The organism is Mesorhizobium sp. P2_F5 (assembly GCF_056403715.1).
In genome coordinates this window covers 226,057-323,818 of record NZ_JBFUEY010000007.1, presented here as the reverse complement: position 1 = coordinate 323,818, position 97,762 = coordinate 226,057, and the positions used below count along the sequence as shown (strand labels likewise).

The window sequence follows — 97,762 nt, the reverse complement described above, 5'->3', positions numbered from 1 at the left end:
GCAGTTTCCGGTGCGCGCGCCGCCGACGCCGTCGTCGTCGCCGAGCCGGAACCGGCTGAATACGTCAAGATTTGCGACGTTTACGGCTCGGGCTACTTCTACATCCCCGGCACCGAAACCTGCCTGCGCATCGGCGGCTATATCCGCTACGACATCGGCGTCGGCGACGTCGGCTCGTTCGATGGTGCCAGGTCCTTCGACCATAAGGATGGCGACGAGCAGGATACCTTCTACAAGAACGCCCGCTTCACGCTGAAAACCTGGACCGGCCAGGAAACCGAACTCGGCACCTTGAAGACCTACACCGAGACCCGCTTCAACTTCGGTAACCGCAACAACTACGGTGGCTTTTCCACCGACGGCGACCCAATCGGCAACCCGGCCGGCAACAAGAACGTCTCGCTGAACTTCGCCTGGATCCAGCTCGGTGGCCTGCGCGTCGGTAAGGACGAATCGGCCTTCGATACGTTCATCGGCTACGCCGGCAACGTCATCCAGGATACGCTCGTCCCCTACGGCGATTTCGACACCAACGTCGTCCAATACTACTTCGACGCCGGCAACGGCTTCTCGGCCGTGGTCTCGCTCGAAGAAGGCTCGGGCGTTGTCGGAACCATCGACAGCTACGTTCCGCATGTCGTCGGCGGCGTGAAGTACACGCAGGGCTGGGGCGCCATCACCGGCGTCGTCGCTTACGACAGCAACTATGAAGAAGTCGCCGGCAAGGTTCGTTTGGACATCACCCCGATGCAGAACCTGTCGCTCTTCATCATGGGCGGCTACGGCACCGACGACAACCTGACGGACGATACGGGCAACACCATCGATGCGCACGGCCGCGGCTTCTACAAGCAGTGGGGCGGCAACTGGGCATTCTGGGGTGGTGGCACCTACACCATCAACGAGAAGACCTCGTTCAACCTCCAGGTGTCATATGACGACTGGAAGAACCTCGGCGTCGCCGCGAACATCGCCTACGATGTGGTTCCGGGCTTCACGGTCACGGCCGAAGTCGACTACCTCAACGCAGGCAAGTTCGACGACGCCGACTTCTCCAACTTCACCAATGCCGACAAGAAGAGCAGTGTCGGCGGCTTGCTCCGCTTCCAGCGTTCGTTCTAACAGACCGAGCCTGGCTGAAAATCCACCCGGCGGGCAACCGCCGGGTTTTTCGTCCGTCGCACCTTATTCAGACCGTGCAGGTGTCGACCTGCTCAATGGTTGTCCAGATTGCCGGAACAGGCGACGCGGTGTGGACTCGCGATGCCTGGATTTCCAGATTCAGCTCAGATGTCGGCCAAATCGCCGAGGGCCTCAATCAGCGGCTGGATCTCGCTTTCGTAATTCGTCCACCGCTTGACGGACGAGGTATAGATCGGCTGGCGGACTTGCCAATTGCTATAGGTTTTTACGGTGCCGCCCCTGTCAAAAAAGCGCAGGCAGCTATCGTCCCAGGGTAGTCCGAGATAATCTATGAGACAGCGCGACTGCTTCTCTTGATTTTCAATCAACGTCTCGTACCGGTTTTCAAAGATACGGCCCGGGAAAATCTTGTCCCAATGCCGCATCAGACGATCATACTCCCTGTAGTAAAGCCCCAGTGTATCCAGATCGGCGCTATAGCTATGCCCTTCACTGAGTTGGAGGACAAAACAGGAGATGCAGTTGTCAATGGCGTCGCGGCGACAATGAATGATGCGCGCATTGGGGAAAAGGATGCCAATCAGGCCGACCAGCTCGAAATTGTGAGGCATCTTGTCGACAATTCGAAGCGCATCGGGGGCCCGCTCTCGCAGGTAGGCAAGATGGTCCGCAGCCAGCGTCCTGGACAGCTGTGGAGTCATCGATGCGATCGCCTCACCCGGGCTTATATCGGAACCATACCCAAGGCCGAGCCCATTCGATGTGCGTCTAAGCTTTGTCAACTCGCCGGCGCCATGAACGTTGGGATGGCTGGCGCAGATCTGCTCAGCCAGTGTCGTGCCCGAGCGAGGCATCCCGACTACGAACACGGGCAGTTCCGAGACATTGCCAGAAGCAGTCCTTGAAGCCACCAAATCCGGTGTAAAGGTTTCGATCAGGGCGTCGACCCAACGACGGTAGAATTGCACATCGAAGCTCTGGCCGCCGGCTTGATTTCCTTTTTTGAAGTGATCCATCGCCTCCTTGTAGCGACCGAGGTCGTTGAGCAACTTTCCGGCCGCGTGATGGAGCGCCGTCGCTCCCTCGGATCCGTGCTCAGGGTCTTGCAGCTCCGTCAGGATCGCCGCGAGTTCTGGTGGCTCTCCAGTGAATTTATGCGTGCTTACAAGCGCATTGTAGGCAGCAGGTACCGCGATGCGCCGAGCTATTGCCTCTTTGAGATGAACCGCGGCTTCGTCCATACGGCCGAGGCTTGCCAGCGCACGAGGCAGCCCCAACCGGGCCATGGGATGATCTCGGTCGATCCTGAGCGCCTTTTCAAAGAGCGGCAGCGCCATTTCCCCCTTGTCAAACGAATTGTATGCATCGCCCAAGGCGCAAAGCGCTTCCACCAGATCCGGCTTCAATGTCAGTGCGTACTGAATGTGTTCGATCGCCGGTGTAAACTCGCTGAGCCTCAAATAGGCTTGGCCGAGGCTTAGGTGGTAGTAGGGATTTAGGGGCTCCTGCGCGATCGCCCGAGCAAAATACCGCAGGACCTTTTCCTCGTCGTACCCGATCCCCAGCGTCCCTAGTATATAAAGGGCCAGCGGATGTTCGGGCGTTCTCGCCAGAACGCGATGACAGAGTTCTTCCGCCTCAGGCAATCTTTTCTCTTGCTGGAACTCGAGCGCCTGCCTCAACATCATATCGTTGGCCTGAGCACGAGACGGAGCCGCGATTGCGGGCTGAGGTTTAGGTTGCCCGACCTTCGGCGCTGCGCCCTTCGGCGCTGCCTGGGTTTTAAGGTGCTTGGCCCAAGCGGGCGGCAATCGATTGCTCATTTTATTTCGCTAGCAAAACGGATCGGCGAAATCCAGTGCGGCATTGTCATCTTGCGCCCAACATGCCTCCACGCTAGCAAGAAGGCCCTTTTCGAGTGAGCCTTTGCAATGCGCCAGCGCCCTGCCCTCACGCCGCTTGTCGGCGCGCTTCCGTCCACGGTGCCGTTTGTCGGCCCTGAGGCGCAGGAGCGTGACCGTGGCCGCCCGTTTCGCGCCCGCATCGGCGCCAATGAGAGCAGCTTCGGGCCTTCGCCGCGTGTCATCGCCCGCATGGAGAGCGTCGCGCGTGACCAGTGGATGTATTGCGATCCCGACAATTACGATCTGAAGCAGGCCGCGGCCCGCCATCTCGGCTTCGGCACGGAAAACGTCGTGGTCGGCGAAGGCATAGACGGGCTGCTCAGCCTGGTGGCGCGTATGTATGCGGCGCCCGGCGACGCGGTGGTCACCTCGCTCGGCGCCTATCCGACCTTCAACTTCCATATCGCCGGGGTCGGCGGCCGGCTCATCACGGTGCCTTACAAGAACGACAAGGAAAGCCTGGACGACCTGCTCAAGGCCGTCGTCCGGGAGAAGGCGCCGCTGGTCTACCTCTCCAATCCCGACAATCCGATGGGCAGTTGGTGGGAAGCAGCTGAAATCACCCGCTTCATCGAAGCCTTGCCGGAAACCACCATGCTGGTGCTCGACGAGGCCTATGGCGAATTGGGGCCAGCCTCGGCGCTGCCGCCGATCGACGTCGCGCGGCCGAACGTCATCCGCATGCGCACCTTCTCCAAGGCCTACGGGCTGGCCGGCATACGCTGCGGTTATGCGGTGGCGGAGGCTGAGGTTATTCGCGATTTCGAGAAGATCCGCAACCATTACGGCGTCAGCCGCATGGCGCAGATCGCCGGCGTCGAGGCGCTGGCCGACCAGGATTGGCTGCGCAGCGTGGTGGCGCGGGTCGCTGCCGGCCGCACACGCATAGCCGGGATTGCCGAGACGAACGGGCTGAAGCCGCTGCCATCGGCGACCAATTTCGTCACCATCGATTGCCGCCAGGACGGCGCCTTCGCGCTCAAGGTGCTGCAAAACCTTTTGTCGCGCGACGTCTTCATCCGCAAGCCCATGGCGCCAGGGCTCGACCGCTGCATCCGTGTCAGCGTCGGCCTCGATCATGAGCTCGACATCTTTGCCGAGGAATTGCCCGGCGCGCTCGCCGCGGCGCGCGGGAATTAGGCCGGACTGCCTGCGGCGGGCCTACTTAGCAGCGGCCTCGATCAGCCAGCGGATCGGCATCAGCCGACCGTCAGCAGAGCCCGCGAGTCCTTCGCGCCCCCACCGAGCAGCCGCGTTATCCGTTTCAGCGCATCCGAAAGCTCGGCTGCTTCATCATCGGCGAGGCCGGCTGTCAGACACGCGAGGTCACGATCCGCCGCCGCCTGAAGTGTGGCCAGCGCGGCATGGCCTCGGGCCGTCAGCGACAGGATCCGCCGGCGCCGATCATCCGGATCGGCACGCAGTTCGGTCAGGCCTGCGGCCATGAATTTCCTCAGGATCCGCATGAGGTGGGTTGGCGGGAGCTGGAGTTCGCCAGCAAGGGCCGATGCAACAGGCGCAAGATCGAGATCGAACGCCCGTGCCAGGAATCCCGCTTCGCCGCCGGGACCAGCAGAAACGTCAGCTGGCCGGTGGCCGAGTTCGAACAGCACCCTGGCTTCGACCAAAGTGTACGCGCTCTGCGTCAGCGTCTCGTCGAGCAGCCCGACCAGACAGGTGTAGAACCTGTTGAAACCGCGCATCTCGGCAACCAACGCATTTCGATCGGCTGGCATGGCAGGCACCTTTCTCCGAAGATTTCCGCAGTGTCGATCTTCATCGAATTAGTTGATTTGGTCAACTATTTACTGGACGACGTCATTCACCTCAAGGTGTGAGCCTGGCTCCCGTCGATCCGGCAGCGCTCAATTCTCTTGCTTTCGTTCGATCCCGCGCCAGACTCTGTGCAGGGAGACAAAGATGAGTGATCGGCAAAGGGCGGTGCAGGCCCGCGTCCATGGCAAGGTGCAAGGCGTCGGCTACCGGGTGTGGGCGCGGCACGAAGCGATAGGGCTCGGCCTTACTGGCTGGGTGCGCAACGAACGGGACGGCACGGTGACGGCCTGGATTGCCGGGGCCGATGCTGCGGTTTCGACAATGATCGAACGGCTGCGGCAAGGACCTAGGGGATCCTCGGTTTCGAAGGTCGAGATCGAAGAATTCGAACTTCGCGACGCGCCCGTCGACTTTCGGATCATCGTATAGACGGCACGTAGACGGCACGATTTTGATTGCCTACTTGAATTAATTGAACGTTCGTTTTATTAATAAGCCTATTGGGAGGCGATCATGGCGCGCACCACCGGATCCGACGGTGAAAAGACCGAAGCCGCCGTCCGCGAGGCGGCGGTCAGCCTGATCGCACGCTTCGGCTATGAAGCGATGTCGATGCGCCAGCTTGCGGCCGAAGTCGGCGTCCAGGCGGCCGCGCTCTACCGCTATTTCCCGACCAAGGAAGACCTTTTGTTCACGCTGATGCGCGAGCACATGGAAGGGCTGATCGTAGCGTGGGACGCCGCACGCCCCGACGCCGCCGATCCGACGACGCGGCTTGCCGCCTATGTCGAAAACCACATCGCCTTCCATATCGAGCGCCGCCACTCCACCCATGTCTCGAACATGGAATTGCGCAGCCTGTCGCATGACCGGCTGACGCAGATTTTGAGGATGCGCACCGCCTACGAAAAGGAGCTGCGCGCCATCCTGCGCGACGGGACAGAAACAGGCGCCTTCAGCGTTGACGACACCGGGCTCACCGCCATGGCGCTGATCCAGATGATGACCGGCGTCATCGTCTGGTTCCGACCGGGCGAGCGGCTGTCGATGGCTGAAGTCACGGCGACATATCTTTCCATGACAATGCGCCTGGTTGGCGCGAAGATCGACGACAAGACCTACAGCGCCGCGCGTCMCTTCSGACGCGCAAAGGACGCTGTAGMATTTTGATTTCGCGCATRATCCTTTCCGAAAATCAAAGTGGATTTTCGGGGTCATGCGGCAGGAGGGAACGGCATGTACACGAACACGCTTAGCTTCGGGCATGACGAAGACATCGAGGCGCTGCGCGATCTGGTGCGGCGCTTTGCCCAGGAGAAAATAGCGCCGATCGCCGCCGAGATCGACCGCAGCAATCAATTCCCCATGCATCTGTGGAAAGAACTCGGCGCGCTCGGCCTGCTGGGCATCACCGCCGATCCCGATTTCGGCGGCAGCGGCATGGGCTACCTCGCCCATGTGATCGCGGTGGAAGAGATTTCCCGTGCTTCGGCCTCGGTCGGCCTCTCCTACGGCGCCCATTCGAACCTCTGCGTCAACCAGATCAACCGCTGGGCGACACCGGCGCAGAAGGAAAAATATCTGCCGGCGCTGTGCTCGGGTGAAAAGGTCGGCGCGCTGGCCATGTCGGAATCGGGCGCCGGCTCCGACGTCGTCTCGCTCAAATTGCGCGCCGAAAAGCGCAATGACCGCTATGTGCTCAACGGCTCGAAAATGTGGATCACCAACGGTCCCGACGCCGAAACGCTGGTCGTCTACGCCAAGACCGATCCGGAACGGAAGTCCCGCGGCATCACCGCCTTCATAGTCGAAAAGAAGATGGCCGGCTTTTCGACGGCGCAAAAGCTCGACAAGCTCGGCATGCGCGGCTCCAACACCGGCGAACTGGTGTTCGAGAATGTCGAGGTTCCCTATGACAATGTACTGCATGAGGAAGGTCGCGGCGTCGAGGTGCTGATGTCCGGTCTCGACTACGAACGCACCGTACTCGCCGGCGGCCCGATCGGGCTGATGGCGGCCTGTCTCGACGTGGCGATCCCCTATGTGCATGAGCGCAAGCAGTTCGGCCAGCCGATCGGCGAGTTCCAGCTGGTGCAGGGCAAGCTGGCCGACATGTATTCGACGATGAACGCCGCGCGCGCTTACGTCTATGCGGTAGCGGCCGCCTGCGATCGCGGCCAGACGACCCGCAAGGACGCCGCCGGCTGCGTGCTGTTTGCCGCCGAAAAGGCGACGCTGATGGCGCTCGACGCCATCCAGCTGCTTGGCGGAAACGGCTACACCAACGACTATCCGACCGGCCGGCTTCTGCGCGACGCCAAGCTCTATGAGATCGGCGCCGGCACCAGCGAGATCCGCCGCTGGCTGATCGGACGCGAGATCATGGCGGAGGGCGTTTAGTGCGCGCGGGTTCGGACTTTTGTCGAACCTTCGTCGAGCCGCTTGCGCGCGACTTCGGCAAGCGTGTCCGATACCCATTGATTGATCGATTTGCCATCGCTGGCGGCGGCCTTGCCCAGAAGCGCATGAATCTCTGGTGTCGTACGCAAGGCGAGTTTACCGGAGTAAGGCTTCTGAGGATCAGCCCCACGCTCCTTGCAAAAAGCAAGATAGTCGTCGACGCTGCCTTGAAACGCCTTCACCAATTCCTCTGCAGTCTCGGCTTCAAAAGTGACGATGTCGCGAATGCCAAGGACGCGACCATGGAACACCATATCCTCATCGTCGAACTCGATCGATCCGGCATAACCCTTGTAAAGTTTCATGGCCTTATTCCAACATTGTTCAAAAATTCTCGAATGTCCCTGATTGCCCATCGCTTGGTGTCGGGCGATGGATGGGGGCGATGCAGGAACAGTGTCTGGTCGGCGATGGTGAATCTCACTCGTGAGCCGCTGCCTTCCGAGACTTCGGCTCCAAGCGCCACCAGCAATGCCTCGACATCGCGCCATTTGATCGAAGCGCTAACCGGATTCGCAAATATCTTGTCCAGTGTCTGCCGGTGCGCGGCCTTCACGACTCTCCGCCCTCCCCAAATTGAATACCTTGGTAGTCGGCTCCTCTTGGGTTAGGGCGAGAGCCCATAGTGATACTAAAATATGATATCACAAAAGGTTCGTCAATGAGCACTTTAGTCTCCCAGATCTCCCTCTCATCCGAAACCTTCCGCGCCAATGCCGAGCGCATGCGGGCGCTGGTTTCAGACATTGCGGACAAGGCGGCAAGCGTCGAGCGCGGCGGCTCGGACGAGGCGCGCGAGCGCCATGTTTCGCGCGGCAAGCTGTTGCCGCGCGAGCGGCTCGCACAATTGCTCGACACCGGCTCGCCTTTCCTCGAGATCGGACAGTTCGCGGCATGGTCGATGTATGGCGAGGAGATTTCCGCGGCCGGCATGATCGCAGGTGTCGGCCGCGTCGAAGGCACCGAGGTGATGGTCGTGGTCAACGACGCCACCGTGAAGGGCGGCACCTATTATCCGCTGACGGTGAAGAAGCATTTGCGGGCGCAGGAGATCGCGCTGCAGAACAACCTGCCTTGCGTCTATCTCGTCGACAGCGGCGGCGCCAACCTGCCCAACCAGGACGAGGTGTTTCCCGACCGCGAGCATTTTGGCCGCATCTTCTACAACCAGGCCAACATGTCGGCCGCCGGCATCCCGCAGATCGCCTGTGTCATGGGCTCGTGCACGGCGGGCGGCGCCTATGTGCCGGCAATGTCGGACGAGACGATCATGGTGCGCAACCAGGCGACCATTTTCCTCGGTGGCCCGCCGCTGGTGAAAGCCGCCACCGGCGAAGACGTCAGCGCCGAGGAGCTTGGCGGCGCCGACGTGCACACCAGGTTGTCCGGTGTCGCCGACCACTACGCGCTGGACGACGAACATGCGCTGGCCATCTGCCGGCGCATCGTGAAAAACCTAAACCGGCGCAAGACCGTAAGCCTGAGCTTACAGAAACCCATGCCGCCGCTTCACGACGCGCAAGAACTCTACGGCATCGTGCCGACGGATTTGCGCCAGCCCTATGATGTGCGCGAGGTGATCGCGCGCGTCGTCGACGGCTCCGAATTCGACGAGTTCAAGCAGAATTACGGCACCACGCTGGTCACCGGTTTTGCCCATCTCCAGGGCATGCCGGTCGGCATCATCGCCAACAATGGCGTGCTGTTTTCGGAAAGTGCGCTGAAGGGCGCGCATTTCATCGAACTGTGCTGCCAGCGCAAGATTCCGCTGATCTTCCTGCAGAACATCACCGGCTTCATGGTCGGGCGAAAATATGAGGCCGGTGGCATCGCCAAAGACGGCGCCAAGCTGGTGATGGCGGTCGCCACCGCCCGCGTGCCGAAGGTGACGATGATCATCGGCGGCTCGTTCGGAGCCGGCAATTACGGCATGTGCGGACGCGCCTACTCGCCACGCTTCCTGTGGATGTGGCCGAATGCGCGCATTTCGGTGATGGGCGGCGAACAGGCGGCGACGGTGCTGGCGGTGGTCAAGCGCGAGGGCATCGAGCGCAAGGGCGGTGAGTGGAGCGCGGACGAGGAAGCAAAATTCAAGAAGCCGATCTTGATGAAATACGAACATGAGGGCCACCCCCTCTACTCCTCGGCGCGGCTGTGGGATGACGGCATCATCGATCCGGCGAAAACGCGCGAAGTGCTCGCGCTCAGCCTATCGGCCGCGCTCAACGCCGAGATCGAAGAAACCCGCTTTGGCGTGTTCAGGATGTGATGAACACCGACAGAATCCAAATTCACACCGGCGACATCACCAAGCTTGCGGTCGATGCCATCGTCAATGCCGCCAATTCCTCGCTGCTGGGCGGCGGCGGCGTCGACGGCGCCATTCACCGGGCGGCCGGCCCGGGGCTCGAATTCGAATGCCGGATGCTGCATGGTTGCAAGGTCGGCGACGCAAAGCTCACCAAGGGCTATAGGCTGCCGGCGCGCTACATCATCCACACGGTCGGTCCTGTCTGGCAAGGCGGTGGCAAAGGCGAAGCCGACCTGCTTGCCTCCTGCTATACTAGGTCGCTTGAAATCGCTCGCGCCCATGACTGCCGCACGATTGCCTTCCCGGCGATCTCGACCGGCATCTACGGCTATCCGAAGGACGAGGCGAGCGGGATCGCCGCCGGCATCGTTGGCAGCTTCCTCGCACTGAATGTCTTGCCTGAAACCGTTACTTTCTGCTGCTTCGATGAACAGACCGCAGAACTATACCGGCAAGCTGTTGTTGACGTTGAGGAAAGCTGAACTTATGGCACAAAAGTTTCCCCAAAGCAGGCCAACGCGAATTATCGTCGGCGGACTGGCGGCTGCAAAAAATATTCGCTATTACTTCCCCGGCACTGGGCAGTTGGGGTTGGGTGGAAATGACTTTGGAATACTGCTGCAGATCGACTGGGTCGGTACTTGCTGGATTTCTAATATTGGTTGCGTCCGGCGCCGAAGCGGCCGGTTCGCTGGCGGGAAGCAAGGGCGACGTGCGCTATCCAGTTTACTTTCCGGTCGGCACGACCGGGGGCTGCTTGAAGGCCTACAAGCATTACGTCGCCGCCGGCGGCCATTCCGCCTACGCTTCCACTCCGATCGCCCGGATGACGGAATTCTTCGTCTGCGGCAACCATGTGAACGCCAAGACCCAAAAGGCGGCGGAGGACGCTGCATTGAGATCATGCCAGGCCGGTCTCAAGAAGTGGAAATTCCAGACCAGCGGGGCGTGCAGCATCGCCGCATCCAAATAGATGAGTGCCGGTCGGCCTCGGTTCTTTCCAAACGGATGGAAACAAATGAAATCCGCGAACATCAAACGGGCTGCCGCATCGATCCTTGCCGGCTTGCTGGCGGAAGAGCTGGCCATGAAATCCTGCCTGGCTACCCGCGCGCACTACAAGGTGACGAATGGTGGCGCCTGCGAGATCGCCGCGTCGAAGTAGCTCTCGTTCGCAGTGCGAGGCATGGCGGTCGAACGGTTTGCGCGGTTCGCCCCCCTCTGTCCTGCCGGACATCTCCTCCTCAAGGGGGGAGATCGGCTTCCATTGACGGCTGTGCCAAATATCCAAGCCTGAAAGTTAGCGAAAGCGGCGCGGGCGTTCAATCTCCCCCTGTAGGACAGAGGGGGGTGCTCGCGCGCCTTACCCTCGAGACTATATGCTTCTCAGTCGTGGAGGCTCCATGTTCGCCAAGATCCTGATTGCCAATCGCGGCGAGATCGCCTGCCGGGTCATCCGCACCGCACGCAGGCTCGGCGTGCGCACCGTTGCCGTCTATTCCGACGCCGATGCCAAGGCACTGCATGTCGAAATGGCCGACGAGGCGGTGCATATCGGCGCTTCGCCGGTCGGCGAAAGCTATCTGCGCGGCGACAAGATTGTTGCGGCCGCGCTGGCGACAGGCGCCGAAGCGATCCATCCCGGCTACGGCTTCCTCTCGGAAAACCCTGATTTCGTCGACCAGGTGGTGGCGGCGGGCTTGACCTTCATCGGCCCGTCGGCGGCCTCGATCCGCGCCATGGGGCTGAAGGATGCTGCCAAGCGGCTGATGGAGAAGGCCGGGGTGCCGGTGGTGCCGGGCTATCATGGCGAGGCGCAGGAGATCGTGCTGCTCGCGTCCAAGGCGCGCGAGATCGGCTATCCCGTGCTGATCAAGGCGCGTGCCGGCGGCGGCGGCAAGGGCATGCGCCGCGTCGAACATCCCGACGATTTCTCGGAGGCGCTGTCGGGCGCACGGCGCGAGGCCAAGGCAGCCTTCGGTGACGACCGCGTGCTGGTCGAAAAATATGTCGACAAGCCGCGCCACATCGAGGTCCAGGTGTTCGGCGACAATTTTGGCAACGCCGTGCATCTCTTCGAGCGCGACTGCTCGGCGCAGCGCCGCCACCAGAAAGTGATCGAGGAAGCACCGGCGCCCGGCATGACACCGGCGTTACGCAAGGCGATGACGGAGGCGGCGGTCAAGGCCGCCAAGGCGATCAGCTATTCGGGCGCCGGCACTATCGAATTCATCGTCGACGCCTCGCAAGGGCTGAAGGCCGACCGCTTCTGGTTCATGGAAATGAACACCCGCCTGCAGGTCGAGCATCCCGTCACCGAAATGGTCACCGGCACCGATCTCGTCGAGTGGCAGTTGCGCGTGGCATCTGGCGAAAAGCTGCCTAAGACGCAAAGCGAAATCCAACTTTCCGGCCACGCCTTCGAGGCGCGCATCTATGCCGAGGACGCGGCGAAAGGGTTTTTGCCGGCGACCGGCACGCTGCATCACCTCACATTTCCCGGCAAAGCCCCGGAAGGCGCCACGATGCGCATCGAAACCGGCGTGCGGGCCGGCGATGCGATCTCGCCCTTCTACGATCCGATGATCGCCAAGCTGGTCGTCCACGCCAAGGACAGGCAAGCGGCGCTCGACGCGCTCGGCACAGCGTTGTCGCAGACCGAGATTGCCGGCTCGACCGTCAACACCGCCTTTCTCGCGGCACTTGCCGCGGACGCCGATTTTTCCGCCGGCGATGTCGATACCGGCCTGATCGGCAGGCATCAGGAAGCGCTGACCGTAGTCGCCCCGCCGAGCAGCGAGATCGTTGCCGCGGCCGCCCTTGCCGCGGCCGGTGCCGGTGCGTTGCCGCCATCGGACGATCCGTGGTCGTCGCTTGCCGGCTATGCGCATTTCCACACCGTCGCGCGGCGCACGCGGCTACGCCATGGCGAGGACGATATACTGGCACGTGTTTCGGTGCGACCGGACGGGCGCTTCGAGGTGGCGCTGGATGCGCCCTATGACAGCGTCAATTCACACGATCTTCGCGCCGCCCCTCGCCTTGCCCGCTGGCCGGGCCACGTCACCGTGTTTGAACGCGCGGTCGGCTACAGTTTCCTCGTCCCGGATCCGCTGGCGCGAACCGACGAGGCCGCCGCTGCTTCCGGCAGCCTGCGCGCGCCGATGCCCGGGCTGGTCAAACTGGTGCGCGCCGCAAGGGGCGAAGCGGTGGTCAAGGGCCAGCCGCTGCTGATCCTGGAAGCGATGAAGATGGAGCACACGATCTCGGCCAGCCATGACGGCGTGATCGCCGAGATCGCTACCGAGGGCGCGCAGGTCACCGACGGAACCGTGCTGGTGCGCTTCGTTGAAGAGGCTGCATAGCCGGCTTAAACAAAAATGGCCGGGACAAGCCCGGCCATTTCCACGAGTACGCGGACGATTACTGCGCGATCGGCGCGTATTTGCCGTCATGCCACTGGTTGATGTCGTAGCTGGCGTTCTTCAGGTCGCCCTTCTCGTCGAAGGTCACGTCGCCGACCACGGTGCTGAACGGCGTACCGTTCTTCAGCGCCTCGGCAACCTTGACCGGATCGTCGGTTCCGGCGCGCTTGACGCCCTCTGCAAACGCCTGAACGACGGCGTAGGAGAACAGCGTGAAGCCTTCCGGCACGAAGCCGCCCGCCTTGATCTTGGCGATGGCCTCCTTGGCTTCCGGCTTGGCCTGCGGGTCCGAGGGGAAGACGAACATGGTGCCCTCACCGGCCGGACCGGCGACCTGCCAGAATTCCGGCGAGGCGATCGAATCCGGCATGATCAGCTGGAACTTGACGCTCTGCTCGGCCGACTGACGCAGGATCAGCCCGGCCTCAGGGTGATAGCCGCCGAAATAGACGACGTCGGCCTTGAGGTCCTTCAGCTTGGTGACGAGAGCCGAATAGTCCTTCTCGCCGGCATTGATGCCTTCATAGTCGACTTCCTTGAGGCCGCCGGCATTCATCGTCGCCTTCACTGCATCGGCCACGCCCTGACCGTAGGCGCTCTTGTCATGCAGGATGACGATGTTCTTGCCGGCATATTTCTTGGCAATCCACGGGCCGATGAAGGCGCCCTGCGCGTCGTCACGCGTGTAGAGACGCATGATCGTCGGCCAGCCAGCCTTGGCGGCGGCGTCGGTCAGCTCGGGATTTGAAGAGGCCGGGCTCATCATCAGCGCGCCGGCCTCGGCGTAGACGGCGGAAGCCGGGATGCTCGAACCCGAACAGGCATGGCCGTCGATAAACTTGACGCTGTTGGCAACGATGCGGTTGGCCACCGAAACCGCCTGCTTGGGATCGCACTGGTCGTCCTCGATGTCGATCTTGATCATCGAGCCGTTGACACCGCCGGCGGCGTTGATCGCGTCGGCGGCTGCCGTTGCGCCCTGCTTGAACTGATCGCCAATCGTGGCGAGCTGTCCGGTCATTGGGCCGACCACCGAAATGGTGATGTCATCGGCAAAGGCAACCGGCGCGCTCATCATCAGGCCAAATACGGCCGCGCTCAAAATACCCATTTTTTTCATGGTGATAGAACTCCTCCCACACGCGCGCAGCCGCTCTGGCCGCGCTTCTTTCAGAAGGCGGGACAATTTCATCCTTCATTGGGCCTGTCTAGGCGCATCGGCGCCACTCGATTGGGCCTCATCAACGCAAAAAGCCACGCCAGCCTTGTTCCGGCCGGTCGTGGCTTTTTGCTCCTGGAGCAGTCCCCATGCGCCCCCGCGCCACGAAAACCTGCTCGCCGTCCCCATTGTGTACGGCTGGACCGTGTTGGCCTGCCGCGTTCTTGTTCTTCGCCGCCGGCCGTCTTATCGCGGCCTTGTTGTTATACCGGTTCAGGCCGTCTTTGCGGTCTTGATCACCGGGGCTTCCCTGTTTCGATAGTCTGCCTGAGATCTCAGTGCATGGTCATCCATTCGCGGGCTTCACGCAGCGCCCTGGCGATCTCGACCTTGGACATTGCAGCCGACAGTTCCGAGCGCAGCTCGGCGGCACGGATCGAGCCCTTGATGGCGGCGATGTTGAACCATTTGTGGGCGGCAACGACATCGGTCTCGCAATCGCGGCCGGTCGCATACATCATGCCCAGTTCGAAAAGAATGTCGGCCTGGGCAGTTGCCCCCATGGCGCCGAAGCCGGCTTCAAGCATTTCAAAACGTGCCATTTTAGTCCCCTGTCTGGCTCCCGAGAGCGGGCCTTTTCTGTCCCCCGGTGTCCCCTGGGGAGCCGCTCTTTCGATGCTTTCGAGAATGAAGCCGAGCCTTGAATTCGTCGTTAAATGGCGTGCTTAATTTGGAGAAAACAAAGCTAAAACAAGAGGTAAACGCGGAAATTCGTTAAGGATACAAAGCCAGCAACCGCGCCGTTTCGCGCCGGATTTGACGAAAATTTGTGGGGCACCGATCAACACTCTGCTAACCACGGAAACCAAAGCCAACGCCTCGATCGTTTCATTTCCTGCTCACTGAGCGCTTTCTCGACCCTCATGAAAATTGCAAACCCTTCCCTCACGGCACCCGCTTTTGTTTTGCCGGGAGCTGGATTAGCTTACGTTTGCGTAAGGGGCAGAGAGGCGGGCGCCCCACCTAAAACCACAGGGAGGACAGATATGTTTGGCAAAGTGAGCTTGGCCCTGGCGGCTACAGTGATGATGGCGGGTGCGGCCTGGGCCGATCCGATCGAAGGCAATTGGAAGACGCAAGCCGGCGACACCGCACTCATTGGCGGCAGCGGTTCATTCTCCATCACGCTGAAGACCGGCAAATATGCCGGCAAGACCATTGGTTCGCTCAAGGCGACCGGGAACAACAAATATGCCGGCGACATCACCGATCCGGCAAACGACAAGACCTATTCCGGCAAGGCCACACTGTCGGGCACCTCGCTGAAGATGAGCGGCTGCGTGCTCGGTGGGCTGATCTGCAAGAGCCAGACCTGGCACAAGCTCTGAGCTTGCGGTTTTGACATGACGACAACGGGGCCTTCACAGGCCCCGTTTTCTTTTCCAGGACGGTCCACTACACACCCGCATCGGTACCGCGCAGCCTCGTAGCCTGGCCGACGCTCTCCCTAAAACATCGTCAATCACTTTGAACCGCAGATGAACGCCGGCATCAGAGCCGGTTCAGTCGCATCAGGGCATTTTGATGGCGTGCTCAAGGAGACACCACGCAAATGCTCGCTCGCCGCTTCACCATCGTCTGCCTGTTGATGAGCCTGTTCGGCATGTTCTTCGCCATTCTCGTGGCCGAAGCCGGCCGTCCGGCCCGCTCCTGGGATGCAGCCAGTTCCAACGCCTGCCAATTCGATTGCATGAACCATTTCCGCCGCTGAACCGACAGAGACCTGAGACCAGAAAGAAAGCCAAGACCATGAACCGCATCGCCGCCAACGCCCTCAAGACCCTCCGGCTTCTGCCGCGGGCGGCGCTCGTCCTGATCGTGCTGTCGGCGCCGGTCCTGGCCATGCCGATGATGCGCGCCGGTGACGACACGACGATCGACGCGCCGGCGACAAAGAAGCATGGCGTTGGCTTCGTGCTGCTGGTCAGCCTGCAGCGCGGGTAGGGTGTGCTGATGTTCAGGTGAGGCCGGCCTGCAAATGGCGGCCTTCTGCGCTTCCGGTGCTCACGTACTCAAGTACGCTCCGCTCCGGTTCTCGAAAGCCACCATTTTCGACTCGGCCTGACCTGAATCTCAGCACACCTTGGAGCGTGGACGAATAAATCGACGACTTGGCTGCCTCGGTGGCCACCTCCCCCTCCCAAGTGCTGTCCTGAGTCTCTATATTGAGCCATGGAAAAGCGAATCTACCCACAAGCTATCGAATCGGTCGTCATGCCGGAGCCTTTCGGCAAGAAGAGCTTCGACGACGCCAAAAAGGCCGTGGCCGCCTTGCAGGCGCTCTACGACCGCAACACCAAATTCCTGCGTGACTCCTTTGCGGCACTTGCCGCCGGCGGCGACGAGAGCAAGCGCTACCGCGCCTTCTACCCGGAGATCGGCGTCACCACCAATTCATTCACCCAGATCGACTCGCGCCAGGCGTACGGCCACATGCCGACGCCGGGGCATTTCTCGACCACCATCACCCAGCCGGCGCTGTTCGAAACCTATCTCGTCGAGCAGCTTCGGCTGATCATGCGCAATCACGGCGTGCCGGTGTCGGTTTCGGAATCAACCACGCCGATCCCGCTGCATTTCGCCTTCCTTGAAGGCACCCATGTCGATGGCGCAGCCGCCGAGCGCATCAAGCGGCCGATCCGCGACCTGTTCGACGTGCCGGATCTCGACGGCACCGACGACCAGATCGCCAATGGCACATTCGAGGTGGCGTTCGGCGAACCGAGGCCGCTGGCGCCATTCACGGCGCAGCGCATCGATTATTCGCTGCACCGCATGACGCATTACACCGCGACCAGCCCGCAGCATTTCCAGAACTTCGTGCTTTTCACCAACTACCAGTTCTACATCGATGAGTTCGTCGCCCGCGCGCGGGCGCAGATGGCGGAAGGCGGCCACGGCTATACCGAATTCGTCGAGCCGGGCAATGTCGTCACCAAGGCGGGGCAAAGCGTGCCCAGCGAAGGCGTGGCGGCGCCGCGCCTGCCGCAGATGCCGGCCTATCATTTGAAGAAGCCGAACCATGGCGGCATCACCATGGTCAATATCGGCGTCGGCCCGTCCAACGCCAAGACCATCACCGACCATATCGCCGTGCTGCGGCCACATGCCTGGCTGATGCTCGGCCACTGCGCCGGCCTGCGCAACACACAGGCGCTGGGCGACTATGTGCTGGCGCATGCGTATGTCAGGGAAGACCATGTGCTGGATGACGACCTGCCGGTGTGGGTGCCGATCCCGCCGCTGGCCGAGATTCAGGTGGCGCTGCAGGAGGCGGTCGCCGAAGTCACCGGACTGTCCGGTTACGATCTCAAGCGCATCATGCGCACCGGCACTGTCGCCACCATCGACAATCGCAACTGGGAACTGCGCGACCAGCGCGGGCCAGTGCAGCGGCTATCGCAGTCGCGCGCCATCGCGCTCGACATGGAATCGGCCACCATCGCCGCCAATGGCTTCCGCTTCCGCGTTCCCTACGGCACGCTTTTATGCGTCTCCGACAAGCCGCTGCATGGCGAATTGAAGCTGCCCGGCATGGCGACCGAGTTCTACAAGCGGCAAGTGGCGCAACATCTGACCATCGGCATCAAGGCGATGGAGAAGCTGGCGGAAATGCCGATGGAACGGTTGCATTCGCGCAAGCTGAGAAGCTTTTCGGAGACGGCCTTCCAGTAGGCTGGCTTCCCTTAAATGTTGGCCGCGAGGCGTTTCGTCATCTTGATTGGGCCGCATTTGCGCCGATAACAGGCCTGACACATTGGCAATGCAAAACCCGGTCTGATGGCACGCGTGCGAAACATGATGGCTTCGATGGCGTTCCTGGCAATGCTCGGCCTCTCGGCCGCGCTTGTAGCCGGGTTCTTCGGCACACTGCATCCGGCCTTCGATTCCTTCGCCCATTTCCGCATCCATCTGGCCGTGCTGATGGTGCTGATTGCGCTGCCGCTGCTTGCCACCTCGTTTCGCCTGCAGGCGGGTGTGGGCTTGCTCCTGGCTGTGGCCGCCTTCGCCAGCACGTTGAGCACCTTGCCGCGCCTGTGGCCGGTGCAGGCCGCCGGTGACGCCGAGCCCGGCAACGAGATGGTCTACCGGCTGCTGCAGATGAACCTGCGCTTCAACAATCCGACGCCCAAGAAGGTTCTTTCACTGATCGGCCGCACCAACCCCGACGTGATCACGCTCGACGAAGTATCGGCGATGTGGGCAACCGAACTCGGCTATATCAGCAGCGCCTATCCCTACCGCATCCTGTGCGCCTATCCCAACGGCGTGTTCGGCGTGGCGCTCCTGTCCAGGCGGCCGTTTGCCGTTGGTACCGAACCATACTGTGAACCGCGCGGTGCGATGGCCACCGCCACCGTCGACTTTGGCGGCATCGGCGTCGATGTCGCGGCGATCCATCTGAGCTGGCCGTGGCCGAAGGAGCAATACTGGCAGATCGGCGAGTTGACCAAGACGCTCACTTCGCTCGGCGAGACGGCGATCATGGCCGGCGACTGCAACGCCGTGCCGTGGAGCGCTGCGGTGCGGCGTGTCGCCTCGCTCGGTGGACTGACTGTGATGCCATCGGCCGGGCCGAGCTGGATTCACCGGACGCTGCCCGACTTCCTGCGCCGCTATGCCGGCCTGCCGATCGACCAGGTGTTCTCGAGGGGCAAGGTGACGATCCTGTCGTCAACCCGGCTGGAGGACACCGGCTCGGACCACCTGCCGGTGATGGTGGAGTTTTCGCTGAAGCGCGACGAGACCAAGCCGGCCGACGAGGACGCCACAGCGACCGTGTCGCTGATCCGGCCCGGCATGCGCAGCTAGATCAACACGTTACGGGCTTGAGGTTTCACAAGCCCACCAGGGCCTCGATAATACGCTCGACATGGCCGCCTTCACTGTGCTCGCGCGCGTCGAAGGCGATCTGTTTTGCCTCGTAGAGCTTGGAGGTGGCTTGCAAGCGCCGCTTGGCTTCGACGCGCGTCTTATTGCATTGCGGATCGTTGGCAAATTTCAGGCCGCGAACCGACCGCTCAGCGGCCTGCATCATCTGCCCGGCGATACGGCCATGGGTTCCTTCATGAGCGAGAACGCCAGTGAAAAACCGGTTCCAGCGTTTGTGCAGCGCCGGCGTGACGGCCGAGGCCACGCGCGGATAGGTGTAGGTGATGTTGAGCGTTCCATTGGCCTGGCGCAGGCGGCAGACGCCGTTGGCCTGGCCGAGGTCCAGGTTCCAGTCCGCGGTGTAGCTTGTCTGCGCGATGGCGTGGGTCATGAAACCGTGCTTGGGGCCTCTGCGGTTCATGGCGATGACCAGACCGGCACCTGTGGTGCCGGTGATGTCATAGGTCCGCGTCTTGACGACGGTTTTCACCCCCGCCGACGCCGTCCCGACGATGCCGCAGGCCGCGCCTATGACGGCGACGCAAAACAAGACCAACACCCGCATGCCATTCTCCCACATGGACCCAGCAATGAGACCACAAGCAGATGACGGTTTCAACAATCATGGCGCCGGGCGCCTTACATGCCTTGGTAGACCGGCCCCTCGCCGCCTTGCGGCGGCACCCAGTTGATGTTCTGGTTGGGATCCTTGATGTCGCAGGTCTTGCAGTGCACGCAGTTCTGCGCGTTGATGACGAAGCGCACGTCCTTGGCGGCCGGATCGGCGGCAGCATTGCCGTCCTTGTCGACCCATTCGTAGACGCCGGCCGGGCAATAGCGGGTCGACGGCCCGGCAAAGACGTCGTGCTCGGAGCGCTTCTGTAGCGCCATGTCGCCGACGACGAGATGCACCGGCTCGTTTTCCTCGTGATTGGTGTTGGAAAGGAACACCGAGGATAGCCGATCAAAAGTCAGCACGCCGTCCGGCTTGGGATACACGATCTTCTCGTGCTGGGCGGCCGGCTCCAGCGTCGCATAGTCGGCCTTGCCGTGCTTCAGCGTGCCGAAGGGCGAGAAGCCGAACAGCGTGTTCAGCCACATGTCGAGACCGCCGAGGCCGATGCCGAGCACAGTGCCGAAACGCGACCAGAGCGGCTTGACGTTGCGGACCTTCTTCAAATCCTTGCCGATATCGGTTGCCCGCCAGGCGTTCTCGTAGGAAGTGAGCTCGTCATTGGCGCGGCCGGCGCCGATCGCTTGCGCGACATGTTCGGCCGCCAGCATGCCGGACAGCACCGCATTGTGCGAACCCTTGATGCGCGGCACGTTGACGAAGCCCGCCGCACAACCCATCAGCACGCCGCCGGGGAAGGACAGTTTCGGCACTGACTGCCAGCCGCCTTCGGTAATGGCGCGCGCGCCATAGCCGATGCGCTTGGCGCCCGCGAAGGTGCCCGATATCGCCGGGTGGGTCTTGAAGCGCTGGAACTCCTCGAAGGGCGACAGCCAGGGGTTCTTGTAGTTGAGGTGGAGAACGAAGCCGACCGCCACCTGATTGTCCTCGAGATGGTAGAGGAAGGAGCCGCCGCCGGTCTTCAGGTCGAGCGGCCAGCCGAAGGAATGCTGCACCAGGCCCGGCTTGTGGTTCTCCGGCTTGACCTGCCACAGTTCCTTGAGGCCGATGCCGTATTTGCCGGGTTCGCGGCCGTCGGACAGCTTGTATCTGGCGATCAGCTGCTTGGACAGCGAACCGCGCGCGCCCTCGCCGATCAGCACATATTTGCCCATCAGCGCCATGCCCGGCGCAAAGCCCGGGCCATGCGTGCCGTCCTTTTCGACGCCCATGTCGCCGGTGATGACGCCGGTGACGGCGCCGGCATCGTTGTAGACGAGGCTGGCGGCAGCAAAGCCCGGATAGATTTCGACGCCGAGCGCTTCGGCCTTGGTCGCCAGCCAGCGGCAGACATTGCCGAGCGAGACAATGTAGTTGCCGTGATTGTTCATCAGCGGCGGCATCAGGATGTTAGGCAGGCGAAAGGAGCCGGCGGGGCCGAGAACCAGGAAATGGTCCGCGGTGACCGGCGTCTTGAAGGGGTGGCCCTCTTCCTCGCGCCAGCCGGGTAACAGGCGGTCGATGCCTATGGGATCGACCACTGCGCCGGACAATATGTGGGCGCCGACCTCGCCGCCCTTTTCCAGCACAACGACGGAAAGCTCGGGATTGACCTGCTTGAGCCGGATCGCCGCGGCAAGGCCCGCCGGGCCGGCCCCGACGATGACCACGTCGAATTCCATGCTCTCGCGTTCGATCTCGCTCATCAACCCCTCCGCACTGGCTAACCGTTTCCGGGCATTTTGCTGGCTCCTGCGCTGCATAGCGCATCAATCCGCGACAGGAAACCGGCGCTGACGTGACAATGCCGTTTTCGCTAAAAAGTCGCGGATAACAACGGTGCTGCAAGCGTTTTGCACCGGCTGGACTTACGGTTCCCATATTTTAATTGTTCGACGGCTCGCTTATCGGCCATACTTCTGCCCATGCGCACGCCGTCCGGCTTTTCATTGACGCGCTTTCCCCTTCCGCCCGGCCGGACCTGCCGAGCGCTCCTTCTCGCCCTTTCGGTGCTCACGCCGGTTGTTGCTCATGCCGAGCCGGTGAAGGTGTGGGCGACCGGGGCCTATTCCTTTTCCGACGAGCTTGGCGGTTTCCACATCACCGGCGCCTCGGGCACCGGCACCAAGGATGACCCGCTGATCATCTCCGAGGAGCTGAATTCGTCGACGCCGGTGACGCTCACAATCCGCACCACCAAGCCGATCCAGCCGTTCAGCACCAATGGCGAATTTGCCAACGGCGTCCTGTACATGCGCATCGACGTGCTCAACAACAGCGGCCAGGCTTGGGTCGAATTCCAGTTCGAGTTGCAGGAAATCCTCAATCAGCCGAGCGTGTTCGGCGACGGCCTGTCCTTCGACCAGCGCAACAAGACGCCCGACAATATCGTGTCGAGCGCCTATGCCGATTTCGACCGCGATTTCGAACCCTACGACCGGCTGCTGTTCAAAAACGGCAAGATCGACCCGCTGAAGACGGGAAGCTTCGAATTTCTGATCACCGACTATACGCCGCGCTGGACGTTCTATCTGGTGCAGGACCCGCGGATACCTACGGGCTAAGTAATCTCCCCCCCTCGAGGGGGAGATGTCGCCAAAGGCGACAGAGGGGGTCGGCACGACCGGACGCGACACCCCTTTGCCTGCAGAAGAGGCTAGCGCTCTACGCGCGGCGACCCCCTCTGGCCTGCCGGCCATCTCCCCCTCGAGGGGGGAGATTACTAACCGCCCAACCCTTGCAAATCGCCTCTCAGCGGACGAATGTGCCGGCCATGACTGCCGCCTCCCCCAACAACCGATCCGAGCTTGCCGACCTCCTGGCATTCTACGCCAGCGCAGGCGTCGACGAGGCGTTGGAAGACGCGCCGGTGAACCGGTTTGCCGAGGCACCAAAGCCTGTCGAGCGGGCACCCACGCCAGCCGCGCCTCCTCGTGAAAACAAGGCACCGGACCAAGCCGCGGCAAGCACAGGGCTGGACGCGAGCCGGGTGCCGGACGCGCCGGCGCGCTCCGTGCCGGCCACGGCGACGGTGCCCGACGAGGCGCAGGCGGCACTGGCCCGGCAAATGGCGGCAAGCGCCTCGACGCTCGACGCGTTGCGCCAACACATGGCGTCCTTCGACGGCTGCAACCTCAAATTCACCGCCAAGAACCTGGTCTTTGCCGACGGCAATCCGCAGGCTTCGGTGATGCTGGTCGGCGAGGCGCCCGGCCGCGACGAGGACATTGAAGGCCTGCCCTTCGTCGGCCGCTCCGGCCGGCTGCTCGACCGCATGCTGGCGGCAATCGGGCTTGACCGCACCTCGGCCTATATCGCCAACGTCATTCCCTGGCGGCCGCCCGGCAACCGCACGCCGACGCCGCACGAGACCGAGATCTGCCGTCCGTTCATCGAGCGGCAGATCGAACTGGTCAATCCCAAGGTGCTGATCAATCTGGGCGGCCCATCGGCCAAGACCCTGCTCAACACGAGCGAAGGCATCTTGCGGCTGCGCGGCAACTGGCGGGTGCACACGACGGCGTCCGGTGTCGCCATCCCGGCGATGCCGACGCTGCATCCAGCCTATCTCTTGCGAACGCCGGCGCACAAGAAGCTGGCCTGGCGGGATTTTCTCGAGGTGAAGGCGAAGCTGCGGGGATTGGCGTGATTGGCCAATCTCCCCCCTCGTGGGGGAGATGTCCGGCAGGACAGAGGGGGGCGCGAAGGATCGCCAACATCTGCGATCCTTAAGTTTCTCAGGGCACTGCCGTTGGGCGATAGGTCGGCGGGACAGCGCCCCCCTCTGCCTTGCCAGGCATCTCCCCCACAAGGGGGGAGATCGGATAACCCCAGAGGTAATTGAAATACGCCCCTGCTCGGCTTAGTCATCTCCCATGACAACACCCCAGACCTCCGCCGGCAGCCTGATCCGTGAATGGCGCACGCTCCGGCGCATGAGCCAGCTCGACCTCGCCATGGAGGCCGAGATTTCGCAGCGGCATCTCTCCTTCGTCGAAAGCGGCCGCGCCGCGCCCTCGCGTGAGATGGTGCTGCATCTGGCCGAGCAGCTGTCGATTCCGCTGAGGCAACGCAACCAGCTGCTGCTGGCCGCCGGATTCGCGCCCAGTTTCGGCGAACGCTCGCTCAGCGATGCCACGCTGGCGCCAGCGATGGCGGCGGTCGAGACCGTGCTCAGGGGGCATGAACCATTTCCGGCGCTCGCCGTCGACCGGCATTGGAACCTGATTTCAGCCAATGCCGCCATCGGTCCGTTCCTGGCCGATGTTGCCGAGCCGTCGCTGCTTCAGCCGCCGGTCAATGTGCTGCGTCTCAGCCTGCACCCGAACGGAATCGCGCCGCGCATCGTCAATCTCGCGGAGTGGCGAACGCATCTGCTGGAGCGGCTAAAACACCAGAACGATGCCGCCGGCGATCCCGTGCTGGTCGAGCTGGAGCGCGAATTGCGAACCTACCCGTCCGGCCTCAAGGGCGCGCGACCCGTGCAGGTGGAGCCGAATAGCATCGTCCATCCGCTGCGGCTGGCGCATGGTGATCAGGTGCTGTCCTTCATCAGCACCATCACCGTCTTCGGCACGCCGCTCGACGTGACGCTGTCGGAACTGGCGATCGAGTCTTTTTTCCCGGCCGACGAGCCGACACGGGCGGTGCTGGTGCGGCTCGCTAAAGAACGTGCGCAGTCGTCCTGATCACCCTTGCGGCGGCGCCGCCTTTCGGGTGCGGGTGCGCTCAAGGCCGAGCTGGCGCTCGCGCCAGATGATGAAGATGCCGGCGGCGACGACGATCACACCACCGACCAGCGTGTTGATGGTGGCGACATCGCCAAAGGCGAAATAGCCGACGACGACGCCAAGGATCATCGAGGTGTACTCGAACGGCGCCACCACCGAAGCCTCGGCGTGGCGGTAGGCCGCCGTCATCAGGATCTGCGCCAGCCCGCCACAGAATCCCGCCGCGACCAACAAGCCAGCCTGCGGCGGCGTCAGCGCCTGCCAGCCGAAGGGCAGCGTAAACAGCGCCATGACGCTCGCCGTCGCCGAGAACCACAGCACGATGGTCGCTGTCCGTTCTGTCTGGACAAGATTGCGCACGAGCAGGATGGCATTGGCGGAGATTGCCGCTGAGACCAGCGCCGCTATGACGCCCAGCACCTCCTGGTCGCCGAGTGCGGCGCCTGAAGTGAGAAGCGTCAGTTCCGGCCACGAGATGATCACCACGCCGACGAGACCGACCGCCACCGCGCTCCAGCGATAGATGCGGATGGCCTCGCCGAGGAAAAGCGAGGAGAACACCACCACCAGCAACGGCTGGGCATAGTTGAGCGTGATCGCTTCCGGCAGCGGCAGCCGGGTCAGCGCGAAGAAGCCGAGCCCCATGGCGCAAACGCCGACGACACCGCGCGCAATGTGGTTCAGCGGGCGTTTGGTGGCAAACGCCGTACCCAGTTTTCTCCTGAAGGCCAGGAAGACGATGATCGGGAAAATGGCGAAGAAGGAGCGGAAGAAGACGATCTGGCCGGCCGGCAAGGTGCCGGCTGCCTTGATGCAGGTTTGCATGCCGACAAAGACCGCCACCGACATGACCTTGAGCATGATCCCGGTTAGCACACGCCCGGGGTGATCGGACAATTTCCCGGCCGCCTCGTCTCTCGGCCCTGAAGTCACGCTCCCGCCGCTTCCTGGATCGTTGCCGAGATGTGCGTCACACGACGCGGCGCGGAGGCGTCCATGCCGAATTTCGGTGTGACGACGGTCATCAAGGCCTCGCGATGAAGATGGAAGGGGAATGCCCCGAAATAGGCATTGCCGCAGTTTTGTCGAGTGACCGTTTCGTGTAAAGAGCGCGCACTTTAGATTTCTTGGGCCAGCGGATACCGCCGCAGGCTCCGATAACGACAGGGAAACCCCAGGGAATGCGAACCGATACCGGCCAGGTCTTCAAGCTCGAAGACTATCGCCCCAACGACTTTTCCATCCCGCAAACCGGCCTGACCTTCCGCCTTTCGCCAGACGCAACGCGCGTTACCGCCGTGCTGACGATCGAACGCCGCGACAATGCTGCCGCCTCGGCGCCGCTGGTGCTGGACGGCGACGGGCTGATGCTCAAGCGCATCGCCATCGACGGCCGCGAGCTTGCGTCGGCCGAGTATCTGGCAACGCCGGACCAGCTGACCATTTTGAAGCCACCGGCTGCCTTCGAGCTGCTGCTGCAGACCGAGATCGCACCGGCCAGCAATGAGGCGCTGATGGGCCTTTATCGCTCCAGCAATGTCTATTGCACGCAATGCGAAGCCGAGGGCTTTCGCCGCATCACCTATTTCCTCGACCGCCCCGACATCCTGTCGGTCTACACCGTGCGCATCGAAGCCAAGCTGGACGAGGCGCCGCTGCTGCTCTCCAACGGCAATCCGATGGAAAGCGGCGCGCTTGCCGAAGGCTGGCACTATGCTGTCTGGCACGACCCCTTCCCCAAGCCGTCCTATTTGTTTGCGCTGGTGGCCGGCACATTGGGCCAAGTCGCCAACAGTTTCGTCACAGCGTCCGGCCGCAAGGTCGAGCTCGGCATCTATGTCGAGCCGGGCAAGGAGGGTCTCGCCGGCTACGCCATGGATGCGCTCAAGCGCTCGATGCAATGGGACGAGCAGGCGTTCGGCCGCGAATACGACCTCGACGTCTTCAACATCGTCGCCGTCTCCGACTTCAACATGGGGGCCATGGAGAACAAAGGCCTCAACATCTTCAACGACAAATATGTGCTGGCCGACCGCGAGACCGCGACCGACGCCGATTTCGCCAACATCGAGGCGATCATCGCGCATGAATATTTCCACAATTGGACAGGCAATAGAATTACCTGCCGCGACTGGTTCCAGCTTTGCCTGAAGGAAGGCCTGACCGTCTTTCGCGACCACGAATTCTCCGCCGACCAGCGCTCGCGCGCGGTCAAGCGCATTGCCGAGGTACGTACGCTGCGCGCCCACCAGTTCCCCGAGGACCAAGGGCCGCTGGCGCATCCGGTGCGGCCGCGCCGCTACCGCGAGATCAACAATTTCTATACGGCGACGGTCTATGAAAAAGGCTCGGAAGTGGTGCGCATGATCTGCACCATCCTCGGGGCCGAGACCTTCCGCGCCGGCATGGACCTCTATTTCGAGCGCCATGACGGTGAGGCCGCGACGATCGAGGATTTCCTGAAAGTCTTCGAGGACGTCTCCGGCCGCGACCTGTCACAGTTTGCGCTCTGGTATCACCAAGCGGGCACGCCGAACCTGACCGTCAGTTCGACGCACAATCCGGCCTCGCGCGAATTCACGCTCGAGATCGAGCAGTCGGTGCCGCCGACACCGTCGGAAAGCCGCAAGCGGCTGATGCACATTCCGCTCGCATTCGGTCTGGTCGGCGCCGGCGGCGAACCGGTCGCCTATGGCGGCGTCGACGGCGCCGCCGTCGAGGACGGCGTCATCCACATCCGCAAGCGCCGCCACCTGGTGCGCTTCTCCGGCGTTGACGAGCGGCCGGCAGTGTCGCTCAACCGCGGCTTTTCGGCGCCGATCACGCTTTCGGTCGAGCAGAAGGCCGACGACCAATTCTTCCTTGCCGGTCACGACAGCGACGCCTTCGCGCGCTGGCAGGCGTTCAACACGCTGCTCACCGATGCGCTGATAGCAGCCTTCCGCCAGATCCTCGGCGGCGCGAAGCCGGCTTTCACCGCCAGGCTGACCGGGCTTGCCGGCAAGATCGCCGGCGACGAGACGCTTGAGCCCGCCTACCGCGCACTCGCGCTGTCGCTTCCCGGCGAGGCCGATATTGCCCGCGATATCGGCAGAAACATCGATCCCGACGCCATCTTTGCCGCCCGCGAGGCACTGGCGCTGGCGATCGCACGCGCCAATCAGGACGCCTTCGCCAACCTCTACGGCCGCCTTGTCGACGACGGTCCGTTCAGCCCCGATGCGGCAAGTGCGGGACGACGGGCGCTGCGCAACATCCTGCTCGACTATCTCTCGCTGCTGCCGGGAGGGGTCGAGCTGGCCGCCCGGCATTTCGAGGCCGCGACCAATATGACCGACCGCGCCGCGGCGCTCACCGTGCTCGCGCATCGCCATGACGGCTCGCCCGAGGCGATCAAGGCGCTGGCCGGCTTCGAGGCGCGATACGGTGCTGATCCGCTGGTCATGGACAAATGGTTCCAGATTCAAGCCAGCGTGCCGGGACCGAAGACCGTCGAGCGTGCGCGCGCGCTCACCGGTCACGCGGCCTTCTCGATGGCCAATCCGAACAGGGTGCGCTCGCTCATCGGCACATTCTCCAGCGCGAACCAGACCGGCTTCCACCGTGCAGACGGCGAAGGCTACCGGTTCTTCGCGCAGACCGTCCTCGAGGTCGAAAAGCGCAATCCGCAAGTGGCGGCCAGATTGGCGACGGCGCTGCGCTCCTGGCGCTCGCTGGAACCGGGCAGACAGGCCAAGGCCAGAGAGGCTCTGCTGGCCATCGCCAATGGCGAGAACCTGTCAGCGGATTTGCGCGATATTGTGGAGCGGACACTGGCTTGAGCTGCATAATCTCCCCCCTCGTGGGGGAGATGCCCGGCAGGGCAGAGGTGGGCGCGAAGGATCGCAGCCTTCGATCTCGCCTCAGTTCAGGGCTGCATCCGGCACCCGTTGTAACTGTTTTTTGGTTGGGCGCTCCAGCCATTTGATACGCCGAGGGACAGCGCCCCCCTCTGGCCTGCCGGCCATCTCCCCCACAAGGGGGGAGATCAGCAGCTTTCTAGTTATTTCAATCAATTTTTAATGTTTTTCGCCCGCGCCACTGGACAAGGCGAATCACCTTTGATTCTTTACAGACGATTCGGACGTGCGGTGTTGCCGGATCGTCAAGCGTACGGAAATTCGGGGAGTGCCATTTATGGCCAAGGCGGACGCGTGGGGCGCGCCCGAGGGGACGGCTTTTGAGCGGCGCAAGGTGCGGGGCGACGGCCTCGCCGGCAATACGCGGCTCATCGCTGAACCAGCCTACCGGCGGCTGCTGGCTGCCGAGCCGCTTCTGCGCCGTTCGATACCGGCGCTCATCATCATCTTCCTGATCGTCATTGCCGCTCTTCGCGTCCTGTCGCTGATGAACGAGCGCGACGAGGTCGAGCGCGACGTCAAGGCGGTGCTGGGTCTGGCCGCCGGCCAGATGGCGAACGCAATCTCGGCCGACCCGAACGCGGCCGACGGCGGCGCCATCGACTTGCTGGAAAGCACCAGCCGCCAGGGCGCCATGGGCAGAAGCCATGTGCTTGTCATCACCGACAGCGCCTTCAAGATCATTGCGGTGTCGCCGCTGTCGACCGGCTGGCAAGGGCGGTCGCTCGACAGTCTGGTGCTGGACGGCCAGCCGCTGTTCATGTTCGGCGACCGCGCTGGGGTGATGGATGTCAGCATCGGTGGGCAGGACTGGTATGCTGCTGTCAGCCTGACCCGGGACAGGAAGAACGCCGCCGCTGTGCTGGTGCCGCAGGAGGCGGTGTTCGACAGCTGGCGCAAGGCCGTGTCGCTCAACGTCACGCTGTTCGTGCTGACGGCGGGTGTGCTGATCATCATCCTCTACGCCTATTTCGGCCAGGCATCGCGCGCCCAGACGGCTGACCGCATCTACCTCGAAGCCCACCAGCGTATCGACATGGCGCTGGTGCGCGGCCGCTGCGGCCTATGGGACTGGGACATGGTGCGCGGCAAGATGTACTGGTCGCGCTCAATGTACGACATGCTGGGCTACGAGCCCTGCAACTCGATGCTGTCCTTCGGAGAGGTCGATGACATCATCCACCCCGAAGACGGCGATCTGTTCGAGCTCGCCAACCGGATCGTCGAGCGCGAGATCGACCATATCGACCAGGTGTTCCGCATGCGTCACGCCGACGGCCAATGGGTGTGGATGCGCGCCCGGGCCCAGGTGATCGACCCGGAAGCGCCTGAGATTCAGCTGATCGGCATCGCCGTCGACGTCACCGAACAGCGGCATCTGGCGCTGCGCTCCGAGGCGGCCGACCTGCGGCTCAGAACCGCGATCGAGAACATCAACGAATCCTTCGTGCTGTGGGATGCCGCCCAGCGGCTGATCATGTGCAATTCCAAATACCAGAAGGACAACGGCCTGTCGGACCGCGACGTGATGCCGGGCGCGGCGCGCGCCGTGCTGGAGGAGCGCATGCTGGCCTTCGCCTCGGAACGCCGGCTGGCCAACACCAGCGGGCCGCAAGGCGGCGCGACCTTCGAGCGGCAGCTGTCCGACGGCCGCTGGCTGCAGGTCAACGAACTGAGGACCCGGGACGGCGGCACCGTCTCCGTCGGCTCCGACATCACCCAGATCAAACTGCACCAGGAAAAGCTGGTCGACAGCGAGCGCCGGCTGATGGCGACCATCCACGACCTCAGCCTTGCCCGCCGGGCCGAGGAAGAACGCGCCAAGGAACTGGTCGAACTCAACCGCAAATACATGAAGGAAACCGAGCGCGCCGAAGCCGCCAACCGGGCCAAGTCCGAGTTCCTGGCCAACATGTCGCACGARCTGCGCACGCCGCTCAACGCCATCATCGGCTTTTCCGAACTGATGGAACAGGGCCTGTTCGGGCCGCTCGGTTCGCCGCGCTACGAAGAATATGCCAACGACATCAACGGCAGCGGCAAATATCTGCTCGGCGTTATCAACGACATACTCGACATGTCGAAGATCGAGGCCGGCCAGTTCTCGATGGACCGCGAGGAAATCGATCTGTGTCCGCTGATCCGCGAGACGGTGCGGGTCATCTCGTTGCAGGCGGCGGAGAAGTCGATCACGGTCGAAACCCGCATAGCCGACACGATGACGCTGTTCGCCGACCGCCGGGCGATCAAGCAGATCGCCATCAACCTTCTGTCGAATGCAGTGAAGTTCACCGGCCAGGGCGGCCATATATCGGTGCGCGCCCGTAATACTTCAGGCGCGCTGGTGCTCACGATCGAGGACACTGGCTGCGGCATTCCGAAGGAGGCGCTGAGCAAGCTCGGCCGGCCGTTCGAACAGGTGCAGAACCAGTTCTCCAAGAACCACGCTGGCTCTGGCCTTGGCCTCGCCATCTCGCGCTCGCTGGCCGAGTTGCAGGGCGGCGCGCTGAAAATCCGCTCGACCGAAGGCGTCGGCACTATCGTGTCGGTGCGCATTCCAGTGAAGAAGGCGACGCCGGCGGTGAAGGCGGCGGCCTGACGGTCCGCCACCACATCGCCCCGAGCATGGCCACAGTCGCCCTTGAAACGGTTATCTATTTTATCTATTGTAGATAAAGAGGTAGCTTCATGCGCGTGACATCGACTGAATTCCAGCAGAACGTCGGACGCTTCCAGGATGCCGCCCAGCGGGCGCCGGTAGCGATAACGAAGAATGGCCGTACCCATACGGTGCTTCTGTCGGCGGCAATGTTTGAAGTCCTGGTCAAGGGACGGGTTGCCCGTCCCGTTGAGGACCTGGACGAGGAGACATTGAACGCGATCGCCAAAAGCGCTGTCCCATCAGAATATGACGGGCTGGACGCGATGCTCAAAGACTGGACGCCGTGAGCCTGCCCAAACCTGTCCCCGGTCTGGTGATTTCCTATTCCTATCTATGGGCGGACGAGCACAGCAAAGGTGCGGAAGAAGGCCGCAAGAATCGGCCCTGCGCAATCGTTGCCGCGCGTCGGATCGTGGAGGGCCGCGAGGTGGTCACTGTGGTTCCGATTACTCACTCGTCTCCGAATGATCCCGCCGATGCGATAGAGATACCTGCACCACTCAAGGCCCACCTTGGACTCGACGATATGACATCATGGGTGCTTGTCAGCGAAACCAATGATTTCCTCTGGCCCGGACCCGACCTCAGGCCCATTGCGGGAAGCAGGCCCACCCGCTTTCACTATGGCATGTTGCCGCCTCGCTTCTACGCGTATCTGCGCGAGCGGATTTTGCAGGCACACGTGAGCCGCGCTCTGCGCCGTGTTCAAAGGACCGAGTAGCTGTCCGGTCTTGTCGGTCCCGGCGGCTTTCGCCGCCGGAGCCGTAATCGCCATTCACTGCATGCTGTCGTCGCCGCCGTCCCATTGGCGATGACGGCCCATGCGACCGTTCTTCGGCAGTTCGTTACGCTCGATCTTGCCGTCATTGTTGCGATCGAGCATGGCGAACACCTTCTTCTCACGCCCGGTGATGTCGTCGGTGGTCAGCGTGCCGTCACCCTTGGTGTCGTAGCGGGCGACGATGCGCTTGGCCATTTCCTCGAACCGCGCCTTCTCCAGCGCGTCGGCGAGCTGGGCGACGGTGAGCTTGCCGCCATTGTCGGCGACCAGCTTCTTCAGCCGAGCGTTCATGGCGTCGGAAAACTGGTCGAAGCTGATGGTGCCGTTGGAATCCTTCATCGCCTTGTCGAGGCGCATCATCGTGCCCTCGCGCATTCTGGCGCTGGCATTGTTCTCGGCATAGGCGGTGGTGCCAACGGCGCCGGCAAGCGCGACGAAGGCAAGGGCAAGTCCGGTTGTCTTTCTCATGGGTATTCTCCTGTTGCATCGTCACCCCCGATGCGATCCGAAACAGCCGTCAGCGCTTCACGCCCTCACGATTGTTTCGCACGAAGCAAAAGGTCGAAGTCCTTTCTGACCTTTTGCGACGTCTCCTTGAGATGTGCTTCCAGCACACCGAAATCCGGCAGGTCAGTCACCGCCAGCAGCAGATCCGACAATCCCGGCGGAACGTCGTCGCGTTCGAAGGCGCCGGTGAGGCAAAGTCGCGTCATCTGCGTCAGCGCCAGATAAAGCTGGTAGGCTTCGCAAAGCTCTTGCCTGACCTCAGTCTCGGCGAAATCCGGGGCCAGATGCGACAGGATTTCGCCGGTCGCGGTCACCCTGTCGCCGGCTTCGACCTGCCCGGTGATGACGGCCACCTGCGCAATGAATTCGAGGTCGATGAGGCCGCCTGGGATCAGCTTGATATCCCAGAGATCGCGCGGCTGCTTTTCCTTCTCGATCAGCGCGCGCATTTCGGATGCCTCGGCCCGCACCTTGGCGGCGTCGCGCGGCAAGGCCAGAAGTGCGGCCACCTCGACTTCGACCTCGGCGCACAGTGCGGCGTCGCCGCCGATGGCGCGGGCGCGGGCCAGCGCCATGTGCTCCCAAGTCCAGGCTTCCTGGCGCTGGTACTTCTTGAAGGCGTCGACATGGGTGGCGACCGGCCCCTTGTTGCCGGATGGCCGCAAGCGCAGGTCGAGCTCGTAGAGAACGCCCTCGGCGGTCGGCGCCGAGACAGCCGCGATCAACCGCTGCGTCATCCTAGTGTAGTAGTGCGACGGCGCCAGCGGCTTGTCGCCGTCGGATTCCTCGGCATCCGCGTCGTGATCGTAGAGCAGGATGAGGTCGACATCCGAGCCGGCGGTAAGCTCACGGCTGCCGAGCTTGCCCATGCCGAGCAGCGAAACCGTGCCGCCGGCGATGCGGCCATGGCGCAGTGCGAATTCGGCCGTCACCGCCTGCAGTGCGGCGTCGATGGTGAGGTCGGCGAGGTCGGAAAAGGCACGGCCGGCACGGCTCATGCTGATCGAGCCGGCGAGCAGGCGCACACCGATCAGGAACTTCTGCTCGGAGGCAAAGATGCGCAGACGGTCGAGCACGTCCTCATAGGCCCTGTCACCTTCGATGAAAGCCGCCAGCCGCGCGGACAGATAGGCGCGATTAGGCAGTTCGTTCAGCAGCGCCGGATCGAGCAGGCCGTCGAAGACATGCGGACGCTTGGTGATGATCGCCGCCAGCCGGGGCGCGGCGCCCATGATGGTCGCCATCAGTTTCAGCAGAGCGGGGTTCGACCGCAGCAGCGAAAACAGCTGGATGCCGGCCGGAAGACCGGCGAGGAAGTCGTCGAAGCGCACCAAAGCCTCGTCGGCCCGGCGCGTCTGCCCGAAGGCTTTGAGCAGCGCCGGTGTCAGTTCGGTCAGCCGCTCGCGCGCCTCGGCCGACTGGGTGACGCGGTAGCGGCCGAAATGCCAGCCGCGAATGACGCGGCAGATGTCGCTCGGCCGCTTGAAGCCGAGGCCGTGCAAGGTCTGCAACGTGTCGGGATCGTCGACATCACCGGTAAAGACCAGATTGCCGACGCCGGCCGACAGTTCCGGCGCGGTTTCGAACAGTGCTGCGTAATGGCGCTCGACTTCGTGCAAAGCGGCGCGAAAAGTTTCGGAAAACTTGGCGGCATCGGCAAAGCCCAACATATGAGCGATACGTTCCAGCCCCTCATCGTCGTCCGGCAGGATATGCGTCTGCTCGTCGGCGACCATCTGGATGGCGTGCTCGACGCGCCGCAGGAACCAGTATTGGCGGGTGAGCGCGTCGCGGGCATCGGCGGTGATCCAGTTGCGCACCGCCAGCGCGCCCAGCATCGGCACGGTCTCGCGGCCGCGCAGTTCGGGAAAACGGCCGCCGGCAATCAGCTGCTGGGTCTGGACGAAGAACTCGATTTCGCGAATGCCGCCGCGGCCGAGCTTGACGTTGTGGCCCTTGACCGCGATCTCGCCATGGCCTTTGTGGGCATGGATCTGGCGCTTGATCGAATGGACGTCGGCGATCGCCGCATAGTCCATGTATTTGCGCCAGACATAGGGCTGCAGTTCCCGCAGGAAGGCTTCGCCGGCGGCGACATCGCCGGCCACCGGACGCGCCTTGATCATGGCGGCGCGCTCCCAGTTCTGGCCGCGCGCCTCATAGTAGCGAAGTGCCGCCTCGACCGGAATTGCCAGCGGCGTCGAGCCGGGATCGGGGCGCAGCCTGAGGTCCGTGCGGAAGACATAGCCGTGCTCGGTGCGGTCCTGGAGAATGCGGACGAGGCGGCGGGTCAGGCGCGCGAACAGTTCGGTCGCGTCGAGCGGATCGACGATCGCCGGTGCATCAGGATCGAAGAAGACGACGAGGTCGATGTCGGAGGAAAAATTCAGTTCATGGGCGCCGAGTTTGCCCATGCCGAGCAGAATCCAGCCGGACTGCCGCGACGGCTTTTCGGGATCCGGCAATTTGAGCTTGCCCTGGCTGTGTGCCTCGCGCAGCAGGAAATCGACGGCGGCGCGGGTGCAGGCGTCGGCGAGATCGCTGAGGCGGCGTACGGTGAGTGCCGTCTCGGCCTCGCCGGCGAGATCAGCGAGCGCAATCAGGAAGTGAGCTTCTCCCTTCCACTGCCTGAGTTCCATCATCAGGCTCGATTCCGAAACGGCCTCAGCAAAGGCGACTTTGCCAATCGCTTCGGCAATGCTGAGCAGCCTGGCCTCGACACCATCATCGAACAGCGCATCGAGGATCTGCGGCCGGCGGCGCGCGACATCGCGCAGGAAGGGCGAGAGGTCGAAGACGGCGGCGAGGAACTCCTGGGCGGCGCCCTTGCCGCCCAAAAATTTCGCCAGCCGCGGCAGACCTTCGTCCTCGGCGGCGCCGGCGATCTCCGACAGTTTACGCCGGGCGCGGCTCTCGTCCAGCGGCGCAAGTTGCGCCGCCAGCTGCAGGTGCCATTCTGTCTCGATCGGTTTCGCAGCCATCCTCACCGCCATCAGTGATCCTCCCGCACGGGGAAACTCATGATAACGGACAATCCGGGATTGGCGGGCAGAAGTTCGAGCCGGCCATTGTGGAAAGTCATGATCGCCTTGGCGAGGCTGAGGCCCAGGCCCGAACCCGGCTGCGAGCGGCTCTTTTCCAGCCGCACGAAACGCTCGGTCGCCCTGGCACGGTCGGCGTCATCGGGGATGCCATGGCCATTGTCGGCGACAGAAAGCCGGATTTCATAACCGACGCGCTGCAGCGCCACGCGCACGGCCGGCTTCTCAGTCGCGTCGGTTGAATATTTGATGGCGTTGTCGACGATGTTCGACAGCGCCTGGCCGATCAGCTCGCGGTTGCCATTGATTGTGAAATCCCCGTCCACAGAGGTTTCGAGCACCACGCCAGCCTCCTCCGCCACCGGCTCGTAAAGCTCGACGACGTCGCGCACGGCGGCTGCGAGATCGACCTTGCTGGTGCTTTCCGAGGAATAGCCCGCCTCCAGCCTGGAGATCATCAGGATGGCGTTGAAGGTTTTTATCAGGTGGTCGGACTCGGCAATGGTGCCTTCCAGCGCCTGTCGGTAGTCAGTGGTCTTGTGCTTGCCCGAAAGCGTGGCCTCGGCGCGGTTGCGCAGCCTGGTCAGCGGCGTCTTCAGGTCGTGGGCGATGTTGTCGGAGACCTGCTTCAGGCCTTCGTTCAGCGTCGCGATCCTGGCCAGCATGGTGTTGAGGTTTTCGGACAGGCGGTCGAATTCGTCGCCGGCGCCGGTCACCGGCAGCCTTCCCGTGAGGTCACCGCCCATGATGCGGCGGCTTGCTTCCGAGACGCTGTCGATGCGCTTCAGCGCGGCGCGGCCGACAAAGAACCAGATCAGCAGCCCGCCCAGCCCCATCATGCCGAGCGCCAGCATCAAAGCGCGGCGGATGACGGCGCGAAAACGCTCTGGTTCGCCGAGATCGCGGCCGACGAGCATGATCATCTGGTTGGGCAGCCTCAGCACCAGCGCAATCGCGTTGTGGCCCTTCTCACCCTCCGCCTGCACCTCGTTCTGGCCGGGTTGCGTATCGCTCTGGTCGGCGGCCGAGTTGCGCTGCCGCTCAAGCTCGCCTTCGCCGAAGCGCCGGTAGGAGAATGGCTCGGTCGTCCAGCCGTCGGTCTCGAGTACGCCCGGCTCCAGGCTCTGCACATTGCCGGTCAGGATCTGGCCGTTGGCGTCGGCGATCAGATAGAGGTTGGCGCCAGGCTGGCGCGAGCGCTGTTCGACCACGCGCACCAGCACCGGCAGGCCGCCGCGCTGATAGGCGCGGGCAAGGCCGAGCACCTCGTCATTGATGGTCTGCTGCGTCTGGCCGGTCAGCATGCGCGCCGACAGCGATGTCATGTAGAAGACGAGCAACACGGCGCAGAGTGCGAAAAGCAGGAAATAAAGCGCCGAAAGCCGCGCCGCCGTCGTCCTCATGATGGCCGGCAAGGAAAGGGCCATGGATGCCTAGCTCATGATGAGATTTGGTTGAAATCTCATCATGAGCTACCCCTTTGTTGGAGCATGATCTTCTCCAAAAACCGGTACCCACTTTTTGGGATCATGCTCTAGCCGCTCTTCAGCATATAGCCGGCGCCGCGCACGGTGTGCAGGATCGGCTTGTCGAAACCCTTCTCGATCTTGCCGCGCAGCCGCGAGACATGCACGTCGATGACGTTGGTCTGCGGATCGAAATGATAGTCCCAGACATTTTCGAGCAGCATGGTGCGCGTCACCACCTGGCCGGCATGACGCATCAGATATTCGAGCAAGCGGAATTCGCGCGGCTGCAGCGTGATCTCGCGCGCGGCGCGCTTCACCGAATGGGAGAGACGGTCGAGCTCAAGATCGCCGACCCGGTACATGGTTTCGGCTTCCCGGGCGCTGGCGCGGCGGTTCAGCACCTCGACGCGGGCGAGCAGTTCGGAAAAGGCATAGGGCTTGGTCAGGTAGTCATCGCCGCCAGCGCGCAGGCCGGTGACGCGGTCATCGACCTCGCCCAACGCCGACAGGATCAGCACCGGCGTGGTGTTGCCGCGCGAGCGCAGGCCGGCAATGACAGAAAGCCCGTCGCGGCGTGGCATCATGCGGTCGACAACCATGACGTCATAGTCGCCGGCATCGGCCAGCGCAAAGCCGGTTTCGCCGTCGCCGGCGACATGGGCGGTGTGCCCGGCCTCGGTAAAGGCCTTCTGCATATAATCGGCCGCCTCGCGATCGTCTTCTATGACGAGAATCTTCATAGAGCCGTTATACGCGATTTCGCTGGAAGATTGAGAGGCCGACATTGGCGTGAAAGCTTTCGTTCAAGCATGTCGTTATCCCAAACTGCCGTGCACTTTTGGGCGACATGCTTTGCTGTTAGAGCGGCAGCGGGCGATGGGGGCCCGCTGCCGCCGGGGGCAGAACACGATGACTGACTAACGCGTTCGGCCCCGTGCTTTCCCGTGCGGCGGCTCGGGGGTGTTGAAACCGCCGCACTGGAAACTCTGTGATGTCAGCCCTTGGCGACCGGCAGCGCGACGAAGCGATTGCTATCGTCGCGGGTGATCTGCATCAGCACCGCCTTGCGGCCGGACTTGACCGCATCGGCCATCGCCTTGGCGACGTCCTCTGTGCCGTTCACCTCCGTCGAATTGACCGAAGTGATGACATCGCCAGGCTGGATGCCACGGTCCGCGGCATCGCTGTCGGGGTCGACATCGGTGACCACCAGGCCCTTGCCGTTTTCCGACTTGGTAACGGTGAGGCCGAGATCGGCCAGCGCGGCGGGCTTTGCCGGAGCTGCCGGCTGCTGCGGGTCGGCCGAGGCCTGCTTGTCGGTGGACGGCAGCGTGCCGAGATCGACCTTGATCGTCTGGCTCTTGCCGTCGCGCCACACCGTGACGTCAACCGACTTGCCAGGCGAATAGGCGCCGATCAGACGGGCCAATTCCTTCGGCGATGCAACGTCCTTGCCTTCGACCTGGGTGATCACGTCGCCGGCCGTGATGCCGGCCTTCTTGCCGGGTCCGCCGTCCTGGGCGCTGGAAACCAGAGCGCCGTTCTGCGACTTCAAGCCCAGCGATTCGGCGATATCCGAGGTGACCGGCTGGATTTCGACGCCGAGCCAGCCACGCTGCACCGAGCCGCTCTTCATCAGGTCCTGAACCACCTGCTTGGCGGTCGAGGCCGGAATATCGAAGGCGATGCCGACGCTGCCGCCCGAGGGCGAGAAGATCGCGGTGTTGATGCCGACGACCTGGCCGTTGAGGTTGAAGGTCGGGCCGCCCGAATTGCCGCGGTTGACCGAAGCGTCGATCTGGATGAAGTCGTCATAGGGGCCGGCGCCGATGTCACGGCCACGGGCCGAGACGATGCCGGCGGTGACGGTACCGCCGAGGCCGAACGGATTGCCGACGGCAACCACCCAGTCACCGACGCGGACCTTGGAATCATCGGCGAAGTCGACATAGGTGAACTTGCCGACGCCATCGACCTTGAGCACGGCGAGATCGGTGCGCGGATCGGTGCCGATCAGCTTGGCGTCGAGTTCCTTGCCGTCATTCATCACCACGGTGAAGGCCGAGCCTTCCTCGACGACATGGTTGTTGGTGACGAGATAGCCGTCATCGGAGATGAAGAAGCCCGAACCCTGCGCCACCGGGCGCGGCTGGTCGTTGTTGTGGTCGCGATGGCTGAAGCGACGGTTGCCGCCGCCCTGGCCGTTCTGATCGCCAAAGCCGCGGAATTGCTTGAAGAACTGGCGCAGCTGCGGATTGTCGGGAAGATTGTTCATGCCGTCCGGATCGTCGGACTGGTCGGAACCGTCATCGGCGGCAGGTTCGATCTTGGCCTTGACCTTGACGCTCACGACAGCCGGCGAAACGCGCTCGACGACATCGGCAAAGCCCGGCACCTGCGGTGCTTCGACACGCACAGCGTCGGCCAGAACAGGGGCCGTGCCGGTGGCGACGGCACCGAAACCAATGGCGCCGGCAATGGCCAGCGAAGCGGCGGCGGCCAACAGGCGGTTGCGGGTGCGGGAATATGAATTGGGGGCAATAGACATGGATCTGTATCCTCTTTTCACTGGATGCGGCTCAGGCAGAGCATCCTCGGAGAAGAGGAATAGAGAGGCGCACATTACGGCGCCATTTCCGAAGCATGAAACTTTTGTAATGTTTGTGGCATGAGAGAACGCACGAATCGACCCAGCAAATCCCTCCTCACCGGCGAGGCGGTTTCGGCCGATCTCGACCGCGAGCTCGATGTCATCGATGACATCAAACGCGGTTTGGCCGATGCAGTGGCTGGCCGTGTCGTCTCCCACGACGATGCCATGGCGGAAATTGACGCCATGATCGAAGCGGCGGAAGCTAAGCGTCCGGAGGAATGGCCGAGCTAATCGCTCAGCATCTTGTCCAACGCCGCCTGTTCCTCGGCGCTCAGCGCCTTGGTTACCAGCGAGCGGCGGGAGCGCGTGGTCAGTACAATAAAAATGCCGCCGACTAACAGCAGAAGCACGGGCGTGCCCCACAACAAGGCGTTGCGCGGGCTGAAGCGCGGCTTCAACAGCACGAACTCACCGTAGCGCGATACGATATAATCCATCACCTGCTGGTCGGTATCGCCAGCTACCAGGCGCTGGCGCACCAGGATGCGCAGGTCGCGAGCAAGGTCGGCATCGGATTCGTCGATGGACTGGTTCTGGCAGACCATGCAGCGCAGGCCTTCCGACAGCAGCCGCGCCCTCGCCTCGAGCGCGGGATCGGCGAGAACCTCGTCAGGCTTGACCGCCTGGGCAGCACCTGCAAACAGCAGCGCCAGCAGCAGGACCAGCGAGGCCAGCGAAAACCTGGTGCTCAAGGCACGCCTGCCGACGGCATGGCGGAAACCGGCTTGCGGCGGCGCGACGGCGCGCCGACACGCAGGCGGCGGTCGAACAGCGACATTGCCGCGCCCGCCATCATCACCAGACCGCCGCCCCAGATCAGCGTTACCAGCGGCTTCCACCACAGGCGTACGACGACGGAACCATCGGTGCCCTCGTCGCCCAGCGACAGATAGAGCTGGCTGAACCCGATCGTCTCGATGCCGGATTCGGTCGTCGTCGTCTGCCGCACCGGAAAGAAGCGCTTGGCCGAGGTGATTTCAGCCGAAACGCCGCCATCGGCGCCGATCAGGGAAAAGCGGCCGCGCTGCTCGCTGTAGTTCGGGCCCTGCGCAGGATAGAGCCCCTCGAAGCGCAGCGTGTGGCCGGAGAGTTCGACGCTTTCGCCGGCATGCATCGACAGGATTTTTTCGGTGCCGAAGCACAGCGTGCCGACAATGCCGAGCGTCGTCAGGCCGAGGCCGAGATGGGCAAGTGCGGTGCCGAACACCGAACGCGGCAAGCCGGCGAAACGGCGCAGCATAATGGCCGGCGACACATTGCCGAAGCCGGACTTGACGGCAAGGTCGGTGAGCGCGCCGCAGACCAGCCAGCAGGCGAGGCCGACGCCGAGGGCGGCGAACACCGACGCGCCGTTGATGAACAGGCCGGTGACCAGCATGGCCAGAAGGGCGGCGGCGAAAGCCGCCATCAGGCGCTGGGCGACGGCATAGAGGTCACCGCGCTTCCAGGCGAGCAACGACCCGAACGGAACCACGACCAGCAGCGGCACCATCAGCGGGCCGAATGTCAGGTTGAAGAACGGCGCGCCGACCGAGATCTTGCCGGCCGAAAGCGCCTCGACGGCGAGCGGATAGAGCGTGCCGACCAGCACGGTCGCTGTGGCCGTGGTCAGGAACAGATTGTTGAGCACCAGCGCGCCTTCGCGCGAGAGCGGGTGGAACAGGCCACCAGCAGTCAGCCGCGAGGCGCGCAGCGCAAACAGCGCCAGCGAGCCGCCGATGAACAGCGTCAAGATGCACAGGATGAAGATGCCGCGCGTCGGGTCGGTGGCGAAGGCATGCACCGAGGTCAGCACGCCGGAGCGCACCAGGAAAGTGCCGAGCAGCGACAGCGAGAAGGTGAGGATGGCGAGCAGCAGCGTCCAGATCTTGAGCGCCGAGCGCTTCTCCATGACGATGGCCGAATGCAGCAGGGCGGTGCCCGCCAGCCACGGCATGAAGGAGGCATTTTCGACCGGGTCCCAGAACCAGAAGCCGCCCCAGCCGAGTTCGTAATAAGCCCAGTAGGAGCCCATGGCGATGCCGCCGGTCAAAAACATCCAGGCGACCAGCGTCCATGGCCGCACCCAGCGCGCCCAGGACGCATCGATGCGTCCTTCGATCAAGGCCGCGACCGAGAAGGAGAAGCAGATGGAGAAGCCGACATAGCCGAGATAGAGCAGCGGCGGGTGGATGGCGAGGCCGAGGTCCTGCAGGACCGGGTTTAGATCGCGGCCTTCGATTGGCGCCGGATTGAGCCGGATGAACGGATTGGACGTCGCCAGGATGAACAGGAAGAAGGTGGCGCCGATCGCTCCTTGCACGGCCAGCACATTGGCGCGCAGCGTCGCCGGCAAATTGGAGCCGAAGACGGCGACCAATGCACCAAAGAAGGTCAGGATCAGCACCCAGAGCAGCATCGAACCTTCGTGATTGCCCCAGGTGCCGGTGATCTTGTAGATCAGCGGCTGCAGCGAATGCGAGTTTTCCCATACGCTCGCCACCGAGAAATCGGAGCTGGCATAGGCGCCGGCGAGTGCTGCGAAGGAAAGCGCGGTCAGCGCGAAGCCGGTGACCGTGACGGGGCCGCCGACGGCCATCAGCCGCTGATTGCCGGTGCGGGCGCCGATGAGCGGTACCAGCGTCTGCACCAGCGACAGCGCGAAGGCTAGGACCAGCGCGAAATGTCCGGTTTCAACCATTACTCACTCTTGCTCTCTTGCCACACACCCTTGGCCTTCAGACCGTCGGCCACTTCCTTGGGCATGTAGCGTTCGTCATGCTTGGCCAGCACGCTGTCGGCGACAAAGACGCCGTCAGTACCGAAAGCGCCTTCGGTGATGACGCCCTGCTCCTCGCGGAACAGGTCGGGCAGAATGCCGGTATAGGTGACCTTGACCGATTTGTGGGTGTCGGTCACCGAGAACGCAACCGTCGCGCCCTGCCCGCGCACGACCGTGCCCTTTTCGACGAGGCCGCCGAGGCGGATGCGCTGGCCGGGCTGCAGACTGGCGGTGGTCAGATCAGCGGGCATATAGAAATAGGAGGCTTTCTGGCCCAGCGCATAGAAGGTCAGCCCGGTGGCGGCGCCGAGGAAGGCGAGCCCTCCGACGATCACTGACAATCGCTTCTGCTTGCGCGTCATGCCCTACTCCGTCGCCGTCAGGCCGAGCGAGGCGGCAAAGGCGGTGAATTTCTTCGCTTCGTCACTGTCGGCGCCAAACACGGCAATACCGCGATGCAGCGCATCGCGCGCCTGGTCGGCCTTGCCCAGCACCACATAGGAACGAATGAGCCGCATCCATCCTTCCGTGTCACGCGGATTTTGCCGCAGTTTTTCGTCGAGACCGGCGACCATGGTGCCGATCATCGCCTGCCTGTCCTGCGGCGCCATCGACGAGGCAGCATCGACGGCCGCGGCATCAGGGCCTTTCGCAGGTTCTCCTGCCGCGACGCTACGGTTGGCAGCCTCGGCCAGCGCCTGTTGGACAGCGCCGCGCCACGGCGAATCCTGCGGCAGGAGGTCGAGCATCTTCTGCCAGGCAGCGGTCGCCTCTGCCAGACGGCCCTCCTGCGCCAGCGCCATGGCCAGGTAGAAGGACGCTTTCGGATTTGCCGGGTCGAGCTTCAACGCCTGCTCGAAAGCGGATTGGGCATCGGCCGAAACAATGCCGCCGGCCGCATTGGCGATCGCCTCGCCAAGACCGGCTTCGCGGGCAGCCGTGTCGCCATCGAGGCGGATGGCGTTGCGATAGGCGGTCACGGCATCGGAAAAGCGCTGCAAGCGCAGATAGATCGGGGCCAGCACGTCCCAGCCGCGTCCATCCGCAGGGTTGGCGGCAAGATGGGCCTCGGCGCGCGCCACCAGCTCGTCGACCGAAGAGTCCGCCGGGTTCTTGGCCAGCCGTTCGGCAAGCGGCTGCGACGGCAAATCGGGCGAGCCGAGCTGGCTGTAGAGGCCCCAGCTGAGCAGCGGGACCAGCAAAACCGCTCCTGTCGCCACCAGCCTGGCCGCGCTCGACGGCTGCCGCGTGCCGGGCGCATGGGCTTGACCGACATCTCCCAGGCGAAGGATGCGGCGGGCGATTTCGGCGCGCGCCTCCTCGGCTTCCGCCGGCTGGATCAGGCCGCGCGCGGCGTCACGCTCAAGCTCGGCCAATTGGTCGCGGTAGACTTCGAGATCATGGTCGCTGCTGGTCGAAGCGCTCTCGCCGCCGCTGGTCAGCGGCAGCAGCACCGCCAGGCTTGCGCCCAGCGTGAGGATTGCGGCTATGACCCAGAACAGCATGGTTCTTCCAATAGAGCGAGAGCCCTGCTCTGCCAACACAGACACGCTGCGACGCTTTGACGGGAGCCCGATCCCAATCAGCCGGACCGGATGCTCAGGTCAGCGGCGTCCAGCTGCCGTCGGCGTTGCGGCATGCGGTGCCACGCGCAGTCTGGCCGGCCGTGCCGGTGAACACCGTATGCGTGTATTGGCGGCAATCCTGCGAGCCGACGCGATAGGGCTGGGCCGCGACAACCTCGCCGGAATGGGCCGAACTGTCGCTCTTCCACGTCACCTTCTGGCCGCTCGCCGTGTATTCGAGCGCCTTGTATTCCGCCTCGAGCGCCTTGCGCTTCTCGGTCTCGTTCAGGCCACTGCCGATCGATCCGCCGACGAGCCCGCCGGCCATGGCCGAAATGATCGTCGTCGCGACTTTGGCCCCTGAAGGAGGCGACGCGGGCGGGTTGGTGATGGAGATATCCGGGCCGCTGCCCTTGCCCAATGTTCCGCAGCCGGAGAGAGCGAGCAGTGCGGAAACGAGCGCAACGCGAATCTTCATGCCAACAACCGGTTTTCTTGAACGGGATGCGCTGGGGGCCGCGTCATCGGGGATGTCTGCTGGCCATAGTATTGATATTTGTCGGAAATTTGGCCGTTTGCCGACCATCCGAGGAGCAATCGACAGGTCGCCATAACACAGGCACTCAGCCATGTCGATTGGCGCCGAAGCATCATTGGAGGCTCCGCAAGCGCACCACCGCCTTCAGCCCACCCATGGCGGAGCGGTCCAGGGCCAGAGCGCCGCCATACTCGTTGACGAGGTCGGCGACAATGGCAAGCCCGAGCCCCGTGCCTGGCTTTGTCTCGTCGAGTCGCCGGCCACGTTTCAACGCATCGCGCGCCTTGTCCTCAGGAATGCCTGGACCGTCATCCTCAATCGCGATCTCGAACAAGCCAGCGGCGGCCGGCGTGACGGATACGGCAACAGTGCTCCTTGCCCATTTCATCGCATTGTCGAGCAAATTGCCGAGCAATTCCTCCAGATCCTCGCGCTCGCCGGCAAAGACGATGTCGGCCGCCGGCAAGGCAAGCGACAGGCTGACATCAGGCTTGAGTTTTTGCAGCACGCGCACCATGCGCTGCACCAGCGGCGTCACCGGCGTGCGGTAGACGACGCTGTCGCGCTGCGCCGCGACGCGGGCCCGCTGCAGATAGTGATCGACCTGCTTCTGCATCGAGGCGGCCTGGTCGGCGATGAGCTGGCCCTTGGCGCCGCCCAGCGCCCGCCCCTCGTTGATCAGCACGGCGAGCGGCGTCTTCAGCGAATGGGCAAGATTGCCAACCTGCGTGCGCGAGCGCTCGACAATGCGCTTGTTGTTTTCGATCAGTGCGTTGGTCTCATTGGCAAGCGGCTCGATCTCCGCCGGGAACTGGCCGTCGAGCCGTTGCGCCGTGCCTTCGCGGACCAAGGCAAGCGCATTGCGGACCCGGCGCAAGGGCTGCAGGCCGAGCAGGATGGCGATCGCGTTGATGGCGATCATGCCGACGCCGAACAGGCTGAGATAGGTCAGCAGGCGGCCCTGGAAGGTGGCGATCTCCTGCTCGAGTTCGGTCTTGTTGCCCATGACGCGAAAGCGCGCGGCACGGTTCTTGGCATCGAGGACGAATTCGCTTTCGAACACTTGCAGTTCCTCGTCGCCGATGCCGTCGGCGGAATAGCTACGCTGGAAACTGGAATTGAAAGGCACCTCGGCGACGGTCGGCGACGGGATCGTCGTGGTCATCGAGGATGAGTGGAGGTTGCCGTGCACGCCTTCGGAAGCCGGCTCCACCGACCAGTACCAGCCCGAATTCGGCTCTGAGAAGCGCAGGTCGCCGAGGTCGGGAGCGCCGATGAGCTGGCCGGAGTCGGAAACGCCGACGGAGCCGATCAGGTTGAACAGATGCGCCGACAGCAGGCTGTCGAAGCCACGCTCGCTGGCCTGGCGGTAGAGCGTGGTGATCAGTGTGAAGATCACGATCAGGGTGAGGATCGCCCAGATCGTGGAAAAGCCGATGACGCGGAAAGCCAGCGAGCGCGGCCAGAGCCGTGCCGAGAAAGGCTTCCTTGCTGGTATGGGGAGCGGTTCCGCCTTACGCCTCCGGCTCACGCATGCGATAGCCCATGCCGCGCACGGTTTCGATCATGTCGATGCCCATCTTCTTGCGCAGCCGGCCGACAAACACCTCGATGGTGTTGGAATCGCGGTCGAAATCCTGGTCGTAGAGGTGCTCGACCAGTTCGGTGCGCGACACCACCTCGCCCATATGGTGCATGAGATAGGCAAGCAGGCGGAACTCGTGCGACGTCAGCTTCAGCGGCACGCCGTTGACATCGGCCTTGGAGGCCTTGGTGTCGAGGCGCAGCGGCCCGCAGGTGAGTTCGGACGAGGCATGGCCGGCGGCACGGCGGATCAGCGCCCTCACCCGCGCCAGCACCTCCTCGATGTGGAACGGCTTGGTGACGTAATCGTCGGCGCCGGCGTCGATGCCCGACACCTTGTCGCTCCAGCGGTCGCGTGCAGTGAGGATAAGCACCGGCATCTTGCGGTCGTTGCGGCGCCAGCGCTCGACGACGCTGATGCCGTCCATCTGCGGCAGGCCGATGTCGAGCACGACGGCGTCGTAAGGCTCTGTGTCGCCCAGGAAATGGCCCTCCTCCCCGTCATAGGCGCGGTCGACGACATAGCCGGCATCGACTAGGGCATCGGCTATCTGCCGGTTGAGATCCTTGTCATCTTCGACGACGAGTACGCGCATGATCGGTCAGGCCTGTTGATGTCTCAGATATAGGCCGATTCCGGTGGCCTGGGAAACGAGCCCTGCAAGAGGGAAGATTGGATCAGTTCGCCGGGACGACGATCTCCGAACGGCGCGGGCGCTGGCCGTCCTTGCCAGGAACGAGCACGACGATGACGCAGACCTCCTGGCCGCCACGCGTCGACTGCGAAGCCTTGGCCAATGTGCCGCCATTCTGCTCGGCAACCTGCTGGCCGATCGCGTAGCAGTCGGCCGCGGCCGCCGGCGTCGCCTGCGACGCGAACACGCCGGCCGCTGCAAGCGCCAGTGTCGCGGTTCTGAAATGAGAGCGAAGCGTTTTCATGGTTGGCGTTGTAACGCAACTGTGCTGAACGTGAAATGAACGGTGAATGGTTGAAAATCCATCCCCGCAATACCCCTGCGCGCGAAACGAATGAATGCAGTCATGCCGCCCGGTCCCCTCAGACCGGGCGAGGGATTCATAGCCGGAAAAGTGGCCGTGCGGCTATGGTTTTCGTGGGGCGGCTTCTTGAAGCCTGCCCTGGCGACCGGAGGTCTGTCGCAAGCGCCCTTGGCGTCGGTCAAAGCGACATATTCGACGGGCGCCCTAATTAGCGTAGGAAACGCCAAACCATCGGAGCGCGCCATGACGGACAAAGACCTTGCCGACCTCTACCGGGGCTACATCGCCTGCCTGAATGCCCAGGACTGGGCCAATCTCGGAAAGTTTGTCGGCAATGAAGTTCAGCACAATGGCGAAATGCTCGGCCTGTCGGGCTATCGCCGCATGCTCGAAGGCGATTTCGAGGCCATTCCCGATCTCAGTTTCAACATCGAACTTCTGGTCTGCCAACCACCGCGCGTGGCGGCGCGCCTGCGTTTCGACTGTCATCCCAAGGGAGTGCTGTTCGGCCTGCCGGTGAACGGCAAGCGCGTGTCGTTCGCCGAAAATGTGTTCTACGAATTCGGAGAGGGTCGCATCCGCGAGGTGTGGTCGGTGATCGACAAGGCCGAGATCCAGGCACAGATTTAGAGCAATTCCCGGAAAAGTGTGAGCGGTTTTCCCCGGGAAAAGCGCCTAGCGCTTTCCCTTGGGAATTGCGTCAAACAAAGAGATAGAGCGGTTCGCCGTGGAGCGGTGAAACGCTCTAGGTCGCGCTTTGCGTGATGGCGCGAATCCGCAGCACCCCGTGATGGAGCGCCAGATCCTCGTCATAGCGTGTCTCGGCGAACTCGAGGGACAGTCGGGTCTGGTCGCGCGAGCCGGTGGCGAATGCAGCGCCGTCGAGGCGCGCCCGGATGCTGTCCATGATCAGCCGCGTCTCGGCCTCGCCTTGCGCCTTCGACCAGACATGCAGCGTGATGAGCTGGTCGTCATCATTGTCGGCGCCCGTGTCCAGATCGAACGCGCTGGTCCGGCCGTAGGTGACATAAGGAAAGGCGGCACTATCAGCCGCTTGCTCGCGCAATCCGGCGCCGCCGAGCAGCGCCGTCAGCGAGGCGTCACTCTTCAATCTCATGAACAAGGCTTGCAGCAAATCGCCGGGCGCCGTCATCCTCGTCTCCGTTCGCCTGTCACGCCTAAGAGCATGATGTCATCCGAAAACCGCTTCACACTTTTCGGCATCATGCTCTGGAACAAACCTCATTCCGCCAGCAGTTTCGCGCAACCTAACCGCGTTGCTCCAGTTTCGCCAGATGACAACCGGCCCGACGCAAGTTGCGAATCAGGCGGCATGGCCGTTTCACGGACCGGTTTCTATTTGGCATGCAGGGAGTTTCAAGAACGGTGTTATGAGGAGGCCTGTTTCTCTGACAATTCGAGGTCATTTCATGCGAACGCCATCGCTGCTGCCGGCTTTTGGAAAGCTTGGCGTCAAGCCCGCGGTCGCGATTGCGGCAGCACCCACCCTGTCGAAGAACACCATGGCGTTGCGCCTACGGGAGGTCCTTTCGGTGCATGGCGGCCTGGCCTTGAAGCTGTCGGTGCTGCTCTGGACAATCCTGATCCTGGCGGCGGCATTTTTCATGTCCAAGGCCTGATGCCGCGATGGCAAACCGCTATGCATTGCGCATGGATCAGCCTGACAGCTGGACCATCTTCGACATCTTCACCGGCCAGCCTGTCGAGCTCAAGCATCAGGTGATGGTGGGCATGACTATACGCGATGCGGAAGCGATGGCCGACCGCCTGAACAATCAAGACGTCAAGCGGCGGGCGAAGGCGGACCGCAAATCCTGATCCAGTAGCTAGCTGAAATCCGCGGCGGTGAGCACATACACGCTCTTGCGGCTGCGGGCATAGGCCCTGCTGGCAATGTCATGGATGGAGCTGGACGCCGTATCGAAGGCCGCCAGATAGGTGGCTTCCGAGGTCGCCGTCCCCGATGGCGCCTTCGAGAGCGCATCGGCGGCAACAGAGAAGGAAATCTGGAACATACCGTCATGGCCGACAAAGCGGATGCGCTTTCCGGCCTCGTCATAGCTGCGGCTTGGGTTGGGGAATGTCAGGCTCATAACTTGGCTCCTTTCGGCGCTGCGGCGGCTTTCTTGGCTGTAGCCGGCTTCTTCTTCGGTGTCGGGTTCAAGGCTTCGGCGACGCGGTCGGCCTCTTCCTTGGCCAGGCGCAATTCCCTGAGCCTTGCCGTCTTGATCTCCCTGGCTCTCGCCTCGGACACGTAGTCGGAGGTTGCCTTGCTGCGCTCGGCCGTCTTCTTCTGCTTGTCCATGAAGCGGGCCTCAGCTTTTTCCATGATACTCTGATTGCCGTCGGCCATCGCTTAAATCTCCCTTGTGGCTGAAACCGTTGAAATGAAACTTTCCATATAAATAGTCGCTTTGGCGTAGAAATTCAATTTTTTGAATTATTTAGACGGTGCGCGATATCTGGAAATCCGCAAGCCACATAATACTTTTAAATATTTTGGATTGCCCGCGAATAATTTTTGGCACTCCTATCTATCGAGTGCCAACGCGCCTATAAGAGCGGCGTGGCCGCCTGTGCCGGCCCCAGAAAGAAGTTCTCATGAAGTTTCGGCCACTCCACGACCGCGTCGTCATCCGGCGCGCCGAAGGCGATACCAAATCCAAGGGCGGCATCATCATTCCCGACAATGCCAAGGAAAAGCCGCAGGAAGGCGAAGTCATCGCCGTCGGCCCCGGCGCTCGCGACGAAAACGGCGTGCTTGTTCCACTCGACGTCAAGGCTGGCGACTTGATCCTGTTCGGCAAATGGTCGGGCACCGAAGTCAAGATCGACGGCGAGGACCTTCTGATCATGAAGGAAGCCGACATTATGGGCGTGATCGAGAAGAGCGTCGAAGCCAAGAAGGCTGCCTGATTGGCGCGCTGCGCGGTCCGCGCGGCGAAAGCTCCACTCCAAATACGAACTGGATGAAAAAATGTCTGCGAAGGAAATCAAATTCTCCACCGACGCGCGCGACCGTATGTTGCGCGGCGTCGAGATCCTCAACAATGCGGTGAAGGTCACGCTCGGCCCCAAGGGCCGCAACGTCATCATCGACAAGGCCTATGGCGCGCCGCGCATCACCAAGGACGGTGTAACGGTGGCCAAGGAAATCGAGCTTGCCGACAAGTTCGAGAACATGGGCGCGCAGATGGTGCGCGAAGTGGCTTCCAAGACCAACGACCTCGCCGGTGACGGCACCACCACCGCAACGGTGCTGGCCGCCTCGATCCTGCGCGAAGGCGCCAAGCTGGTTGCTGCCGGCATGAACCCGATGGACCTCAAGCGCGGCATCGACCAGGCGGTTTCGGCCGTGGTCAAGGACATCAAGGCGAAAGCCAAGAAGGTCAAGTCGTCGGCCGAGATCGCGCAGGTCGGCACCATCGCCGCCAATGGCGATGCCAGCGTCGGCGCCATGATCGCCAAGGCGATGGACAAGGTCGGCAATGACGGCGTCATCACCGTCGAGGAAGCCAAGACCGCCGACACCGAACTCGACGTCGTCGAAGGCATGCAGTTCGACCGCGGCTATCTCAGCCCCTATTTCGTCACCAACGCCGACAAGATGCGCGCCGAGCTCGAGGAGCCCTATATCCTCATCCACGAGAAAAAACTCGGCAATCTGCAGGCGATGCTGCCGATCCTCGAAGCGGTGGTGCAAAGCGGCCGGCCGCTGCTGATCATCTCGGAAGACGTCGAAGGCGAAGCGCTGGCGACGTTGGTCGTCAACAAGCTGCGCGGCGGCCTCAAGGTCGCGGCCGTCAAGGCGCCGGGCTTCGGCGACCGCCGCAAGGCGATGCTGGAAGACATCGCGGTGCTGACATCGGGCCAGATGATTTCCGAGGATCTCGGCATCAAGCTGGAAAACGTCACCGTCGAGATGCTTGGCCGCGCCAAGCGCGTGCTGATCGAGAAGGACACCACCACGATCATCGACGGCGCCGGCACCAAGGCCACCATCCAGGCGCGTATCGCGCAGATCAAGGGGCAGATCGAGGAGACCACCTCGGACTACGACAAGGAGAAGCTGCAGGAGCGGCTGGCCAAGCTTGCCGGCGGCGTTGCCGTCATCCGTGTCGGCGGCGTCACCGAGTCGGAAGTGAAGGAAAAGAAGGACCGCATCGATGACGCGCTGAACGCGACGCGCGCGGCGGTCGAAGAAGGCATTGTTCCCGGCGGTGGCGTGGCGCTTCTCCGCGCCAGGTCGGCGCTGGCCGGACTGACCGGCGCCAATGACGATGTGACCGCCGGCATTTCGATCGTGCTTCGCGCGCTCGAGGCACCGATCCGCCAGATCGCCGAGAATTCCGGTGTCGAAGGCTCGATCGTTGTCGGCAAGCTTTCCGACAGCAAGGACCACAATCAGGGCTTTGACGCCCAGAACGAGGTCTATGTCGACATGATCAAGGCGGGCATCGTCGACCCGGCGAAAGTGGTGCGCACCGCATTGCAGGACGCCGGCTCGATCGCCGCACTTCTGATCACCGCCGAAGCCATGATCACCGACATCCCGGCCAAGGATGCAGCGCCCGCGGGCGCCGGCGGCGGCATGGGCGGCTACTGACCACCGCCTGAAATGCCCGCCCGGAAAAGCCGGTCGGGCCAAGGCAGAACAACGGCCGCCGGGGAGATTTTCCCGGCAGCCTGAGGATTTCCGTCAGTCAGCAGTCAGCAACGACAGGGAGATCGACAGATGATCACATTCGCCCCGAAGCCAAATGGTGTGCCGGCAAAGCCGGCAGAGGAAAGCCGCTTCGATCGCATCCGCCGGATTGCCGCCGAYAAGCACAGGCTGACCGACGCCGGTACAATCCGCCGCGATCTCCCGAAGACCGGTGACAAGCGGCCGATGTAACGGCTGCCGACCCCGTCGTATCTCCTCAAGCCGGCACCAAAGGGCTCAGCGCATCTCGCCGCTGATCAATGCGGCATGGTCCTTGATGACGGAGACTGCGAAACGGATGACCGCGCGCACCGGCGCTTCCGCTCCGATTTCGCGGCGATAGGCAAGAAAAACCGGGTGACTACCGAGAATGTCGGGCGCAAGCCGCACCATGCGGGGCTCGGATTCCGCCAGCATGCAAGGCATCACGGCTAGCCCAGCGCCGCTCAGCGCCGTCGCCAGCATTTCAGTCATCTCGGCAACGCGAAAGACCGTTGTCGCACCGGCGCCATGCGCCTCTATCCATCTTGCGCCAGGAACGCTGGCGAGCCTGGCATCGAATCCGATGATTTCCTGTCCGGCGAGATCACGCGGGTCGATAGGCTGCGGGTGACGGTCGAGATAACGCTGCGAGGCATAGATCGACCAGCCGGCGATACAGAGTTTGCGCGCGATCAGCGTATCGTCGGCGACGACGCCCATCCTGATCGCGAGATCGGCCTCGCCCTGCTGGAGGTCGACCGCCCGGCTGCCGCTGGACAATTCGAGATTGATGGCCGGGTTGGCCTTGTTGAAGGCGGCCATGCGCTCGGCGAAGAACGGGCTGAGGCCGGACGGAAGCGCGAGGCGAACACGGTTCCTGCCCGAGCGCGCCAATGCCAGCAGCGCCTGCATGGCACGTTCGGCGTCATCGCCGAGCGGCAGCAGCTTGCGGCCAAGCGGTGTGATCTCGATGCCGTGCGGTCGTCGCACCACGAGCGAGACCCCGAGCGCTGCTTCGAGCGCGGTCAGGCGGCGGCTGATGGTCGTATGGCGCACGCCAAGCGCACGCGCCGCGCCCGACAGTGTTCCCGTGCGTGCCGTGGCGAGGAAATAGCGCAAATCGTTCCAATCGGGTTCGCCGGGTTTTGCCACGCCTTTCTCCGTCGGTGCCTGTGCAATTTTGCACAGACATGCGCACAAATTGCAAATCGCGGCAGCGTCGCGTTCGCGCGAGGATCCGATGTGATCCAAGTCAAGGAGAGAGCCATGGACATTCAGGACCTCAGAATAATGGTCGCCAAGCACGCGACATCGACCAACGCGCTGGTGGCACTCGGTCTGGCGATCGACGCACGCGTGCGCGGCACGACGCTCGACGGCGATACCGCCCGGCGCACCGAAGCGGTGCTTAGCGAACTCGGCATATCCGACGTGGTGGCAAACACCAGCGCTCGCGAACTGGCACCGGTGCTTGCCGGCATCAGGGCCGACCTGCTGTCGGGCGGCAAGCTTCTGTCGGAGCCTTCTGAAAGCAGCCGGCATCTGGAGGACGGCATGCGTCAGGCCTTCGGCGATGTTTCGGCCGGCTTCCCGTTGCTGCTGAAGCGGTTGATCGCGCCGCTGCTTGCCGATCTGCCGGAGCGGCTCGAGTCGCCCGGCGCGACCTTCCTGGACATCGGCGTCGGCGTCGGCGCGCTGTCGATCGCAATGCTCAGGCAGTGGCCCGGCCTCAAGGTGGTCGGTGTCGATCCCATGCCCGAGGCGATTGCGCAGGCGCGATCCAATGTCATGGCGGCAGGTCTCGACGATCGCATCGAGTTGCGCACCGGGCTCGGCCAGGACATCACTGAGGAGAACGCGTTCGACCTTGTCTTCGTGCCGAGCGCCTTCATCCCCGAGCCGCAGGTCAGGGCGATCGTCGCGCGCGGCCACGCCGCGCTGCGTCCCGGCGGCTGGCTGTTGCTGGCGATGGTCAAGCCCGGGCCGGACGCGCTCGGAGAGGCGCTCGCCCGCTTCCGCACCGGCATATTCGGTGGCACGGTGTTTGAAAAGGACGCCGCCCGCGACTGCGTCGAGCAGTGTGGCTATGTCGAGACACGAATGCTGCCCGGTCCGGCCGGGGCGCCCGTCGCCTTCGTCGTCGGGCGCAAGCCGGGCTGACTTCAGGAAACCGGCAACGCTCCGCCTTCTTCGGTGCGCCGGGCGATGAACTCGTCGAGCACATCAGATGTGGCGACGGCCGACGCCGGCGGCTGGAAGTCGGCCAGCGCCCGCTTCCAGATGCCGGTTGCGCGCTCGGTGGCCGACTTCGAACCGGACTGTGTCCAGTTGCCGAAATTCGACCAGTCGGCGACCAGCGGCTCGTAGAAGGCGGTGCGGTAGCGCGCCATGGTATGGCCGGCGGAGAAGAAATGCCCGCCCGGCTGGACTTCGGCGATGGCCTCGAAGCCGATTGCATCTTCATCGCCGGGTGTTGCCGCACAGAGTTCGGCGACCGTCTGCAGCGCCTCGATATCGGTGATCAGCTTCTCATAGGAAACGCTGAGGCCGCCCTCCAGCCAGCCCGCCGCATGGATGCAGACGGTAGCGCCGGCAAGCACCGAGCCCCACAGCGCGAACTGCGTCTCATGCGCTGCCTGGACGTCGGAAATGTTGGCCGCACTGCCGCCGCCGGACCGCCAGGGCAGGCCGGTGAAACGCGCCAGCTGGCCGGCGCCAAGGGTCGCCTTGACGTGCTCGGGCGTGCCGAAGGCCGGTGCGCCCGACTTCATGTCGACATTGGACGAGAAGGAACCGTACACCACCGGCGCGCCCGGCCGCACCATCTGCGCCAGCGTCAGTCCGGCCAGCGCCTCGGCGTGCTGCAGCGTCAATGCGCCGGCGACCGTGATCGGCGCCATGGCGCCGGCCAGACAGAAGGGTGTGATGACAGACACCTGGCCGGCCTTGGCAAAGTCGATGATGCCTTGCGCCATCGGGATGTCGAGCTGGCGCGGCGAATTGGTGTTGATGACGGTGTAGCAATGGACGCCGGCGAGGAACTCGTCCTGCGAGAGCCCGCGCGCCAGCCGGATCATCTCGAACCCATCCTCGACCTGCGGCGTGCCGCGGGCGAAGATGAAGGGGAACTTGTCCGACAGCGTCAGCTGGGCCCGGTTGGCGGCATAGTGGCGCAAACGGTTGTCGACGTCCTGCGGTTCGATGCAGGGGCACAGCATGTGCAGCACGTCGAAATGCTGAATAAGCTTGGTCAGTTCCTCGAAGGCGGCGAGCGTGCCCGGCCGCCGCCCGCGTTCGAGATCGGTGACGTTGGGTGCGCCGGCGCCGGCCAGGAACGTCATCGAGCCGAGTTCGAGCGTGAGATCGCGGCTGCGGTCGCCGGCCAACGCCCGGATTGATTTTGGCGCTGAGGCCAGCGCCGCCGTGACGATATCGCGGCCGATGCGCACCATCTGGCTGTCCTCATCGACCAGCGCACCGGAGCGCGCGAAGATGCTCCGTGCCTCCGGCAGCAGCACCTTGATGCCGAGCTCTTCCAGCACGCGCAACGCCGTGTCGTGGATGGCGGCGACCTGGTCGTCCGAAAACACCGGCTGCGGCAGGAACGGGTTTTTCAGCGACCGGTAGTTCGGGTGGCGGCTCGACTCGCTGCCGGCCTCGCCGGTGCGGCCACGCCTGCGCTCGCGCCTGTTGTCTCGTGCGGCGTCATCAATCATGGCAGTTTCTCCTCATTGCCGCATCGCCTTGCCCTCGGGGTCGTAGGGCGAGGCCGGGATAACGCGCGCCGGGCGTTCAACGCCGACAATGTGCACCGAAAGCTCGGTCCCCTCCCCAGCGAAATCGTCGTTAAGCAACGCCAGCGCGACGCTTTTGCCAATCGTGTAGCCATAGCCGCCGGAGGTGACGAAGCCGACGCGCCGGCCCTTGTGCCAGACCGGCTCGAAGCCGCTGGCGTCGGCATCGAGCGCATCGATCTCCAAAGTCACGAGCCGTTGCAAGGAGCCTGCTTCACGCTGCCTTAGGGCGGCGTCACGGCCGATGAAATCGCCCTTGGAAAAGGCGATGAAACGGTCGAGGCCGGTTTGTGCCGGCGTGTAGGCCTGCGTGAATTCGCGCGACCAGATGCCAAAGCTCTTTTCCAGCCGCAGTGCGTTGAGCGCATAATAGCCGACCTCGGCAAGGCCGAGATCCGCGCCGGCGGCAAGCAGGGTTTCGCGCAAGGCAGGGTGCATGACAGCCGGGCAATTGATCTCGAAACCGAGTTCACCGGCAATCGACAGCCGCGCCACGCGGGCGCTCACCATGCCGATGTCGAGCTGGCCGCAAGCCATGAATGGCAAGGCGCTTGCCGAAACATCCTGATGCGTGGTCCGCGCCATGATGTCCCGCGCGTTCGGCCCGGTGACGAGGAAGCCGCTGACGGTGTCGGAGATGTCGGTGACTGAGACGCCTTGCGCCGCATACGCCTCGAACCAGCGCATGTGGAATTCTCGGAGATAGTAGGAGCCCATGAGCCAGTATTCGTCGCTGCCCCAGTTGAGCACGGTGAGATCGCCCTTGAGCCGGCCGTCCGGCCCAAGCATCGGCGCCAGCCTCGCCTGCCCCGGCTTCGGCAGCTTCGACGCCAGCAGCCGGTCGAGCCAGGCCTCCGCGCCCGGCCCCGATACGTCATAGCGCGAGAAGGCCGAGGTATCGACGAGGCCAGCGGCACGGCGCACCTGCAACGCCTCGTCGCCGACAATGTCGAAAGCGTTGGAGCGCTTCAGCGTCGTCTCCTCGCGAAAGCCGATCGGCGCGAAATAGGCCGGAATTTCGAGCCCCCAGGAGGCCGTCCATTCGCATCCCGCCGCCGTCATGCCGTCATAGGCGCCGGGGCGCTTCAGTGGCCGGCCGGCCGGCAGGCGCTCATTGGGGAAGGTCATGACGAAGCGCCGGGCATAGAACTGGCGCGTCGTCTGCTTCAGATATTCGCGGTTGGCGGCAAAGGCGCCGTAGCGGGCGATGTCCATACCGAATATGTCGGCTTGCGGTTCGCCATGGATCATCCATTCGGCCAGCGATTTGCCGACGCCGCCGCCCTGGCTGAAGCCGGCCATCACACCGCAGGCAACCCAGTAATTCTTCAGGCCGCGAACCGGGCCGACGAGCGGGTTGCCGTCGGGCGTGAAGGTGAAGGCGCCGTTGACCCATTTGCGGATGCCGGCCGTGGCCAGGCACGGGAAGCGCTCATAGGCCTTCATCAGTTCGGGGCTGATGCGGTCGATGTCCTCCGGGATCAGCTCGATGCCGTAATCCCAGGGTGCGCCGTCCATGTTCCAGTGTTTCGGGTTCTGCTCGTAGACGCCGAGCAGCACGCCTTTGCGCTCCTGGCGAAGATAGGAAAAGCCGTCGAGGTCGACGGCAAGGCCGAGCTCCTTGTCGAGCGCGGCCACCTCCGGAATGTCCTCGGTGACGAAGTAATGATGCTCCATCGGCGTCACCGGCAGCTCGACGCCGGCCATGCGGCCGACCTGCTTGGCCCACAGGCCACCGGCATTGACGACATGCTCGGCAACGATCGTGCCCTGTTCGGTCAGCACATCCCAGCCGCCGTCGGCGCGCGCCTTCAGATCGAGCACCCGGTTGCGCAGGATGACATCGGCGCCGCGTTTTTTTGCAGCACCGGCATAGGCATGGGTGGTCCCGTAGGGATCGAGATGACCCTCGTTGGAATCGTAGAGGCCGCCCAGCACGCCGTTGACGTCGACAATCGGGCAGATTGCCTTGATCTCCTCAGGCGTCACCAGCCGCGCGGTCTCGATGCCGACCGACTGGAACACCGCCCATGCCGATTTCAGCCACTCCCAGCGCTGCGGGTCGCTCGCCATGTTGACGCCGCCGGTCATATGCAGGCCGGCATTCTGGCCGGACTCTGCCTCGATCTCGCGATAGAGTTTGATCGTATAATCCTGCAGTGCTGCGACATTGGGATCGGCGTTCAGCGCATGGAAACCGGCGGCGGCATGCCAGGTCGAACCGGCGGTCAGCTCGGCGCGCTCGATCAGCGCCACCTCGCTCCAGCCGAAGCGCGCCAGATGATAGAGCACCGAGGCGCCGACCACGCCTCCCCCAATGACGACCGCCCGATAATGCGACTTCACGAGCCTCTCCCTCTCGTTGGATGCCCACACGATACATACACTGGACACATGTGTCTAGACACTTATGTCCAGAGCTTGCGCAGAATTCCGCGCCATGGCACTTGTGGGTCCATGATCATGATTGCTCCGCAGGCCGAGCCGGCACCCGGCAACATCAAGGTGACGCGCCAGGACTGGATCGATCTGGCGCTGCGGACCCTGGTCTCGGACGGCATCGAAAGCGTGCGGGTGCTGACGCTCGGCCAGAAACTCGGCGTCTCCCGCTCGAGCTTCTACTGGTATTTTGAGAGCCGCCAGGACCTGCTCGACCAGTTGCTCGCCCATTGGCATGACACCAACACCAAGGCGATCGTCGAGCGCGCGAAGCGGCCAGCCGAAACCATCATCATGGCCGTTTTGAACGTCTTCGAGTGCTGGGCCGACGAGCGCCTGTTCGATCCGCGGCTCGATTTTGCCGTCCGCGAATGGGCACGGCGCTCCGACGATGTTCGTGCCGCCATCGACCAGGCCGACAACGACCGTCTCGGCGCTATCCGCGAGATGTATCGCCGGCATGGCTATCCCGAGGAAGACGCTTTCATCCGGGCACGCGTGCTCTATTACATGCAGATCGGCTATTACGTGCTCGACCTCAAGGAACCGGTCGAAGCGCGGGTCAGCCATCTCGCCGCCTACCTGCGCGCCTTCACCGGACAGGAGCCGAGCGAAGCGGATGTGGCGCATTTCATGCACTTCATCGCCGCACGCTGATACGTCCAGCATGCCCATGCTCAACAATCCGTGCGGTGTGGCCCGGCTGCCCTTGTGAGCCGGGCTGAAATGGATGAATAGTCTTTGCCGGGTATGCCCGCCCTGAAATTGCCCGCTTGCGGTTCTCAGGTCCCGGGTGGGGTGAGTTTTCGGGAATGGCCAGTCCTTTAGAACGACGTCCAAGAAGAGGTCCGATCGCCGCAGCACTGCTGGCGGTGGATGCGTGGATCGATTCCTCGCTCTACGAAATCGGCTTCAAGGCCGGCCAGTTCTGGGAATCGGCAACCATTTTCTCGCGGCGCTTCCGCGTCACCGGCTGGCGGCGCGGCATCATCGAGGTGCTGAGCGAAGGTTTTACCATGGGCGCCGGCGGCTTCGTGGTGCTTCTGGCGCTGGCGATGCCGGCCTTCCAGATCACCACAGGCGACTGGCGCAGCCAGGGCGATTTCGCCGTCACCTTCCTCGACCGCTACGGCAACGAGATCGGCCAGCGCGGCATCATCCAGCGCGATTCCGTGCCGGTGGACGAGATGCCGGACCATGTCATCAAGGCGGTGCTGGCGACCGAGGACCGGCGCTTCTTCGAACATTACGGCATCGACGTTCTCGGCCTGTCGCGCGCCATCTTCGAGAATGTGCGGGCCAATTCCGTCGTCCAGGGCGGCTCCAGCATCACCCAGCAGCTGGCCAAGAACCTGTTCCTGTCGAATGAGCGGACCTTGCAGCGCAAGATCAAGGAAGCCTTCCTGTCGCTGTGGCTGGAGGCCAATCTGTCGAAGAAGGAGATCCTGCAGCTTTATCTCGACCGCGCCTATATGGGCGGCGGCACCTTCGGCATCGAGGCGGCGGCGGATTTCTATTTCGGCAAGAGCGTCAAGGACCTGAACCTTGCCGAGGCGGCGATGCTGGCCGGCCTGTTCAAGGCGCCGACCAAATACGCCCCGCACATCAACCTGCCGGCTGCCCGTGCGCGCGCCAATGTGGTGCTGTCGAACCTTGTCGATTCCGGCTTCATGACCGAAGGCCAGGTGCTGCAGGCAAGGCTGCATCCGGCCGAGATCGTCGACCGCGGCGAGCAGAAGAGCCCGGATTATTTCCTCGACTGGGCCTTCGACGAGGTCAAGAAGATCGCCAAGCCCGGCCAGCACTCGCTGGTCGCCCACACCACTTTCGACGCCAACATCCAGAAGGCGGCAGAGGAATCCGTCGAATTCCATCTCCGCCAGTTCGGCAAGGAATACAACGTCACCGAGGGTGCCGTCGTGGTGATCGAGACCAATGGCGCGGTGCGCGCCATTGTCGGCGGCCGCGACTATGGCGCCAGCCAGTTCAACCGCGCCACCAAGGCGCTGCGCCAGACCGGTTCGTCATTCAAACCTTACGTCTACGCCACCGCGATGGAGCATGGCTTCACGCCGGATTCCGTCGTCTCAGGCGGGCCGATCAGCTGGGGCGGCTGGTCGCCGCACAATTACAATGGCGGCTCGGCCGGCAATGTGACGCTGATCACCGCGATCGCCAAATCGATCAACACCGTGCCGGTGCGGCTGGCCAAGGACTATCTCGGCATCGGCCCGATCAAGGCGATGGCGGAATCATTCGGCGTGGAATCGCCGCTGGAATCGCACAAGACCATGGTGCTCGGCACATCGGGCATGACGGTTATGGACCAGGCGACGGGCTACAGCGTGTTCGCCCAAAACGGCTTCGTCGGCTCCAGGCACGGCATCACCCAGCTCGTCACCCGCACCGGCGATGTCGTCTATGACTTCGCCAAGGATGCGCCGGCACCGCATCGGGTTTTGTCGGAACAGGCGTTGATATACATGAACACCATGTTGGCGGCGGTGCCGGCGATCGGCACGGCGCGGCGCGCGCAGCTGCCCAACATCGTCGTTGCCGGCAAGACGGGCACGACGCAATCCTACCGCGACGCCTGGTTCGTCGGCTTCACCGGCAACTACACGGCCGCCGTCTGGCTCGGCAATGACGACTTCACCCCGACCCGCAACATGACCGGCGGCACGCTGCCGGCGATGGTGTGGCAGCGGCTGATGGTCTACGCGCACCAGAACATCGACCTGAAGCCGATCCCCGGCCTCGACAAACCCTTTGTCGACGAAGAGATCGCCGCCAAGGCCGACGAAGCGGAGAAGAAAAATGCCGATCAGGCGGCCGCCGACGCCGCCGCCGAGCGCCCGCCGGTGCTGTCCAGCCGCACGACGCAGACGCTGCGCGAGATGACCAAGGTGTTCCAGGCAGCACCCGTGCTCAGCGCACCATCGACGCCGGAGACCCTGTCGGCGCTCTGACCATCGCAGTTTTTCCTTCTCCCCTTGTGGGAGAAGGTGGATCGGCGCGCAGCGCCGAGACGGTTGAGGGGTGAGTGACGGAGTGCCGTCGCCGCCAAGCTGGAGCACCCCTCATCCGACCTCGCTTCGCGAGGCCACCTTCTCCCACAGGGGGAGAAGGAAGAGCCCTACCCGCCTACCCCTTGCCTCCAATCGCTTGCCACAAACCCCTCGCCCGCGATATCCCCCGATCAACAGTCCTTCTCTCGTCCCGGTTCTTCATGCTCAAGACCGCCTTTTTCACGCTGCTTTCGCTTGCCATTGCCATCGGCGGCGGCGGCGGCAGCGTCTGGTATGCGCTGCAGGCGCAGAGCGGCGTCGGCGCGATCAGCATCGGCCAATGGACCGCCTTCCCCGAGATCGGCACGCAAGATGCCGACCCCTATTCGAAGGCGCGCGTGGCGCGCGAGGGCGTGCTGGCGCTCGGCAAGGCGGAAGGCTTGTCCTTCATCGCCGAACGCGATGCGGCCGGCGATGAGCTTCAGCGGCAATGCGACTACAGGATCGAAGGCAGTTTTCCCACCGCCCGGTTCTGGACGCTTTATGCCGCCGACCAGTCGCTCGGCGTGGTCGACACCGGCAAGCCGCGGCTGGCGGCGCTGCAATCCTACCAGGTGCTGCGCCAGCCCGACAATTCGGTGATCATTGCCGTCGGCAATCGCCCGGCGCCCGGTAACTGGCTTCTGACCGAAGGCTTTGGCCGGATGTATTTCGTGCTTACCTTCTACGACACGCCGATCGCCTCAAGCACCGGCCTTTCCGACGTGACGCTGCCCCGCATCGTCAAGGCTGGCTGCAATGCGTAGGCTGCTGCACGCCATCCTGCTCGGCCTGCTCGGCGCCGGCATCGTCCACATCGTGGTGCTTTTGCTGGTGCCGGAATTTACCGAGCGCGACGCCTGGTCGCGGCTGGCGATGGCGTCCGACCTCTACAAGATGACCAGGCTCGACGCCGAGGCCGGCGGCGCGCCGGTGGTGAAGTCGGTCGATCCGCTGTTTTACGCCGCCGCCTGCCGCTTCGACCTTGCCGAAGGCATGGTGCGCATCAAGGCGCCGGGCAGCGTGCCGTTCTGGTCGGTCTCGGTCTATGACCGCAACGGCCACAATTTCTATTCCTTCAACGACCATACCGCAACGGGCAACAAGCTCGACACCGTGGTGCTGACGCCGGCACAGATGATCGACGTGCGCCGGGAACTTCCGGAGGATTTGCAAGGGGCTATCTTCGTCGAAGCGCCGATCGAAGAAGGCATCTTCGTCATCCGCGCCTTCGTGCCCGATGACAGCTGGAAGCCGATTGTCGAACAGTTTCTGGAGCAGAGTTCCTGTGAACTGCAGGACTACTGATCTCCAGCCCGACAAGGCCGGCTCAGTGGTGCGGAACAGGCGTCCGTGGTGTGCCTGGCTTGTCCGAACCGGCCGGCCTTGCCCCGCCCGCCAATGGCGGATGCTCGTAGCGGACGCCGGGGAAAATGATCACCGCCGCCGGCGTGCCGGTGTTCTGAACTGCTCGATTGACTGGTGCCGGTCGCGGCACAAAAGACAGTACCATGCCCATGGTTCGCGTATTCCTCTCGGTTGCCCCGGAGCACAACGCAACGCCTCCAAATGTGATTAAGGCAGGCAGAGGGTTAACGGAGCGCTAACGGATCGCCGCTAATTTGATGTTTGTTCCAGGCCTCACGCGAAACCGACACAGTTGCGGTTGAGCGTGGTCCGGGTCGTGTCGAGTATCGGGCGTATCTTCCGTGTCAGCTTCGGATTTCAGGCAAATCGCTATACGGACGGAATCGGGAAAAGCCGAAAGGCTGTTTCGCGCCGCGGTGTCGGCGTTCTGCTCGCTGACCCGCCCGTCGCGCCGCGAGATCGCCCAGATCGAGGATCTGACGCTGCCGCTGTTCGACAGCGTGTCGGTCGAATCGCGCCGCTACGTCGCCGCCGCCCTCTCCGAATGCGAATATGCGCCGGCCGCCCTGGTGCGGCGGCTTTGCGACGAGCCGGTCGATGTCTGCGCTCCCTTGCTGGTCCGTTCGCGGGCGCTGAGCGATATCGACCTGATCGCGCTGATCGGCCGCCACGGCCTGCCGCACGCACGCGCCATTGCCCGCCGGAGGGATTTGAACCCGACCATCGCGCAGCTGATCAAGGCGCTGGAGAAACCGACGCTGGTGCGGGTGCGGCAGCCCGAGTCGATCGCCAAGGCGGCGGGCGACAGCGCCGAACCCGCTGCCGCCGCTCCCAGCCCACCCAAACTGCCCGGCAGCGCTTCCGGAAATGCCCGGCGCCGGCTGCGCTCGATGATGCTCGCCGAGAGCGAGGCGACATCGATCAATCCCTTCGTCGGCTCAGCAACCTACGGCAAGCTGCGCGAGACGGCGCTGACCGGCAATGCCGCCTTCTTTCAGACAGCGCTCGCCGACGCGCTCGACATCGACTTTTCGACGGCGCGCGCGCTGACCGAGCATTCGAGCTACCTCTTCCTGCTCGCCGCCTTGCGGGCGCTCGACCTCAGCGAGGACAGGGCATTCCTGATCACGGTCGCCGTCTATCCCCGGGAATTCCCGCACCCGCAGGCGATCCGCATTTTCCTTGACCGCTACCGGCTGCTGCACCACGAGGCGGCCCTCGAAAAGCTCCGCGGCTGGAAGGCCGAAACAGTGTCGCGAGCGGTGCGCGGCAACGCCCATGTCGCCGCGAACGCCGACACGGCGCCGGACGGCGACAAGGCCAGCCTCAAGGCGTCTTGACGGAGAGAAGCTCTTCGACGGGAACCGAGCCGGCCTCGATCTCGACCACCCAGATATCGGGATCGAATTTTTTCTCCCGCTCCAGTCTGGCGTCGAGCACTGCGGCATCATCGCTGGCGCCGAGCACCGTGAAAAACCGGTCGTCCGGTTTGGCCGAATCGTAGCTCGTCTGCGGCGCAGGTCCGAACAGGGAAACCTCGCCCAGCCTGCCGCGCGACAGCACGAAGACAGCGCCGGCCTCGGTCGCGCCACGCTTGGCGACAGCCGCGAAGCCACCGGCACCGAACACACGGCGCAGCAGGGCCGAAACCCAAAGATCGGTGGTTACGCGCATCGGAGAGTTCCGAGTGACATGCGCTGCGTCTTAGCCGGATTTTCAGTCGTCCGCGAGCAGTCGTCTCGGCTGCTCAGTTTGTCAGGCCTATCTCACGCATCTTGACGTAGACGACCTCGTCGGGCTCGCCGGTCTGCGGCAGGCCGAACAGCGACTGGAATTCCTTGATCGCGGCCTTGGTGCGGGTGCCGACGACACCGTCGAGCTGCATGTCGTCATTGCCGAATGCCTTCAACCCAGCCTGGATCTTGACGATGCGGGGATCGGGCGCCTGAGCGAATGCCGGTGCTGAGACCGGAATTGGCGCGGGTGCAGCCGCGGGCGTGGCAGCGGCAGCAGCGGCCATATCCACGGGCCGTGGCACCGGATGCGGAATGCCCGCTGTCGTCTGTTTGGCGCCAAGCTGGTCGAGCAGGACGGCGTCGATCTCACCGGATGCCGGCAGGCCGACCTTCTGCTGATAGGCCTGGATGGCCTTGTAGGTATTCGGCCCGGAAATACCGTCGACGGTGCCTGTGTAGAAATCGAGATCCTTCAAGATGCCTTGCACCTGCTCGACCGTCGGGTCGCTCTTGGCCGGCGTCGAGCCAGGCCGCAGGATGTTGATGGTGGTTTCAGGTTCGTCTGTGCCGGGGCGCGGAAAACCCTCGATGCTGCGGGTGGCGAAGAAGGCGCCGGCATGCGGAAACGGCTGGTACCACAGCGCGTTGGCGGAAACGTAGAACAGCGTCACCAGGAAGGCGGTCGAGCCGCCGACCAGGACCGGATTGCGCGAGATCGCGCCGCCGAGCGCAATCGCGCCGGCCTCGAAAGCGCTGCTGCGGCGCTTGACCGCCTTAGGCTGTTTTGCGGAGCGAGCCATTCCTGTCCCCTTTCGCGTCGCCCTTCGTCCTGGTCACGGGCATCGCCAGCACGCCGTTCCTGTCGGTCGCGCGCTTCTTCGGCCCGTTCACCGGCAGGCTGATCGTCACTGTGGTCCCCTCGCCCGGCATGCTCTCGATCGACATCGTGCCCTCGTGCAGCGCCACTAGGCCCTTGACCAGCGAGAGGCCGAGCCCGGTGCCCTCGAAGCGGCGGGTATAGTCGTTCTGGATCTGCATGAACGGCTTGCCGAGATTGGCGAAATCCTCTTCGGCGATACCGATGCCGGTGTCCCTGACCCAGAAATGCAGCCGCGAACCGATCCGCTTGGCGCCGACGACGACATCGCCGCCGTCGGGCGTGAACTTGATCGCGTTGGAGACGAGGTTGATCAGTATCTGCTGCACGGCGCGACGGTCGGCATTGATCTCGCCGGCGTCGGGCGCAATCTGCGCCTGGAGGTCGATGTTCTTGGCATTGGCCTGCAGCTGCATCATCGACTGGCACATCTCGACCGCTTCGATGAAGCGGAACGGTTCGGGCTCGGTCGCATAGGCGCCGGCCTCGATCCTCGACACGTCCAGGATCGAGGTGACGACGGCAAGCAGATGCTGGCCCGAATCCCTGACCAGGCCGACATATTCCTTCTGGCGCGGGTCCTTGAAGCCGCCGAACATCTCATGCAGCAGCATGTCGGAAAAACCGATGATGGCGTTGAGCGGCGTGCGAAGCTCGTGGCTGACGACCGCCAGGAAGCGGCCCTTCGCCACCTCGGCGGACGCTGCCGCCTCATTGGCGGCGGCAAGCTCGTCGCGCAGTTCGGCGACCTCGTCGTTCTCGCGCAGCAGCAGGGTGAAGGTCTCCTGCTGCTCTTCGGCCCGAACCAGTTCGAGCTGGAATGGCCGGTAATTGTCGGCCATCGGAGCATTGCCGTCCTGCGGCAGCCGTACCCGAAGATCGAGGCGACGCGCCAGGGCGCCATCGCGCAGGTCGGCAAGCGCGCTCAGATAAGCAACGCGGTCGGACAGATGGATGCGGTCAAACAGCCCGGCGCCGAAAAGCAGTTCCGGCGGCAGCTTCAGGATGGTGCGCGCCTTGGCCGACGCATCCAGGACCTCGCCATGCCGGGCGACATGCAGGACAACGGCGTCGATCACGTCTTCGAGGCGGTCGCTTGGAGGCAGCGCAGGCTGCGCGCGTGCGGCATCGCCAAGGGCGGCAAGCCGGGGAACCAGCGTCAGCCCCCAGGCCAGCGGCAGCAGCCAGTGCCACGCCGCGACTTGCACCGCGCCGAGCGGCACGACAGAGCCGACAAAAGGCTGCAGCAACACTGCGGCAAGGGCGGAAATGCCGCCCCAAAGTGCCGCGCGCTTTGAACCACCGATCCACCAAGCTTCGAATGGCAGCGCAGGGGCCAGCAGTGCAACCGGCGATGCCAGGCCGCCCGCGGCCGCGATGGCCCCGGCAAGGGCAAGACCGCCGGCGACAAGCGCAACCTGAGCGGCTAGCGCCATCTTGCCCGACGCGGCCACCAGCAAGGCAGCGAACCAGCAAAGACCGAAGGCGGCGAAAATGGTTGCGACGGTGACGGCGGCGCCCATGCCAGAGGTGACCAGCGTCACGGCAGCGCCCGCGGCAAAGAACGGAGCGGCAAGCATGGTGCCGATGAACCGGCGCTGGCGCAGGCGGCCATCCCGGCCGACGATGGCGGGATGGACCATGCGTTCGCAACCGGCCGCCAGCGCGCCAGGCAGTTCAAAATATCTGGACGTTGTCAAACTCAACGCAACGCACTCGCACCCGGTCGTGACTGCCCCTGCTTTGCAGGTGGCTCTTGTTGATTTGAAAGTCGCATCCAGCGTTTAAGGAATGAATAAGGCTGACCGGAGCAACGCCCGCGCTGCGGCGAAAATTGCGGCGCCGGCGCCGGAATGCACCGTCATTTGCGGCCATAGTAAACGGAGCGTTATGTGCGAAAGGCGTGCCTGCGGCGGCAAAATCCTGAGCCGGCATGCCTCCATTTCTGGATATCACCATGCAGAACAATCGCTTAGATGGTTACCGTAAGGTAAAGAAAATTGCCGGCATTTGAAGCCAATGCATTGCAAAATGCTTCGTTTCGAATTTGCCTAAAATTTGAGGAAAATTTTTACTGAGCAAGCAAGCCGTCCTTTGCGCCTCATGTGCCATTGTCGCTGTGATAAAAGAGGTCATGGCGCATGGACGCATGATCCGGTCATGGACGAGAGGGCAATTCGATGGGCTTTCTGATTAGAATGGCGTTCTGGTTTTCTCTGGTGCTGCTGGCGCTGCCGCTGAGCGTCGGCTCCGACGAGGAGGGCCACCAGAGCGTTGGGCCGATCCAGGCACTGTTTGCGGCGCGCGAGGCGGTCGGCGACATCGCCGGTATTTGCGAGCGCAAGCCCGATGTCTGCGAGACCGGCAAGTCGGCAATGCGTACGATCAGCGCCCGGGCCAAGGAAACCGCCAAGATCGCCGCCGCCATGCTGGACGACAAGAGCACCGACCCCGAGACGTCGCCCGATACCTCACTGGCCACCGGCAGCGTCGCCGAGGACATTGTGCTGCCGGCGACCGTGAACATACCTGCCAAGCTGGTGGCGAAGAAATAATTCCGTTTCCGCTGTATCTGCAGCGACACCGCAGGCACGTCCGACCTCTCGACGCCTGCGGTGCTTTTCTTCTTTTTCCGTGACGCCGCAGCCGCGGATGACTATATCCCAGGCAATGGCTACGACGATCCAGACGATCCGCGACGACTTCTCCCTGCTCGACGAGTGGGAAGACCGCTATCGCTATGTTATCGAGCTCGGTGAAGCCCTGCCGCCATTTCCCGACGCCGAACGCAATGCCGTGAACAAGGTGCCCGGCTGCGTCAGCCAGGTCTGGCTGACCACGAACCGAGCGCCGGGCGTCGATCCGGTCATCACCTTCACCGGCGATTCGGACGCCCATATTGTGCGCGGCCTGGTCGCCATCATGCTGGCGTTGTTTTCGGAACGGTCCGCCAGCCAGATCCTGCAAACGGACGCCGAGGCGACGCTGAAGTCACTCGGCCTCGACGACCATCTGTCGCCGCAGCGCGCCAACGGCCTGCGCTCGATGGTCAAGCGCATCAAGCGCGATGCCGAGATGGCGCTCAAGCAAACTGCTTGATGCTCTATCTTCTCTTCTTTTGACGCAATTCCCAAGGGAAAGCGCTACGCGCTTTTCCCGGGAAAACCGCTCCGAACTTTCCTGGAATTGCTCTAGAAACAAAAACGGCGCCTCGAGGGCGCCGTTGATGTGTCGAACTGGAGCCGGTGTTACCGCCCCTTGCGCTTGCGTCCGAGGCCCATCTTCTTGGCCAGCTGCGAGCGGGCAGCGGCATAGTTGGGGGCAACCATCGGATAGCTGGCGTCGAGGTTCCACTTCTCGCGGTATTCATCGGGCGTCAGACCGTAGTGGGTCATCAAATGACGCTTCAGCGACTTGAACTTCTTGCCGTCTTCAAGGCAGACGATGTAGTCGTCATGAACAGAGCGCTTGGGGTTTACCGCAGGCTTCTGCTTGTCGGCCGGAGGCTGTTCGCTTGCTCCGCCCACGCGCCCGAGAGCAGCATGGACGTCGGCGATAAGATTCGGCAGTTCGCCGACTGGCACGGGATTGTTGCTAACGTAGGCCGCCACCACATCGGCGGTCAGCTCGATCAGCGCATCGCTATTTCTGGAAGGTGTTTCGACGATATCCATGGTGTTTAGGCCCCAACGAAAGATGTTTCTGTTTGCGCCCTTTTTGAGAGATCGGGCATGGCGCGAATTTCACGCGGGAAGAGCTTCATGGATTCGCGTCCGGGCATCTTAATGAGCCTAAGGACCAAGTAAGTCAATTCGCATCTTGCGCTATATTCAACGATATTCATCGAATAGTCGCTCTTCAGCTTCAATCTTTCGTGCACTCTGTAACTTCGCGATATTTTCTGGTCGGACCAGACTGGCATGACGTAAGGTCATGCATCACTAAATCAGCAAGGACTCATGAAGTGGGATTGCGATGCTTAGCCTATGCTTTGTAGGCTCGAATAGCTGAATTGTTGGATTCGTACAAAATCAGAAGTTGCAAGGTGTTTGCGAAACCCGCCAAAGGAAGACCTGCTTTAGACCGGATTCAATAGGGAACGAGATATTTTCCATAGACCCAGCCAGTAACAAAACCGCCATTTTGTGCCGGATCGTGCCAAACTTGACACCATTGGTAGCGGATTGCCTGTTTCTGCTTCCAGCGCGGCTGGCCGGCGATCTCCAGAAGGTTCAGCCCTCCCGTGCACTTGCCGGTCATCTGCAGGATCGTCCCGTTGGGATAGGCGGCCTGCTTCTGGGATGCGTTGGACGGATATTTGCGAACGTTGAGCGTGTCGCCGAACGGCACGCCAGCCACTTGCCAAGCGGCGAACGCGGTTGCATGAGACTGGCCGGTGAAAGCCAGAACGGTCGAAGCGACGGCGAGAGCCGCAGCGGTGTTGATATAGAAATTCATCATCCTCTCCCCCTGTACATCCTCTGGGCTCATCTTCCCGAGTCCGCCGCCACCAATGCATCCCGGCCCTTGAACCCGCGCTGATCGGCGTGTTCATTTGCCATTCAAGTAACTTCCTCAGTGAGACGCAATGACCAAGACCCCAGCCTTTCCAACCGCCAGCCCGCCGAGCCCTGAGAAACAACCCATCTTCGACATGCATCACGGCATTGCCCGCACCGACGACTATGCCTGGCTGAGGGCGGAGAACTGGCAGGCGATGTTCAGGGATCCTTCCCTGCTCGACGGCCGCATCCGCGCCCATCTCGAAGCCGAGAACGCCTATCAGGCAACCTTGATGGCCGACACCGCGCAGCTTCAGAAGCAACTGTTCGGCGAGATGAAGGGACGCATCAAGGAAGACGATTCGACGGTGCCGATGAAGGATGGCCCCTATGCCTATGGCTCATCCTTCAAGCTTGGCGGCGAACAGCCACGCTATTTCCGCATGCCGCGCGATGGCGGCGACGAGCAGATCCTGCTCGACGGCGACGCGGAAGCCGAGGGCAAGCCCTATTTCCGCCTCGGCGGCGTCGACCATTCGGCCGACCATGGCAAGCTCTTGTGGGCGTTCGACGACAAGGGCTCGGAATTCTTCACACTTCGCGTGCGTGACCTCACCAGTGGCAAGGAATTGCCCGACCAGATAGAGGCCACCAGTGGTGGCGGTACCTGGAATGCCGGCGATGACGGTTTCTTCTACACCAGGCTCGACGATAATCATCGCCCGTCCAAGGTGCTGTTCCACGCGCTCGGCGGCAACCCTGAGAATGACCGGCTGATCTATGAGGAGACCGATCCCGGTTTCTTCATGGATGTCGGCGGCACGCGCTCCAACGAATGGATCATGATCGGCATCAACGATCACGAAACCTCGGAATACCGCCTGATGCGCGCCGATGAACCCTTCGCCGAGCCAAAGCTGGTGGCGACGCGCGAGATCGGCCTGCAGTATGATCTGGAGGAAGGTGGCGACATCTTCTTCATCCTCACCAATGCCGACGGCGCCAAGGACTTCAAGATCATGACGGCGCCGGCCAATGACCCTGTTCGCGCCAACTGGGAAGAGCTGGTGGCGCACGAGCCGGGCCGGCTGATCCTGTCGGTGGTCGGCTTTAGGGATCATATGGTCAGGCTCGAGCGCAAGGAAGGCCTGCCGCGCATCGTCGTGCGCGATCGCCGCAGCGGCGAGGAGCACCTGATCTCATTCGACGAAGAGGCGTTCTCGCTCGGCCTGTCGGGATCCTATGAATACGACACCGAGATCATGCGCTTCACCTATTCGTCGATGACGACGCCGGCGCAGGTCTTCGACTATAATATGCGCAGCCGCGAGCGCGTGCTCTTGAAGACCCAGGAAGTGCCGTCCGGCCATGATCCGGAGCACTATGTCACGCGCCGGCTGATGGCGCCTGCCGCCGATGGCGAACTGGTGCCGGTCTCGCTCTTGCATCACCGCGACACGCCGCTCGATGGCTCGGCACCTTGCCTGCTTTACGGCTACGGCTCCTACGGCATTGCCATTCCGGCCGCCTTCAACACCAACTGGTTCTCGCTGGTCGACCGCGGCTTTGTGTTTGCCATCGCCCATGTCCGCGGCGGCAAGGACAAGGGCTATGGCTGGTATGATGACGGCAAGCGGAAGCATAAGATGAACACGTTCACCGATTTCATCGCCGTCGCGCAGCATCTCGTCGCTGAGCGCTACACCCAGAATGACCGCATCGTCGCCCAAGGCGGCTCGGCCGGCGGCATGCTGATGGGCGCGATCGCCAACATGGCGCCGCACAGTTTTGGCGCCATCGTTGCCGAGGTCCCCTTTGTCGATGTGATGACCACCATGCTCGATGCAAGTTTGCCGCTGACACCGCCGGAATGGCCGGAATGGGGCAATCCGATCGCATCAGCGGAGGATTACCGGATCATCGCCGCCTACTCGCCCTATGACAATGTCGCTGACCATGACTATCCCCCGATCCTGGCGCTGGCCGGCCTTACCGATCCGCGCGTCACCTATTGGGAACCGGCCAAATGGGTGGCGCGGCTGCGCGAGCGCAAGAGCGGGACCAATCCGGTGCTGTTCAAGATCAACATGGATTCCGGCCATGCCGGCGCGTCGGGCCGGTTTTCCCGGCTTGAGGAGATCGCCTACACCTATTCCTTTGCGCTGAAGGTGACGGGCAAGGCTGAGCTGCCCGCACACGAAGTTTTGAGCTGATTTTCCGCTCGCAATTGCCATGGCCGCGCGCTACCCAGTGCGCGGCTTTTTTCGAGAAGCCGCGCCCACTGTCTTTTATCTATCTATCCGGGGTATGCCATGCTGCTCGTCGACACCTATCTCGAGAAATCGCCGATCCAGGGCATCGGCGTCTTCGCCAAGGAACGCATTGCCAAAGGCACGCTGGTCTGGAAGCTCGACCCACGCTTTGACCGGATCATCGACGTCGAGACCTATGAGGGCGAGAGCGGGCCGGTGAAGAGCTATCTCGACCGCTATTCCTATCCCGACCGTCGCGATCCGAACTACATCGTCTTCGAAGCCGACGATGCCCGCTACATGAACCATGACGACGAACCGAATTGCGATGTCTCCTCGCCCGAGGAGACCTATGCCTTGCGCGACATCGCGCCCGGCGAGGAACTGACCTGCAATTACAGTCATTTCTTCGAGACGGGCTTCGATTTCCTCGGCGACCGCCACCTATAGTCGGGATCACTTGGCCGGCTTGCTGCGCGCCGGGTAGCCGTTGGGATGTGGCGGCACCGCCTTGAGATAGGCGGCTATTGCCGCGCGATCTTCCGGCGGCAATTCGGCCATGTTGCGCTGCACGTCGACCATGGCGCCGCCGACGGAATCGAAATCCGGCGTAAAACCGGTTTCGAGATAGTTGGCGATGTCGGCTTCCGACCAATCACTGAGCCCGCCCTCGCCCAATGTGATGTTCGGCACGATGCCGCTGCCTTCGGCGGCGGCCGCACCGGCCAGCCACTGGCCTTTCTTCGTGCCGCCGGTGAAGTCGCGCGGCGTGTGGCATTCGCCGCAATGCCCTGGACCCTCGACGAGGTAGCGGCCGGCCAGCACCGGAGCCGGCGTGCCGTCGGCAAGGGCGATCACAGGCTCATTGCTGAGATAGAGCCGCTTCCACAGGCCGAGGCCGCGGCGGATGTTAAAGGGGAAACTGAGCGAATTGTCCGGCGCCTTGCCTGCGACCGCCGGCAGCGTCTTCAGGAACGCATAGAGGTCGGCAATGTCAGCCGGCTTCATGCGAGCGTAGGATGCGTAGGGGAAGGCCGGGTAGAAATGCTCGCCGGACGGCGACACGCCTTTCAGCATGGCATTGGCCAGGTCCTCGACCGTCCAGGCGCCGATGCCGTCCTTGGGATCCTGCGAGATGTTGGGCGGAACGAAGGTGCCGAACGGGGTCTTGAGTTCAAGGCCGCCGACCAGCTGCAGGCGGGCGTCGCCCTTCGACCCCGGTTTGGCGTGACAGGAGGTGCAGCCGCCGGCATTGAAAATGCGCTTGCCCCTGGCGGCATCGCCGGGGCCGAGCTGCGCCATGGTCTCGGCATCGAGCCTGACCGGCGCCGACAGCAGCCAGCCGGCGCCCGCGCCGGCGACGCCTAGGACAAGGGCGGCGCCGATGAGTTTTTTCAACAGGGCCATTGCCCGGGATCAGCCCTTCTTCACCCGGTAGGTCTGGTGGCAGGTGCCGCAATCGCTGCCGAGCGTGCCAATCTGCGCCTTCAGCGCATCGACATCGGCAGGCGCCGCGGCGACAGCGGCCTTGACGTCGGCGACATATTTCTCGTTCGTCGTCTTGAAGCCCGCCATGTCTTCCCAGATTTTGGGCGAAGCGGTGGTGTCACCGCTGTCGCTGCCGGCCGGGAACAGCGTGTCGACATCGACCTTCTCGGCATTGACCTGCAGCGCCTGCAGCGCCGTCAGCACGGCGGCGGCATCGAAGTCTGCTTCTCCCTTGGCGATTTTCGACAGGCCGCCGACGATCTTTCCGCGCTCCTTCATCAGTCCCTGTCGGTCGAGGATCGGGTCGGCAAAAGCCGCCGAGGCGGCGAGGCCGAGCATAGAGATGGCGATAACAAGCTTTCTCATTCAATTGGCTCCAGGATGATGAGGGGTCGCGACCTAACGTTAACGGACGGCGGGCTGGGATTATTCCCTGTCTGCCGCACGGATTATGCCGATTTGCTGTGTGCCTGTTTCGGCCTGAAAAAAGAAAAGCCCCGGGGATACCGGGGCTTTTCTGGACGAATCAAGCTTTCGCTTTTTCGTACATTTCGAGCACGTGATCCCAGTTGATCAGGCTATCGACGAAGGCTTCGAGATATTTCGGCCGCGCGTTGCGGTAGTCGATGTAATAGGAATGTTCCCAGACATCGACGCCGAGGATCGGCGAGGCGCCATGGACGAGCGGGTTCTCGCCATTCGGCGTCTTGGAGATCGCCAGCTTGCCATCCTTGACCGAGACCCAGGCCCAGCCCGAACCGAACTGCGTGGTGCCGGCGGCGATGAAATCGGCCTTGAACTTGTCGTAACCGCCGAGGTCGGCGTCGACCGCCTTCTGCAGGGCGCCCGGAAGTTTGTTGCCGCCGCCGCCCTTCTTCATCCACTTCCAGAAATGGATGTGATTGTAGTGCTGGGCGGCATTGTTGAAGAGGCCCGCATTCTTGCCGAACGACTGCTTGACCACCTCTTCGACCGACAGGTCGCCAAGACCGGCTTCAGCGGCCAACTTATTGCCGTTGTCGACATAGGCCTTGTGGTGCTTGTCGTGGTGATACTCCAGCGTCTCTTTCGACATGTAGGGCTGCAGGGCCTCGTAGTCATAGGGCAAGGCGGGCAATTCAAAAGCCATCGGTCATACTCCTCATGGAAAAATCCGGTGCGGATACCGGATTAAGATAGGGCTGGATTGTTCTGGAACAACTCCGGAATGAAGCGCCGGTTCCCTTCTAAGCGGGTTCCGGAAAAGTGTCACACGGTTTTGCGGACAGGATGCTGCGTCAAAAAAGAACGCCCGGCCAACGAAGCGCCGGTAACTCAGCCGGCAGGCTTCGAATGCGCCCATTCCCAATAGAGTTCGCGCGCCTTCTTGGCCACCGGCCCGGGCTGCAGATCGCGGTCCTCGATGCGGGTGATCGGCACGACCTTGGAATGGTTTCCGGTCGAAAAGATCTCGTCGGCTTCGAGAAAGTCGCGCACAGACAGCATCTTCTCCGTGGCCTTGAAGCCATAATCGCCAAGCAGCGTCATGGTGCGCGAGCGGGTGATGCCGGACAGGAAGGTGCCGTTCGGCGCCGGCGTCAGCACATGGCTGTCCTTGACCAGGAAGATGTTCGAGGTTCCGGTTTCGGCGACATTGCCCAGCATGTCGAGCACCAGCGCATTGTCGAAGCCGCGCATCTTGGCTTCGAGGATGGCGCGGCCATTGTTGGGGTAGAGGCAGCCGGCCTTGGCATTGGTCGGCATGGTCTCGATGGTCGGCCGCCGGAACGGCGACACGGTGATCGAAAAGCCTGAAGGCGAGATCATCGGTGATTCGTAGAGGCAGAGGCAGAAGCGGGTCGAGGCCGGATCGGCCGGCACGCCCATATAGCCGCCATGCTCGGCCCAGTACATCGGCCGGATATAGACCGCCGTCTTGCCGTCGAACTTCTTCAATCCGTCCCAGGTCAGGCCGACAATCTCGTCGGCGCTCATCGACGGTTTCAAGCCGAGCGCAATCGCCGACGCATTCACCCTGGCGGCATGCAGTTCGAGGTCGGGGGCCACGCCTTCGAACCAGCGGGCGCCGTCGAAGACGCTGGTGGCAAGCCACATGGCGTGGCTGCGCGGCCCAAGAATGGCGACATTGCCCTCGTACCAGTCACCGTCGACGAAGGTCCATGTCGTCGAGAGCGCCGCAGTCGCCAGTGTCATTGTTTCGGTTCCGCTTCAAAGCTGCCTGTTCCCGGCATTGGAAGATGCTTTGACCGGCGCCGTCAACCGGCTTCAGGCGGATTTTGTTGAGGCCAGCGAACCCCAAGAAAGCGACCAGGACTGCAATCGATGCTTGCACCTTGCCCCGCCTGCCCTCAAAACTGTTGCCATGCATTACGCGGCTTACGTTTTCGATGCCTACGGCACGTTGTTCGACGTGCACGCCGCCGTGCGCCGTCACGACGGCGAGATCGGGCCGGACGGCCAGCTTCTTTCGGAAATCTGGCGCGCCAAGCAGCTGGAATATTCCTGGGTGCGCACGCTGATGGGCGGCTATGCCGATTTCTGGCAGCTCACCGAACAGGCTCTCGACTTTGCCCTGCGCAAGGTTCCCTCAGCCGACAAGGGGCTGAAGGCAAAGCTGCTCGAAGCCTATTGGCGGCTCGACTGCTATCCGGAGGTGCCGGCGGTGCTCAAGGCGCTCAAAGCATCCGGCGCCAGGCTCGCGATCCTGTCCAATGGTTCGCCCGAGATGCTGGAGGCGGCGGTCAAATCGGCGGCCCTCGACCAGGTGCTGGACGACATCTTTTCGGTCGACGCGGTCAAGCGCTTCAAGACCGACCCGTCGACCTACGATATGGTGGCGACGGGCTGGCGCCTCTATCCGGGCGCGGTCTCGTTTCAGTCCTCCAACCGCTGGGATATCGCCGGCGCGACAAAATTCGGTTTTCGCACCGTATGGATCAACCGCGCCAACCAGCCCGAGGAATACCGGGACTTCCCGCCGGCTTTGATTTTGCCATCGCTGGAAGGCCTGCTGACCGGCGGCTGACCACTCTGTTGCCTTGGAGCAACAGTGGCAGGACGGTCACAGCTTCGCCTTTGTTTGTCCACCCTCAGGCCAGAATCGGAACCGCCTATCGCGCCAGGCATTGGGGGGAGGCCAACACTGCGCCGCTTGAAGGCATTCAGGCTTTTTTGCGATTTGAGACTTAAAAAAGGCAACCATGTTGAAGACCGAATTCGACCCCTATCGCCTGAGCCGTCGCGGCTTTCTGAACGCCGCAGCCCTAGGCGCCGCCTCGATTGCGGTCTCCGCCTGCACCACCACCAGCTCGACGCCGCCGCCGGTAGAGCCGCCGCCGACCTATGAAGAGCCGCCGCTCGGCGACTATGCGACGATGTACGGCCCGATTTCCGACAGCGGCTTCGACCTGCCAGCCATCCCGATCAAGAAGATGGACCCGCAGTTCCTGCGCCAGATCGTTCCCGATCCGACCGGCCAGAGGCCGGGCACCGTCATCGTCGATACGACCAACCACTTCCTCTATCTGGTGCGCGAAGGCGGCCAGGCGATCCGTTACGGCGTCGGTCTCGGTCGCGCCGGCTTCGAATGGTCGGGAGATGCCGTTGTCCAGTGGAAGCAGAAATGGCCGAAATGGACGCCGCCGGACGAGATGGTCGCCCGCCAGCCTGAACTGGAGCAGTACAGCGCCAAGAATGGCGGCATGCCCGGCGGGCTGAAGAATCCGCTCGGCGCGCGCGCGCTCTATCTGTTCCACGACAATGTCGACACGCTCTACCGCTTGCACGGCTCGCCGGAATGGAACTCGATCGGAAAATCCGTCTCGTCGGGCTGCGTGCGCCTGATAAACCAGGACATCATCGACCTCTACGACCGCGTGCCCTCGAAAAGCCCGGTCATCGTGACGTCCGATATCAGCCAGCCGATGGTAGCGAGCGCAAACCGCAGGGCCATTCCGATCGACGGCGGCGTGCCGGACGGGTCGGTCCTGCTCGGCCCGGTGAACTGAGCGACGTTCTTGCGATGCTCGTACAGCGGCGGGTTCGCCGCTCCATGCGGCAAACTTCGCCAGGATTCCGATAGCTTAACGCGAATGCTGGGGTCGGCATCCAAGACATGCAATGCCGGCAGCAGGAGGCCAAGGAAGACTTCCAGACGAGCTATGGAACCGGTGCAATCGACGCGCCCACGCACCGTCAATTCCGGCGCTCCTGTATTTCGTCCCCGATACATGTATATTAGGCTGGAGTAGAATTGCAGAGATATACGTTTGATTAGATCATTGATGGCGGGGGAACGCCAATGGTGGGATTTGATTTCGATAGTCCGCCTGCTGACAGCGCCGGGGTCAACCTTTCGGTCGCATGCGAGCGCCAATTGCTGCCGCTCGTCCGCGGAATTGTCGAAGCGGCGGTTGCCGCCGGGTGGAGCCGGGAGGATGTTCTTCTCGCCATGGTTGAGCTGTCTTGGGATCTATATGAGAAACGTCGAGGCGATCTTTAACAACCCTGTGTGAGCCGGGCAATTCTGTATCGGGGTCACGGCACGGTCACCGATCGGGTAACGCGGCACGTCCTGGACATAGTCCCGGAAAATGCCGGCCCCAAAAGGGCAACCATGCGGGGAAGCGCCTCCGTCGTAATGGCGGCATAGGCAGGTTCGGCAATAGCCGCGCGATTTACGTTCTGCATGCAACGCTGGATTGTGCAACGGCGCACGATGCACAACAACTAGGCACAAAATGGTAAGATAAGATCGGCAAATCGTCAGATTAGTTCGTGCTAAACAAGCATGATATGCATATTTATAGACAAAATCCTGCCAAAGTTTTCGATTCTCCTGAAAATCTTCTTTTCAATATAAAGCAACGCCTCTAAGGTTCGGAAGAACGCCCAGGAACAAGCGTGAATTCTGGGCACCTCCATACAGCACAGGATTCGATCGATCGGTGCACGGCTGAGGCAAGACGGAGATGCAACACAGAGGCAACGTCCTGGAAAACGTTGGGACAGAACGACGGCGCGCGGATCGGCGCATCTTCGATGGAATTCCGGAAAGCGCGGGGCGGCGCCTGGTCACCTTTCGAGGCGGCGCGGCTCATGCTGTTTGCGCGCCGGGATCATGCACATTCAAAGCGGAAGAGCATCTCGGTTCGGTTATGCTCAAGCCCTCGCCGGGAATAACGGCATCGCTCGGCAGCGGCAAAATCCACGAATATGACGGCGACGTCGGCACGATCATGATTATCCCGGCGAATATCGCGGGCAAGGTGGCCTGGTCATCCGCCACCGAGAGCACGATCGTCGCGCTCGCCCCCGAAAGCCTGACCGAACTGGCAGAGCGTGAATTCGGCACGGGCCGGACCGAGCTACAGCCGCCGCCTTTCGGGACCGTCGATCCCCAGGCGCTGCAACTCGCGCAACTGCTGAAGGTCGAACTGACGCGGCAGGAGGCTCCAAACGAATTTTATGTCGACTCGCTGGTCACCATGTTCGGCGTCCATATGCTTCGGAACTACGCAGGAGCGGGAAAGTTGCCACAAGACCCAAAGGGCGGTCTGTCAAACCGAAATGCCCGGAGGGTCCGGGAGTTCCTGGACGTGAATTTTTCCAGCAGGATCACGGTGGCCGAGCTTGCCGCGGTCTCCGGCCTTTCACCGAACCACTTCATCCTGGCATTCACCAAGACCTTCGGCGAACCGCCGCACAAATATCTGCTGCGGCTGCGTCTCGATTTCGCTGAAAAACTTCTCGTAGAAAGCGATTTGTCGATAGCCGAAGTTGCTCATCTAAGCGGTTTTTCAGACCAGAGCCACCTGACCGTCACCATGTCGAAATACCGCGGCAGAACCCCTAAACAGGTGAAGCTGCGGCGGTGACATTTGTCGCGGCGCGTCTCGGTTCGCCGCAGCGCTCCATCCAGAGATCTTGGCAGCCAAAAGTTGCGTTGCAGAGCGGCCACACCAGCCGCTCAGCACTCAAAGACCGGATTTTCCTACAAAGATTCCGGACTTTTCCAAAATACATACACCGCGAACGTGCTCATGGTCGCGATGGGAAGTCATTTGGGGCGGGGGCAACCAGATGAAGCAGCATGTCGGATGGTCCCATGGACATTCAATTCGCGGAAATCGAAGTCTTCTCGCCCAAGGCCGAAGCGGCCTGGGCCGCGCTGCAGCGCCAGTACGCCAGCCGGATCAGCGGTCCGGAACTCGACCATCTCCTGGCCTGTTTCGTGCTTGGCCTGACCTCTCCGGCTTACGGCGAGGGGGACCCCGGGTTTCATTTCGATCTCTGCCGCGCGCTGGTGGCGATAAGCCTGCCGCCGGAGCGGACCGAGGCCGCCTTGCACTCGGTTCCGGAGCCGACGCAGCCATGGGTCGCGAGCGCCTATCAGCTGATTGAAAAACAAGGTGTGAAGATAGGCCTCTCGCTGCGAGAGACGACGGGTAATTTCAAGGATTTTTTGGCCGTCGAGGCGAATGATGCGGCACATCAGGGCGCCTCGGCAATTGCGAGGGAAAACTAGCATGACCAGATGCGTCGAGGGGCGGAGAAGGATCGAATTTCTTCCCGGATTTGTCGGAAACTGGCTCTCGGGTGCGGCCGACAGCCGCTCGGTGCGGCGCCGTCTGATGGCGGTGCTGCGCAACGCGTGCCGCGTGCTCGGGATGCGCCGCAAAGGTCTGGGGCTTGGCACGCTGGGCAGCGGCAGAATTGCGGCAGCGGCGCTGGGTGCGATCGCATTCGGGGGCATCGCCACGCCGGCACTGGCGCAATATCAGGCTGGCGGCGGCACGGCGACCGGCGGCAACGCCGTCGCCATCGGTAACGGCACCGCGACGAATGGCAATAACAGCGTGGCGTTGGGCAGCTCCAACAGTGCAACGGGCGACGGCACGATCGCCATAGGCTATTCGATGGGTGTCAATGGCCTCAATTCCATAGGTATAGGTGTCTTCGCAGGCGCAACCGGCGTCAATGCCCTCGCCGTGGGCGGGAACGCCAAGGCCAACGGGGACGGAGCAAGCGCTATTGGCGTTAATTCGGTTGCAACCACAAGCGCGGCCGCTTTTGGCAATAATGCGCGTGCCGACGGAGTGAACTCGACGGCGATCGGCCCTGTTACCCGGGCGACCGGGCTGCGCGCCACGGCGGTCGGGTTCCAGGCAACAGCATCCGGCGTGGATTCGGTTGCCCAAGGGAACAGCGCCATCGCAAGCAACCAGAATGCCGTCGCCATCGGCTTCCAGTCGACTGCTACGGCGATAAACTCCGTCTATCTCGGCTCGCGTACCGCGGCCGGAACGGGAGCGCTGGCCCAAGGCGCGATCGGCGTCGGCACAGATGTGACAGCATCCCAGGTCGATGCCATTGCGATGGGACGTTCGTCCGTTTCGTCGGCGCAATACGCGGTCGCCATCGGCCTGAATGCGAAGGCTACAGGAGCGGGTGGCGCGATAGCGCTGGGCCAAGGCACAATCTCGAGCGGTGTCAATTCCGTTGCGCTCGGCGTCCAGGCCAGTGCCACCGGGGCAGGTGCCAACGCCTTGGGCACGTTGTCCGTTGCTTCGGGAGGGAATGCCACTGCTCTAGGCACCAGTTCGACGGCCAGCAACAATTATGCGACCGCCGCGGGCTGGGGATCCGTTGCCAGCGCCGACAGTTCCACTGCCGTAGGACGTGACTCCCGCGCCACCGGACTCAACAGCACCGCGCTCGGCCGCGGCGCCCAAAGCAGCGCCGTGAACTCCATCTCTCTAGGGGCCGGGACGAGGGCGTCCGGGATAGGCTCCGTCTATGTTGGCTCAAGCACTTTTGCAACGAGCGCCAGTGGAGACAACGCCATCGGCATCGGCACGGACGTGACGTCATCCGGGGACGACGCGATCGCGATGGGACGCGAAAGCTTTGCGACTGCAACCAACGCCATCGCGGTCGGTCTCCAGTCTTTTGCGGAAACCGCCGACGCCATCGCCATCGGCACCGGCGCGTACGCAACCGGCGGCAAGGCTGTCGCAATCGGCGCCGGCAATACCGCCTTTGGCGATGGCGCGGTCGCCATCGGCGATCCCAGCTACGCCAGCGGCACCGGCGCCTTCACCGGCGGCGCCAACAACATCGCCAACAGCGACGGCACGGCGACCGCCACCGCGGCCAACCAGGCTGCCGGCGCCGTCGCGATCGGCAACAACAACAAGGCGATCGGACAAGGTTCCGTGGCGCTGGGCAACGGCTCCACTGCGGGTGCTGCCGGTCTTGCCGGCAACGTCGCATTGGGCAATGGCGCGACGGCAACGGCAAGCTCCGGCGATGTGGCTCTCGGCTCTGGCTCGGTGACCGCGACCGCGGTCGGCACCAGCGGCGCGACGATCGGCGGCACGGCCTACAGCTTCGCCGGCACCAACCCGACGAGCACCGTCAGCGTCGGCGCGCTCGGCGCGGAGCGGACCATCACCAATGTCGCGGCCGGGCGGCTCAACAACGGCTCGACCGACGCGATCAACGGCTCGCAGCTGTTTGCGACCAACCAGCAGGTGACGCAGAACACCACTGCCATCGCCGCCAACACCGCCGACATCACCACTCTCGGCAACACGATCACCAACATAAACACCGGCGCAGGCATCAAGTATTTCCACGCCAACTCGACGCTGCCGGATTCCCAGGCTCTGGGGACGGACTCCGTTGCGGTCGGCCCGAATGCGGTGGCCAACAATGCCGGCGACGTGGCGATCGGCGCGAATGCGGTGTCGAGCGTGACGACGGCGGTCGGCGGCACGACGATCGGCGGCGTGACCTACACCTTCGCCGGCGCTACGCCGGCGGGCGCGTTCTCGGTCGGCTCGGTGGGCGCGGAACGCCAGATCCAAAACGTCGCCGCCGGGCAGTTGAGCGGCAGCTCGACCGATGCCGTCAACGGCTCGCAGCTCTTCGCCACCAATCAACAGGTGACGCAGAACACGACGGATATCGCCGCCAACACCGCCGACATCGCGGCCAACACGGTCGACATCACCAATCTCGGCAACGCGATCAACAACATCGCCGGCGACACCTCGACCGCCTACACCGACGCCAATGGCGACGGCATCCGCTATGTGCGCACCAATGATAGCACGCTGCCGGTCACCGACGCCTTCGCGCAGGGGATAGGCTCCTCCGCCCTCGGCTACCAGGCGACCGCCTCCGCCGGCGACGCGCTGGCGCTCGGCCGCGGCACCCAGGCAACCGTGACCGGCGGCGTGGCGCTCGGCGCCGGTTCCGTTTCGGACCGTGCGGTCGCGGGCATATCGGGATCGATCCTCTCCGGCACCGGCCTCATTCCCTACAACACCGCGGACATGACCCTGCTCGGCGCCGTCTCTGTGGGCACCTCCACCTCCTATCGCCAGATCATCAACGTGGCCGACGGCACCCAGGACCAGGACGCGGTCACGCTGCGCCAGCTGAAGGGCGCGCTGAGCTCCTTCGCGGTGACGGGAAGCCTGTACTTCCACGCCAATTCAACAGCCGCGGATTCGCTTGCGGTCGGCGTCGATTCGGTCGCGGTCGGTCCGCGCACGACGGTCAACGGCGACAACGGCATCGGCATCGGCAATGGCGCCATCGTGCAGCAGACGGCGCCGGGAGGCATCGCCATCGGCCAGAACTCGACCGTCAACCAGGCCGACAGCATCGCACTCGGCACCAACGCGACCACCAATGGCGCCCAGGCGGTGGCGCTCGGCGCAGGCGCGACGGCCAACGAGCCGGGCAGCGTCGCGCTCGGCGCGGGCTCGACGACGGCGGCCGCGGTCGCCACCACCGGCACCACGATCAACGGCGTCAACTACACGTTTGCCGGAACAACTCCGACGAGCACAGTGAGCGTCGGCACCGTCGGCAACGAGCGCACCGTCACCAATGTCGCTGCCGGCAGGATCAGCGGCACCTCCACCGACGCCATCAACGGCAGCCAGCTCTACGCCACCAACCAGGCGGTCGAAGCCGTGCAGGGGAGCGTCGGCGATCTCAACGAGTTCGCGATCCAGTACGACAAGAACGGCGACGGCAGCAAATCCAACTCGATAACGCTTGCCGGCGGCGACCCCAACACGCCGGTGGTCATCCACAATGTCGGGGCGGGCGTTGCCAACACCGATGCGGTCAACGTTCAGCAGTTCAACAGCGGGCTAGCACTCAACCTGGCGGATTCGAAGACCTACACCAACCAGGTGGCAGCCACCACGCTGCAGCAAGCCAATGCGTATGCGGACTCCAAACTCAGCCAGCTCAACATGGACATGGGCGAGGTCAAGGGCGAGGCGCGCCAGGCCGCCGCGATCGGCCTGGCGGCCGCCTCGCTGCGCTACGACGATCGTCCCGGCAAGCTGAGCGTGGCCGCAGGCGGCGGCTATTGGCGCGGTGAAGGGGCGCTGGCCTTCGGCGCCGGCTACACCAGCGAGGAGGGACGTGTTCGAGCGAACCTGTCCGGCACGACAGCAGGCGGACACTGGGGTGTCGGCGCGGGCGTCAGCCTTACGCTGAACTAGAGCCCGGCCATGATCAGGCAGGCAATCCTTGCTGTCGCGATATCCATGACATCAATGCTCCTGTCCGGCTCGTTAGCGGCCGGGCAGGAAGCGATCCCTTCCGGCTACAGGGTAAAACCTTCCGACGTCGCGGTGCCCGCGGATGCGAAGCTTGGCGAATATCAGCGGACCACCCGTCCGTTCGAGAACTGGACGCTGATCTGCGACGAGAACCTGAAGGCCCGCCAAAGGGTCTGCAACGTCACCCAGATCATCGAGGACCAGGCAGGACAGGTTGCGTTCAGCTGGTCGCTTGCGGCCACCAAGGAAGGCAATCCCTACATGATCCTGCGCACCCCGCCGGTTGCCAGGAGCGACGCTCCTGTCTTGCTGAGCTTCGAAGGGCGCAAGGAGCCGATAAAAATTCAACTCGACGGATGCAATCAAGCCGTTTGCATCGGCATGCTGCCGGTTGGTCCCATCATGCGCGAACAGATTTCGAAGGACGCGGCATCCACCATCTCCTATCCGACGACCGATGGCAGGACGATCAACGTGACCGCGACCCTCAAGGGCCTTTCCAAGGCGGTTGAAGCGATAAAATGAGCGAGGCATCCCGATGAGCCAGCAATCGATCCATGATCGGATCATGTCCCGCAACCAGAACGTCGATGCTGTTCGGATCGACGTCGGCGATCGGAATAGACGGAAACGAAGCTGGTCGAAAACGGCAGTGCTTGCGCTGTTTGGCATTGCCGTCATCGGCGCTGCCGGGTTCGCCGCCATGCGATACGACCTGGTCCGAACCGTCCTGCCGCAGCCGGCGGTCGCGGAGACCAACGAGCCCGATCCGGCCCTGGCCGACACGCCATTTTTGCAACACGCCAAACAGGCAGGCTTGCAGTCTTGTTCCAACATTTTCCCAGCCCTTGGGCAGATGCTGACGACCGGCACGACGTACAGCGTCCAGTCGATTTGGAACAACGAGGCCCCCGACAAACACGTCGTGGAAGCCCTGGTCGGCATGAACTATGCCACGCAGGACTACAGCGGCCCGGCGGCGGGCCTGGTGTTCGCAGCACCCACCGCATCTGTTTGCGAAGGTACGATGGTCAGGGTGGCGCCATTCGCGGCCAATTGCGCCGATGTTCCGGCCCTGCTTCCGAAAGGCAGCAAGTTTGCCAATAATCTTGGACAAATCAGCGTCTATGAACTGGCCAATGGAGGGGGCAACGCGATGCTTCTGCCCACCGGCAACAGCTGCATCGTCATTTCCGTGGCCTCGGCAGCAGGAAAACAAGGAGGCGTACAATGAGAACCAGACTCTCCATTGCGGCGATCGGCATGCTGTTGGCCTGCGCCGGGCGGCTCGCTGCGGCGGACCTCCCTGCCCCGCCTCCGGCAGAGGAAGAGAGGGGCATCTGGGCGGCGATCGCTTATTCGAACCCTGACGGGAAGCACGGCTTCTTTTGGGGTGCCGACAAGCGTCAGGAGGCGATGGACATCGCCCTCAAGCATTGCCAGAACGCCGGCGGCGACGGCTGTACCGTGGTCAGCGTGTTTCGCAACCATCGCCACTGGAACGACGACGACAACACCGGTTTTCCCTACAATCATTGCGGCGCCCTCGCGGTGGGCGAGAAGACGAGCGGACAATTTGCCAGCTGGGGCGCGGAGACGGCGCAAACACGCCGGCAGGCCGAAGACCTCACGCTGCAGACCTGCGAGCGGACAGGACAGAAATGCAAGATCCGCGAATGGGTGTGTACGTGAGGTCCTCGCGGCAGCTCGGGAGCCACTTCACCCAACCGGTCGTCGCTTTTCGCGGACGGTGAAGCCCAACTGTCCAAGCACTTTTACGGCGCCTGACTTGCCTCCCTCGAAGTCAGCGGAGTGCAGTCGCCGGCCGGTGGCGAATTCATAGGCCGTGCCCAGGATTGCCTTTGGCGGATAGGCGCGTTCTTTCCAAGCCAGCTCATAGGTGGTTGTCGGCGCGAAGCCGTGCTCGGCGAAGAACTGGTCCGGCCCCAGCCGGTCATATTCCTTGATCGCTTGCAGCACATGATCGCGGGTTACGCTGTCCCAGTCTATCATCTGTTCATCCTCCGGGATTCTCTAGACGTTGCATTTCCGATCCCCGCCACGGGAAGAATGCCGCAATCCTCAGCAGCTCCCTATGGTTCGGACTGGGACGGCACGTTGGACAGCAGCGGCCCAAGTCCCTCCGCTATGGTCAGATGCGTGATGACGGCGTCGCGAAGTCTCGGATAAGGCAGGCTCGCCAGCATCGCCGTCTGCACCGCGGCCAAGACTTCGCCGGCCTCGGACCCTATCATGGTGAAGCCGAGAATGCGGTCGTCGTCGCCGGCAACGACAACCTTCATGAACCCTTGCGTCTCGCCGGTCGCGGCAGTGCGCAGCACGTTTTTCATCGGCAGCGTAGCGACGCGCACGATGACGCCCTGCCGTTGCGCCTCGCCTTCGCTTAGCCCGACGCGGGCGAGCGGCGGATCGGTGAACATGGTGTAGGGCACCAGCCGGTCGCGTGTGCCGCGGTTGCCGCCGGCGAGGTTATCCCTGACGATGCGGGAATTGTCGACCGAGACGTGCGTGAATTGCGGGCTGCCGGCGCATTCACCGAGCGCCCAGACATCGGGCGCGCTCGCCTCCAGCCGCTCGTTGGTGCGGATGAACCCTCGCCCATCCAATTCGACGCCGGCCGCTTCAAGACCGATGCCGGCGGTGTTGGGCACGCGCCCCATGGCGGCGAGCAGATGAGTGCCCTCGATTTTCCGCTCGCCGGTTGGCGTGCGCACGGTCACGCTGACGTCTTGCCCCGATCGGCCGCCGACCTCGAGCGGTTCGGCGCCGACAAGGAACTCGATGCCCTCGCCCTCGAGAAGCCGTCGCATTTCTTCGGCGACGTCGCGGTCCTCGCGACCGACAAGCTGGGGTCCGGCCTCGATCACCGTCACGCGGCTGCCGAAGCGGCGATAAGCCTGCGCCAATTCCAGGCCTACATAGCCGCCGCCGAGCACGATCAGGTGCGGCGGCAGGACATCGAGTTCCAGCGCTTCGATATGCGTGAGCGGCTGGGCGGCCTGGAGACCAGGAATGCCGGGGATAGCCGCATGCGAGCCGACATTGATGATGACCTTGCCACCCGTGAGGAGGCGCGTGCCGCCGTCATTCAGGGTTACTTCGACCTGCTTCGGCCCGACGAAACGGCCGCTGCCCATGACCAGCTCGGCGCCGCTGGTACGATAGGCATCGAGGTGAAAGGCTATCTCGCGATCGATCATGTCCTGCTTGCGCCGGCGCACCTTCGCCATGTCGGTCGTCACCGGACCTGTGAGCGTGCCGAATTCGCCGGCATGATGGGCGAGATGTGCCACTCTTGCGCTCCACAGTTCGTTCTTGCTGGGCATGCAGGCGACGGCGGGGCAAGAGCCGCCGACCCAGCGGCGCTCGACGACCGCAACCTTTTCGCCGGAACGGGCAAGGTGCCACGCGAGCTATTTGCCGCCCTGGCCGCTGCCGAGGATCAGCACATCATAATGTTGCGGTCGTGCCATGCGTTTTCTCCGTTCGGTTTGGACAAGTGCCTGGACAAAGGGAAAGCTGGCCGGCTGGCCGGTCGCTTCCTGCCATCGTCAAATAGACTTCACTTCGCCGCCGTCCATGCGCAGCGCCGAGCCGGTCATCCAGCGGGCGCCTGATGAGACCAGGAAGGCCATGAGTTCGGCGATCTCCTCGGGTTCGCCGTAGCGGGCGATGCCGGCTTCCTTGGGGAAATTGGCCGTCGCCTCCTCCACCGTCATGTCGTGCAACGGCGCCCAGTGCTGCAGATAGGATTTTCGGCGCCCGGTCATCACCGGACCGGGCAACACGCTGTTGACCTGCACGCCATCGGCGATGCCGCGATCGGAGAACGCTTTTGCCAAGGCGACGATCGCGGCATTGATCGTTCCGACGGCCGCATAAGGCGCCTTCGGAAACAGCGCCGAATTGCCCGACATCAGGACAACCGCACCCTTGGCCGCCTTGAGCGCAGGCCACGCCGCAATGGTGAGCCGCCTTGCGCCGTGCAGCTTCAGCGCCAGGCCACCTTCCCACTGCTCGTCGGTCATGTCGAACAGATCGATCTGCGGCACCGCACCGGCAATGTTGAGGAGCGCGTCGATGCGGCCGAACGCGGCCATGGTCTGATCGACAATGGCGCTTGCGGCCTGCGGCTCAGCCAGATCGGCATCGATCACCAGCGCCCGTGCACCGGCGGCGCGCACCGCTTCCGACGTTTGCTCAAGATTGGCGCGGTTGCGCGCGACCAAAACAATGGCGGTGAAGTCGCGCGCGAGACGGATGGCGGTGGCCTGGCCGATGCCCTGGCTGGCGCCGGTGACGATGGCGACGGAGTTCGACATTTCGGGAATCCTTCTTCTGATCTCAGCGGGGAAGGAAGTCGCGGATGGCAGCCGCTATCTCGGCAGCGTGCGTTTCCAGCGCGAAATGGCCTGTATCGAAGAAGCGCACGACCGCATCCGGCATGTCGCGCTTGAACGCCTCGGCACCGGGCGGCAGGAAGAACGGATCGTGCTTGCCCCACACGGCGAGGAAGGGCGGCTTATGGGTGCGGAAATAATCCTGGAAGGCCGGATAGAGCGCGACATTGCTCTTGTAGTCGCCAAACAGGTCGAGCTGCACCTCGTCGGCGCCGGGCCGCGCCAGGTGGAAATTGTCGAGCCCGTATCCGTCCGGTGAGACGCGGCCGGCGTCGGGAACGCCGTGCGTGTATTGCCAGATCGTCGCCTCGGGCTTCAGCATTGCGCGCAGGGCTTCGCGATTGGCCGCCGACGGCTCCAGCCAGTAGGCGCGGATCGGATTCCAGCCATCGCTCAGGCCTTCCTCGTAAGCATTGCCGTTCTGCGAGATGATCGCCGTGATCTTTTCCGGGTGCCTGACGGCAAGCCGGAAACCGGTCGGCGCACCGTAGTCGAAGACATAGACGGCGTAACGGTCGAAGCCGACCTTGTCGGTGAAGCGGTCGATCACGTCGGCGATGTTGTCGAACGTGTAGGCGAATTCGCCGCGCGCCGGCATGTCCGACTGGCCGAACCCCGGCAGATCGGGAGCGATGATGTGAAAGCGGTCGGCCAGCAGCGGGATCAGGTCCCGGAACATATGGCTTGAACTCGGGAAGCCGTGCAGCAGCAGAAGCTTCGGAGCGCCTGGCGTGCCGGCCTCGCGGTAGAAGATGTTGAAGCCGTTCACGTCGGCCTTGCGATAGTTGACTACAGTCATTTTTCTCTCCTGCGAAAAAAATCGAATTGGCGGTTATCTCGTCTGAGCCGTTTGGCGCGTGGGTGCGCCGTCCATCGCCTCGCGCGCTGCATCGAGAATGATGTCGACGACGACGCCGGGCGCGGTGACGATCGGCGTGTGATCGAGCGGGTGCGCGCGCACTCGCGCCTTCATTCTCGTCGCCATGAAATGCTGGGTCTCGGCCGGGATCATGTGATCCTCTTCCGCCACCAGGAACCACGATGGCAGGTCCTTCCACAGCGGCCGCTCCATGGCGACACTGATGCAGGCCGGCGAGATCGGCCGCTGAACCGCGGCCAGCACCGCCAGCTCTTCGGCCGAGGCGTTCTGGGCGAAGGCTGTGGCGAAAGCCGCTTCGGGCAGATAGATCAGCCCATGAGCGTCTGGAGCAAGCGCCGGCGCCAGCGCATGCGGCTTGGCGCGGTAGAAGACGTCCGCCACCGTCTCGCCCTCGTCCGGAGCAAGCCCGGCGACATAGACAAGCGCCTTCACCTTGTCGCTACGCGTCGCCGCGATCACGGTTCCAGCGTAGGCGTGTCCGACAAGCATGACCTCGCCAGTCACGCGATCGAGGGTTCGGTCCAGCGCCGAGACATCATCGCCAAACGATGTCAGCGGCAACGGCGCGGCAATCACGTTGAAACCTTTCGCCGCCAGCGGTGCGATGATTTTTGCCCAGCTCGATCCATCGGCCCAGGCGCCATGGACGAGCACAATGCTCATAGGTTGCGAAGACATCGACGCTCTCCTTTTCCTAAAAATAACCTGGTTAACTTCATCTAACCGGTTACCATCGAAATATCTCAACCGCGCGTAACTTGTCAACAAGCCTTAGAACGGTTATCTTCACGAAGACGTGCTCGGGGCCGATGCTGCCGGGACAATTGGAGTTTCGATGCAGCATTCTCCCGCGATGTTTCTCGGCGACGCTCTCGCCATGGATTTCCTGAATTCAATCGCAACGCCCGTCGACACCCCCGTCGACTGGCTCGATGACGGCGAGGGATTGCTGAGCTGGCTGGAGCAGGCCGGGCTGGTACCCGCACAGGCGCTGCAAAGCATTCGAGCCAGGGCCCTCCCCGGCGAGCTAGATGAGATCGCGGATCAGGCGAGGCAGTTGCGCGAATGGTTCCGAGGCTTTGTGCGCGAGCGCAAGGGGCAGACGCTCCCTGCCGATGCGCTGCACGCCCTGGAGCCACTGAACCGGCTGCTCGAACGCGATGAACGGTTCAGCCATATCGTGGCTGGTGGCGATGGCCTCGAACTCCAGACGCTGCGGCGCTGGCGCTCTCCGGAAGCGCTGCTGTTGCCGGTCGCCGAAACGCTGGCGACATTTGTCTGCGAGGAGAGTTTTTCGGATGTGAAGGCCTGCGAGGGGCCAGCCTGCACGCTGCTGTTCGTCGATCACACGCGCGGCCGCAAGCGCCGCTGGTGTAGCATGGCGCTTTGCGGTAACCGCGCCAAACAGGCGGCCCACCGGCAGCGCCTCAAGGCGCACTAGATCAAGGGACGGGGAACGGTTGTGCTGCCTTGTTTGGCATCAACGCGACGCGGTGGAATTCCAGTCAAGCCGCATGTTTGCACTCAGCATAGCGCCGTGCTCAAGCGAGGTCAGCCCTTCGCCGTGATGCGCATCGACGGCATGCGACACCGGCTCGAAGCAGAAGAAATCGGCATCCTGCGACGGCGAATACAGGATGAAGACGTCGAGCGACGGTGAGGCCGTCAGCGAGATGGTGATCCTGTCCTCGGGCCGGGCGATCCTGGCGCGGCGGTCCCAGCCGTCGAAGGCGTTGTTCACCCAGCTGCGCGGCAGCAGGGAGCTGCTCGAGAAATTCCACGCGGGGTAATCGGCCACAGGCGCCACGCCGATCGGCAAATGACGCTTATCCTCCAGCCAGACCCGCGCCGCCTTTGCCTCGAGCGTCGTTGCGGCGCTGCGCGGAAACCACGGATGAAAGCCGAGGCCGTAAGGCAGGCGAATGCCGGCACGATTCTCCACGGTGAGCGTGGCATCCAGCGCCCCGTCATGCAGCGCGTAGGCGACCCGCGCGGTGTATCGGTAGGGACCGATCCCGCCGGCGTCGAGGATCAATTCCGCTTCGGTGGCGCTATAGCCGGCAATCCGCCACTCCCTCTGGAAGCCGTCGCCATGGATCGGAAAGGCCTCTCCCGCCACATTCGGCTCGACGGCGTGGAAGCGGCCGTCGAACTCGAAGCCGCCGCCTGAAATGCGGTTCGACCAGGGAACCAGAACTTGGCAACCGGAAGGGCCGGTGCCATCGCCGGGCCTAAGCAGCGGCACCGATGCGCCGCCGACCAATGCGTCGAAGCGCGCGATCGACGCACCCTTCTCCGGCGCCAGGACAAGACGGGCGTGGTCGTCGCGCAGTTCCAGCAGGCCGGCCATCCCTCACCAACCGCCGTCGATGGCAATGTTCTGCCCGCTGATCATGTCCGAGGCGGGCGATGCGAGGAACAGCACGAGATCGGCGACGTGATGCGGTTCGATGCGCATCTTGAGGCCCTGGTTCTCCAGGATCCAGGCGTTGTACTGCGCCAGCCGATCGCCGAACACACGCGCCTCGGCCTCCGAAACAACCGCTCCGGGCGACACGGCGTTTACCCGGACGCCGTGCGGCCCAAGCTCCCGCGCCAGTGATTTGGTCAGGCCGAGCATCGCGCCCTTCGACGCGACATAGGGAACATAGCCGTCCCAGCGGCCGTTGAGTGTGATGGAGCAGAAGTTGACGATCTTGCCATAGGCCTTCGCCTTCATCGCCGGCGCGCAGGCCCGCGCCAAGGCGAAGGCGGCTGAGGAGTTGACGCGGATCTGATCCTCATATTCGGTCAGCGAGAATTCTTCGAATGGCCGGTTGATGATCAGGGCGGCGTTGTTGATCAAGACGTCGATCCCGCCTTCCCTCGCCGCCAGCGCCGCCACCGTGGCCTCCGCCTCCGCAAGCCGATTGAGGTCGCAGCCGATAAAGGCGACGTTGCCGCCTGCCTCCACGGCGAGCGCGGAGGCAATCCCTGGCCCGTCCTCGCTGTCGGGGCGGTCGAGCACCAGCACGCGCGCGCCGGCCCGCGCCAGCGTCACCGCCTGGGCCCGGCCGAGCGAGCCAAGGCCGCCGGTCAGGAGCACGACGCGATTGGCAAGGACCTTCATTACCGCCGCCTCTCAGAGAACGCTGTGGACTTCATCGATCGACGTCTCTGTGACCCGCTTGTCCAGCACGATTTCGCCGCGCGCCATCGCCACGACGCGGTCGCAACATTCGAAGACATGGTGCATGTTGTGGCTGATGAAGACGCCGGTGATGCCCTGCTCTTTCAGGCCGCGCACGAAGCCGATCACCTTTCTCGTCTCCTTGACGGAGAGATGGTTGGTCGGCTCGTCGAGGATCATCACCTTCGACTTGAAATGCATGGCTCGCGCGATGGCGACGCCCTGCCGCTGGCCGCCGGAAAGCTCGCCAACAAGGGCATCCGGCGAGCGCAAATGCAGGTCGACATTGGCAATTGCGCGGATGCTTTCGCTGGCCATCTTCTTCTGGTCGAGCAAGCCGACGCCGAAGACCGAAAAACGGGTCGGCTCGCGGCCGATGAACAGGTTCCTGGCGATCGACATGGTCGGCACCATGGAATTGTACTGGTAGATCGTCTCGATGCCGAGATCCATCGCGTCGCGCGGTTTGGCGATGCGGACTGTTCTGCCCTCGACCTTGATCTCGCCCTGGTCCGCCGTGTGGACGCCGGAGAGGATGTTGATGAGGGTTGATTTGCCGGCGCCATTGTCGCCGACCAGCCCAAGCGCCTCGCCGCGGGTGAAGTCGAGCGTTACCCCCTTTAGCGCATGGACACCGGAATACCATTTGTGAAGGTTGTGAACGGAGATGATCGCGTCGGCCATCGCTCAGCCCTCCATCTTGATGGCCTTGGCGCGCTTGCGCATCCAGGCATTGGCGACGACGGCGAATATGGTCAGGAAGCCGATGGCGAACTTGAACCAATTGGCGTCGACATGGCTGAGCACGAGACCATTGTCGATGACGCGGATAAGCGTCGTTCCGATGATGCCGCCCATGACGGTGCCGATACCGCCGGCGAGCGAAGCGCCGCCGATGACGGCGGAGGCCACCGCCTGCAGTTCCATACCCTCGCCGATCGAAGGCAAGGGCGAGCCCAACCGCAGCACCTGCAGCATGCCGGCGAAGCCGGAGAGCATCGAACAGAGCATGAAGCAGATGATCTTGACCCTGGCGGTCGGGATGCCCATCGCGGCGGCGGCCGGCGGGAAGCCGCCGGTGGCCTTGATCCAGTTGCCGAAATTGGTGCGCGAAAGCATCAGCGAGGTCAGCAGCGCAATGCCGGCAAACCACAGGAAGGACATGCGGAACATGTTGCCGGGGCCAACGAAGGAGGTGAACAGCCAGTTCGGCAGGTCGGCCGGGAGCAAAGGCGGGAAGCCGCCGGAGACGACGACGGTGAGCGAGCGCGCCATGAACAGCATGCCGAGCGTGGTGATGAAGCTCGGTATGGCGAAGCGAATGGTGATGTAGCCGTTGATGAAGCCGATGCCCGCCGAGACAAGCAGTCCGGCGAGCAGTGCCAGCGGGAACGGAGCGCCGTGCACCATCAGCACCGCCATCGTCATCGGCATCAGCGCGAACACCGATCCGACGGAGAGGTCGAACTCGCCGCTGATCATCAGGATGGTGACGCCGATGGCAACGAGACCGGCCTCCGGCAGGATACCGAGAATGCCGCGCAGATTGTCCTGGTTGAGGAACACGCCATGCGAGCGGATCTGGAACACGACGATCAGCAGCAAGAGCAGGATCAGACCGGCCAGCTCCGGCTTTTCGAGATAGGTCTTGAACAGACGCTTCACGTCAGGCTCCAGGAATTCGAACTTCTGTTGATGCATCGGCGGCGCGAGGCGCCGCCGATGCAAAGCGTCGCGCTGCGCTGTCAGCGCATCCCCTGGGCGGAGAGCGCCATGATCGCGTCGGCCTCGTTCGGCCGCACGATGCCCTGACCGGTGTCGATATCGGAAGGCGCCAGGCCGATCTTCTTGTTGAGATAGGCCTCCATCACCGGCATGAAGCCCTGCATGTAGGGCTGCTGGTCGACCAGCGCCTGCACGTAGCCCTTCTGCATCTGTTGCAGCACCTCGGGCACCAGGTCGAAGCCACCGAGCAGGACCTTGCCTGGCGCTACACCGCGATCCTGCAGCACGCGGGCGACGCCGGCGCACCAGAACCCGGTGTCGAAATAGGCGGTGGTGTCGGCATGGGCGTTGAGATAGGCGCCGACGCGGTCGGAGGTGATGGCAAGATCGGTGCCGCTGTCGATGCGCTCCCACGACACGTCACGGTCGGCATGCGCGGCCTTGTATTCCTCGAGGAACTGCATCACGCCGGCGCCGCGGCTCTCGGACCAGTTCTGGCCGGGTGCTGAGATGCCGACCAGCACCTTGATCGGGCCGTCCTTCGGGAAGCTTTCGGAAATGGCCTTGGCGAGCGAATAGCCCGCCGGCTTGAAGCCCTGGCCGACGAAGGCCTGCCGCGCATTGCCCTTGGCGCCTTCGGTGTCGTCGACATTGACGGCGATCACCAGCACGCCGGCATCGCGCGCCTCCTTGATGACGTCATCGAACGCGTGGTCGTCGACGATCGAGGTCAGCAGCGCGTCGGGCTTGGCGGCAAGGGCAGCGCGCATGTTGGCGACCTGCTGTTCGATCGAACCCTCGGTCTGGGTGAAGACCATGTTGCAGCTGGCCTCGACCTTGGCGCAGCCGTCGTCGAAGCCCTTCTTCACCGCCTGCCAGAAGGTGTTCGATGCCGACGAATGGTGCGTGAAGACAATGTTCAGCCCGTCGGCACGCGCGGCGGTCTGGGCGCCGAAAAGAGCGACGCCAAGCAGAAGTGTTGCAGTCAGTTTTTTCATTTCAATTCCTCCCTTTGGATTTTCTAGATGTCGGTTTTGTCGGAGACGCGGCGCTGGACGGTGTAGGCCTTGCCAAGGTCGGGGTTGAGCGCCAGCCCCAGCCCCGGTCCGGGCGGCACGGTGATCATGCCGTTCTTCACCTCAGGCAGCGCCGTCACCAGGTCTCGGTACCAGGTGCGGTAGAAGGCGCGCACGCTCTCCTGGACCAGCGCGTTGGGCGCATTGAGCGACAGATGCGTCGAGGCCGCGAGCACGACCGGACCGGTGCAGTCATGCGGCGCGACCGGCAGCCGCCAGGTCTCCGCCATCGCGGCGATCTTGCGCGCCTCCGACAGGCCGCCGCACCAGGAGATGTCGAGCATGACGATGCCGGCAGCCCCGGTTTCGAGCAGGTCGCGGAACGCCCAGCGGCTGCCCAGCGTCTCGGAGGCCGAGATCGGCGCCGGGCTGACCGCCTCGTAGCGTTTCAAGTCGCCGAGGCTGTCCATGCGGATCGGGTCCTCGTGCCAGTAGGTGGCGTAAGGTTTCAGAGCGCCGGCGATCTTCATGGCCGGCAGGAGCTGCCACATCGAATGAAACTCGACCATGATGTCGATCTTGTCGCCGACGGCGCGGCGGATCTTCTCGAATGGCTCCAGCGCCGATTTCAGATCGGCCGCCGAAATGTCGTTGCCACGCGTCTTTTCGGCGGCGTGATCGAACGGCCAGATCTTCATGGCGGTGATGCCGTCCTCGAGCAGCTCCTCGGCCAGCTCGCCGGCACGGTTGAGGAAGCCGTTCAGATCATCATAGTCGCGCCCGGCGCCGATGCCGTAATTGGCCGTCGTCTGGCCCTTGGCGTCCTTGATGTATTCGGTGCCGGCACAAGTGTTGTAGGTGCGGATCGAGCGACGGCTGAAGCCGCCCAGAAGCTGTGCGATCGGCTGGCCGGTGACCTTGCCGAAAATGTCCCATAGCGCGATGTCGAAGGCCGAATTGCCGCGCACCTCGGCGCCGCTGGAGCGGAAGCCGAGATAGCCGACCAGGTCGGCGGACAAAAGGTCGATCTCGAGCGGATCGCGGCCGATCACGCGTGGCGCGACATATTCGTGCAGATACGCCTCGACGGTGCGCGACAGGAAGAAGGTCTCGCCGAGCCCGGTTATGCCTTCGTCGGTATGGACCTCGACCCAAAGAAGGTTAGGCCTCTCCTCGATGCGAATGGTCTCGATCGCGGTGATCTTCATGTCAGGCAATTCCTGCATCGAGCAGCGCCTTGACGCTCTTGTCGAAATGTTGCGCCATGTGCTCGACGGCGAGCCGCGGATCGCCCTTGAGGATTGCCTCGGCTATGTCCTCGTGCCCCTTGATCATTTTGAGCTGGTCTTCACTGGAGGAGCGTGTTCGCCAGCCGATCACCCAGGTGCGGCGCGTGACCCCGCTGAAGGCGGTGACGATCAGCGAGAAGACGGGGTTGTGCGAGGCCGCCGCGATCGCCTCGTGAAAGGCGATGTCGTGCTCCATGACGATCTCGGGGTTCTGGAAATTTTCACGCATCAGCCGGGCGGATTGCGCGATCGCGGCGGCTTCCGCCTCGGTGCGGCGGAGCGCCGCGAGCGCCACCGTGCGCATCTCGATCGTGCGCCTGACATCATAGACCTGATGAACGCTGATCTGCTGCGTGGTTATGCCGTGCTCGATCACCATCGACATGGCGCCGGTGTCGAGCTTGGCGACGGTGGCGCGGCGCCCGGCGCTCATGTCGATCAGGCGCATTGCCGAAAGCGATCGGAACGCTTCGCGCACGACGGTTCGCGAGACATTGAGCTGGCGCGTCATGGCCGCTTCGCTTGGCAGCGGATCGCCGGCTGCAAGGCCCTCGGAGCGGATGTGCTGCGTGATCGCCTGGATCGCCGTGCTCACAAGGCCGGGATTCGGCTCAGCCGCTGTCTCCGTCGGATCCTGCATCTCGCTCCCTCAAAACCTGTATGACAGGTTGCTATCTAATTGTTGTTAATTTATCCAAGAGATATGTGTCAAGAGTGTTTCTAACCTGGGGAACCGCATGAACGAGACGAACGCTAGCCTGGCTTTCGATGCGCGCGATGTGGTGGGAGAGAGCCTGATCTGGGACGATCGCCGCAACCGGCTGGTCTGGATCGACATTATCGGCCGCAGGATCCACAGGCTGGATCCGCTGACCTCAGCTCACGAGTCCTGGGAGACGCCCGATCTGGTCACCTCGATCGGACTGTGCGCCGATGGCAGCGCCATTGTCGGCCTCAGGAACGAGATTGCCTTGTGGGATTTCGGCGGGAAGTTCCGAACGATCGCGACGATCGAACCGGACCGGCCCGACATACGGCTGAATGAAGGCGTCGTCGCGCCCGATGGGTCGTTCTGGGTCGGCACGATGGCCAACAATATCGGACCGGATGATGCGCCCATCGCGATCACCCAAGAAGCAGGGCAGCTTTTTCGGGTTGCCCCCGACGGGGCCGTGACGCGGCTGTCCGACGACCGTTTCGGTATCACCAACACCATGGTGTGGACGCAGGACGGCCGCTTCATCACGGCCGACACAATGAAGAACGAACTCTACAGCTATGCTTGGGACAGGGCCGCTTCGCGGCTTGAACACCGGCGCCGGTTTTTCGGCGGGTTCGAGCGAGGCCTGCCCGACGGCTCCTGCATGGATGCCGAAGGCTACATCTGGAACTGCAGGGTCGTGGGCGGCAGCTGCCTTGCCCGCATCGAACCGGGCGGCCAGCTGGATCGGACCATCGAACTGCCCTGCTCGTGGCCGACGAGCTGCGCCTTTGGCGGCGCCGATCTCGATACTCTGTTCGTCACCTCGGCGCGGTTCACGATGACC

The 97,762-nt window shown here is 63.2% G+C and carries 99 protein-coding genes and 1 pseudogene (1 of these 100 cut by a window edge); 50 read left to right on the top strand and 50 right to left on the bottom strand.

The window, feature by feature from the left end; translation table 11 throughout:
* A partial coding sequence (locus tag AC1DYO_RS13395; RefSeq protein WP_477263859.1) for a porin occupies positions 1-1,122 on the top strand: 1,122 nt, incomplete at its 5' end.
* Positions 1,123-1,286: 164 nt separating this feature from the next.
* Here the strand turns inward: AC1DYO_RS13395 and AC1DYO_RS13390 are convergent.
* On the bottom strand, positions 1,287-2,966 hold the full coding sequence (locus AC1DYO_RS13390; RefSeq protein WP_477263857.1) for a tetratricopeptide repeat-containing sulfotransferase family protein: 1,680 nt from the start codon (positions 2,964-2,966) through the stop codon (positions 1,287-1,289).
* Positions 2,967-3,074: 108 nt separating this feature from the next.
* Here AC1DYO_RS13390 and AC1DYO_RS13385 point away from each other — a divergent pair, with 108 nt between their 5' ends.
* Positions 3,075-4,187, top strand: a complete 1,113-nt coding sequence (locus tag AC1DYO_RS13385; RefSeq protein WP_477263855.1) for a pyridoxal phosphate-dependent aminotransferase — start codon at positions 3,075-3,077, stop codon at positions 4,185-4,187.
* Between the two features lie 59 nt (positions 4,188-4,246).
* Here AC1DYO_RS13385 and AC1DYO_RS13380 read toward each other — a convergent pair whose 3' ends face one another.
* Positions 4,247-4,783 carry a MarR family winged helix-turn-helix transcriptional regulator gene (locus AC1DYO_RS13380; protein ID WP_477263853.1) on the bottom strand — a complete coding sequence of 179 codons (537 nt, stop codon included), beginning with the start codon at positions 4,781-4,783 and terminating at the stop codon, positions 4,247-4,249.
* 184 nt (positions 4,784-4,967) lie between these two features.
* Between AC1DYO_RS13380 and AC1DYO_RS13375 the strand changes: the two genes are divergently transcribed.
* The 3 genes from AC1DYO_RS13375 (at position 4,968) to AC1DYO_RS13365 (ending at position 7,223) form a co-directional block, all read left to right on the top strand.
* On the top strand, positions 4,968-5,252 hold the full coding sequence (locus AC1DYO_RS13375) for an acylphosphatase (protein ID WP_477263851.1): 285 nt from the start codon (positions 4,968-4,970) through the stop codon (positions 5,250-5,252).
* Positions 5,253-5,336: 84 nt separating this feature from the next.
* Positions 5,337-5,993, top strand: coding sequence for a TetR/AcrR family transcriptional regulator (locus tag AC1DYO_RS13370; protein ID WP_477263849.1), 657 nt, complete (start codon positions 5,337-5,339; stop codon positions 5,991-5,993).
* 66 nt (positions 5,994-6,059) lie between these two features.
* On the top strand, positions 6,060-7,223 hold the full coding sequence (locus tag AC1DYO_RS13365) for an isovaleryl-CoA dehydrogenase (protein WP_477263847.1): 1,164 nt from the start codon (positions 6,060-6,062) through the stop codon (positions 7,221-7,223).
* On the opposite strand, the gene AC1DYO_RS13360 is transcribed toward AC1DYO_RS13365, so the two are convergent.
* A complete protein-coding gene (locus AC1DYO_RS13360; RefSeq protein WP_477263845.1) occupies positions 7,220-7,588 on the bottom strand; it encodes a type II toxin-antitoxin system HicB family antitoxin in 369 nt (122 codons plus the stop codon). The genes AC1DYO_RS13365 and AC1DYO_RS13360 overlap by 4 nt on opposite strands.
* Positions 7,585-7,839, bottom strand: a complete 255-nt coding sequence (locus AC1DYO_RS13355) for a type II toxin-antitoxin system HicA family toxin (protein ID WP_477263843.1) — start codon at positions 7,837-7,839, stop codon at positions 7,585-7,587. The genes AC1DYO_RS13360 and AC1DYO_RS13355 overlap by 4 nt, the downstream gene beginning before the upstream one ends.
* 105 nt (positions 7,840-7,944) lie before the next feature.
* Here AC1DYO_RS13355 and AC1DYO_RS13350 point away from each other — a divergent pair, with 105 nt between their 5' ends.
* The 5 genes from AC1DYO_RS13350 (at position 7,945) to AC1DYO_RS13330 (ending at position 12,959) form a co-directional block, all read left to right on the top strand.
* Entirely contained in the window at positions 7,945-9,552 is a 1,608-nt protein-coding gene (locus AC1DYO_RS13350; RefSeq protein ID WP_477263841.1) for a carboxyl transferase domain-containing protein, read from the top strand.
* Positions 9,552-10,076 carry an O-acetyl-ADP-ribose deacetylase gene (locus AC1DYO_RS13345; protein ID WP_477263839.1) on the top strand — a complete coding sequence of 175 codons (525 nt, stop codon included), beginning with the start codon at positions 9,552-9,554 and terminating at the stop codon, positions 10,074-10,076. Before AC1DYO_RS13350 ends, AC1DYO_RS13345 begins: the two co-directional genes overlap by 1 nt.
* 176 nt (positions 10,077-10,252) lie before the next feature.
* Positions 10,253-10,567, top strand: coding sequence for a hypothetical protein (locus AC1DYO_RS13340; protein WP_477263837.1), 315 nt, complete (start codon positions 10,253-10,255; stop codon positions 10,565-10,567).
* 45 nt (positions 10,568-10,612) lie between these two features.
* Positions 10,613-10,759 carry a hypothetical protein gene (locus AC1DYO_RS13335; protein ID WP_477263835.1) on the top strand — a complete coding sequence of 49 codons (147 nt, stop codon included), beginning with the start codon at positions 10,613-10,615 and terminating at the stop codon, positions 10,757-10,759.
* Between the two features lie 238 nt (positions 10,760-10,997).
* A complete protein-coding gene (locus tag AC1DYO_RS13330) occupies positions 10,998-12,959 on the top strand; it encodes an acetyl/propionyl/methylcrotonyl-CoA carboxylase subunit alpha (RefSeq protein ID WP_477263833.1) in 1,962 nt (653 codons plus the stop codon).
* 58 nt (positions 12,960-13,017) lie between these two features.
* Here AC1DYO_RS13330 and AC1DYO_RS13325 read toward each other — a convergent pair whose 3' ends face one another.
* Both AC1DYO_RS13325 and AC1DYO_RS13320 read right to left on the bottom strand, forming a co-directional pair.
* Positions 13,018-14,139 carry an ABC transporter substrate-binding protein gene (locus AC1DYO_RS13325; protein ID WP_181058927.1) on the bottom strand — a complete coding sequence of 374 codons (1,122 nt, stop codon included), beginning with the start codon at positions 14,137-14,139 and terminating at the stop codon, positions 13,018-13,020.
* Positions 14,140-14,513: 374 nt separating this feature from the next.
* Positions 14,514-14,780, bottom strand: a complete 267-nt coding sequence (locus AC1DYO_RS13320) for an SEL1-like repeat protein (protein ID WP_025583692.1) — start codon at positions 14,778-14,780, stop codon at positions 14,514-14,516.
* Positions 14,781-15,224: 444 nt separating this feature from the next.
* Here AC1DYO_RS13320 and AC1DYO_RS13315 point away from each other — a divergent pair, with 444 nt between their 5' ends.
* The 5 genes from AC1DYO_RS13315 (at position 15,225) to AC1DYO_RS13295 (ending at position 19,050) form a co-directional block, all read left to right on the top strand.
* On the top strand, positions 15,225-15,566 hold the full coding sequence (locus AC1DYO_RS13315; RefSeq protein ID WP_477263831.1) for a DUF2147 domain-containing protein: 342 nt from the start codon (positions 15,225-15,227) through the stop codon (positions 15,564-15,566).
* Positions 15,567-15,790: 224 nt separating this feature from the next.
* Positions 15,791-15,949, top strand: coding sequence for a hypothetical protein (locus AC1DYO_RS13310; protein ID WP_477263829.1), 159 nt, complete (start codon positions 15,791-15,793; stop codon positions 15,947-15,949).
* A gap of 38 nt (positions 15,950-15,987) precedes the next feature.
* Entirely contained in the window at positions 15,988-16,182 is a 195-nt protein-coding gene (locus AC1DYO_RS13305) for a hypothetical protein (protein WP_477263827.1), read from the top strand.
* 270 nt (positions 16,183-16,452) lie between these two features.
* The gene (locus AC1DYO_RS13300; protein ID WP_477263825.1) at positions 16,453-17,913 is read left to right on the top strand and encodes an AMP nucleosidase; all 1,461 of its coding nucleotides are present in this window, start codon (positions 16,453-16,455) and stop codon (positions 17,911-17,913) included.
* A gap of 105 nt (positions 17,914-18,018) precedes the next feature.
* Entirely contained in the window at positions 18,019-19,050 is a 1,032-nt protein-coding gene (locus tag AC1DYO_RS13295) for an endonuclease/exonuclease/phosphatase family protein (RefSeq protein ID WP_477263823.1), read from the top strand.
* 25 nt (positions 19,051-19,075) lie between these two features.
* Here AC1DYO_RS13295 and AC1DYO_RS13290 read toward each other — a convergent pair whose 3' ends face one another.
* On the bottom strand, positions 19,076-19,732 hold the full coding sequence (locus AC1DYO_RS13290) for a DUF922 domain-containing protein (RefSeq protein WP_477263822.1): 657 nt from the start codon (positions 19,730-19,732) through the stop codon (positions 19,076-19,078).
* Between the two features lie 17 nt (positions 19,733-19,749).
* Positions 19,750-21,429 carry an electron transfer flavoprotein-ubiquinone oxidoreductase gene (locus tag AC1DYO_RS13285; RefSeq protein WP_477263820.1) on the bottom strand — a complete coding sequence of 560 codons (1,680 nt, stop codon included), beginning with the start codon at positions 21,427-21,429 and terminating at the stop codon, positions 19,750-19,752.
* Positions 21,430-21,648: 219 nt separating this feature from the next.
* Here AC1DYO_RS13285 and AC1DYO_RS13280 point away from each other — a divergent pair, with 219 nt between their 5' ends.
* The 3 genes from AC1DYO_RS13280 to AC1DYO_RS13270 all read left to right on the top strand — a co-directional run bounded on the left by AC1DYO_RS13280 (position 21,649) and on the right by AC1DYO_RS13270 (position 24,411).
* Positions 21,649-22,287 (top strand): hypothetical protein, encoded by a 639-nt coding sequence (locus tag AC1DYO_RS13280; RefSeq protein ID WP_477263818.1) that lies wholly within the window; start codon positions 21,649-21,651, stop codon positions 22,285-22,287.
* A gap of 209 nt (positions 22,288-22,496) precedes the next feature.
* A complete protein-coding gene (locus AC1DYO_RS13275) occupies positions 22,497-23,372 on the top strand; it encodes a uracil-DNA glycosylase (protein WP_477263816.1) in 876 nt (291 codons plus the stop codon).
* 226 nt (positions 23,373-23,598) lie between these two features.
* Positions 23,599-24,411 (top strand): helix-turn-helix domain-containing protein, encoded by an 813-nt coding sequence (locus AC1DYO_RS13270; RefSeq protein WP_477263814.1) that lies wholly within the window; start codon positions 23,599-23,601, stop codon positions 24,409-24,411.
* Here AC1DYO_RS13270 and AC1DYO_RS13265 read toward each other — a convergent pair whose 3' ends face one another.
* On the bottom strand, positions 24,412-25,314 hold the full coding sequence (locus AC1DYO_RS13265) for a DMT family transporter (protein ID WP_477263887.1): 903 nt from the start codon (positions 25,312-25,314) through the stop codon (positions 24,412-24,414). It lies immediately after the preceding gene.
* Positions 25,315-25,634: 320 nt separating this feature from the next.
* On the opposite strand from AC1DYO_RS13265, the gene pepN reads away from it, so the two are divergent.
* From pepN to AC1DYO_RS13245, 4 genes are all read left to right on the top strand, one after another.
* On the top strand, positions 25,635-28,274 hold the full coding sequence (gene pepN, locus AC1DYO_RS13260; RefSeq protein WP_477263812.1) for an aminopeptidase N: 2,640 nt from the start codon (positions 25,635-25,637) through the stop codon (positions 28,272-28,274).
* Positions 28,275-28,629: 355 nt separating this feature from the next.
* A complete protein-coding gene (locus AC1DYO_RS13255) occupies positions 28,630-30,951 on the top strand; it encodes a PAS domain-containing sensor histidine kinase (RefSeq protein WP_477263810.1) in 2,322 nt (773 codons plus the stop codon).
* An 89-nt stretch (positions 30,952-31,040) separates the two neighbouring features.
* Positions 31,041-31,301 carry a type II toxin-antitoxin system prevent-host-death family antitoxin gene (locus tag AC1DYO_RS13250; RefSeq protein ID WP_477263808.1) on the top strand — a complete coding sequence of 87 codons (261 nt, stop codon included), beginning with the start codon at positions 31,041-31,043 and terminating at the stop codon, positions 31,299-31,301.
* A complete protein-coding gene (locus AC1DYO_RS13245) occupies positions 31,298-31,735 on the top strand; it encodes a type II toxin-antitoxin system PemK/MazF family toxin (protein WP_477263806.1) in 438 nt (145 codons plus the stop codon). The genes AC1DYO_RS13250 and AC1DYO_RS13245 overlap by 4 nt, the downstream gene beginning before the upstream one ends.
* A 54-nt stretch (positions 31,736-31,789) precedes the next feature.
* On the opposite strand, the gene AC1DYO_RS13240 is transcribed toward AC1DYO_RS13245, so the two are convergent.
* The 5 genes from AC1DYO_RS13240 to AC1DYO_RS13220 all read right to left on the bottom strand — a co-directional run bounded on the left by AC1DYO_RS13240 (position 31,790) and on the right by AC1DYO_RS13220 (position 39,360).
* Positions 31,790-32,263, bottom strand: a complete 474-nt coding sequence (locus tag AC1DYO_RS13240) for an EF-hand domain-containing protein (RefSeq protein ID WP_181058914.1) — start codon at positions 32,261-32,263, stop codon at positions 31,790-31,792.
* Positions 32,264-32,328: 65 nt separating this feature from the next.
* On the bottom strand, positions 32,329-35,283 hold the full coding sequence (locus tag AC1DYO_RS13235) for a bifunctional [glutamine synthetase] adenylyltransferase/[glutamine synthetase]-adenylyl-L-tyrosine phosphorylase (RefSeq protein WP_477263803.1): 2,955 nt from the start codon (positions 35,281-35,283) through the stop codon (positions 32,329-32,331).
* An 11-nt stretch (positions 35,284-35,294) separates the two neighbouring features.
* Positions 35,295-36,770 (bottom strand): sensor histidine kinase, encoded by a 1,476-nt coding sequence (locus AC1DYO_RS13230; RefSeq protein WP_477263801.1) that lies wholly within the window; start codon positions 36,768-36,770, stop codon positions 35,295-35,297.
* A 107-nt stretch (positions 36,771-36,877) separates the two neighbouring features.
* Complete coding sequence (locus tag AC1DYO_RS13225; protein WP_181058911.1) at positions 36,878-37,552, bottom strand: response regulator transcription factor; 675 nt, start codon at positions 37,550-37,552, stop codon at positions 36,878-36,880.
* 254 nt (positions 37,553-37,806) lie between these two features.
* Positions 37,807-39,360, bottom strand: a complete 1,554-nt coding sequence (locus AC1DYO_RS13220) for a Do family serine endopeptidase (protein WP_477263799.1) — start codon at positions 39,358-39,360, stop codon at positions 37,807-37,809.
* A 120-nt stretch (positions 39,361-39,480) separates the two neighbouring features.
* On the opposite strand from AC1DYO_RS13220, the gene AC1DYO_RS13215 reads away from it, so the two are divergent.
* Positions 39,481-39,696, top strand: a complete 216-nt coding sequence (locus AC1DYO_RS13215; protein ID WP_477263797.1) for a CopG family ribbon-helix-helix protein — start codon at positions 39,481-39,483, stop codon at positions 39,694-39,696.
* Here AC1DYO_RS13215 and AC1DYO_RS13210 read toward each other — a convergent pair.
* From AC1DYO_RS13210 to AC1DYO_RS13175, 8 genes are all read right to left on the bottom strand, one after another.
* Positions 39,693-40,157 (bottom strand): cytochrome c-type biogenesis protein, encoded by a 465-nt coding sequence (locus AC1DYO_RS13210; protein ID WP_477263795.1) that lies wholly within the window; start codon positions 40,155-40,157, stop codon positions 39,693-39,695. The genes AC1DYO_RS13215 and AC1DYO_RS13210 overlap by 4 nt on opposite strands.
* A complete protein-coding gene (locus AC1DYO_RS13205) occupies positions 40,154-42,145 on the bottom strand; it encodes a heme lyase CcmF/NrfE family subunit (RefSeq protein ID WP_477263793.1) in 1,992 nt (663 codons plus the stop codon). The genes AC1DYO_RS13210 and AC1DYO_RS13205 overlap by 4 nt, the downstream gene beginning before the upstream one ends.
* A complete protein-coding gene (gene ccmE / locus AC1DYO_RS13200; RefSeq protein ID WP_477263791.1) occupies positions 42,145-42,588 on the bottom strand; it encodes a cytochrome c maturation protein CcmE in 444 nt (147 codons plus the stop codon). The genes AC1DYO_RS13205 and ccmE overlap by 1 nt, the downstream gene beginning before the upstream one ends.
* 3 nt (positions 42,589-42,591) lie before the next feature.
* On the bottom strand, positions 42,592-43,731 hold the full coding sequence (gene ccmI, locus AC1DYO_RS13195) for a c-type cytochrome biogenesis protein CcmI (RefSeq protein ID WP_477263789.1): 1,140 nt from the start codon (positions 43,729-43,731) through the stop codon (positions 42,592-42,594).
* 94 nt (positions 43,732-43,825) lie between these two features.
* Entirely contained in the window at positions 43,826-44,269 is a 444-nt protein-coding gene (locus AC1DYO_RS13190) for a hypothetical protein (RefSeq protein ID WP_477263788.1), read from the bottom strand.
* A gap of 172 nt (positions 44,270-44,441) precedes the next feature.
* Positions 44,442-45,860, bottom strand: coding sequence for an ATP-binding protein (locus AC1DYO_RS13185; protein WP_477263786.1), 1,419 nt, complete (start codon positions 45,858-45,860; stop codon positions 44,442-44,444).
* Complete coding sequence (locus tag AC1DYO_RS13180; protein ID WP_477263784.1) at positions 45,844-46,509, bottom strand: response regulator transcription factor; 666 nt, start codon at positions 46,507-46,509, stop codon at positions 45,844-45,846. The genes AC1DYO_RS13185 and AC1DYO_RS13180 overlap by 17 nt, the downstream gene beginning before the upstream one ends.
* 82 nt (positions 46,510-46,591) lie before the next feature.
* Positions 46,592-46,852, bottom strand: coding sequence for a hypothetical protein (locus AC1DYO_RS13175; RefSeq protein WP_477263782.1), 261 nt, complete (start codon positions 46,850-46,852; stop codon positions 46,592-46,594).
* 303 nt (positions 46,853-47,155) lie between these two features.
* Here AC1DYO_RS13175 and AC1DYO_RS13170 point away from each other — a divergent pair, with 303 nt between their 5' ends.
* Positions 47,156-47,542, top strand: a complete 387-nt coding sequence (locus AC1DYO_RS13170) for an ester cyclase (protein ID WP_477263780.1) — start codon at positions 47,156-47,158, stop codon at positions 47,540-47,542.
* Positions 47,543-47,657: 115 nt separating this feature from the next.
* On the opposite strand, the gene AC1DYO_RS13165 is transcribed toward AC1DYO_RS13170, so the two are convergent.
* Positions 47,658-48,065: a DUF3168 domain-containing protein gene (locus tag AC1DYO_RS13165; RefSeq protein WP_477263778.1), complete on the bottom strand. Its 408-nt coding sequence runs from the start codon at positions 48,063-48,065 to the stop codon at positions 47,658-47,660.
* Positions 48,066-48,342: 277 nt separating this feature from the next.
* Between AC1DYO_RS13165 and AC1DYO_RS13160 the strand changes: the two genes are divergently transcribed.
* Both AC1DYO_RS13160 and AC1DYO_RS13155 read left to right on the top strand, forming a co-directional pair.
* A complete protein-coding gene (locus tag AC1DYO_RS13160; RefSeq protein WP_477263776.1) occupies positions 48,343-48,552 on the top strand; it encodes a hypothetical protein in 210 nt (69 codons plus the stop codon).
* Positions 48,553-48,559: 7 nt separating this feature from the next.
* Positions 48,560-48,751, top strand: coding sequence for a hypothetical protein (locus AC1DYO_RS13155; protein WP_181058897.1), 192 nt, complete (start codon positions 48,560-48,562; stop codon positions 48,749-48,751).
* Between the two features lie 8 nt (positions 48,752-48,759).
* Here the strand turns inward: AC1DYO_RS13155 and AC1DYO_RS13150 are convergent, their stop codons facing one another.
* Positions 48,760-49,026 (bottom strand): DUF1488 family protein, encoded by a 267-nt coding sequence (locus AC1DYO_RS13150; protein WP_477263774.1) that lies wholly within the window; start codon positions 49,024-49,026, stop codon positions 48,760-48,762.
* Positions 49,023-49,286 carry a hypothetical protein gene (locus AC1DYO_RS13145; RefSeq protein WP_477263772.1) on the bottom strand — a complete coding sequence of 88 codons (264 nt, stop codon included), beginning with the start codon at positions 49,284-49,286 and terminating at the stop codon, positions 49,023-49,025. The genes AC1DYO_RS13150 and AC1DYO_RS13145 overlap by 4 nt, the downstream gene beginning before the upstream one ends.
* Positions 49,287-49,534: 248 nt before the next feature.
* Between AC1DYO_RS13145 and AC1DYO_RS13140 the strand changes: the two genes are divergently transcribed.
* The 3 genes from AC1DYO_RS13140 (at position 49,535) to AC1DYO_RS13130 (ending at position 51,830) form a co-directional block, all read left to right on the top strand.
* A complete protein-coding gene (locus AC1DYO_RS13140; RefSeq protein WP_477263770.1) occupies positions 49,535-49,849 on the top strand; it encodes a co-chaperone GroES in 315 nt (104 codons plus the stop codon).
* Positions 49,850-49,910: 61 nt separating this feature from the next.
* Positions 49,911-51,539: a chaperonin GroEL gene (gene groL / locus AC1DYO_RS13135; protein ID WP_477263768.1), complete on the top strand. Its 1,629-nt coding sequence runs from the start codon at positions 49,911-49,913 to the stop codon at positions 51,537-51,539.
* A gap of 129 nt (positions 51,540-51,668) precedes the next feature.
* Positions 51,669-51,830 carry a hypothetical protein gene (locus AC1DYO_RS13130; RefSeq protein WP_181058892.1) on the top strand — a complete coding sequence of 54 codons (162 nt, stop codon included), beginning with the start codon at positions 51,669-51,671 and terminating at the stop codon, positions 51,828-51,830.
* Positions 51,831-51,875: 45 nt separating this feature from the next.
* Here AC1DYO_RS13130 and AC1DYO_RS13125 read toward each other — a convergent pair whose 3' ends face one another.
* The gene (locus AC1DYO_RS13125) at positions 51,876-52,772 is read right to left on the bottom strand and encodes a LysR family transcriptional regulator (protein ID WP_477263766.1); all 897 of its coding nucleotides are present in this window, start codon (positions 52,770-52,772) and stop codon (positions 51,876-51,878) included.
* A 114-nt stretch (positions 52,773-52,886) separates the two neighbouring features.
* Here AC1DYO_RS13125 and AC1DYO_RS13120 point away from each other — a divergent pair, with 114 nt between their 5' ends.
* Positions 52,887-53,780 (top strand): SAM-dependent methyltransferase, encoded by an 894-nt coding sequence (locus AC1DYO_RS13120; protein WP_477263764.1) that lies wholly within the window; start codon positions 52,887-52,889, stop codon positions 53,778-53,780.
* Between the two features lie 2 nt (positions 53,781-53,782).
* Here AC1DYO_RS13120 and AC1DYO_RS13115 read toward each other — a convergent pair whose 3' ends face one another.
* Positions 53,783-55,336 (bottom strand): trimethylamine methyltransferase family protein, encoded by a 1,554-nt coding sequence (locus tag AC1DYO_RS13115; RefSeq protein WP_477263762.1) that lies wholly within the window; start codon positions 55,334-55,336, stop codon positions 53,783-53,785.
* Positions 55,337-55,348: 12 nt separating this feature from the next.
* Positions 55,349-57,760 (bottom strand): GcvT family protein, encoded by a 2,412-nt coding sequence (locus tag AC1DYO_RS13110; RefSeq protein WP_477263760.1) that lies wholly within the window; start codon positions 57,758-57,760, stop codon positions 55,349-55,351.
* A gap of 111 nt (positions 57,761-57,871) precedes the next feature.
* Here AC1DYO_RS13110 and AC1DYO_RS13105 point away from each other — a divergent pair, with 111 nt between their 5' ends.
* The 5 genes from AC1DYO_RS13105 to AC1DYO_RS13085 all read left to right on the top strand — a co-directional run bounded on the left by AC1DYO_RS13105 (position 57,872) and on the right by AC1DYO_RS13085 (position 63,608).
* On the top strand, positions 57,872-58,510 hold the full coding sequence (locus AC1DYO_RS13105) for a TetR/AcrR family transcriptional regulator (RefSeq protein ID WP_477263758.1): 639 nt from the start codon (positions 57,872-57,874) through the stop codon (positions 58,508-58,510).
* A 155-nt stretch (positions 58,511-58,665) separates the two neighbouring features.
* Positions 58,666-60,822 (top strand): transglycosylase domain-containing protein, encoded by a 2,157-nt coding sequence (locus tag AC1DYO_RS13100; protein ID WP_477263756.1) that lies wholly within the window; start codon positions 58,666-58,668, stop codon positions 60,820-60,822.
* A gap of 260 nt (positions 60,823-61,082) precedes the next feature.
* Positions 61,083-61,667: a DUF1214 domain-containing protein gene (locus AC1DYO_RS13095; protein WP_112564152.1), complete on the top strand. Its 585-nt coding sequence runs from the start codon at positions 61,083-61,085 to the stop codon at positions 61,665-61,667.
* Positions 61,660-62,208 (top strand): DUF1254 domain-containing protein, encoded by a 549-nt coding sequence (locus tag AC1DYO_RS13090; protein WP_477263755.1) that lies wholly within the window; start codon positions 61,660-61,662, stop codon positions 62,206-62,208. The genes AC1DYO_RS13095 and AC1DYO_RS13090 overlap by 8 nt, the downstream gene beginning before the upstream one ends.
* 401 nt (positions 62,209-62,609) lie before the next feature.
* Positions 62,610-63,608, top strand: coding sequence for a hypothetical protein (locus tag AC1DYO_RS13085; RefSeq protein WP_477263753.1), 999 nt, complete (start codon positions 62,610-62,612; stop codon positions 63,606-63,608).
* Here the strand turns inward: AC1DYO_RS13085 and AC1DYO_RS13080 are convergent.
* From AC1DYO_RS13080 to AC1DYO_RS13070, 3 genes are all read right to left on the bottom strand, one after another.
* Positions 63,595-63,942, bottom strand: coding sequence for a DUF1491 family protein (locus AC1DYO_RS13080; protein WP_477263751.1), 348 nt, complete (start codon positions 63,940-63,942; stop codon positions 63,595-63,597). The two genes, AC1DYO_RS13085 and AC1DYO_RS13080, sit on opposite strands and share 14 nt — an antisense overlap.
* Before the next feature lie 73 nt (positions 63,943-64,015).
* The gene (locus tag AC1DYO_RS13075) at positions 64,016-64,804 is read right to left on the bottom strand and encodes a peptidoglycan-binding domain-containing protein (protein WP_477263749.1); all 789 of its coding nucleotides are present in this window, start codon (positions 64,802-64,804) and stop codon (positions 64,016-64,018) included.
* Positions 64,779-66,524, bottom strand: coding sequence for a sensor histidine kinase (locus AC1DYO_RS13070; RefSeq protein ID WP_477263747.1), 1,746 nt, complete (start codon positions 66,522-66,524; stop codon positions 64,779-64,781). The genes AC1DYO_RS13075 and AC1DYO_RS13070 overlap by 26 nt, the downstream gene beginning before the upstream one ends.
* 537 nt (positions 66,525-67,061) lie before the next feature.
* Between AC1DYO_RS13070 and AC1DYO_RS13065 the strand changes: the two genes are divergently transcribed.
* Positions 67,062-67,436: a DUF5330 domain-containing protein gene (locus AC1DYO_RS13065; RefSeq protein WP_477263745.1), complete on the top strand. Its 375-nt coding sequence runs from the start codon at positions 67,062-67,064 to the stop codon at positions 67,434-67,436.
* 115 nt (positions 67,437-67,551) lie between these two features.
* Positions 67,552-67,980, top strand: a complete 429-nt coding sequence (locus AC1DYO_RS13060) for a SufE family protein (RefSeq protein WP_477263885.1) — start codon at positions 67,552-67,554, stop codon at positions 67,978-67,980.
* Between the two features lie 149 nt (positions 67,981-68,129).
* Here the strand turns inward: AC1DYO_RS13060 and AC1DYO_RS13055 are convergent, their stop codons facing one another.
* Complete coding sequence (locus AC1DYO_RS13055) at positions 68,130-68,555, bottom strand: Ros/MucR family transcriptional regulator (RefSeq protein ID WP_023673680.1); 426 nt, start codon at positions 68,553-68,555, stop codon at positions 68,130-68,132.
* A gap of 415 nt (positions 68,556-68,970) precedes the next feature.
* Positions 68,971-69,342 carry an SH3 domain-containing protein gene (locus AC1DYO_RS13050; RefSeq protein ID WP_477263742.1) on the bottom strand — a complete coding sequence of 124 codons (372 nt, stop codon included), beginning with the start codon at positions 69,340-69,342 and terminating at the stop codon, positions 68,971-68,973.
* A gap of 127 nt (positions 69,343-69,469) precedes the next feature.
* Here AC1DYO_RS13050 and AC1DYO_RS13045 point away from each other — a divergent pair, with 127 nt between their 5' ends.
* Both AC1DYO_RS13045 and AC1DYO_RS13040 read left to right on the top strand, forming a co-directional pair.
* On the top strand, positions 69,470-71,596 hold the full coding sequence (locus AC1DYO_RS13045; protein ID WP_477263740.1) for a S9 family peptidase: 2,127 nt from the start codon (positions 69,470-69,472) through the stop codon (positions 71,594-71,596).
* A 99-nt stretch (positions 71,597-71,695) separates the two neighbouring features.
* On the top strand, positions 71,696-72,085 hold the full coding sequence (locus tag AC1DYO_RS13040; protein ID WP_477263739.1) for an SET domain-containing protein: 390 nt from the start codon (positions 71,696-71,698) through the stop codon (positions 72,083-72,085).
* 6 nt (positions 72,086-72,091) lie between these two features.
* Here the strand turns inward: AC1DYO_RS13040 and AC1DYO_RS13035 are convergent, their stop codons facing one another.
* The 4 genes from AC1DYO_RS13035 to AC1DYO_RS13020 all read right to left on the bottom strand — a co-directional run bounded on the left by AC1DYO_RS13035 (position 72,092) and on the right by AC1DYO_RS13020 (position 75,316).
* Complete coding sequence (locus AC1DYO_RS13035; RefSeq protein ID WP_477263737.1) at positions 72,092-73,042, bottom strand: cytochrome c; 951 nt, start codon at positions 73,040-73,042, stop codon at positions 72,092-72,094.
* Positions 73,043-73,051: 9 nt separating this feature from the next.
* Positions 73,052-73,489, bottom strand: coding sequence for a c-type cytochrome (locus AC1DYO_RS13030; RefSeq protein WP_477263735.1), 438 nt, complete (start codon positions 73,487-73,489; stop codon positions 73,052-73,054).
* Between the two features lie 160 nt (positions 73,490-73,649).
* On the bottom strand, positions 73,650-74,252 hold the full coding sequence (locus AC1DYO_RS13025; protein WP_142866647.1) for a superoxide dismutase: 603 nt from the start codon (positions 74,250-74,252) through the stop codon (positions 73,650-73,652).
* 185 nt (positions 74,253-74,437) lie between these two features.
* A complete protein-coding gene (locus tag AC1DYO_RS13020) occupies positions 74,438-75,316 on the bottom strand; it encodes a branched-chain amino acid aminotransferase (protein ID WP_477263733.1) in 879 nt (292 codons plus the stop codon).
* 169 nt (positions 75,317-75,485) lie between these two features.
* Between AC1DYO_RS13020 and AC1DYO_RS13015 the strand changes: the two genes are divergently transcribed.
* From AC1DYO_RS13015 to AC1DYO_RS12975, 9 genes are all read left to right on the top strand, one after another.
* Positions 75,486-76,148 carry a haloacid dehalogenase type II gene (locus tag AC1DYO_RS13015; RefSeq protein WP_477263731.1) on the top strand — a complete coding sequence of 221 codons (663 nt, stop codon included), beginning with the start codon at positions 75,486-75,488 and terminating at the stop codon, positions 76,146-76,148.
* A 175-nt stretch (positions 76,149-76,323) separates the two neighbouring features.
* Entirely contained in the window at positions 76,324-77,130 is an 807-nt protein-coding gene (locus AC1DYO_RS13010; RefSeq protein ID WP_477263729.1) for a L,D-transpeptidase, read from the top strand.
* A gap of 293 nt (positions 77,131-77,423) precedes the next feature.
* Complete coding sequence (locus AC1DYO_RS13005; protein ID WP_477263727.1) at positions 77,424-77,624, top strand: hypothetical protein; 201 nt, start codon at positions 77,424-77,426, stop codon at positions 77,622-77,624.
* Between the two features lie 469 nt (positions 77,625-78,093).
* Entirely contained in the window at positions 78,094-78,999 is a 906-nt protein-coding gene (locus tag AC1DYO_RS13000; protein WP_477263725.1) for a helix-turn-helix transcriptional regulator, read from the top strand.
* 230 nt (positions 79,000-79,229) lie between these two features.
* On the top strand, positions 79,230-79,649 hold the full coding sequence (locus tag AC1DYO_RS12995) for a hypothetical protein (RefSeq protein WP_477263723.1): 420 nt from the start codon (positions 79,230-79,232) through the stop codon (positions 79,647-79,649).
* 1 nt (position 79,650) lies between these two features.
* On the top strand, positions 79,651-83,655 hold the full coding sequence (locus AC1DYO_RS12990) for a YadA-like family protein (protein WP_477263721.1): 4,005 nt from the start codon (positions 79,651-79,653) through the stop codon (positions 83,653-83,655).
* Between the two features lie 45 nt (positions 83,656-83,700).
* Entirely contained in the window at positions 83,701-84,240 is a 540-nt protein-coding gene (locus AC1DYO_RS12985; RefSeq protein WP_477263719.1) for an invasion associated locus B family protein, read from the top strand.
* Positions 84,241-84,253: 13 nt separating this feature from the next.
* Complete coding sequence (locus tag AC1DYO_RS12980; RefSeq protein ID WP_477263717.1) at positions 84,254-84,949, top strand: hypothetical protein; 696 nt, start codon at positions 84,254-84,256, stop codon at positions 84,947-84,949.
* Positions 84,946-85,407 carry a DUF4189 domain-containing protein gene (locus tag AC1DYO_RS12975; protein ID WP_477263715.1) on the top strand — a complete coding sequence of 154 codons (462 nt, stop codon included), beginning with the start codon at positions 84,946-84,948 and terminating at the stop codon, positions 85,405-85,407. Before AC1DYO_RS12980 ends, AC1DYO_RS12975 begins: the two co-directional genes overlap by 4 nt.
* A 27-nt stretch (positions 85,408-85,434) precedes the next feature.
* Here the strand turns inward: AC1DYO_RS12975 and AC1DYO_RS12970 are convergent, their stop codons facing one another.
* The 6 genes and pseudogenes from AC1DYO_RS12970 to AC1DYO_RS12945 all read right to left on the bottom strand — a co-directional run bounded on the left by AC1DYO_RS12970 (position 85,435) and on the right by AC1DYO_RS12945 (position 89,694).
* Positions 85,435-85,728, bottom strand: a complete 294-nt coding sequence (locus AC1DYO_RS12970; RefSeq protein ID WP_477263713.1) for a ScoMcrA-related endonuclease — start codon at positions 85,726-85,728, stop codon at positions 85,435-85,437.
* A gap of 80 nt (positions 85,729-85,808) precedes the next feature.
* Positions 85,809-86,156 (bottom strand): hypothetical protein, encoded by a 348-nt coding sequence (locus AC1DYO_RS12965; RefSeq protein WP_477263883.1) that lies wholly within the window; start codon positions 86,154-86,156, stop codon positions 85,809-85,811.
* 84 nt (positions 86,157-86,240) lie between these two features.
* Positions 86,241-87,134: pseudogene (locus AC1DYO_RS12960) on the bottom strand (FAD-dependent oxidoreductase); the annotation flags it as partial.
* A 153-nt stretch (positions 87,135-87,287) separates the two neighbouring features.
* Positions 87,288-88,058: an SDR family oxidoreductase gene (locus AC1DYO_RS12955; RefSeq protein WP_477263711.1), complete on the bottom strand. Its 771-nt coding sequence runs from the start codon at positions 88,056-88,058 to the stop codon at positions 87,288-87,290.
* A gap of 22 nt (positions 88,059-88,080) precedes the next feature.
* A complete protein-coding gene (locus AC1DYO_RS12950; RefSeq protein ID WP_477263709.1) occupies positions 88,081-88,935 on the bottom strand; it encodes an alpha/beta fold hydrolase in 855 nt (284 codons plus the stop codon).
* Between the two features lie 33 nt (positions 88,936-88,968).
* Positions 88,969-89,694, bottom strand: coding sequence for an alpha/beta fold hydrolase (locus AC1DYO_RS12945; protein ID WP_477263707.1), 726 nt, complete (start codon positions 89,692-89,694; stop codon positions 88,969-88,971).
* A 157-nt stretch (positions 89,695-89,851) separates the two neighbouring features.
* On the opposite strand from AC1DYO_RS12945, the gene AC1DYO_RS12940 reads away from it, so the two are divergent.
* Entirely contained in the window at positions 89,852-90,457 is a 606-nt protein-coding gene (locus tag AC1DYO_RS12940) for a CGNR zinc finger domain-containing protein (RefSeq protein ID WP_477263705.1), read from the top strand.
* A gap of 39 nt (positions 90,458-90,496) precedes the next feature.
* Here the strand turns inward: AC1DYO_RS12940 and AC1DYO_RS12935 are convergent, their stop codons facing one another.
* The 7 genes from AC1DYO_RS12935 to AC1DYO_RS12905 form a co-directional block, all read right to left on the bottom strand.
* Positions 90,497-91,366, bottom strand: coding sequence for an aldose 1-epimerase (locus AC1DYO_RS12935; protein ID WP_477263703.1), 870 nt, complete (start codon positions 91,364-91,366; stop codon positions 90,497-90,499).
* A gap of 3 nt (positions 91,367-91,369) precedes the next feature.
* The gene (locus AC1DYO_RS12930; RefSeq protein WP_477263701.1) at positions 91,370-92,125 is read right to left on the bottom strand and encodes an SDR family oxidoreductase; all 756 of its coding nucleotides are present in this window, start codon (positions 92,123-92,125) and stop codon (positions 91,370-91,372) included.
* 12 nt (positions 92,126-92,137) lie between these two features.
* Complete coding sequence (locus AC1DYO_RS12925; RefSeq protein WP_477263699.1) at positions 92,138-92,869, bottom strand: ATP-binding cassette domain-containing protein; 732 nt, start codon at positions 92,867-92,869, stop codon at positions 92,138-92,140.
* A 3-nt stretch (positions 92,870-92,872) separates the two neighbouring features.
* Positions 92,873-93,850 carry an ABC transporter permease gene (locus AC1DYO_RS12920; RefSeq protein ID WP_477263697.1) on the bottom strand — a complete coding sequence of 326 codons (978 nt, stop codon included), beginning with the start codon at positions 93,848-93,850 and terminating at the stop codon, positions 92,873-92,875.
* 80 nt (positions 93,851-93,930) lie between these two features.
* On the bottom strand, positions 93,931-94,908 hold the full coding sequence (locus AC1DYO_RS12915; RefSeq protein WP_477263695.1) for a substrate-binding domain-containing protein: 978 nt from the start codon (positions 94,906-94,908) through the stop codon (positions 93,931-93,933).
* Between the two features lie 23 nt (positions 94,909-94,931).
* Positions 94,932-96,134, bottom strand: a complete 1,203-nt coding sequence (locus tag AC1DYO_RS12910; protein ID WP_477263693.1) for a mandelate racemase/muconate lactonizing enzyme family protein — start codon at positions 96,132-96,134, stop codon at positions 94,932-94,934.
* Position 96,135: 1 nt separating this feature from the next.
* Positions 96,136-96,855 (bottom strand): FadR/GntR family transcriptional regulator, encoded by a 720-nt coding sequence (locus AC1DYO_RS12905; protein WP_181062131.1) that lies wholly within the window; start codon positions 96,853-96,855, stop codon positions 96,136-96,138.
* 97 nt (positions 96,856-96,952) lie between these two features.
* Between AC1DYO_RS12905 and AC1DYO_RS12900 the strand changes: the two genes are divergently transcribed.
* A protein-coding gene (locus tag AC1DYO_RS12900) for an SMP-30/gluconolactonase/LRE family protein (RefSeq protein ID WP_477263691.1) crosses the window boundary here: on the top strand, positions 96,953-97,762 show its 5' portion. 90 nt of this gene lie beyond the right edge of the window; 810 of the gene's 900 nt are visible here — the first part of the coding sequence; the start codon lies at positions 96,953-96,955; its stop codon lies off the right edge, out of view.

Coding starts and splice junctions, on each gene's coding strand:
- AC1DYO_RS13390 (WP_477263857.1), bottom strand. CDS start 2,966: ATGAGCAATCGATTGCCGCCCGCTTGGGCCAAGCACCTTAAAACCCAG.
- AC1DYO_RS13385 (WP_477263855.1), top strand. CDS start 3,075: ATGCGCCAGCGCCCTGCCCTCACGCCGCTTGTCGGCGCGCTTCCGTCC.
- AC1DYO_RS13380 (WP_477263853.1), bottom strand. CDS start 4,783: ATGCCAGCCGATCGAAATGCGTTGGTTGCCGAGATGCGCGGTTTCAAC.
- AC1DYO_RS13375 (WP_477263851.1), top strand. CDS start 4,968: ATGAGTGATCGGCAAAGGGCGGTGCAGGCCCGCGTCCATGGCAAGGTG.
- AC1DYO_RS13365 (WP_477263847.1), top strand. CDS start 6,060: ATGTACACGAACACGCTTAGCTTCGGGCATGACGAAGACATCGAGGCG.
- AC1DYO_RS13360 (WP_477263845.1), bottom strand. CDS start 7,588: ATGAAACTTTACAAGGGTTATGCCGGATCGATCGAGTTCGACGATGAG.
- AC1DYO_RS13350 (WP_477263841.1), top strand. CDS start 7,945: ATGAGCACTTTAGTCTCCCAGATCTCCCTCTCATCCGAAACCTTCCGC.
- AC1DYO_RS13345 (WP_477263839.1), top strand. CDS start 9,552: ATGAACACCGACAGAATCCAAATTCACACCGGCGACATCACCAAGCTT.
- AC1DYO_RS13335 (WP_477263835.1), top strand. CDS start 10,613: ATGAAATCCGCGAACATCAAACGGGCTGCCGCATCGATCCTTGCCGGC.
- AC1DYO_RS13330 (WP_477263833.1), top strand. CDS start 10,998: ATGTTCGCCAAGATCCTGATTGCCAATCGCGGCGAGATCGCCTGCCGG.
- AC1DYO_RS13325 (WP_181058927.1), bottom strand. CDS start 14,139: ATGAAAAAAATGGGTATTTTGAGCGCGGCCGTATTTGGCCTGATGATG.
- AC1DYO_RS13320 (WP_025583692.1), bottom strand. CDS start 14,780: ATGGCACGTTTTGAAATGCTTGAAGCCGGCTTCGGCGCCATGGGGGCA.
- AC1DYO_RS13315 (WP_477263831.1), top strand. CDS start 15,225: ATGTTTGGCAAAGTGAGCTTGGCCCTGGCGGCTACAGTGATGATGGCG.
- AC1DYO_RS13310 (WP_477263829.1), top strand. CDS start 15,791: ATGCTCGCTCGCCGCTTCACCATCGTCTGCCTGTTGATGAGCCTGTTC.
- AC1DYO_RS13305 (WP_477263827.1), top strand. CDS start 15,988: ATGAACCGCATCGCCGCCAACGCCCTCAAGACCCTCCGGCTTCTGCCG.
- AC1DYO_RS13300 (WP_477263825.1), top strand. CDS start 16,453: ATGCCGGAGCCTTTCGGCAAGAAGAGCTTCGACGACGCCAAAAAGGCC.
- AC1DYO_RS13295 (WP_477263823.1), top strand. CDS start 18,019: ATGGCACGCGTGCGAAACATGATGGCTTCGATGGCGTTCCTGGCAATG.
- AC1DYO_RS13285 (WP_477263820.1), bottom strand. CDS start 21,429: ATGAGCGAGATCGAACGCGAGAGCATGGAATTCGACGTGGTCATCGTC.
- AC1DYO_RS13280 (WP_477263818.1), top strand. CDS start 21,649: ATGCGCACGCCGTCCGGCTTTTCATTGACGCGCTTTCCCCTTCCGCCC.
- AC1DYO_RS13275 (WP_477263816.1), top strand. CDS start 22,497: ATGACTGCCGCCTCCCCCAACAACCGATCCGAGCTTGCCGACCTCCTG.
- AC1DYO_RS13270 (WP_477263814.1), top strand. CDS start 23,599: ATGACAACACCCCAGACCTCCGCCGGCAGCCTGATCCGTGAATGGCGC.
- AC1DYO_RS13265 (WP_477263887.1), bottom strand. CDS start 25,314: ATGCTCAAGGTCATGTCGGTGGCGGTCTTTGTCGGCATGCAAACCTGC.
- pepN (WP_477263812.1), top strand. CDS start 25,635: ATGCGAACCGATACCGGCCAGGTCTTCAAGCTCGAAGACTATCGCCCC.
- AC1DYO_RS13250 (WP_477263808.1), top strand. CDS start 31,041: ATGCGCGTGACATCGACTGAATTCCAGCAGAACGTCGGACGCTTCCAG.
- AC1DYO_RS13240 (WP_181058914.1), bottom strand. CDS start 32,263: ATGAGAAAGACAACCGGACTTGCCCTTGCCTTCGTCGCGCTTGCCGGC.
- AC1DYO_RS13235 (WP_477263803.1), bottom strand. CDS start 35,283: ATGGCTGCGAAACCGATCGAGACAGAATGGCACCTGCAGCTGGCGGCG.
- AC1DYO_RS13230 (WP_477263801.1), bottom strand. CDS start 36,770: ATGGCCCTTTCCTTGCCGGCCATCATGAGGACGACGGCGGCGCGGCTT.
- AC1DYO_RS13225 (WP_181058911.1), bottom strand. CDS start 37,552: ATGAAGATTCTCGTCATAGAAGACGATCGCGAGGCGGCCGATTATATG.
- AC1DYO_RS13220 (WP_477263799.1), bottom strand. CDS start 39,360: ATGTCTATTGCCCCCAATTCATATTCCCGCACCCGCAACCGCCTGTTG.
- AC1DYO_RS13215 (WP_477263797.1), top strand. CDS start 39,481: ATGAGAGAACGCACGAATCGACCCAGCAAATCCCTCCTCACCGGCGAG.
- AC1DYO_RS13205 (WP_477263793.1), bottom strand. CDS start 42,145: ATGGTTGAAACCGGACATTTCGCGCTGGTCCTAGCCTTCGCGCTGTCG.
- ccmE (WP_477263791.1), bottom strand. CDS start 42,588: ATGACGCGCAAGCAGAAGCGATTGTCAGTGATCGTCGGAGGGCTCGCC.
- ccmI (WP_477263789.1), bottom strand. CDS start 43,731: ATGCTGTTCTGGGTCATAGCCGCAATCCTCACGCTGGGCGCAAGCCTG.
- AC1DYO_RS13190 (WP_477263788.1), bottom strand. CDS start 44,269: ATGAAGATTCGCGTTGCGCTCGTTTCCGCACTGCTCGCTCTCTCCGGC.
- AC1DYO_RS13180 (WP_477263784.1), bottom strand. CDS start 46,509: ATGCGCGTACTCGTCGTCGAAGATGACAAGGATCTCAACCGGCAGATA.
- AC1DYO_RS13175 (WP_477263782.1), bottom strand. CDS start 46,852: ATGAAAACGCTTCGCTCTCATTTCAGAACCGCGACACTGGCGCTTGCA.
- AC1DYO_RS13170 (WP_477263780.1), top strand. CDS start 47,156: ATGACGGACAAAGACCTTGCCGACCTCTACCGGGGCTACATCGCCTGC.
- AC1DYO_RS13165 (WP_477263778.1), bottom strand. CDS start 48,065: ATGACGGCGCCCGGCGATTTGCTGCAAGCCTTGTTCATGAGATTGAAG.
- AC1DYO_RS13160 (WP_477263776.1), top strand. CDS start 48,343: ATGCGAACGCCATCGCTGCTGCCGGCTTTTGGAAAGCTTGGCGTCAAG.
- AC1DYO_RS13155 (WP_181058897.1), top strand. CDS start 48,560: ATGGCAAACCGCTATGCATTGCGCATGGATCAGCCTGACAGCTGGACC.
- AC1DYO_RS13150 (WP_477263774.1), bottom strand. CDS start 49,026: ATGAGCCTGACATTCCCCAACCCAAGCCGCAGCTATGACGAGGCCGGA.
- AC1DYO_RS13145 (WP_477263772.1), bottom strand. CDS start 49,286: ATGGCCGACGGCAATCAGAGTATCATGGAAAAAGCTGAGGCCCGCTTC.
- AC1DYO_RS13140 (WP_477263770.1), top strand. CDS start 49,535: ATGAAGTTTCGGCCACTCCACGACCGCGTCGTCATCCGGCGCGCCGAA.
- groL (WP_477263768.1), top strand. CDS start 49,911: ATGTCTGCGAAGGAAATCAAATTCTCCACCGACGCGCGCGACCGTATG.
- AC1DYO_RS13120 (WP_477263764.1), top strand. CDS start 52,887: ATGGACATTCAGGACCTCAGAATAATGGTCGCCAAGCACGCGACATCG.
- AC1DYO_RS13115 (WP_477263762.1), bottom strand. CDS start 55,336: ATGATTGATGACGCCGCACGAGACAACAGGCGCGAGCGCAGGCGTGGC.
- AC1DYO_RS13105 (WP_477263758.1), top strand. CDS start 57,872: ATGATCATGATTGCTCCGCAGGCCGAGCCGGCACCCGGCAACATCAAG.
- AC1DYO_RS13100 (WP_477263756.1), top strand. CDS start 58,666: ATGGCCAGTCCTTTAGAACGACGTCCAAGAAGAGGTCCGATCGCCGCA.
- AC1DYO_RS13095 (WP_112564152.1), top strand. CDS start 61,083: ATGCTCAAGACCGCCTTTTTCACGCTGCTTTCGCTTGCCATTGCCATC.
- AC1DYO_RS13090 (WP_477263755.1), top strand. CDS start 61,660: ATGCGTAGGCTGCTGCACGCCATCCTGCTCGGCCTGCTCGGCGCCGGC.
- AC1DYO_RS13080 (WP_477263751.1), bottom strand. CDS start 63,942: ATGCGCGTAACCACCGATCTTTGGGTTTCGGCCCTGCTGCGCCGTGTG.
- AC1DYO_RS13075 (WP_477263749.1), bottom strand. CDS start 64,804: ATGGCTCGCTCCGCAAAACAGCCTAAGGCGGTCAAGCGCCGCAGCAGC.
- AC1DYO_RS13070 (WP_477263747.1), bottom strand. CDS start 66,524: ATGGTCCATCCCGCCATCGTCGGCCGGGATGGCCGCCTGCGCCAGCGC.
- AC1DYO_RS13065 (WP_477263745.1), top strand. CDS start 67,062: ATGGGCTTTCTGATTAGAATGGCGTTCTGGTTTTCTCTGGTGCTGCTG.
- AC1DYO_RS13060 (WP_477263885.1), top strand. CDS start 67,552: ATGGCTACGACGATCCAGACGATCCGCGACGACTTCTCCCTGCTCGAC.
- AC1DYO_RS13055 (WP_023673680.1), bottom strand. CDS start 68,555: ATGGATATCGTCGAAACACCTTCCAGAAATAGCGATGCGCTGATCGAG.
- AC1DYO_RS13050 (WP_477263742.1), bottom strand. CDS start 69,342: ATGATGAATTTCTATATCAACACCGCTGCGGCTCTCGCCGTCGCTTCG.
- AC1DYO_RS13045 (WP_477263740.1), top strand. CDS start 69,470: ATGACCAAGACCCCAGCCTTTCCAACCGCCAGCCCGCCGAGCCCTGAG.
- AC1DYO_RS13040 (WP_477263739.1), top strand. CDS start 71,696: ATGCTGCTCGTCGACACCTATCTCGAGAAATCGCCGATCCAGGGCATC.
- AC1DYO_RS13035 (WP_477263737.1), bottom strand. CDS start 73,042: ATGGCCCTGTTGAAAAAACTCATCGGCGCCGCCCTTGTCCTAGGCGTC.
- AC1DYO_RS13030 (WP_477263735.1), bottom strand. CDS start 73,489: ATGAGAAAGCTTGTTATCGCCATCTCTATGCTCGGCCTCGCCGCCTCG.
- AC1DYO_RS13025 (WP_142866647.1), bottom strand. CDS start 74,252: ATGGCTTTTGAATTGCCCGCCTTGCCCTATGACTACGAGGCCCTGCAG.
- AC1DYO_RS13020 (WP_477263733.1), bottom strand. CDS start 75,316: ATGACACTGGCGACTGCGGCGCTCTCGACGACATGGACCTTCGTCGAC.
- AC1DYO_RS13015 (WP_477263731.1), top strand. CDS start 75,486: ATGCATTACGCGGCTTACGTTTTCGATGCCTACGGCACGTTGTTCGAC.
- AC1DYO_RS13010 (WP_477263729.1), top strand. CDS start 76,324: ATGTTGAAGACCGAATTCGACCCCTATCGCCTGAGCCGTCGCGGCTTT.
- AC1DYO_RS13005 (WP_477263727.1), top strand. CDS start 77,424: ATGGTGGGATTTGATTTCGATAGTCCGCCTGCTGACAGCGCCGGGGTC.
- AC1DYO_RS13000 (WP_477263725.1), top strand. CDS start 78,094: ATGCAACACAGAGGCAACGTCCTGGAAAACGTTGGGACAGAACGACGG.
- AC1DYO_RS12995 (WP_477263723.1), top strand. CDS start 79,230: ATGGACATTCAATTCGCGGAAATCGAAGTCTTCTCGCCCAAGGCCGAA.
- AC1DYO_RS12990 (WP_477263721.1), top strand. CDS start 79,651: ATGACCAGATGCGTCGAGGGGCGGAGAAGGATCGAATTTCTTCCCGGA.
- AC1DYO_RS12985 (WP_477263719.1), top strand. CDS start 83,701: ATGACATCAATGCTCCTGTCCGGCTCGTTAGCGGCCGGGCAGGAAGCG.
- AC1DYO_RS12980 (WP_477263717.1), top strand. CDS start 84,254: ATGAGCCAGCAATCGATCCATGATCGGATCATGTCCCGCAACCAGAAC.
- AC1DYO_RS12975 (WP_477263715.1), top strand. CDS start 84,946: ATGAGAACCAGACTCTCCATTGCGGCGATCGGCATGCTGTTGGCCTGC.
- AC1DYO_RS12970 (WP_477263713.1), bottom strand. CDS start 85,728: ATGATAGACTGGGACAGCGTAACCCGCGATCATGTGCTGCAAGCGATC.
- AC1DYO_RS12965 (WP_477263883.1), bottom strand. CDS start 86,156: ATGTTCACCGATCCGCCGCTCGCCCGCGTCGGGCTAAGCGAAGGCGAG.
- AC1DYO_RS12955 (WP_477263711.1), bottom strand. CDS start 88,058: ATGTCGAACTCCGTCGCCATCGTCACCGGCGCCAGCCAGGGCATCGGC.
- AC1DYO_RS12950 (WP_477263709.1), bottom strand. CDS start 88,935: ATGACTGTAGTCAACTATCGCAAGGCCGACGTGAACGGCTTCAACATC.
- AC1DYO_RS12945 (WP_477263707.1), bottom strand. CDS start 89,694: ATGTCTTCGCAACCTATGAGCATTGTGCTCGTCCATGGCGCCTGGGCC.
- AC1DYO_RS12940 (WP_477263705.1), top strand. CDS start 89,852: ATGCAGCATTCTCCCGCGATGTTTCTCGGCGACGCTCTCGCCATGGAT.
- AC1DYO_RS12935 (WP_477263703.1), bottom strand. CDS start 91,366: ATGGCCGGCCTGCTGGAACTGCGCGACGACCACGCCCGTCTTGTCCTG.
- AC1DYO_RS12930 (WP_477263701.1), bottom strand. CDS start 92,125: ATGAAGGTCCTTGCCAATCGCGTCGTGCTCCTGACCGGCGGCCTTGGC.
- AC1DYO_RS12925 (WP_477263699.1), bottom strand. CDS start 92,869: ATGGCCGACGCGATCATCTCCGTTCACAACCTTCACAAATGGTATTCC.
- AC1DYO_RS12915 (WP_477263695.1), bottom strand. CDS start 94,908: ATGAAAAAACTGACTGCAACACTTCTGCTTGGCGTCGCTCTTTTCGGC.
- AC1DYO_RS12910 (WP_477263693.1), bottom strand. CDS start 96,134: ATGAAGATCACCGCGATCGAGACCATTCGCATCGAGGAGAGGCCTAAC.
- AC1DYO_RS12905 (WP_181062131.1), bottom strand. CDS start 96,855: ATGCAGGATCCGACGGAGACAGCGGCTGAGCCGAATCCCGGCCTTGTG.